115 protein-coding genes (2 of these 115 cut by a window edge) are annotated in these 115,343 nt (G+C 33.3%); 29 read left to right on the plus strand and 86 right to left on the minus strand.

Features of this window, described 5'->3' with window-relative positions:
* From LXH21_RS15670 to LXH21_RS15680, 3 genes are all read right to left on the minus strand, one after another.
* Window positions 1-509 carry the 5' portion of a class I SAM-dependent methyltransferase gene (locus LXH21_RS15670; protein WP_239868084.1) on the minus strand. 241 nt of this gene lie to the left of the window's left edge, so the window shows 509 of its 750 coding nt (coding positions 1-509); it begins with the start codon at window positions 507-509; the stop codon falls past the left edge of the window.
* 41 nt (window positions 510-550) lie between these two features.
* Window positions 551-1,807, minus strand: a complete 1,257-nt coding sequence (locus LXH21_RS15675; protein WP_239868087.1) for an ABC transporter ATP-binding protein — start codon at window positions 1,805-1,807, stop codon at window positions 551-553.
* 113 nt (window positions 1,808-1,920) lie between these two features.
* Window positions 1,921-2,790: an ABC transporter permease gene (locus tag LXH21_RS15680; RefSeq protein ID WP_239868090.1), complete on the minus strand. Its 870-nt coding sequence runs from the start codon at window positions 2,788-2,790 to the stop codon at window positions 1,921-1,923.
* Between the two features lie 150 nt (window positions 2,791-2,940).
* Between LXH21_RS15680 and LXH21_RS15685 the strand changes: the two genes are divergently transcribed.
* A complete protein-coding gene (locus LXH21_RS15685) occupies window positions 2,941-3,681 on the plus strand; it encodes a tyrosine-protein phosphatase (protein ID WP_239868093.1) in 741 nt (246 codons plus the stop codon).
* 268 nt (window positions 3,682-3,949) lie between these two features.
* On the opposite strand, the gene LXH21_RS15690 is transcribed toward LXH21_RS15685, so the two are convergent.
* From LXH21_RS15690 to rpsL, 68 genes are all read right to left on the minus strand, one after another.
* Window positions 3,950-5,902: a polysaccharide biosynthesis protein gene (locus LXH21_RS15690; RefSeq protein ID WP_394799583.1), complete on the minus strand. Its 1,953-nt coding sequence runs from the start codon at window positions 5,900-5,902 to the stop codon at window positions 3,950-3,952.
* A gap of 153 nt (window positions 5,903-6,055) precedes the next feature.
* Window positions 6,056-6,919, minus strand: coding sequence for a glucose-1-phosphate thymidylyltransferase RfbA (rfbA, locus tag LXH21_RS15695; RefSeq protein ID WP_239868096.1), 864 nt, complete (start codon window positions 6,917-6,919; stop codon window positions 6,056-6,058).
* 88 nt (window positions 6,920-7,007) lie between these two features.
* Window positions 7,008-7,865, minus strand: coding sequence for a dTDP-4-dehydrorhamnose reductase (rfbD, locus tag LXH21_RS15700; protein ID WP_239868099.1), 858 nt, complete (start codon window positions 7,863-7,865; stop codon window positions 7,008-7,010).
* Entirely contained in the window at window positions 7,865-8,413 is a 549-nt protein-coding gene (gene rfbC, locus LXH21_RS15705) for a dTDP-4-dehydrorhamnose 3,5-epimerase (protein ID WP_239868102.1), read from the minus strand. Before rfbC ends, rfbD begins: the two co-directional genes overlap by 1 nt.
* 28 nt (window positions 8,414-8,441) lie before the next feature.
* Window positions 8,442-9,584, minus strand: a complete 1,143-nt coding sequence (locus tag LXH21_RS15710) for a DegT/DnrJ/EryC1/StrS family aminotransferase (RefSeq protein ID WP_239868105.1) — start codon at window positions 9,582-9,584, stop codon at window positions 8,442-8,444.
* Window positions 9,577-10,002 carry a cupin domain-containing protein gene (locus LXH21_RS15715; protein WP_239868108.1) on the minus strand — a complete coding sequence of 142 codons (426 nt, stop codon included), beginning with the start codon at window positions 10,000-10,002 and terminating at the stop codon, window positions 9,577-9,579. Before LXH21_RS15715 ends, LXH21_RS15710 begins: the two co-directional genes overlap by 8 nt.
* Window positions 9,999-10,958: an MraY family glycosyltransferase gene (locus LXH21_RS15720; protein ID WP_239868111.1), complete on the minus strand. Its 960-nt coding sequence runs from the start codon at window positions 10,956-10,958 to the stop codon at window positions 9,999-10,001. Before LXH21_RS15720 ends, LXH21_RS15715 begins: the two co-directional genes overlap by 4 nt.
* Window positions 10,959-11,299: 341 nt before the next feature.
* A complete protein-coding gene (locus LXH21_RS15725) occupies window positions 11,300-12,361 on the minus strand; it encodes an EpsG family protein (RefSeq protein ID WP_239868113.1) in 1,062 nt (353 codons plus the stop codon).
* A 1,099-nt stretch (window positions 12,362-13,460) separates the two neighbouring features.
* Complete coding sequence (gene gmd / locus LXH21_RS15730) at window positions 13,461-14,579, minus strand: GDP-mannose 4,6-dehydratase (protein ID WP_239868115.1); 1,119 nt, start codon at window positions 14,577-14,579, stop codon at window positions 13,461-13,463.
* A gap of 35 nt (window positions 14,580-14,614) precedes the next feature.
* Window positions 14,615-15,514 carry an NAD-dependent epimerase/dehydratase family protein gene (locus LXH21_RS15735; RefSeq protein WP_239868117.1) on the minus strand — a complete coding sequence of 300 codons (900 nt, stop codon included), beginning with the start codon at window positions 15,512-15,514 and terminating at the stop codon, window positions 14,615-14,617.
* Window positions 15,515-16,303 (minus strand): glycosyltransferase, encoded by a 789-nt coding sequence (locus LXH21_RS15740; protein WP_239868120.1) that lies wholly within the window; start codon window positions 16,301-16,303, stop codon window positions 15,515-15,517.
* A 149-nt stretch (window positions 16,304-16,452) separates the two neighbouring features.
* Window positions 16,453-17,565, minus strand: a complete 1,113-nt coding sequence (locus tag LXH21_RS15745; protein WP_239868123.1) for a glycosyltransferase — start codon at window positions 17,563-17,565, stop codon at window positions 16,453-16,455.
* 6 nt (window positions 17,566-17,571) lie between these two features.
* Entirely contained in the window at window positions 17,572-18,600 is a 1,029-nt protein-coding gene (locus LXH21_RS15750; protein ID WP_239868126.1) for a glycosyltransferase, read from the minus strand.
* Between the two features lie 31 nt (window positions 18,601-18,631).
* Window positions 18,632-19,669 (minus strand): hypothetical protein, encoded by a 1,038-nt coding sequence (locus LXH21_RS15755; protein WP_239868129.1) that lies wholly within the window; start codon window positions 19,667-19,669, stop codon window positions 18,632-18,634.
* A gap of 147 nt (window positions 19,670-19,816) precedes the next feature.
* On the minus strand, window positions 19,817-20,617 hold the full coding sequence (locus LXH21_RS15760) for a glycosyltransferase family 2 protein (RefSeq protein WP_239868132.1): 801 nt from the start codon (window positions 20,615-20,617) through the stop codon (window positions 19,817-19,819).
* Between the two features lie 5 nt (window positions 20,618-20,622).
* Complete coding sequence (locus tag LXH21_RS15765) at window positions 20,623-21,609, minus strand: GDP-mannose 4,6-dehydratase (protein WP_239868136.1); 987 nt, start codon at window positions 21,607-21,609, stop codon at window positions 20,623-20,625.
* A gap of 35 nt (window positions 21,610-21,644) precedes the next feature.
* Window positions 21,645-22,754, minus strand: coding sequence for a glycosyltransferase family 4 protein (locus LXH21_RS15770; RefSeq protein WP_239868138.1), 1,110 nt, complete (start codon window positions 22,752-22,754; stop codon window positions 21,645-21,647).
* 17 nt (window positions 22,755-22,771) lie between these two features.
* Window positions 22,772-23,716 (minus strand): glycosyltransferase family protein, encoded by a 945-nt coding sequence (locus tag LXH21_RS15775; RefSeq protein WP_239868140.1) that lies wholly within the window; start codon window positions 23,714-23,716, stop codon window positions 22,772-22,774.
* A gap of 3 nt (window positions 23,717-23,719) precedes the next feature.
* Entirely contained in the window at window positions 23,720-25,000 is a 1,281-nt protein-coding gene (locus LXH21_RS15780; protein ID WP_239868142.1) for a flippase, read from the minus strand.
* A complete protein-coding gene (locus LXH21_RS15785; protein ID WP_239868144.1) occupies window positions 25,001-25,975 on the minus strand; it encodes a UDP-glucuronic acid decarboxylase family protein in 975 nt (324 codons plus the stop codon).
* 42 nt (window positions 25,976-26,017) lie between these two features.
* Window positions 26,018-27,082 carry a GumC domain-containing protein gene (locus LXH21_RS15790; RefSeq protein WP_239868146.1) on the minus strand — a complete coding sequence of 355 codons (1,065 nt, stop codon included), beginning with the start codon at window positions 27,080-27,082 and terminating at the stop codon, window positions 26,018-26,020.
* Window positions 27,083-27,086: 4 nt separating this feature from the next.
* On the minus strand, window positions 27,087-29,531 hold the full coding sequence (locus tag LXH21_RS15795) for an SLBB domain-containing protein (protein ID WP_239868148.1): 2,445 nt from the start codon (window positions 29,529-29,531) through the stop codon (window positions 27,087-27,089).
* Window positions 29,532-30,006: 475 nt separating this feature from the next.
* Window positions 30,007-31,014, minus strand: a complete 1,008-nt coding sequence (locus LXH21_RS15800; RefSeq protein WP_239868150.1) for a mannose-1-phosphate guanylyltransferase — start codon at window positions 31,012-31,014, stop codon at window positions 30,007-30,009.
* A 46-nt stretch (window positions 31,015-31,060) separates the two neighbouring features.
* Entirely contained in the window at window positions 31,061-32,365 is a 1,305-nt protein-coding gene (locus LXH21_RS15805; RefSeq protein WP_239868152.1) for a nucleotide sugar dehydrogenase, read from the minus strand.
* Window positions 32,366-32,397: 32 nt separating this feature from the next.
* Window positions 32,398-33,444 (minus strand): dTDP-glucose 4,6-dehydratase, encoded by a 1,047-nt coding sequence (rfbB, locus tag LXH21_RS15810; RefSeq protein ID WP_239868154.1) that lies wholly within the window; start codon window positions 33,442-33,444, stop codon window positions 32,398-32,400.
* 37 nt (window positions 33,445-33,481) lie between these two features.
* Window positions 33,482-33,961: a UpxY family transcription antiterminator gene (locus LXH21_RS15815; RefSeq protein ID WP_239868156.1), complete on the minus strand. Its 480-nt coding sequence runs from the start codon at window positions 33,959-33,961 to the stop codon at window positions 33,482-33,484.
* Window positions 33,962-34,100: 139 nt separating this feature from the next.
* Window positions 34,101-35,093 carry an SDR family oxidoreductase gene (locus LXH21_RS15820; RefSeq protein WP_239868159.1) on the minus strand — a complete coding sequence of 331 codons (993 nt, stop codon included), beginning with the start codon at window positions 35,091-35,093 and terminating at the stop codon, window positions 34,101-34,103.
* A gap of 7 nt (window positions 35,094-35,100) precedes the next feature.
* Window positions 35,101-37,560 (minus strand): polysaccharide biosynthesis tyrosine autokinase, encoded by a 2,460-nt coding sequence (locus LXH21_RS15825; protein WP_239868162.1) that lies wholly within the window; start codon window positions 37,558-37,560, stop codon window positions 35,101-35,103.
* 15 nt (window positions 37,561-37,575) lie between these two features.
* Window positions 37,576-38,361 carry a polysaccharide biosynthesis/export family protein gene (locus LXH21_RS15830; protein ID WP_239868165.1) on the minus strand — a complete coding sequence of 262 codons (786 nt, stop codon included), beginning with the start codon at window positions 38,359-38,361 and terminating at the stop codon, window positions 37,576-37,578.
* 70 nt (window positions 38,362-38,431) lie between these two features.
* The gene (gene recR / locus LXH21_RS15835) at window positions 38,432-39,052 is read right to left on the minus strand and encodes a recombination mediator RecR (protein ID WP_239868168.1); all 621 of its coding nucleotides are present in this window, start codon (window positions 39,050-39,052) and stop codon (window positions 38,432-38,434) included.
* Window positions 39,053-39,102: 50 nt separating this feature from the next.
* Complete coding sequence (locus LXH21_RS15840; RefSeq protein WP_239868170.1) at window positions 39,103-39,468, minus strand: CoA-binding protein; 366 nt, start codon at window positions 39,466-39,468, stop codon at window positions 39,103-39,105.
* 94 nt (window positions 39,469-39,562) lie between these two features.
* Window positions 39,563-40,498 carry a citrulline utilization hydrolase CtlX gene (gene ctlX / locus LXH21_RS15845; RefSeq protein ID WP_239868174.1) on the minus strand — a complete coding sequence of 312 codons (936 nt, stop codon included), beginning with the start codon at window positions 40,496-40,498 and terminating at the stop codon, window positions 39,563-39,565.
* Window positions 40,499-40,508: 10 nt separating this feature from the next.
* Entirely contained in the window at window positions 40,509-41,423 is a 915-nt protein-coding gene (locus LXH21_RS15850) for a dimethylarginine dimethylaminohydrolase family protein (RefSeq protein ID WP_239868177.1), read from the minus strand.
* 80 nt (window positions 41,424-41,503) lie between these two features.
* On the minus strand, window positions 41,504-42,772 hold the full coding sequence (locus tag LXH21_RS15855; protein ID WP_239868180.1) for a citrate synthase: 1,269 nt from the start codon (window positions 42,770-42,772) through the stop codon (window positions 41,504-41,506).
* Window positions 42,773-42,924: 152 nt separating this feature from the next.
* Entirely contained in the window at window positions 42,925-44,217 is a 1,293-nt protein-coding gene (eno, locus tag LXH21_RS15860) for a phosphopyruvate hydratase (RefSeq protein WP_239868183.1), read from the minus strand.
* Window positions 44,218-44,416: 199 nt separating this feature from the next.
* Window positions 44,417-45,517 carry a glutamine-hydrolyzing carbamoyl-phosphate synthase small subunit gene (gene carA, locus LXH21_RS15865; RefSeq protein ID WP_239868186.1) on the minus strand — a complete coding sequence of 367 codons (1,101 nt, stop codon included), beginning with the start codon at window positions 45,515-45,517 and terminating at the stop codon, window positions 44,417-44,419.
* 235 nt (window positions 45,518-45,752) lie between these two features.
* A complete protein-coding gene (rplQ, locus tag LXH21_RS15870; RefSeq protein WP_239868189.1) occupies window positions 45,753-46,247 on the minus strand; it encodes a 50S ribosomal protein L17 in 495 nt (164 codons plus the stop codon).
* 62 nt (window positions 46,248-46,309) lie between these two features.
* Entirely contained in the window at window positions 46,310-47,302 is a 993-nt protein-coding gene (locus LXH21_RS15875) for a DNA-directed RNA polymerase subunit alpha (RefSeq protein WP_035659211.1), read from the minus strand.
* A 21-nt stretch (window positions 47,303-47,323) separates the two neighbouring features.
* The gene (rpsD, locus tag LXH21_RS15880) at window positions 47,324-47,929 is read right to left on the minus strand and encodes a 30S ribosomal protein S4 (protein ID WP_239868193.1); all 606 of its coding nucleotides are present in this window, start codon (window positions 47,927-47,929) and stop codon (window positions 47,324-47,326) included.
* A 93-nt stretch (window positions 47,930-48,022) separates the two neighbouring features.
* Window positions 48,023-48,406: a 30S ribosomal protein S11 gene (gene rpsK, locus LXH21_RS15885; RefSeq protein WP_007803677.1), complete on the minus strand. Its 384-nt coding sequence runs from the start codon at window positions 48,404-48,406 to the stop codon at window positions 48,023-48,025.
* Between the two features lie 8 nt (window positions 48,407-48,414).
* Entirely contained in the window at window positions 48,415-48,789 is a 375-nt protein-coding gene (gene rpsM, locus LXH21_RS15890) for a 30S ribosomal protein S13 (RefSeq protein WP_239868196.1), read from the minus strand.
* A 2-nt stretch (window positions 48,790-48,791) separates the two neighbouring features.
* Window positions 48,792-48,908, minus strand: coding sequence for a type B 50S ribosomal protein L36 (ykgO, locus tag LXH21_RS15895; RefSeq protein WP_073370549.1), 117 nt, complete (start codon window positions 48,906-48,908; stop codon window positions 48,792-48,794).
* An 11-nt stretch (window positions 48,909-48,919) separates the two neighbouring features.
* Entirely contained in the window at window positions 48,920-49,135 is a 216-nt protein-coding gene (gene infA / locus LXH21_RS15900; protein WP_026714631.1) for a translation initiation factor IF-1, read from the minus strand.
* A gap of 4 nt (window positions 49,136-49,139) precedes the next feature.
* Complete coding sequence (gene secY, locus LXH21_RS15905; protein ID WP_239868199.1) at window positions 49,140-50,486, minus strand: preprotein translocase subunit SecY; 1,347 nt, start codon at window positions 50,484-50,486, stop codon at window positions 49,140-49,142.
* A gap of 14 nt (window positions 50,487-50,500) precedes the next feature.
* Window positions 50,501-50,953 (minus strand): 50S ribosomal protein L15, encoded by a 453-nt coding sequence (gene rplO, locus LXH21_RS15910; protein ID WP_239868202.1) that lies wholly within the window; start codon window positions 50,951-50,953, stop codon window positions 50,501-50,503.
* Window positions 50,954-50,964: 11 nt separating this feature from the next.
* Window positions 50,965-51,147, minus strand: a complete 183-nt coding sequence (gene rpmD, locus LXH21_RS15915) for a 50S ribosomal protein L30 (protein ID WP_007803665.1) — start codon at window positions 51,145-51,147, stop codon at window positions 50,965-50,967.
* Window positions 51,148-51,159: 12 nt separating this feature from the next.
* A complete protein-coding gene (rpsE, locus tag LXH21_RS15920; RefSeq protein ID WP_239868205.1) occupies window positions 51,160-51,684 on the minus strand; it encodes a 30S ribosomal protein S5 in 525 nt (174 codons plus the stop codon).
* 6 nt (window positions 51,685-51,690) lie between these two features.
* A complete protein-coding gene (gene rplR, locus LXH21_RS15925) occupies window positions 51,691-52,041 on the minus strand; it encodes a 50S ribosomal protein L18 (RefSeq protein ID WP_239868208.1) in 351 nt (116 codons plus the stop codon).
* A gap of 11 nt (window positions 52,042-52,052) precedes the next feature.
* The gene (gene rplF / locus LXH21_RS15930; RefSeq protein ID WP_239868210.1) at window positions 52,053-52,595 is read right to left on the minus strand and encodes a 50S ribosomal protein L6; all 543 of its coding nucleotides are present in this window, start codon (window positions 52,593-52,595) and stop codon (window positions 52,053-52,055) included.
* 18 nt (window positions 52,596-52,613) lie between these two features.
* Window positions 52,614-53,012 (minus strand): 30S ribosomal protein S8, encoded by a 399-nt coding sequence (gene rpsH / locus LXH21_RS15935; RefSeq protein WP_239868212.1) that lies wholly within the window; start codon window positions 53,010-53,012, stop codon window positions 52,614-52,616.
* A gap of 71 nt (window positions 53,013-53,083) precedes the next feature.
* The gene (gene rpsN, locus LXH21_RS15940) at window positions 53,084-53,353 is read right to left on the minus strand and encodes a 30S ribosomal protein S14 (protein WP_026707007.1); all 270 of its coding nucleotides are present in this window, start codon (window positions 53,351-53,353) and stop codon (window positions 53,084-53,086) included.
* A gap of 3 nt (window positions 53,354-53,356) precedes the next feature.
* Window positions 53,357-53,908, minus strand: a complete 552-nt coding sequence (gene rplE / locus LXH21_RS15945; protein ID WP_239868214.1) for a 50S ribosomal protein L5 — start codon at window positions 53,906-53,908, stop codon at window positions 53,357-53,359.
* A 2-nt stretch (window positions 53,909-53,910) separates the two neighbouring features.
* Window positions 53,911-54,225, minus strand: a complete 315-nt coding sequence (gene rplX, locus LXH21_RS15950; protein WP_239868217.1) for a 50S ribosomal protein L24 — start codon at window positions 54,223-54,225, stop codon at window positions 53,911-53,913.
* An 11-nt stretch (window positions 54,226-54,236) separates the two neighbouring features.
* On the minus strand, window positions 54,237-54,605 hold the full coding sequence (gene rplN / locus LXH21_RS15955; RefSeq protein WP_239868219.1) for a 50S ribosomal protein L14: 369 nt from the start codon (window positions 54,603-54,605) through the stop codon (window positions 54,237-54,239).
* Between the two features lie 2 nt (window positions 54,606-54,607).
* On the minus strand, window positions 54,608-54,868 hold the full coding sequence (rpsQ, locus tag LXH21_RS15960; RefSeq protein WP_239868221.1) for a 30S ribosomal protein S17: 261 nt from the start codon (window positions 54,866-54,868) through the stop codon (window positions 54,608-54,610).
* Between the two features lie 17 nt (window positions 54,869-54,885).
* Window positions 54,886-55,077 (minus strand): 50S ribosomal protein L29, encoded by a 192-nt coding sequence (gene rpmC, locus LXH21_RS15965; protein WP_108740332.1) that lies wholly within the window; start codon window positions 55,075-55,077, stop codon window positions 54,886-54,888.
* A 13-nt stretch (window positions 55,078-55,090) separates the two neighbouring features.
* Window positions 55,091-55,516 (minus strand): 50S ribosomal protein L16, encoded by a 426-nt coding sequence (rplP, locus tag LXH21_RS15970; RefSeq protein ID WP_016989325.1) that lies wholly within the window; start codon window positions 55,514-55,516, stop codon window positions 55,091-55,093.
* Window positions 55,517-55,534: 18 nt separating this feature from the next.
* Window positions 55,535-56,284 carry a 30S ribosomal protein S3 gene (gene rpsC / locus LXH21_RS15975; RefSeq protein ID WP_239868223.1) on the minus strand — a complete coding sequence of 250 codons (750 nt, stop codon included), beginning with the start codon at window positions 56,282-56,284 and terminating at the stop codon, window positions 55,535-55,537.
* A 5-nt stretch (window positions 56,285-56,289) separates the two neighbouring features.
* Window positions 56,290-56,700, minus strand: coding sequence for a 50S ribosomal protein L22 (gene rplV / locus LXH21_RS15980; RefSeq protein ID WP_108740330.1), 411 nt, complete (start codon window positions 56,698-56,700; stop codon window positions 56,290-56,292).
* A 6-nt stretch (window positions 56,701-56,706) separates the two neighbouring features.
* A complete protein-coding gene (gene rpsS, locus LXH21_RS15985) occupies window positions 56,707-56,985 on the minus strand; it encodes a 30S ribosomal protein S19 (RefSeq protein WP_007136562.1) in 279 nt (92 codons plus the stop codon).
* Between the two features lie 6 nt (window positions 56,986-56,991).
* Window positions 56,992-57,816: a 50S ribosomal protein L2 gene (rplB, locus tag LXH21_RS15990; protein ID WP_239868225.1), complete on the minus strand. Its 825-nt coding sequence runs from the start codon at window positions 57,814-57,816 to the stop codon at window positions 56,992-56,994.
* A gap of 9 nt (window positions 57,817-57,825) precedes the next feature.
* Window positions 57,826-58,116 carry a 50S ribosomal protein L23 gene (gene rplW, locus LXH21_RS15995; RefSeq protein WP_239868227.1) on the minus strand — a complete coding sequence of 97 codons (291 nt, stop codon included), beginning with the start codon at window positions 58,114-58,116 and terminating at the stop codon, window positions 57,826-57,828.
* Between the two features lie 6 nt (window positions 58,117-58,122).
* Window positions 58,123-58,752 (minus strand): 50S ribosomal protein L4, encoded by a 630-nt coding sequence (rplD, locus tag LXH21_RS16000; protein WP_239868229.1) that lies wholly within the window; start codon window positions 58,750-58,752, stop codon window positions 58,123-58,125.
* The gene (rplC, locus tag LXH21_RS16005) at window positions 58,752-59,369 is read right to left on the minus strand and encodes a 50S ribosomal protein L3 (protein ID WP_239868231.1); all 618 of its coding nucleotides are present in this window, start codon (window positions 59,367-59,369) and stop codon (window positions 58,752-58,754) included. Before rplC ends, rplD begins: the two co-directional genes overlap by 1 nt.
* Window positions 59,370-59,525: 156 nt before the next feature.
* Window positions 59,526-59,831 carry a 30S ribosomal protein S10 gene (rpsJ, locus tag LXH21_RS16010; protein WP_007803605.1) on the minus strand — a complete coding sequence of 102 codons (306 nt, stop codon included), beginning with the start codon at window positions 59,829-59,831 and terminating at the stop codon, window positions 59,526-59,528.
* Between the two features lie 10 nt (window positions 59,832-59,841).
* Complete coding sequence (fusA, locus tag LXH21_RS16015; protein WP_239868233.1) at window positions 59,842-61,998, minus strand: elongation factor G; 2,157 nt, start codon at window positions 61,996-61,998, stop codon at window positions 59,842-59,844.
* 10 nt (window positions 61,999-62,008) lie between these two features.
* Entirely contained in the window at window positions 62,009-62,485 is a 477-nt protein-coding gene (gene rpsG, locus LXH21_RS16020) for a 30S ribosomal protein S7 (RefSeq protein ID WP_239868235.1), read from the minus strand.
* A 73-nt stretch (window positions 62,486-62,558) separates the two neighbouring features.
* On the minus strand, window positions 62,559-62,942 hold the full coding sequence (gene rpsL, locus LXH21_RS16025; protein WP_007136570.1) for a 30S ribosomal protein S12: 384 nt from the start codon (window positions 62,940-62,942) through the stop codon (window positions 62,559-62,561).
* Window positions 62,943-63,122: 180 nt separating this feature from the next.
* Here rpsL and LXH21_RS16030 point away from each other — a divergent pair, with 180 nt between their 5' ends.
* The 6 genes from LXH21_RS16030 (at window position 63,123) to LXH21_RS16055 (ending at window position 75,772) form a co-directional block, all read left to right on the plus strand.
* On the plus strand, window positions 63,123-64,823 hold the full coding sequence (locus LXH21_RS16030) for a BamA/TamA family outer membrane protein (RefSeq protein WP_239868237.1): 1,701 nt from the start codon (window positions 63,123-63,125) through the stop codon (window positions 64,821-64,823).
* Between the two features lie 149 nt (window positions 64,824-64,972).
* Complete coding sequence (locus LXH21_RS16035) at window positions 64,973-68,038, plus strand: SusC/RagA family TonB-linked outer membrane protein (protein ID WP_239868239.1); 3,066 nt, start codon at window positions 64,973-64,975, stop codon at window positions 68,036-68,038.
* Window positions 68,039-68,054: 16 nt separating this feature from the next.
* Window positions 68,055-69,437, plus strand: coding sequence for a SusD/RagB family nutrient-binding outer membrane lipoprotein (locus tag LXH21_RS16040; RefSeq protein WP_239868241.1), 1,383 nt, complete (start codon window positions 68,055-68,057; stop codon window positions 69,435-69,437).
* Between the two features lie 73 nt (window positions 69,438-69,510).
* A complete protein-coding gene (gene rlmB, locus LXH21_RS16045) occupies window positions 69,511-70,245 on the plus strand; it encodes a 23S rRNA (guanosine(2251)-2'-O)-methyltransferase RlmB (RefSeq protein ID WP_239868243.1) in 735 nt (244 codons plus the stop codon).
* Window positions 70,246-71,107: 862 nt separating this feature from the next.
* Window positions 71,108-74,200, plus strand: a complete 3,093-nt coding sequence (locus tag LXH21_RS16050) for a SusC/RagA family TonB-linked outer membrane protein (protein ID WP_239868245.1) — start codon at window positions 71,108-71,110, stop codon at window positions 74,198-74,200.
* 12 nt (window positions 74,201-74,212) lie between these two features.
* The gene (locus tag LXH21_RS16055) at window positions 74,213-75,772 is read left to right on the plus strand and encodes a RagB/SusD family nutrient uptake outer membrane protein (RefSeq protein WP_239868247.1); all 1,560 of its coding nucleotides are present in this window, start codon (window positions 74,213-74,215) and stop codon (window positions 75,770-75,772) included.
* A gap of 50 nt (window positions 75,773-75,822) precedes the next feature.
* Here the strand turns inward: LXH21_RS16055 and LXH21_RS16060 are convergent, their stop codons facing one another.
* A complete protein-coding gene (locus tag LXH21_RS16060; protein ID WP_239868249.1) occupies window positions 75,823-76,596 on the minus strand; it encodes a rhomboid family intramembrane serine protease in 774 nt (257 codons plus the stop codon).
* Window positions 76,597-76,873: 277 nt separating this feature from the next.
* Between LXH21_RS16060 and LXH21_RS16065 the strand changes: the two genes are divergently transcribed.
* Entirely contained in the window at window positions 76,874-78,151 is a 1,278-nt protein-coding gene (locus tag LXH21_RS16065) for a replication-associated recombination protein A (RefSeq protein WP_239868251.1), read from the plus strand.
* Window positions 78,152-78,215: 64 nt separating this feature from the next.
* Here the strand turns inward: LXH21_RS16065 and LXH21_RS16070 are convergent, their stop codons facing one another.
* The 5 genes from LXH21_RS16070 to LXH21_RS16090 all read right to left on the minus strand — a co-directional run bounded on the left by LXH21_RS16070 (window position 78,216) and on the right by LXH21_RS16090 (window position 82,829).
* On the minus strand, window positions 78,216-78,956 hold the full coding sequence (locus tag LXH21_RS16070; protein ID WP_239868253.1) for a hypothetical protein: 741 nt from the start codon (window positions 78,954-78,956) through the stop codon (window positions 78,216-78,218).
* 36 nt (window positions 78,957-78,992) lie between these two features.
* Window positions 78,993-79,682, minus strand: coding sequence for a YjjG family noncanonical pyrimidine nucleotidase (locus LXH21_RS16075; RefSeq protein WP_239868255.1), 690 nt, complete (start codon window positions 79,680-79,682; stop codon window positions 78,993-78,995).
* Window positions 79,683-79,687: 5 nt separating this feature from the next.
* Window positions 79,688-80,380: a RadC family protein gene (radC, locus tag LXH21_RS16080; protein WP_239868257.1), complete on the minus strand. Its 693-nt coding sequence runs from the start codon at window positions 80,378-80,380 to the stop codon at window positions 79,688-79,690.
* Between the two features lie 355 nt (window positions 80,381-80,735).
* Entirely contained in the window at window positions 80,736-82,091 is a 1,356-nt protein-coding gene (locus LXH21_RS16085) for a UDP-N-acetylmuramate--L-alanine ligase (RefSeq protein WP_239868259.1), read from the minus strand.
* Between the two features lie 42 nt (window positions 82,092-82,133).
* Window positions 82,134-82,829 (minus strand): tetratricopeptide repeat protein, encoded by a 696-nt coding sequence (locus tag LXH21_RS16090; protein WP_239868262.1) that lies wholly within the window; start codon window positions 82,827-82,829, stop codon window positions 82,134-82,136.
* A gap of 202 nt (window positions 82,830-83,031) precedes the next feature.
* Between LXH21_RS16090 and LXH21_RS16095 the strand changes: the two genes are divergently transcribed.
* Entirely contained in the window at window positions 83,032-84,021 is a 990-nt protein-coding gene (locus LXH21_RS16095; protein WP_239868265.1) for a glycosyltransferase family protein, read from the plus strand.
* Between the two features lie 92 nt (window positions 84,022-84,113).
* On the opposite strand, the gene obgE is transcribed toward LXH21_RS16095, so the two are convergent.
* From obgE to hpt, 4 genes are all read right to left on the minus strand, one after another.
* Complete coding sequence (obgE, locus tag LXH21_RS16100; protein WP_239868268.1) at window positions 84,114-85,115, minus strand: GTPase ObgE; 1,002 nt, start codon at window positions 85,113-85,115, stop codon at window positions 84,114-84,116.
* A 72-nt stretch (window positions 85,116-85,187) separates the two neighbouring features.
* On the minus strand, window positions 85,188-86,411 hold the full coding sequence (locus tag LXH21_RS16105; RefSeq protein ID WP_239868271.1) for a hemolysin family protein: 1,224 nt from the start codon (window positions 86,409-86,411) through the stop codon (window positions 85,188-85,190).
* A 257-nt stretch (window positions 86,412-86,668) separates the two neighbouring features.
* A complete protein-coding gene (locus tag LXH21_RS16110; protein ID WP_239868273.1) occupies window positions 86,669-87,241 on the minus strand; it encodes an adenylate kinase in 573 nt (190 codons plus the stop codon).
* A 36-nt stretch (window positions 87,242-87,277) separates the two neighbouring features.
* Window positions 87,278-87,808 carry a hypoxanthine phosphoribosyltransferase gene (gene hpt, locus LXH21_RS16115; protein WP_239868277.1) on the minus strand — a complete coding sequence of 177 codons (531 nt, stop codon included), beginning with the start codon at window positions 87,806-87,808 and terminating at the stop codon, window positions 87,278-87,280.
* Window positions 87,809-87,981: 173 nt separating this feature from the next.
* On the opposite strand from hpt, the gene LXH21_RS16120 reads away from it, so the two are divergent.
* The 7 genes from LXH21_RS16120 (at window position 87,982) to LXH21_RS16150 (ending at window position 96,647) form a co-directional block, all read left to right on the plus strand.
* A complete protein-coding gene (locus tag LXH21_RS16120) occupies window positions 87,982-89,256 on the plus strand; it encodes a PQQ-dependent sugar dehydrogenase (protein ID WP_239868280.1) in 1,275 nt (424 codons plus the stop codon).
* Window positions 89,257-89,268: 12 nt separating this feature from the next.
* Window positions 89,269-91,365 carry a TonB-dependent receptor gene (locus LXH21_RS16125; protein ID WP_239868283.1) on the plus strand — a complete coding sequence of 699 codons (2,097 nt, stop codon included), beginning with the start codon at window positions 89,269-89,271 and terminating at the stop codon, window positions 91,363-91,365.
* A gap of 8 nt (window positions 91,366-91,373) precedes the next feature.
* Entirely contained in the window at window positions 91,374-91,925 is a 552-nt protein-coding gene (locus LXH21_RS16130; RefSeq protein ID WP_239868286.1) for a hypothetical protein, read from the plus strand.
* 108 nt (window positions 91,926-92,033) lie between these two features.
* Complete coding sequence (locus LXH21_RS16135) at window positions 92,034-93,185, plus strand: 5-(carboxyamino)imidazole ribonucleotide synthase (protein WP_239868287.1); 1,152 nt, start codon at window positions 92,034-92,036, stop codon at window positions 93,183-93,185.
* A gap of 57 nt (window positions 93,186-93,242) precedes the next feature.
* Complete coding sequence (purE, locus tag LXH21_RS16140; protein WP_239868291.1) at window positions 93,243-93,722, plus strand: 5-(carboxyamino)imidazole ribonucleotide mutase; 480 nt, start codon at window positions 93,243-93,245, stop codon at window positions 93,720-93,722.
* A gap of 87 nt (window positions 93,723-93,809) precedes the next feature.
* Window positions 93,810-94,562 (plus strand): hypothetical protein, encoded by a 753-nt coding sequence (locus LXH21_RS16145; RefSeq protein ID WP_239868294.1) that lies wholly within the window; start codon window positions 93,810-93,812, stop codon window positions 94,560-94,562.
* A gap of 57 nt (window positions 94,563-94,619) precedes the next feature.
* Entirely contained in the window at window positions 94,620-96,647 is a 2,028-nt protein-coding gene (locus tag LXH21_RS16150) for a M3 family metallopeptidase (protein WP_239868297.1), read from the plus strand.
* A gap of 51 nt (window positions 96,648-96,698) precedes the next feature.
* Here LXH21_RS16150 and LXH21_RS16155 read toward each other — a convergent pair whose 3' ends face one another.
* On the minus strand, window positions 96,699-97,817 hold the full coding sequence (locus LXH21_RS16155; RefSeq protein ID WP_239868300.1) for an ATP-binding protein: 1,119 nt from the start codon (window positions 97,815-97,817) through the stop codon (window positions 96,699-96,701).
* Window positions 97,818-98,066: 249 nt separating this feature from the next.
* Between LXH21_RS16155 and LXH21_RS16160 the strand changes: the two genes are divergently transcribed.
* From LXH21_RS16160 to LXH21_RS16185, 6 genes are all read left to right on the plus strand, one after another.
* Window positions 98,067-98,570: a GbsR/MarR family transcriptional regulator gene (locus tag LXH21_RS16160; RefSeq protein WP_239868303.1), complete on the plus strand. Its 504-nt coding sequence runs from the start codon at window positions 98,067-98,069 to the stop codon at window positions 98,568-98,570.
* A gap of 61 nt (window positions 98,571-98,631) precedes the next feature.
* Complete coding sequence (locus tag LXH21_RS16165) at window positions 98,632-99,702, plus strand: YqjF family protein (RefSeq protein WP_317208821.1); 1,071 nt, start codon at window positions 98,632-98,634, stop codon at window positions 99,700-99,702.
* Entirely contained in the window at window positions 99,699-100,520 is an 822-nt protein-coding gene (locus LXH21_RS16170; RefSeq protein WP_239868306.1) for a DUF393 domain-containing protein, read from the plus strand. The genes LXH21_RS16165 and LXH21_RS16170 overlap by 4 nt, the downstream gene beginning before the upstream one ends.
* A gap of 10 nt (window positions 100,521-100,530) precedes the next feature.
* Window positions 100,531-101,439 carry a TIGR01777 family oxidoreductase gene (locus LXH21_RS16175; protein ID WP_239868309.1) on the plus strand — a complete coding sequence of 303 codons (909 nt, stop codon included), beginning with the start codon at window positions 100,531-100,533 and terminating at the stop codon, window positions 101,437-101,439.
* Window positions 101,436-101,624 (plus strand): SRPBCC family protein, encoded by a 189-nt coding sequence (locus tag LXH21_RS16180; protein WP_239868312.1) that lies wholly within the window; start codon window positions 101,436-101,438, stop codon window positions 101,622-101,624. The genes LXH21_RS16175 and LXH21_RS16180 overlap by 4 nt, the downstream gene beginning before the upstream one ends.
* A gap of 27 nt (window positions 101,625-101,651) precedes the next feature.
* On the plus strand, window positions 101,652-101,894 hold the full coding sequence (locus LXH21_RS16185) for an SRPBCC family protein (RefSeq protein ID WP_239868315.1): 243 nt from the start codon (window positions 101,652-101,654) through the stop codon (window positions 101,892-101,894).
* A 163-nt stretch (window positions 101,895-102,057) separates the two neighbouring features.
* Here LXH21_RS16185 and LXH21_RS16190 read toward each other — a convergent pair whose 3' ends face one another.
* On the minus strand, window positions 102,058-102,687 hold the full coding sequence (locus LXH21_RS16190) for a class I SAM-dependent methyltransferase (RefSeq protein ID WP_239868318.1): 630 nt from the start codon (window positions 102,685-102,687) through the stop codon (window positions 102,058-102,060).
* Between the two features lie 126 nt (window positions 102,688-102,813).
* Window positions 102,814-103,734, minus strand: a complete 921-nt coding sequence (locus LXH21_RS16195) for a UbiA prenyltransferase family protein (RefSeq protein WP_239868321.1) — start codon at window positions 103,732-103,734, stop codon at window positions 102,814-102,816.
* A 1,260-nt stretch (window positions 103,735-104,994) separates the two neighbouring features.
* On the opposite strand from LXH21_RS16195, the gene LXH21_RS16200 reads away from it, so the two are divergent.
* The 7 genes from LXH21_RS16200 to LXH21_RS16230 all read left to right on the plus strand — a co-directional run bounded on the left by LXH21_RS16200 (window position 104,995) and on the right by LXH21_RS16230 (window position 113,335).
* Window positions 104,995-105,627 carry an ATP-binding cassette domain-containing protein gene (locus LXH21_RS16200; RefSeq protein ID WP_239868323.1) on the plus strand — a complete coding sequence of 211 codons (633 nt, stop codon included), beginning with the start codon at window positions 104,995-104,997 and terminating at the stop codon, window positions 105,625-105,627.
* Window positions 105,628-105,878: 251 nt separating this feature from the next.
* Window positions 105,879-108,728: an aminomethyl-transferring glycine dehydrogenase gene (gene gcvP / locus LXH21_RS16205; RefSeq protein ID WP_239868326.1), complete on the plus strand. Its 2,850-nt coding sequence runs from the start codon at window positions 105,879-105,881 to the stop codon at window positions 108,726-108,728.
* Window positions 108,729-108,974: 246 nt separating this feature from the next.
* The gene (locus LXH21_RS16210) at window positions 108,975-110,033 is read left to right on the plus strand and encodes a 3-oxoacyl-ACP synthase III family protein (RefSeq protein ID WP_239868329.1); all 1,059 of its coding nucleotides are present in this window, start codon (window positions 108,975-108,977) and stop codon (window positions 110,031-110,033) included.
* Between the two features lie 278 nt (window positions 110,034-110,311).
* Window positions 110,312-110,836 (plus strand): methyltransferase, encoded by a 525-nt coding sequence (locus LXH21_RS16215; RefSeq protein WP_239868332.1) that lies wholly within the window; start codon window positions 110,312-110,314, stop codon window positions 110,834-110,836.
* 64 nt (window positions 110,837-110,900) lie between these two features.
* Window positions 110,901-111,749, plus strand: coding sequence for a glycosyltransferase (locus tag LXH21_RS16220; protein WP_239868335.1), 849 nt, complete (start codon window positions 110,901-110,903; stop codon window positions 111,747-111,749).
* Window positions 111,750-111,827: 78 nt separating this feature from the next.
* Window positions 111,828-112,577: an MlaE family ABC transporter permease gene (locus LXH21_RS16225; RefSeq protein WP_239868338.1), complete on the plus strand. Its 750-nt coding sequence runs from the start codon at window positions 111,828-111,830 to the stop codon at window positions 112,575-112,577.
* Window positions 112,574-113,335 (plus strand): ABC transporter ATP-binding protein, encoded by a 762-nt coding sequence (locus LXH21_RS16230; protein ID WP_239868341.1) that lies wholly within the window; start codon window positions 112,574-112,576, stop codon window positions 113,333-113,335. The genes LXH21_RS16225 and LXH21_RS16230 overlap by 4 nt, the downstream gene beginning before the upstream one ends.
* A gap of 104 nt (window positions 113,336-113,439) precedes the next feature.
* On the opposite strand, the gene LXH21_RS16235 is transcribed toward LXH21_RS16230, so the two are convergent.
* The gene (locus LXH21_RS16235) at window positions 113,440-114,717 is read right to left on the minus strand and encodes a DUF445 domain-containing protein (RefSeq protein WP_239868344.1); all 1,278 of its coding nucleotides are present in this window, start codon (window positions 114,715-114,717) and stop codon (window positions 113,440-113,442) included.
* 75 nt (window positions 114,718-114,792) lie between these two features.
* Window positions 114,793-115,343, minus strand: partial view of a SprT-like domain-containing protein gene (locus LXH21_RS16240; RefSeq protein WP_239868346.1) — the 3' portion only. Its footprint extends 52 nt past the window's final position; 551 of the gene's 603 nt are visible here — the last part of the coding sequence; its start codon lies beyond the right edge, outside the window — the gene reads right to left on this strand; the stop codon is at window positions 114,793-114,795.

Below are 115,343 nucleotides of genomic sequence, written 5' to 3' on the forward strand. Positions count from 1 at the left end.
ATGGGTCTCACAACATCCAAGCAATTGTAATCATTTTTACTAAATTCAGTAATCCAGTATTTCAAAAATTGTTCATTAATATGTTGCGTACCTTCTTGTCCGGGAATTGCCGCGGAAAACAGGACAATATCAGACAAATTTGTCAGATCTTGAACAAATGAGGATGCTCTTTTTTCTTCCAGATGTTCCGCAACTTCCAAACAAATGGCTAAATCATATTTTTTATATGAAGGCAACTTTTTACTAAGATCTACTTCTTCAAATTCAGTATCTAGATCCAAAATGAGTAGTGATTTGTCAATAAAATCTGCATCAATACCAGTGACTTTTGTAACATTTACACATCGTTTCCAAACATCTAACCATGCTCCAACTCCACAACCTACATCAATTATACTTTTAGGACTGCACAATTTGTTAATTAAAGGCACGACAACTTCAGCTGAACTGACAGATTCTAAAAGTTGATTTTGATAGAATTGATTGGAATATGAATCTAAATCTTTCATTATATTTATATTTAATAAATCGTATTATAATTTAAACGTATTTAAATTTTCCAATTTCCTTTGTCAATGTACTGACAAACATTTTTTTGCCAGCCCCATTCCGGTTCTTTCTGACCAATCATCTCAACCTCAAACCAACAGCAGTCGAATTCCTGGAATTTAATTTTATTTTTAGTTTCAGCTAAATGTATTCGTAGACTATAATTACCGCGATAAAGCAACAAATTATCATACGTAAATGAAATCAAATTTTTACCTTTTGACCTACAAACCGGAGTTACATAGTCAAAAACATAATCATATAAAACTGGCACTTCTAAATGATTTAGAACTTGAAAAGATAAAGCCATATTTTGTGTATTACTATTTGGCATCATGACTTCAAATTGAATTGTAAAAGGGCCTTTGTTCCGCTGCACCGTACCTCCTTCTGAAGTAAAAATCTCTACATTTGTAACTGTAGGTTTATCAAAAACTGAATCTTGAGTAAACGACTTGTTTTTTGTCTGCATAGACGAATATAACGCTATGGCTTTATCAGTTTCATCAAAGGCAATTACCTCACCATTTGAGAGTACTAAAGTTCTCGATGTTAATGTACTGATCGCACTGAGATCATGGCTAACGAATAGAACTGTCCTACCACCATTTGTTGAGAGATCCTGTATCTTCCCAACTGCTTTCTTTTGGAACTCGGCATCTCCTACGGCTAGTACCTCATCTATAATTAAGATTTCGGGTTCTAAAAAAGCAGCTACAGCAAAAGCCAATCGTACATACATTCCGCTACTATATCTCTTTACAGGTGTATCTATGTAACGCTCGCAACCTGAAAATTCTATAATTTCATCGAGTTTCGATGCAATTTCTTTCTTAGTCATTCCTAAGATTGCTCCATTCAGGTAAATATTCTCTTTACCTGTCATTTCGCCATTAAAGCCTGTACCTACTTCTAATAAAGAAGCCACTCGTCCGCCAAACTTAATGCTTCCGGTGGTAGGTGCGGTAACGCGTGATAACAACTTTAACAAAGTAGATTTACCTGCTCCATTTTTACCAATAATACCCACAACTTCTCCTCGCTCTACTTCAAAATTGATATTCTTTAGCGCCCAAACATACTCACTCTCTCCTTTGGTCGATCTGTCGTTACTATCCCCAACCATCAAATAAGGATCTTCTTTTCTGAGCAGTTTGTGCCACCACCGATTGATATCGTGTTTTAAGGTACCGGTACCCACAAGCCCCAAACGATATTGCTTGGAAATATTTTCAACTTTTAATATTATGTCTTTCATTATAAGTTTTATTCTGCTCTTTTATAAGTAAGCTTACCTATTTTTATTTTAGGGATTAAATAAAATCCATTTTGGTTTATAATTGATTATCAACTACACTGAATAAGCGGCAACTAAATTGTGTCAATAAAACTTTTTTCAGTTCTATTAAACAGAAGCACTCCTATAATAAAGATAGTTATGGTCACAATAGTAGTGTATAGCATACCGTTGAGAGGAATTTCGCCAACGCTCATTAACATATAGCGCGAAGTTTCGATGATATAAGCAACAGGGTTGTATCGAATAATCCAAGCATACTCAGGTACCTTAGATTCTATTAGACTCATGGGATAGAAAACCCCCGAAACATACATTAACAGCTGAATACCAAAACCAATTAAATAATTTAAATCTCGATATTTGGTCACCATCGATGAGATGATCATTCCTAATCCTAACCCTAAAAACCCCATGATCACAATCACAAAAGGTAATAGTACTGTCCAACTATTGAATGCGACCTGAGCTCCATTGCTATAAAAATACGCAAAGAACCCAAAAAATATGAATAACTGAATTAAGAACCGTACTAAATTTGAAATTACCACTGTCAAAGGAGCTATGATCCTAGGGAAATACACCTTACCAAAAATACCAGCATTGTTGGCAAATGTATTGGAGGTACCCGTGAGACAAGATGAAAAATAATTCCAAATTGTAATACTAGCCAAGTTGAACAAAAAAGGAGGAACCTCACCTGTACTTATTCCAGCAAGATTATTAAAAACTATCGTAAAAGTGACCGAGGTGAACAAAGGCTGAATTAAGTACCAAAGTGGTCCTAGAATGGTTTGCTTGTATATCGTCACAATATCACGACGTACAAATAAATATAGTAAATCACGGTATTGCCACACCTCTTTGAGGTTTAATGTAAAAAAACTACTCTTAGGTTTGATTTCGAACAACCAAGTAGCGGAATTATTTTCTTTGGGACTCATTAACAAACTTAATTATTGGGTTTTCTAAAATATAGAAATATATTTTATGCTTAAGACAAATATACTTATTTAGTAGCCCGATTTACAACAGAATACTTTAAGTATTGCTCAAAATTAACGTACTTTGTATCATAATTAAAAAAATACCAAATGCTTTTCTTTTCGAAAAAAAAACCTACGTTAGCAGAATTAATTCCCGAAAATTTTACAGATATTCATTCCCATCTCTTACCAGGGATTGATGATGGATCTAAGACATTTGAGCAAACCTTGCTCATGATGATGTCTCTTAAATATATTGGCTTCTCAGCGTTTATCACAACTCCTCATATAATTCAGCATGTGTGGAATAATACCACTGAAATTATTAATAACACCCAAGATAGAACCCTACTAGATTTACGAAACAGTAAATTCACGTCACCTTTTAGAGCTGCTGCTGAATATTTTATGGATGATAATTTCAATAAACTTGTAGAAACACGTGACTTACTAACTATAAAAGATAATTATGTATTAGTAGAGATGTCATATATGAATGCTCCCATTCAGCTATACACTATTTTATTTGACTTACAAGTTGCTGGTTATATACCTGTTCTAGCGCACCCTGAGCGTTATCTATTTTATCATAACAACCTCAGCGAATATCATAAGCTGAAAAAAGCAGGTTGTAAATTTCAATTAAATCTCTTGGCTGTTACGGGTTACTATGGAAACCAGGTAGCATCAGTAGCGGAGAAATTATTGATGGGTGGTTTATACGATTTCGTTGGTTCTGATGTGCACCATGAAAAGCATATTGATTCGTTTAATGAGAAGGTCAAAATTAAAGATCTTACACCTCTAAAGGAAGTAATTAAAAACAACGAATTCTTTGCGTTTGAATAGCCAAATATTGCTTACTCTTATTACTGTTTTAAAAATTTACTACAAAAAAAATATGTCTGTAATGTAGATAAAATTACAGTCTACTATATTGGAAATCATTCTTTTTTCTAATATATAACCAGCTATTTTAGCACCACCTTCATATTATTCTAAATTCATAATTATCAAAATCTAATCCTAACTAAAAAAGTTTATTGAAACGTATTCCAATAAACTTTTTTAGTTAAAAATGTAAGTATGTCATTAAAGCATTTAATATTTTAATTTTCTAATTTTTGACATCTAATAACTCGAAATTAGAATTCATACTTTTGAATTCTGGTATTATCTGTTTCATCATACCGACAATTTCTTCCTTGCTTGATGTTTTCGAAATATCAATTAAGTAATTGATTGAAGCATGAAGCTTTTCGTATTCTTCCTGAATTTCTTCGGCAATCATTATTTTTTCATGATGCGTAGGTAGCGTTTTACTAGTGTCATTTAAAAGTTCTTCATAAAGCTTTTCTCCAGGTCTCAGTCCGATTTCTCGAACCTCAATATCTTTATCTGGAACAAATCCTGCTAACTTTATCATCTTGTATGCTAGGTCGATAATTTTAACTGGTTTCCCCATATCAAAAATATAGATTTCACCTCCCTTACCCATAGCGCCGGCTTCTAATACCAGCTGGCAAGCCTCGGGAATAGTCATAAAATAGCGAATAATGTCTCTATGTGTAATTGTAATTGGGCCACCTTCTGCAATTTGTTTAGTAAATAAAGGTACTACTGATCCATTCGAACCTAAGACATTACCAAACCTCGTAGTTATAAATTTAGTACCTAGAATTCCTGAATGTACATTTTTTAGATGTAGCGACTGCACATATTTTTCTGCAATTCTTTTACTAGCTCCCATTACATTGCTAGGATTAACTGCCTTATCTGTCGAAATCATCACAAATTTATCTACCGCAAATTGACATGATAAATCGGCAATGTTCTTGGTTCCTTCTACATTAGTCTGTATTGCTTGTGGTGGATTATTTTCCATCAAAGGCACGTGCTTGTAGGCCGCAGCGTGAAAAACAACATCTGGTCTGTATTTATCAAAGACAGTAGTCATAGTCTCCCTATTTCTGATGTCGGCAATAATTGTTTTAATTTTAGACTTAGACTTAATTGTTTCAAATTCTAAATGTAAATGATGTAAGGGTGTCTCCGCTTGATCTAGTATAATTAATCTTCTAGGCGAGAAACTTAGTGCTTGACGCGCAATCTCGCTACCAATGGAACCGGCTGCACCAGTAATCAGAACCGTCTTGTCTTTCAACTGACTACTAATCAGTTTATTATCCAACACTATCGGATTTCGATTTAGCAAATCTTCAATTTGAATTTTCTTAACTTTTCTCGAAATCTCCTTTTGGTTTTCCCAATCTGAAATTACAGGAACGGTAAAAACTTTTAGATTGTACTCTAAGCATTGATCTACAATAATCATCTGCTCTTGCTTGGACAAACTTTTATCTGCCATGATCAAGCCTTGTGCGCCCTGACTTCGCATTACTGCAGGTATCTTTTTTCTTTGAGCAAAAATTGGTAGGTCTAAAATTCTCTTAGTACCATTTTGCTTGTTCTTATCAATAAATCCAACGATTTTAAATCGCAATGGTGATTCTAATTTCAAGGCATTTGCAACTGAAATCGCATTTGCATCAGCTCCATAAATAATAGCTTTGGTTAAACCATCTTTACTTTGATGCGTAAAATACAATTCAAAGGTTTGCTTTACCACAACTCGGTATAAAAACAATCCGCAAAATGAAATTACAATATTGATAAAAAGCGCGGTATTTAAAAAGGCTTTATATCCATAAATAAATAGATGGGTGTAATTGAAAGCTATAAATACTATCAATAATGACGTCTGAGAGAATAATAGCTTTACAGCATCTATATAAGAAGAATGCCTAATAATACCCGAATAGGTTCGAAACAACCAGAAAAAGAATAGATTAAGTAATAAAAATGATCCAAAATATAAAAATATGGAATCCATTTTAACATAATTTAAACCAGTCCCTTTAAACAACAAAAAGGTCATAAAGAACGCTCCAATAAGTACCACAAAATCAATAATAACAATTATCCATCGAGGCAGATAACTCATATTATCAAAGTGCAATCTCTGACTAAGTTTAGTGAACTTTTTTTCTAAACTTGAATACTTTTTCATCAATCAATAATTTACTATTAGAACCACATCAAATTTAACTAAATACTTATCAAGTTAATTAATTCTGTTACATATGAGTTACAAATTCACCTTTACAAAAGAAATAACTTACAAGTGCATTTCTTTAAGCTGAATTTACATTTAGTTAATCTATTAGTGCTTTAATAAATTAATTAAATACTCTCCGTAACCTGATTTAACAAGAGGAGCTGCCATTTCGCGCAGTTGCTGGTCTGTAATAAAACCTTGACGCCAAGCAATCTCTTCAATACATCCAATTTTAAGTCCTTGTCTTTCTTCAATAACTTGAACAAACTGTCCCGCTTGCATAAGACTATTAAAGGTTCCCGTATCTAGCCAAGCAGTACCTCTACTTAAAATACCAACTTTTAATTTACCTTGTTCTAGATAAACTTTATTTACATCTGTTATTTCGTATTCCCCTCTTGCAGATGGCTTAATATTTTTTGCTATTTCGACCACTGAATTATCGTAGAAGTATAATCCCGGAACTGCATAATTTGATTTCGGCTCCAATGGTTTCTCTTCGATAGAAATGGCAGTAAAATCATCGTCGAATTCAACTACTCCATAGCGTTCTGGATCTGAAACGTGATACGCAAAAACAACACCTCCGTCAGGATTATTATTGGCTTGTAATAGTTCTTTCATATTTGAACCGAAGAAAATATTATCCCCAAGTACTAAGGCCACACTATCATTACCTATGAATTCTTCTCCAATAACAAATGCTTGCGCTAAACCATTAGGTAATGCTTGCTCTTCATAACTAAATTTACAACCTAATGAACTACCGTCTCCTAAAAGCTTTTTGAAATTAGGTAGATCATGTGGTGTTGAAATTATCAATATTTCGTTTATACCTGCCGACATTAAAGTTGAAAGCGGATAATAAATCATTGGTTTATCATATACGGGCATCATCTGCTTGCTCATGGCAAGCGTTAAGGGATGCAAACGAGTTCCTGACCCTCCTGCTAATATAATTCCTTTCATAATTTTGTTCTTTAAATGATGTATCTATTTTTGATAGTAGATAATCTTCTTATTACTATTATAACGAGAACTTACTAATTAAATTTTACTATTTAGCTAGCAGATCCATACATTTTATTAAACTTTGTTTGTAATCTGGCACTGCAACGCCGTACGTACTTTTTATCTTTGATTTGTCGAGTAAAGAATAATTTGGTCTTTTTGCAGGTGTAGGGTAGTTAGAAGAAGGAATACCTCCAACTTGGCAATCGAAACCTCCAATCTCTTGGATATCTAGGGCAAATTGAAACCAACTAATCTCACCTTCGTTCGAAAAATTAAAAATACCTGGCTCCCATTTACTTTCAGAAAGTATTGTCATAATTGCTAATGCAAGATCTGCTGCATAGGTTGGACTACCTATTTGATCATTTACGACATTTAATGTATCTCTTTCTTGCATCAAACGTGACATCGTCTTAACAAAATTAATACCAAAACTAGAATAGACCCACGATGTTCTAATAATTATAGCGTCAGGATTATTTGCCATACACGCTTTTTCTCCTGCTAATTTGGTAACGCCATATACATTTATGGGATTTGTTAATGCAGTTTCTGTTAGTGCCACTGAGGAATCACCATCAAACACATAATCTGTAGAAACATGAACTAACTTACAATTATTTTCGTGGCTCCACTTGGCCATAATAGCAACAGATTGATGATTTAATACATCTGATAATTCCACTTCAGACTCTGCTTTATCAACGGCTGTATGTGCAGCACAATTAATAATAATTTGAGGATTAATTTTTGAAATACTCGATTCAAGTGCCTCTAAATTACACAAGTCTAGTTCTTGCCAATCTGTAAAAACCCATTCATATTGAGAATACGTTTTCGACAAAATAGTAAGCTCTGACCCCAATTGTCCTTTTGCACCTGTTATTAAAATCTTTTTCATTAAAATTTGCTGTTACAGTTTTTAAAATCTGGTAATATTTGATCTTTATCAGACACAATAGCATCTTTTAAATCCATACCCCAGTCTATATTTAACTCTTGATCATCAAAACGAATTCCGCCTTCACTAGCTTTGTCATAAAACTGATCACATTTATACATCACTAAAGCAGTCTCACTTATTACTGAAAAACCATGAGCAAAACCTTGTGGCACTAATAATTGTTTTTTATTTTCAGACGTTAGCTTAACACTGAAAGACTGACCAAATGTAGGGGAATCTTTTCTTAAATCTACTGCAACATCGATTATTTCGCCTTCTAATACTCTAATTAATTTAGTTTGAGCAAATGGAGGATTCTGATAATGTAGTCCTCTTAGCGTTCCTCTTTTTGAAAAAGATTGATTGTCTTGCACGAAATCTATATCAACTCCTAAATCTTTTAATTTATTTTCGTTATAAGATTCCATAAAATAACCTCTTTCGTCTTCAAAAACTATCGGTGTAATAACAACTAAATCTTGAATTGGTGTAGTATCTACTTTCATTTATTCTGTAAATTAATTAATAACTTTATTATTTTAAACAAACTCGTCTAACGACAGCTGCTATTCTAATTTTATCTTGCTCAGTCAAATTGGAACTAGATGGTAAACACAATCCGTTTTTAAATAACGTTTCTGCTACATTACCGCCATAATATCCGCAATTCTCAAACAAAGGTTGCAAATGCATCGGTTTCCATAGCAGTCGAGATTCTATATTTTCTATTTCTAGTGCCACGCGTAAATCTTCATTCCTAACATTATGTTTATTATCAGGATCAACCAAAATCGTACTTAACCAGCAATTAGGAGAATAATCTTCATTGGGAACATTATGTACTGTTACAAATTCGAACTCAGAAAAAAGCTCTGTGTAAAAAACATGATTATCTCTTCGCAGCTTGATATGCTCGTCCAAAACTTCCATCTGACCTTGGCCTACTGCAGCACAGATATTTGGCATTCGATAATTGTAACCTATTACACTATGTTGGTAAAATAATGCCCTGTCCTTAGATTGTGTTGCATAGAAAATGGCTTTAGTTTTTACATCAGCTCTTTTTGTAATTAATGCCCCTCCTCCCGATGTGGTAATTATTTTATTACCATTAAACGATAAAACTCCAATCGTTCCAAAAGTACCACACGCTTGTCCTTTATAATAACTGCCAAAGGCTTCTGCACAATCTTCCAAAACCGGTATTTCATAATGATTAGCAATTTTATGAATTAAATCTATTTGATAGGGCCTACCGTAAAGATGTACTGCCACGATTGCTTTAGGTTTTTTCCCTTTAGCAATTCGATCAATAATTGCTGCTTGTAAAGCTATTGGACATAAATTCCAGGTTATGTCTTCGCTGTCTATAAAGATTGGAGTCGCTCCTAAATACAATATCGGATTAGCCGAAGCCGAAAAGGTCAAACTTTGACAAATAACTTCATCACCAAAGCCAACTCCTAGCAATTTGAGACCTAAATGTATGGCCGCTGTTCCAGAACTTAATGCTGCAATGTGAACATCTTCACCCAGGTAAGCTGCAACAGTATTTTCAAAATCATCTACATTTTTCCCACCCGTTGACAATGAGTTCGAAAGTAAAGCCTCTTGTATATATTTGCTCTCACTACCACCTTGATGTACTGTGGATAAATGAATTCTGTTTTTATTCATTTATAGCCCAAGTATTGCTGTCAAATCTAACATCGTCTTCCTTTACCCTATCCAAAGGCAAAGTCGAAAATGACATTAATTGTGAATTCTCCTCTAAAGAAACAATTGCGTTGGCGTAACCAGCAGGAATATGCAGAACTCGAGGTTCATCAGCCTTTACAACAACAGACTCAACAATAATATCTACAGATGGATTTTCCCAATTATCTATTTTAACAAAAGCAATTTTAAAAGAACCAGTAATACAAAAAAAATTCTTACTATCTAGTTTGTGTCCTTGCCACGCCCTGATTGGTTTTTCTATAGAATTTTTAATGATATAAAAACGTTCGATATCTGTAAATTTAAAGTCATTTACAAAAATCACTGAACCTCTGTCGTCACTATATTTAGCTCCTTCTATGATTTTAGTACTCATATTTGATTTTCTAATTTATCCAATAAATAAAATTTGATACTATATAGTAAAAACAAAGGAGTAAAAAGTATCAGTATAATCAACCAATCGGAAATTTTTTGATAACTCCATATCACAAGAATTGACACTATCGCTTGTAATAGCGCGTATCCCAAAGAAACAATTCGGTGATCAATCTTATACTCATTGCACAAAATCTGGTAAAAATGCCAACGGTGCGCTTCTGACAATTTTTCTTTTAAATAAATACGATGCAAAATTGTGAGCCCAGTCTCGGCACCATAGACAGCTAATAACATAATCCAGAGAATAGATTGGGATGCAATCATCAAATTTGAAATCAAAAATAAAATCCAAAATGCAACTGCAATACTACCAATATCACCTGCAAAACATTTTGCTTTTTTTCTAAAATTAAAAATCAAAAATACAACTGATGCAATTATTGGATAGAGGATAAATTCGTCGGCAGCATACGTGATAACATAATTATTAACAAACCATAACGCACTTAAAATTGATATAGATTGCAGTCCTGTAATTCCGTTGATGCCATCCATAAAATTATAGGCATTTATAGATCCCACAAAGAAAAAATATGCCAATAATATTCCGTATATAGGTACTATAGCATATAAATCTAAATTCCAAAACAAGAATGAAATAGCGACTAGGTGCGAAAAGAATCTGATTTTACTTGACAGACTTTGAATATCATCCCAAAAACTAATGACACTCACGATAGTAATCCCTATAAAAAAAAGATAATTGTCTTGTACATTTTGAACAAAATATAACAGCGCAGCAAACCAATAGATTATTCCTCCACCCCTTAAAGTAATTTCGGTGTGTGAACTTCTATGGTTTGGTTTGTCAATTATATTGTATTTATCTGCTATTTTAAAAAACACAAGCTCCATAATTAGTAAGAGCGCAAAAACTATTAAATAGATCATTTTTCTTATTACTAAAATTTGTTTCAAAACATATTACTATGATTGATATATATTAACTACTTGTCCTGAAGTCAAAATTAAATTTCGGCGGTTTTGTGCCAGTTTACAAGACTTAAAGATATTCATAATATTAACTTTTTATATAAATCTTTTAAGCTGAACTTGTAAAATTTTAGCTTAATAGACTATTTCGATTACAGCATAATGTAATATAATAATAATGTGAACCACATTCAGTTTAGCATCCCTACGTTAATCAATTTAACTAACAGCAATGATTTTAAATTTTATTACACATAGTACAATTAAAAAATTTTATTTCAGCTGCAGTCAAATTGTAATTATTCATTTTTGAGCAGTAGGTTTTTATAAGGTATAAATGTTGGAACTTTCCCATGATAACGATTAAAATCAGTATTTATACCATTTATGAATGCCCCAAAATAAAGTATATAAAACGTTGATAACAGTAGTAATCTTTTCAATTTAAATTCTAGAAAGATTACATCTGCAATTATGACAACTTCAAAAACCCTAAAATAAGTAGCCATTCTAGACATATCATAATTTTTAGAAAATAAGTTAATAAGCGCAATTGACAAACAATACAAAACTACGATATAATGATGCTGTAAATATTTACCTTTAAGTTTTTCGAAATAAAACAAAATTAAAATACACTCTAAATTCAGTAAAATAAGTTTATATGTATTTACCTCATTTAAATTATGTTTAAAATAGTAAGAATACCTAGAATTCTCAAATAACACAGAGAAAATATTGATCAGATTTAACTGGGCAATTGCAAAAGCACCAAAAAGAATGCAACAAATTACCTTAATATTAAAGTAATTGACATATTTATAAACCAATACAAACAATACTGAGGGAATCAATAATGACTTATGAAACCCTATACCTAAAAGCATCCACAAACAATATGCTAAATATCTCTTTTGCAATAAAAAATGAAAAGAGTAGAATCCTATAGCGACAGCTAAAGATTGCCTTACAAGTGTAAACGAGGTAAGGAACAAGCTCGGAATCAAGACAAAAAACAACAAGGCAATTGCTATATTTGTAGTAAACTTTTTAAAACCCAGATAAAATAACAGAATAGTGAAAAAAGAAAAAAAGAAAAAAAGAAATTCTGGCGTTAACTGCAACCGTCGAAATAATTTCATCACAGCCAAAAAACCAAACTCAAAATCGGAATCTCTTGCTTTCTGTAAGTACCAATAGACGTAACTGTTATAATCGGCACCAATTGTATCTCTAAAACCAGCAATGATAATAAGTATAATAACTATACTAATTTCGGCTATTTTTCGGCTATCGGAATAAAAATGAGCAATAGCTGCTAAAATTGAAATTAATAGCAGAAATAAAATATAAAAAATCATTGTCAATTTAAATTAGCAATTATAGTTAAATTTAAGCCATTATGATTGCGTGTATCAAAACATAAAATACTTTTTATTGTTCTGTTTATTTAGCTTATGATCACACCTTTATTCTTAATTCACACAGATTTATCAATTTACTAGCAATACTATTACCTCAGAAAAAATCAATAAAAACCTCACTGATACAATCTTCGGTTTGACTACATATCAAATGCAAAATCAATTATCGAAAAATAAGCATCGATTCCATTACTTGTTAGTCCCAGTAAATTGTTCAAGCCAACATCATTTTCAAATTATAAAATAAAAAACTCAAATTTTGAACATGAGACTTATTATAGATGCTGGTCTGCATAAATTTGACAGCTTGCTCACAATTTTTTACCTATAAAAACATAGTGTTTCATTGCATGCAGAGAAACAAACATTCTAAAGTTTAAATTGGATTTTTTACATTTTTAAAGTACTATTGATAACTAAAAAACAACTACAAATATTGTATTGCTCATAAAATGGACTATAATCTTCATTATCTACGAGATGGCAAAGACTATTTTTTTGATTATAAAAGATCAATTAAAAGACTATTACTTCTACCTAATAAAATATGCTAATGTAAATCAGGGAACAATTTAAAACAGAAACTTTTTTTAAACTGTACTTGATTAGTACCCATAAATTAAATTACTTCTAAATAAACAAGTTTTCAAAAATTAAATTAGACTTGCAGCTATGATTAGCAACAAGTCCAATTAATATTACAGCATCTAAAAATCAATGGAATTTGCTTTCTTACGTGAAAAATTAGCTATTAGTTACTCATTCATTACATTTAAGGTAGAAGATATAGGTATTAAAAAAAAATGTTTCAGAATTTGCAAAATAACAAAATCAGTATAGTATAGTTTTCAACTCATAAAGTTTCATCTTTTTAATAATGGTGTTTATTTAATTTACAAAATGATATAAGGCGATAAAAGTGACAGATAACTTATAATTTGCCTTTAGTAACCACAGAAAACATTATAAAAAATTGACTAGAATAAGCTATTGACTTGATTTTTTCTAAATTTAGACTTTCAATCCAGATAATAAATTACTTTTTAAAACTGGAACGAACCTCTTTTAACATTCTTTCTTTTTGAACATAAACCAGATCTGACTCTACCATTTCTTCCACCATTGTTTTTAAAGTATATTTAGGTACCCATCCCAATTTCGTTTTAGATTTAGTAGGATCGCCAATTAATAAATCTACTTCTGTTGGACGGAAATACTCTGGATCAATTGCAATTACTTGTTTACCAACTTCTAACTGAAATTCAGGATTGCTGCAAGAAGTAATAAAACCTTTCTCATCCACACCTTCACCTTTAAATTCAAGTGCTATACCTACTTCTGCAAACGCCATAGTAACAAAATCACGTACATAGGTCGTTTCTCCCATTGCAATGACATAATCTTCAGGCACATCTTGCTGTAGAATACGCCACATTGCCTCAACATAATCTTTAGCATGACCCCAATCACGTTGTGAATTTAAGTTACCTAAATACAAACAATCTTGTTCTCCCAATGCAATAGCTGCAGTAGCCATTGTAATTTTTCGCGTTACAAACGTTTCTCCACGACGAGGTGACTCATGATTAAATAATATCCCGTTACAAGCAAACATGTTATATGCTTCTCTGTAATTTTTTGTTATCCAAAAGCCATAAATCTTAGCGGCACCATAAGGTGAACGAGGGTAAAAAGGAGAATGCTCATCATACAACCCTTTTTCATTTTTATTTTCAGAAAGACCACCATACAACTCTGAAGTAGAAGCTTGGTATATTCGTGTTTTTTTCTCCATTCCTAATATACGAACGGCTTCTAAAATACGAAGTGTTCCTACACCATCAACATTTACAACATATTCAGGAGAATCAAATGACACTTTTACATGACTCATAGCTCCTAAATTATAAATTTCATCCGGTTGTACTTCTTGAATAATTCGAATAATATTAGTCGAATCTGTTAAATCACCATAATGCAACTTTAAATTTACATGATCTTCGTGGAGATCTTGATATATGTGATCTATACGTTGAGTATTAAAAGACGAAGCTCTCCTTTTAATACCATGAACCATATATCCTTTTTCTAATAATAATTCTGCTAAGTATGAACCGTCTTGGCCCGTTATCCCTGTAATAAGTGCTACCTTCATTTTCTTAAATATTTTATAATTTATTTAATTTTAACTTAAATCTTTTTATTTTTTACAAATGCTAAAATGGGTTGTGGGTCCCAACCAACTTCTTTTCTGGCTTTAGAATCATCAAATGTTAGATCTGATGTGATTTTACTAATTTTATCTGAATTCACGGGGAAACGGTCTCCTAAAATGTCACCCAATAGCCCCAAAACTTTTGCTATTGAGTAAGGCATATTAAAAGGCATCCGCTTATTATGATTGTTGGCTAGGGTATGACTAATCTCTTTAAAAGAAGGATGGTAACCATCTGTTAAATTAAAAATACCTCCCATTGATGCAGCAGTTTTAATAAATTTTGAAACATCGCTAATAAGTACCATACTTTTTTTTGCCTTACCACCAGCAATATCAAAATAATATCCTTTGTTTATTGCTCTAATCATTGCACCTAAATTTCCAGGAGGATTTTCACCTATTAACAACGGTAGCCTTAGTATTGTTCCTACTACATTATTTTTTTGACACCAATCTAACACAAGAACCTCTGCTTCAATCTTACTTAATCCATAGGCATCTTTTGCATTTAGCACCGTCTTTTCATCTATATTGACCCCCTTACTTTTACCATAAACTGCAACTGAGCTAATAAAAACAAACTCTTTAGGTAAACCCACTCTTTCAATACCCGTTAATAAATTTTGGGTTCCGGTTACGTTTATATCGTAAAATTCTTTTTTCTGACTCTCACTCTTAGGTACAGAGTGTGCTTTACCTGCAGCGTGAACAACCAAATCAAATTTATGATCAAAAACAGGTGTATCATTCTCTAAACATATTCTATAATCACCTGATGATCTTGCTAAAGTACATACAAAACTTTCACTGCTATATTCTTCAAAAATTGATTTTCCTAAAAATCCATTTGCACCTGTTACTAAAATATTCATCTAATATATACTTTTTAACCAGCCCCACTTATTAAAATAGATAAATGCACTTTGAACTGTAATCCACTTAAATTTAAAAGCTTTATGTGTCATCTTTGCAAAATGATGAAACACATGAGCATCAGGGTAATACGCTGTTTTTGAAACTTCAAGAAATCGTCTTGTCAAATCAGCATCTTCCAGATACATGAAAATCTTATCATCAAAAAAACCAACTTTCTTGAGCACTTCAGTTCTCAAAAACATGAAGCAACCTGACAAATAAGGTATGTCATACATTATTTTGTTGTAATCTTTATTTTTGTATTCATAAGAATCCATTCTTTTTTGAAACTTTTTCTTCAAAAAATCAGGTAAAAAGCCTCTAGCAAATAAATCAAAAAAATTAGGATTAGTTTTGCATAAATATTGAAATTCACCACTTGGATAGGTTACTTTTGGCATAACATGACCAATACTTTCATTCGCATCCATGAATTGACATAGCTTTTCTAAAGTTCCTTTTTCAAAATATATATCAGGATTTAAAACTAAATGATAGTCTGGATTAAGATCATAAATCTCTTTAATTGCAATATTATGTGACGCTCCAAATCCTGGATTACTCGGATTATGCACATACTTCACCCTAGCATCGCTCTCTAATATTCGTAATTCATCGGTAGGTGAATTATCAATCAAATATAACCTCACAAATAATTCCGTGTTTAAGAAGGAGTCAATCGCTTCTTGTAATACCTGTAAATCATTTTTATATAAAACAATACAAGATGTTATTTTTACCTTCATAAATATTAAGTTTAAATATATCGCAGGCTATCATTTGTATATAATATTTTGAACTTTATTCACTACTCATTTAACTTTATGAATATTAGCAAATAGTCAAATGTAAATGTTGCGATTTCGGAACCAAAAATATACTAATAAAGCCAATTTTAGTTCAATAGAAGTTGTAATAGTTCTTCCCAATTTTCAGCGTATGGCTTTGGATATACTATAGATTTTGTATTATCAAAAATAATTGAATTTTGAAAAATAATTTGTTTCATGTAATTTGATAACATTTCTGAATTTTCTACGTCAAAAAACTTTACCTTATTATAATTACCTACCGTTTCTCTCGCATATGGAAGGTCAGCTACTAGCATTGGCTTGTTAAATTGTTTGTATTCGCTAATAGGCAAGCCCCAAGTTTCTAGTTTAGAGGGGAAAATCAAACAATCTGACCTTTCATACCACTCAATAATTTTTTCTCTAGATTGCAATCCAATAAATCTCATAGAATAAATCCCTTCAAATTTATTACAAATTTGTTTCGAATATGAATTTTCAGATCCGTCTACAGTAACAATCACTGAAAAATTAGTAATTCCACTGTCGTTTAAAATTTTTGTCGCCTCTCCAATCACTTCAATATTTTTAAAAGTACGTGGAAAAGTAGGGAAAACAAAAACTTTTTCAACTGACGCAAGCTCTTTTATTACAAAATTATTTGCTAATTTAGGTTCTTGTGGTTTTGCAACTATAACTTTAGCAGACTCTAATCTAAACATCTTAATAAATGCCTCTTTAATCCACAATTGCTGTACAATTACATATTTATTTCTTTTGATGTTAATCCTATACAAATAAGAATAAAAAAGGGTAAAGAAAAAAACTGTTGGTTGCAATAATATTTTAAATGAAGCTATTTTATTAAATGGAGTTGGATTATGACAATATACTGCCTGTGGAATGGTACCAATATTAGGACTCATATCATGCATTGAAAGCCAGAAATCGATTTTATTCTTTTTTGCAAATTTTTTAAAATAAAAATATTCGTAATATAAACGAAAAACATAAGATTTTCTAGATTTTGGGAATTCCACAAATTTCACTCTAGTATATGAACAACCAGCAAATAATTTCTTATTGTGGACTAATGCTAAAAATTCATAGCCTTCAAACACACTACTATGGTCAACAGAAAGTAGACAATCTTTAAGAACAGAAAGAGTTCCCCCTTCAAAGAGATTTATTGCAGATATTACTACCCTTTTCTTCATGGTAAGTTAATTAATTAGTAGCTTGATATATAACTCTTTCATTTTTGAAACTATTATTTTATTTGAAAAAGTTTTATCGTAGTATTCTTTGTACCGCCCGTAAATAGCGTGGGTAGCAACATTTAACTTTGAGATAATACTTTTAGTATTATTTTCAAAAAGAAAATTCTGTGAGCAAATGACATCTGGAATAGCACACACTTTTGAAGCAATTACTACTTTATCAAATAAATATCCCTCAATAATGGGCAGACCAAAACCTTCACCATATGCAGCAGGAACAATCACTATATCACAGTGTTTATAATATTGTATGAGTTCGTCATCAGGTACATATCCTAAAAGATGTATGTTTGACAATTTTCTCTTTTCTATTTCATTTTTATAAAATTCTAATAATGGTCCCTTTCCTGCTATACAAAATTCAAATTTTGAATTTTTCAATATTTCAGCTACATCAATAATCAAATTAATTAATGCCCTCTCTTCCATACTACGTACAGCAAAAACTTTAACCACCTCTTCATTACTTTTTTTCGAATCTGAATCCTCAATAAATGGTTTGTTTTTAAATGATTCAAAATGTGACGTATTGGCTATAACTACAAAGTTTTCTTTGGTATAGAGACTCATTTTTTTTGAGTAGTCGGAAATAAAATGGAGATAATCACACCTTAAGTAAAGTATTTTCTCTACTAACCAAAATAATTTACTGAATTTTTGTTTTGTAGCAGATTTTAAATAATAAAGTCCATCATGAACTGTCAAAAGATTAGACCTATAAATACTCATTATAGCCATCAAACTATTGTGAGCGTGTATGAAAAGTTTGCCGTTGTTTTTATTAAGTCTGATCAAAATGAGATTTAAGGTTAAAAACCAAAACATATCTTTCTTAACCCCAATACAAATTAAATTTTCAAAACGCTTTACTTGAACTTTAGAGTCCCAATGCAAATAGTAGTTCACCCTAGATGGACTGGCAAGCGACTGAAAATGGATCACATTTTCTACTCCACGTTTGTGAGTAAACAAACTATTAAATCCAAAATAAACAATTGTGACCTTAGTTCTCATATCCAAATAGAAATATTTTTTTTACCAAGAAGTAAAAAATAAAAATAAAAAGTAAAATAATTAGTGAAAATAAATTAGAGAATGCAAATTGAACATCTACAAATAATGGTGTAATAAATAAATTCATTAATAGAAACGAAAATGGTGTCGCCATGCATTTTCTGAGAAATATGAAGATAAAACCAATTATAATGTAATAAAAAAAATAAAAATTTTTTGCCAAAACATCAGCCTCAACAAAAATCTGTGGATTAGGTCCAACCAAAGCATCTTCATAATTAAAATACAGCGAGTTGATCAATGGTCCTAAGGAACTAAAATGCAAATCTGAAAAAATCCTGAGACCAACAAAAAATTGATCAAACATATAAAGAATTGGGTAGTTGATGTATTGCGATAATTCACCATAATAATAATAAACGGGACCGTCACTAAAGGCTATTATTCGATAAGCGAAATCAGCTAAAAATGTATCACCAAAAATTAAAAAGAAAGCGAATAAGGAGCTAAAGAATAAAACAATCATTATAGGCATTAATTTTGCATAATTGATTGAAATCTTTTTAAAACGAGAATAAACCCCAAAAATAAATAACAATTCGATTAAAGCTGCTTTTGAACCCAAAGTCAATAACAAAAACATTGAAAACAATATATATAAAGTTGATTTTATTTTTTTGTTATCATACCAATAATAAAAAGACGATAAAGAAATAAGAGGTAACGCTACTTGATTTATTCTTTTAAATATACCCGCACCCTGATAAAAATCTTGCTTAGCAGCTCCTACATTGTCCTGAAAAAGCAGAAATCCTTTTGTTTTGATCAAATATACATTCATCAAAAAAACGATTACGAATAGAAAAAAGGTAAATTCTATCCACAATTTTTCATTAATAAAGACGTTAGAATACATTTTTAATTTTGTCCTATCAATATAAATCACAATTCCTATCAATGCCATGAAAGATAAAATGTGTCCAAAACTGATTAATCCCAAAGTAACCAACACACAAAATGTAAACATAATTTGAAAAAACATCATTATAGTGGGATCAAAATAATTTTGAAAAAAATTAATTTTTCTAAAAAACCAGAGAACAAACACGCTAAAAATAAATGCTAAAAAAATTACATTACCAGGAATAATTTCTGTTAATATTGGTACATTCATTTATCTTTTATAATTACGAATAGACATTTTTAAATAGAAAAGACACATATGCATCAAACGAACATAATATATAAACTGTGACGACTTATCACCGTGTTTTTTAAGAATCAGCTCTGATTCTACAAATAGTTTCATTGCATTTTTATAATCTGCAGAAACACCGTCCAAGTTGTATTTTGAAAAAATGATGTCAACTTTGTCAAGACCTCCTGAAGCTTCAATAATAGAAATAATTGTGTTAAAATCAGAAAAAACTTTGTAGTCTAAATCAAATCCACCAACAGCTCTATAACTTTCTGTTTTAACAAACAAAGCTTGATGACATAAATGAGCATTAAATAAATAACGTGGATTATAATTTACAATATCATCTTGAAATGATGGATAGTACCCGGAAGATGTTTGGTCATTATTAAAAACCTCTACCTTTCCGACGATAATGGGATATTTAGACTCTTTACACCTTGAAGCAAATTGAGTTAACAAATTTAAATCATAGAAATAATCACCCGCATTCATAAAATAACACCACTCTCCTTTTGCTATTTTTAACCCCTTATTCATTGCGTCATAAATACCTTTATCTCTTTCTGAGAGCCAAACAGTAATATTATCTTGGTACTTTTCAATTATATCAATAGTACCATCAGTGCTTCCTCCATCGACTACAATATACTCAAAACTCTTAAAATCTTGATCAATAACATTTAAAATGGTTTGTTCAATTATATTAACAGCATTGTAACATACCGTTATTATGGAAATGACGGGCTTCCTAATCACTTCTACTCTTTGGTTCATATACATTAAAAACTTTTAAGATCTAAGAATTGAATTTCTTCATTTATTAGAATTTCTAACACTTGATAAAAATCAAGATCGTAGTTCCAATTTAATTTTGTTTTTGCGGGTGTATTGTCACCATAAATATCTTCAATATCGGTAGGCCTCATGAAATCAGTATCGATAACTAGTTTATCTAAGGAAACATTTAGTTTTGCAAAAGTATATTCGATTATGGATCGTAGCGAAATACTCTTACCTGAACAAATGATAAAATCATCTGGAACATCCGACTGCAACATTAACCACATAGCCTCAACATAATTTGGTGAATATCCAAAATCTCTTTTAATATCAATATTACCTACTTTTAGAACCCATTCAGGATTTTTATGATTTTTTACAGTCTCATGAATCACTTTTTTTACAAAAAAATCATTACCCCTTAAAACAGATTCGTGATTAAAGAGCACACCGTTACAAGCATGTAGCCCGTAGGACTCTCTATAGTTAACTACAATCCAATGTGCAGAAGCCTTTGATATAGCATAAGGACTTAAAGGATGCATGGGAGTATTTATTGTTACGGGAAGGTTAGTAACTTTACCATACATCTCACTACTAGAAGCTTGATAAAAACGAATTGTAGGTTTGATAATTCGAATAGCCTCTAATAAATTTAAAACGGAAATAATATTAAAACTAATAGTCCCAATAGGTTGCTTAAATGACACTCCCACAGAACTTTGTGCCGCTAAATTATAAATTTCGTCTGGTTTGTATTTATCAATTAATTTAATAATACTAGATAAATCAATCAAATCACACTCTTCAATTATAACATTACTTGCTATATTAAGTTGTTTTAATTTCAGTAAACTATCCTTGTTATGACTCCGAGTTACACCTATAATAGAATATCCTTTATCAAAAAGTAATTTGGTGAGATAAGCCCCATCTTGACCAGTAATACCAGTAATTATTGCTGTTCTTTGTTTCTCTAAACTCATAATTATGTGTGTTTTTTTTGAAAAATAATATCATTTTAGAAAACTTTTTTATAAACATCTAGATGTTCGGCAAAAGATTTGTCCCATGAAAAAGATTTTAATCTATTATATCCTTTATTTTTTAAAACATTTCTCAAATTTTCATCCACTATCAAATTCTGAGCCAATTTAAATAAAGATTCTTGGTTTGTAGGATTAAAATAAATTGCAGCATCACCACCTACCTCTGGCAATGACCCTCCACTACTTAATAAAGCTGGACATCCACAAGCAAAACTTTCTAATACAGGAATACCAAATCCCTCGTATAAGCTAGGAAAACAAAAAAATATCGCATGAGAATAATAATTACTTAATACTTCATCGCTAAAAATAGGTTTAAAAACTACATAATTCTCTAGTCTTAACTCTTTAAAAAGTAAGAGTTCTTCAATAGTAAAGGATCCTCCACCTGCACAAATTACTTTTAAATTATTATCTATTAATAATGGAGCTATTGATTTAATAAAAAAATTAAAATTTTTATAAATACCTCTGTTACCTACAAACAATATATAATCTTCATCAACCAACCTAGAAGAACCTGAAGCAGAAGAAATGTTTTCTAGGGAATTCCCCAAATAAACAATATCTATTTTATTACTGTCAACATCAAATAAATCAATTAAATCATTTTTAGTTGTTTCTGAAATTGCAATTACTCTACTTGCATTATCTAAAAGACGTCTTTTATTATCAAACATCTTCGTATCTAATCTTAATTCTTCAAACTGATTCGCGAATTTCTCATGAATCATATCATAAAAAGTAATTACAAAAGGTTTGTTTTTTACCTCATTTAAAAAATAAGTATCATAATATGTAGGATGAAGTACATCAAAATTACCAGCTTTAACTGAGCTCTTACTTACTTTTTGATTAATTGTTTTAATTATGCGATCTTTACCTTTAAAATGGTTCTTAGGAAAAAACGATTTTAACTTTGGGTTAGTCCCTTGATTGTAATATGCATTGTTTGATAATAATGTAGCAACATTACAGCTGTCCTCTATTTTATCATATCTTTTAATCAATTCATAAAAATATCTAGATATACCTCCATATTGTTGCTGCGTAAATATTTGATGATCGTATAATATTTTCATTATCCTATTTATATAAATTATTTTCTAGGTGTGTATAGTTTCAAACCAATTAAAATTGTTCTAAGACCTTGACGAAGGCTGCCCTTATAAAACTCAAAAGAGCTAGGTGTTTCTTTAGTAAGCGTATATTCATCAGCAATTCGATCCTGAGAAATAAATGATGGACTAACAATTAATTCTGGCATTTCTTTAAAACTGACATTGGCCATAGGGCTATTTGCATTAAATGTATGCGTACCATCAGCATTAAAACCGATATTGCTAATCATATTGAAGTTAGGAATTACAGATAAGCGTGCATTAACTTGATTTAAAAAAAAATATTGATAATCCCAAGTATCAATTTCTCCAGCCTTTGTCCTCCTAAACGCATTATAGATCATCTTTTTGCTTAATTTACTATTTGTAAGACCTGCCAAAACATCAGTAGCAATAACTTCTTCAAGACCATTCATCTTAAAATCATAACCGCTCCAAACTCTTCTCCAACTAGCCCATCCCCATACATGTGTTAATTTTGAATAGTAGTAATCCGCATTTGATCTTTTTATACCGTCTTGAAAATTACAACCACAAATATGACCTATACGATCATCTACCCTATATTTAATTAACATTGCGTCGACAAATCTAAAAAAATCGTCACTAGGCAAACAGTCATCTTCTAAGATTATTCCTTCTTCCTCATTTTCAAAAAACCATGTTATAGCCCCACTTACCGCCTTACCACACCCTAAATTTTGTTCTCTAAACAAAGTTATAACTTCGCAGTCCCAATCGACTTGATTGATAATTGCTCTGGTTTCTTTACACGAAGCATCATCTTTACCATTATTTCTAGGACCATCCGCAGCAACATATAATTTTTTTGGTTTAACAGCTTTAATGGCATTAAACAACACAGTCGTTTCTTTTGGTCTATTGAATATTAAAAATAAAATAGGTGATGTGACTTGATACATAATTTAATAAAATAAAATTGATTTGGTTTGCAACATAAATATATGTCTAGTACTCTTAAAGAAGAAATAATAAATATAAGAAGCATAAAATTGTGAAATTAAAGTTGCAATTGCCGCACCATTAATTCCATATTTTGGTATTAAAATATAATTCAAAGTTATATTAATCAATAAGCCTTGAATAGATTTTATTAAATTATGCTTGTTTAAGTTTTCTATCACCAGCATGTTACCAGCGGCAACTCCCCAAAACACAAAAACACCTGTCCAAATACTTATTTGTAATGCGAAAACAGAAGTTATATAAGCAAAGCCATATAAAAAATTGATGATTAGGTTGGAAAAAAACGCAAAAAATATAGCAATTGCAAAACTAATCAAAAACAGCAGTTTAAGTAATTTAAGGCAAACTTCAAAATATGATTTTTTATTTGTATTATATTTTTCTACTAATTTTGGAAAAAACGAAGTAGCAAAAATACTTGGAATAAAATACCATAATTCAGTAAAGCGTGTCGATACAGAATATAATCCAACAGCTTTTTCTCCCAAGAATTCACCTATCATAATTTGATCAATTCGCATATACATCATAATGATAATACCAGACAATATGAGTGGCCAAGCTTGAAAAAGCAGTGTTTTACAATATGAATAATTAAAATTCCATTTAATAAAATTACTAAGACCATAATACAAAACCATACCTACTGCACCAAATATAAATTCTATTAAACCAATAACTACAAATGATAACAAAGGAAATTTAAGGTAAACAAAAAATAATTTGATAATAGAAACAATTACAAAAACTGTGTTTTTTACGATTACGGTTTTTCTAGAATGTAAAACAGACTGATTTTTTAAATCAATTACATCAAAGGATTGAAAAAATAAACTTCCAACAGTCAAAAGCGCAATTGTAAAAAGAGTTGCATCATTTTTATAAAAATAAAAGTAAGAACAGACAATTATTGTACTTAGGGCAGAACCAAACACCCTAAGATAAAAAGCTGTACCTAGAACTTCTTCTTCCTTTCTATTTTCTAGCAGATGTTTAACAACTATTTGATCTAGTCCCAAAGTTGCTAGAGCACTAATTAAACTAACAAAAGCAATTGCATAATTCCACTTTCCAAATTGTCCTGGACCTAAATATCGAGCTACAAGTACGCCAACAATTAATCCAAAACCCAATCTAATAATTTTATCTAGGAAAAGCCAAATAGCATTTTTAGAAGAATCTTGACTTAAAAGATTTTTAATTTTATTTACCAGCAACACTTAAAATTCTTTATTAAGTTTCGTTTCTTCTAATTGTTTCGCCGTAAATTTCTTAAAATATTCGTACGTAATTTTTAATCCCTCTTTACGAGATATTCTTGGTTCCCAATTTAATAATTGTCTCGCCTTGGAAATATCCGGCTGTCTTTGCTTAGGGTCATCTTGAGGTAATGGGTGATAAATCACTTTCTGACTACTACCCGTTAATTTAACAATTTCGTCCGCAAAATCACTTATGGTAATTTCGTCGGGATTACCAATATTCACAGGTTCTACATAATCAGACAATAGCAGTCTATAAATACCCTCTACTAAATCAGAAACATAACAAAATGACCTTGTTTGCGAACCATCGCCAAAAATGGTTAAGTCATCACCTCGTAAGGCTTGGCCAATAAAAGCAGGTAATACTCTACCATCATTAAGACGCATTCTTGGTCCATATGTATTAAAAATTCTAACAATACGAGTTTCTAATCCATGAAAAGTATGATAAGCCATCGTAATTGCTTCTTGAAAACGCTTTGCTTCATCGTAAACACTTCTTGGTCCTACTGGATTAACATTACCCCAATAATCTTCAGTTTGAGGATGAACTGTGGGATCTCCATAAACTTCAGAAGTTGAAGCTATTAAAAATCTTGCTTTTTTTTCTTTAGCTAGACCTAATAAATTATGTGTTCCAAGTGAACCTACTTTAAGTGTTTGTATAGGTATTTTTAAATAATCAATAGGACTTGCTGGCGAAGCAAAATGCAAAATATAATCCAAACTACCTGCTACATGCACATAATTAGAAACATCATGATTATAAAATTCAAAGTTTTCTAAAGGAAATAAATGTTCTAAATTTTTCAAATCACCAGTTATGAGATTATCCATACCCACCACTCTGTAGCCTTTTGCAATAAAATAGTCACACAAATGTGAACCCAAAAATCCTGCCGCTCCTGTTATTAAAACTCTTTTGGTCATTAAATAATTTTATTTAAAGAATAATAAAGTAATATGGTGATTTTATTGTAAAATCGATTTTAAGATTCTCTGTCCAACTAAATAACAAATACATAAAAAACCAGATAAAAAACTAAACAACACAATCCCTTTTAACTTACCAAAACCCTTCTTTTCTAAAGGCAATATCGGTTTATCAATTACTTGAATCAATGGTGTTGCTTTTCTAAAAGTTACTTTAGCTAACTCTAATTGCTTTACAATTTCAGTTAGAATCGCAGTATTAGCTTGTACGTCGACCTGTCTACGAGCAGAAGGCGTACGGCGCACGTTTAATGCAGGGTTTAAATTAAAGGTATTGTCATTAGCTACCGCTACACCTGTGATAGCACTATTAAGAGCTGCACGGACAGAATCAGTTTGATGTTGTAAAATTCCTAGATTCTCACGAGCTTTTTTATTTTTTGTTTGAACATAAAATTCCGAAACTTCACGAGCTAACGCTTCACAGAAATATTTAGAAAACAATTCGTTTTTACTACTTACGTCAATAGATATTATATCAATTTTCTTATCTTTTTGACCCACAATTAGATTGCCAGTGGCAATGTTTCCGTAAATTTTTCCCAAAATACTATCCTGAACTCTAGAAAAATGTTTCCTATCGATTTCTGGAGAAAAATTAATATTTTTTAATTTGGGAACTTCACTCCAGTCTTCATTAATTTCATTAACCTCAAGATACATATCGGCTAACGACATTTGCTTATTTTTATATTCTATAGGGGAAAGCAAAGTTGTTTCAATCATTTTTCTAGAACGAAATAATTCAATCAAATTCGATCCGCTAAACGCACCACCTCCACTAGTACCAAGATCGAAACCAAATTGGCTTGCTAAACTTAAAACACCACCACCACCACCACCACCATCTTCTTCTAAAGCAAAAGATAATGAAGCAATATAATTAGGCTTTTGCATAAAAGCATAGCCCAGACCTACTGTACCACCTATAAGACTGACCAAAATAACAACTTTCCATTTTGAAATTAAAAAATCATACCAATCTTTTCCTTGTAGCAGTAAATCTTTCAAAGATATCTCATCACTATTAACTTGATCTTCCATTTCTCTAATTATTTAATAATAAAAACGTTGTAATAATCCCTGCGATACTTACAAAAACAGATCCTATACTTACAATTTCAGCTGTTGTCATTTTTTTTCCTACTGCCTTCTCTGGCACTACAATCTGAGAACCAGGTGCTACTTTTGGGTAACTATTAAAAAATAAAAAATGGGATGCTACATCCGCACGACCATTAGGATAAATTATATAAGCTTTTCTCTTCCATCCTTTGGCATCTATTCCCCCAGCAGAATTTAAATAATATTTTAAACTTTTCCCCTGTACATACGGTATTTCAGAATTTAACAGCACATTTCCTGAGACTTTTACACCTTCGGAAAATTTTTCAATAAAAATTTCATCTCCCGCGTCTAATGTTACATTCGCCAAACCATCTTGTTTTTTCAAAATGCTTTTCCAATCTATAGGAATGGTCAGAAACTTTACATCATTTACTAATTTGTCTACAACTTTTGAATTTATGGTATCATTATCTCTGTTGGTAATATTAAAATTAACAGCCTTTAAATCATCAACTTGAGCTTGCTTTACAGGCCTTTTAATTTTTACACCATCAATGTTTGCTAAAGAAGTCAGTCCACCTGCTCTCATGATCACGTCATAAATTTTCTCTTTTTTTGTAGCCAAAACATATTTCCCAGGGTAGCTAACAGCACCCCCTATCGTAACAGATTCTGGTCTTTCATAAACCCCCATTTTACGGATGCTAATTACATCATAAGGAGCTAGAACGAAATTTTTTAATTGCTCATTATTTTCAGGCGAAATTACTAAAGAAAATAATTCGGCTTTGTTTGGATTGGTATCATCTATTTCTTCCGCCTTTATCATTCTTGCAACTTCTACTCTTTTTGATGCAGAACCTGTCAAACCACCTGCTTGTAATAAGACATCATTAAGACTTAGATTTTCAAAGTAATCATATTCCCCTGGGTTTTTTACTTCACCATCAATTGTAACTTTAAATTCTTCGACAAAATCTAAAATAGAATATACCGTTATAATATCCTCCTTTTGTAATAATACATCTTCTGTATCATTACCATCTAATGCTTGAGCTAAATTTACTTGAACAATTTCAGTCGTTAAATCAGATTTCAACCTTATAATTCTAGCTCTTTTTGCGTAAGCATCTTCTTTTAAGCCATCCGCTTTTGCAATTAAATTAGAAATACGCATTCCCTCGTAGAACGAGTAGACATTTGGCCTAAAAACTGCACCTTTAATCTCAATACGATTTTCAAAACGATTAAGTATCTTTGATACTCTGTAAACGTCTCCAGATAAAGGCTTATTGGTATTGAACTCAGTTGACTTTATATCTTTTACTTTAAATTCTGTTCCTGTCTTTTGAGTAACATTTACAGAACCCGTATAGGCTACATCATTAAATCCTGAGGCAAACGTCAGTAAATCTTTAAATGTTTCCCCTGCTTTAATTTCGAAAATCCCTGGCCTTTTTACTTCGCCTTCAAGTGTAACTCTGTTGGTATACGATGGAATTCTAATTACATCATTATCTTTGAGACCAATATTATCCGATTGGTCTCCATTAACTAAAAATTTATAAATATCAATTATTCTTACGGTTTTATTACTACGAATTAATTCAATGTTTCTATAAGATCCATTTACATTTGGCCCACCAGCTAAATGTAATGCATTATACACAGAAGCTAAGGAAGATATTGAATAATTACCTGGCTGCTTACCGCCAATAATGGTAACTCGTATCGTTCTAATTTTACCCAAACTGACACTCACTTGAGATTGTCCCGAAGCTACAGTGCTATAAACATTAGCAATAGCATTTTTTATTTTTTGAGTAGCAGCCTCAATTGTCATTCCTGAAACGTACAATTGACCAACAGCATCAATTGAGATTTTACCTTCAGTATTTACACTTATTGTTGCATTATATAACTGAACGCCGTAAACGCTTATTTGCAATTCATCTCCTGGTCCTAAAACATAATTCATAGGAGTCGCAAGCTGCAAATCAGGACTGAAATCTAATGTTGGATTATCAAAAAGTTCCGATCCAAATACTAGTGCATTTAAAGAATCTTTAACCTTAACATTTACAAATGCTGTTTGCTTTCTTGCTGCGCTGTTTGTACTAGAATTTAACTTTTGTAATGTTGGTAAATTATTTGAGGTATTAAAATTTGACGAACCATTCAAACGGCTTTTTAATTTACTATATTCTGATGAAGACATACCTTTTGCCAACACAATCTGTTCCACCTGATCGATCGTAGTATTATTACTCTTCAGCTGTCCCTGTAACTTGGTGATTTCAGCATCAGTGAGATTATCGACCTTTACGCTACTTAAATCATTTCCTTTTAGTAAATCTTGTGCAACAATTGTTAATGGTTGGAAAAAGGCAAAAGTCAACAATATAACTGTTATTAATTTTTTCATAGTAGATATTAGAATTATCATTACAAAGCCATTTATTCATTAAACATCATGGCTTCGCCTAACCCAATCCCAAGTCAGCAGGAAAGTAGGTCTTAATATTTGTGCAAACTTAATCAAAAAAAGGAATATAGCCTTACTAAAAGTTTCAAAATAAAATTTAACAAAACACTATACACAATCCTATGTTTTACTTCTCAAGAGAAATAAATAAAGAAAAATATTATATATAAAACTTTATCTAATTTTCTCAGCACTAATGCAGAAAGCGATATTATTGTAATACAAATACTAAACTTATAATAACAAGCATAATTCTCTATTGGAGTAATTATTAACTATGATCGAAATATCCAGAATCAAAACTCAACCTGTTTTCAACCAATTGGAATAATCGTTAATAAAAAAAGTTTATTGAAATTATTCAATAAACTTTATATACCTAATCAAAATGTCGATCATCAAAGTAACTCCTTATTTAATTTAACAAATCAGAATCTTCTTTTTCCAATTTATTATAAATCTTCTTAACATCCTGCGAAGCTTTCTTTTTCAAAATTAAATTAGCATTGTCTGTATAAACAAATATTGTATCTCTTACCCCAACAAAGGCAGTATAATTTGATGTCCCTATAGACATATTTCCGTTTTCATCAATAGGATGTCCTTTAGAAACTAAATAATCATACACTGATTCAAAAGAACCTAAATCTGACCACACAAAATCAGAGGAAACAACCTTTATCTTTTTGCTACGCTCCATCACTGCATAATCAACACTGATTGATGGAATATCCATGGATAATTCTAAGTCTAATTCTCCATTTACATTGTTATCCCACGCAAGTTTAGATTTCTCATAAACATCTGGTTGAAATGCCTTCAATTCTTCTAAGAATACACTCGCTTTGAAACAAAACATACCGCTATTCCACAAAAAATTACCTTTGGCAATAAAATTCATAGCAGTTATCTCGTTTGGTTTTTCTCTAAAAGAAATTACATTATCACCTTTTCTTTCTATGTATCCATAACCTGTTTCAGGTTTTGTTGGCTGAATACCAAAGGTAACAATAAACCCATTGGTAGCCTTATCAACGGCCTCATCCATAGCGGACTTGTAAGCATCCATTGAATCAATAATATGATCTGATGGAGTTATGATTAAAATATCTTCTGGCTCAGATGCAAAGGCAGCGAATGCTATTGCTGCAGCTGTATTTCTAGGAGTTGACTCAACAATATTAACGTAAGGAAGATTAGACTTCTCCATTACCTTTTTACTCAAGTGACAATTATCGATATTCCCAACTACCATAATTTTGTCAGCAATCGAACGGTTTCGTTCAACAGTTAACTCAAATAATGATCTACCTTCAAATAAAGATAAATATTGCTTTGGCATGCTCTTACGAGACAATGGCCACAATCTACTTCCTATACCTCCTGTCAAAACAACATGAGTAACTGTCTTTTTATTTTCCATATTAATTATATTTAGAATGTTTTTAATCTAAAAGAATTATTTGTTTTTATAATCTACCATCAACGCCGCTTGTCAATACACCTTTAACATCGTAGATGATACTTTTTGCATTTTGAAAATTCGCTATATTCATACTTAAGAATTCCTCATGAGCAACACCTAAAACTACTGCGTCAAATTTAGTTTTGGGAGCTTCATTTATAGTTTCTAGCAGATATTCTTTCATCACAGCATCTGGTTTTGCTAATGGATCAAATATTGATACAGTAATACCATATTCCTTTAAAGAGTTTACAACATCCACGATTTTAGTATTTCGTACATCTGGGCAATTTTCTTTAAAAGTAATTCCTAGCATTAATAAAGTTGCGCCATTAACAGTTATACCCCTCTTAATCATTAACTTAACAATCTGTGAAGCAACATATTCCCCCATACTGTCATTTAAACGTCTTCCTCCCAAAATAATTTCAGGATGATAACCTATCTCCTGCGCTTTTTGAGCCAAATAATAAGGATCGACTCCAATACAATGTCCTCCTACCAATCCTGGCTTGAATGGTAAGAAATTCCATTTAGTACCGGCTGCCGCTAAAACTTCATGCGTATCTATATCCATTAAATTGAAAATCTTCGCTAGTTCATTAACGAAGGCAATATTAATATCTCTTTGTGAATTTTCTATAACCTTTGCAGCTTCTGCTACTTTTATAGAGGGTGCCAAATAAGTGCCCGCAGTAATTACAGATAAATACAATTCGTTGACTTTCTGACCAACCTCGACGGTTGATCCCGATGTAACTTTTAAGATTTTATCTACAGTATGCTCTTTATCTCCCGGATTAATGCGTTCTGGAGAATAACCAGCATAAAAATCAACATTAAATTTTAACCCTGAAATTTCTTCTAGTACGGGAACGCATTCTTCCTCTGTAACTCCTGGGTATACCGTTGATTCATAAATTACAATATCACCCTTCTTCAATACTTTTCCAACAGTTTCTGATGATTTGTATAAAGGCGTCAAATCTGGTCTATTATTTTTATCAACTGGTGTAGGAACAGTTACAATGTAATAATTACAATCAACAATTTGATCCCTATCACTAGTACAATACAACCCTTTAATGGCATCGGTATTATTTAAGCACGGATTTTCATCTAATAGCACCGCTTGCAATTCCGTTGCTTCGATTTCGAGTGTACTGTCTTGTCCTAAATTTAATTCATCGATTCGATTTTGATTAATATCAAATCCTACAACCGCATGTTTTGTAGCAAATAGACGTGCCAAAGGCAAGCCTACATATCCTAGTCCTATAACTGCAATTTTTATATCCGGATTATTCATATACTATTGACTCGAAAATTTATTTTTAAAATCTATTGGTACTGCTTTTCATAATAAGAAGCATAGGCACCAGAGGTAACACTTGCTAACCACTCTGAATTGTTCAAGTACCAATTTACAGTTTGCTCTAAACCTTGCTCAAAAGTCACTGATGGCGACCATCCCAATTCACTATTAATTTTATTTGCATCAATAGCATATCTTAAATCATGTCCTGGTCTATCTTTTACGTAGGTGATCAACTCAGCAGATTCACCTTCTTCACGACCTAATTTATCATCCATGATCCCACACAGTAAACGAACTAAATCAATATTTTTCCATTCATTAAATCCGCCAATATTATATGTTCCGTGATTTGTTCCTTCATGAAATACCAAATCAATTGCACGTGCATGATCAACTACAAATAACCAATCACGTGTATAGTTTCCATCTCCATAAACAGGAAGTGGCTTTTTTTGAATAATATTATTAATGAATAATGGAATCAACTTCTCCGGAAAATGATTAGGACCGTAATTATTTGAACAATTTGTTAATACATATGGCAAACCATATGTTTCTCCATAAGCACGTACAAAATGATCTGAACTTGCTTTAGATGCTGAATAAGGAGAGTTAGGATCGTATGCGGTTGTTTCTGTGAATAGCCCTTCTGCCCCAAGTGAACCATATACTTCATCTGTACTTATGTGATAGAATCTTTTATTTTCAAAATTACCTTTCCACAATTCACGAGCTGCATTTAGTAGATTAACGGTTCCAATAACATTGGTTCTCACAAAAGCCATAGGATCTTCAATAGAACGATCTACATGAGATTCTGCTGCCAAATGCAATACCCCATCAAATTGATGCTCTTGAAATAAATCTTTGATAAACTTTTCGTCAGCAATATCCCCTTTAACAAAAGTATAATTTGGAGATTTTTCAATATCAATAATATTTTCTAAATTTCCCGCATATGTTAGTGCATCTAAATTAAAAATTTGATAATCACTATATTTTGTTACAAACAAACGTACTACATGGGAACCAATAAAACCAGCACCTCCTGTAATTAATATTTTTTTCATTTACTTAAATTTTTTAATTTGAGTATTTATAAATTAGCTATATATCCATTCTCAGTACACACCCCAATGATTCAAGTACTAAAACAAAGTGATTCTTATTTACTTCTTTGATAACAGCATCTTGATTTAAAAAAGGTCCAGATTCTACTTTAATTTTATCGCCTACATTATAATTGGAAATTACAATATCACTAGAACTCGGCTTATCTAACCATTGCTTGATAGTATTTATCTCATTATCGCGAACAATCGCTGGCTTTCCAAGCCAAAATAAATACCGAACTACCCCTGGTGACTGAAAAACTAAATTACGGCTCGCTTCAGTCAATTGCACAAAAACATACGAATTAAATAAGGGCACTTCTACTTTTTTCTTTCTATCAGACCACTGTTTTTCTTTAATGATGAGTGGACAATAACATTCAACTCCTATTTTTTCTAATTGCTCTGCAACTTTTTTTTCCCATTTTGGTTTGGTATATACTACGAACCAATTTAATTCTTGTTTTGTTATCAAAACTATTTTCGTTTTATTATAATTTAAAAATATTAAACAATGCTTTATTGAAAGTTACAGTTTTAACTACCATTAAGTAATACTGGATTTACTACTGTATGCTCCACTACTTTTCATTATTTTCAATATTCAAATATACTTATTTCTTCTCTTTTAGATTATTCCAATACCAGTCAACGGCTTCTTTCAATCCTTCCTCTAACGAAAATTTAGGATCATACCCTAAGAGAGTCTTAGCTTTATCAATACTAGCCAATGAATGGGGAATATCTCCTTTCCTGTTTACACCATACAAAATTTCGACATCATTAATCTTAGAATCATACTTAGACAAATAAGCTTTTAAATACTGCATTAATTCATTTAACGTATTTCTGTCGCCACAAGCTGTATTATACACTGTATTTACTGCCGATGCATTTACAGTAGAAATGGCCAGCTCATTCATTTGAATCACATTATCAATGTATGTAAAATCTCTTGAATAGGTGCCATCCCCATTTATCAATGGACTTTCCAACCTCATTAATTGTTGCACAAATTTAGGTATAACAGCAGCATATGCACTATTAGTATCTTGTTTTCTACCAAATACATTGAAATATCTTAATCCTATTGTTTCCAAGCCATACGTTTTTGAAAAAATTTCTGCGTACAGTTCATTAACATACTTTGTTATTGCATAAGGTGACAATGGTTTACCTATAACATCTTCCACTTTCGGCAATCCTTCTGAATCGCCATAGGTAGATGAACTTGCCGCATAGACAAATCGTTTTACTTTTTCATCTCGGGCAGCTGTCAGCATATTTAAAAAACCACTTACATTAACATCGTTGGTAGTGATAGGATCTTCCAGCGATCGAGGTACAGAACCTAAGGCTGCTTGATGCAGCACATAATTAACGCCTCGTACCGCTTTAACACAATCATCAAAGTTTCTTATATCACCTTCAATTAATTTGAAATTTTCATTATGCAAACATTTATCAAGATTATGCATATGTCCAGTAGCAAAATTATCCAAGCAAACAACATCATATCCTTTCGATAAAAAATGTTCGCACAAATTAGACCCAATAAATCCAGCTCCACCTGTAATCAATAAAGTTTGCTTAACTATCGTTTCCATGTCCATATTAATTTTTCTTTTTTAAAACTCGAAATTTGCTTGCTGCCCTCTGAAGTATATTTTTTTGTTCTTGATCTTCATGATAACCATTTGAATATGCACCATATCCGTACCCGTAACCGTATGCATTACCATATTTTGCTTTGTTTTCATAACCATTAAAAACAATGCTTACATTACTTAGTTCTTTTCTATTTAATCTGTTATTGAGCAAGGTAATCATTTCTTTTTTTGAGAAATTCTGCCTTACAATATACAAAGTTACATCTACATATTGAGTTAATTCTAGAGCATCAGAAACTAGGCCAACAGGTGGTGTATCAAGAATAATATAATCATACTGTTGCTTTAACTCGTCAATTAATTCATTCATTTTTTCAGATAAAATTAATTCTGAAGGATTGGGGGGTATCGGTCCAGATAAGATAACATCCAAATATGGAATATGGGTCTTATTGATAATATCTTCTACTTTTTTCTGATTAATTAAATAATTGACAACTCCTACGTCATTTGAAAGTCCAAATTCGTTTGACAACTTAGGCTTTCGTAAATCAAGCCCAACGATTACTGTCTTTTTTTCACTTAAAGCAAAAACCGTAGCTATATTAAGCGAGCAAAAAGTTTTACCTTCACCACTTACAGATGATGTAACCATTACTGTCTTTGCACCATTTACATTTTGTTGCTTGTATAAAAATTGTAAAGAAGAGCGAATTGCCCTGAAAGATTCAGACAAAGCTGACTTGGGTCTATCAAACACTGCTAGTTCTGTACTATCTGTATTTAAACCTACAACTCCAATCAATGGAATTTTTGTTCTACTGGTAATATCCTCTGTATTTTGAATAGAATTATTAATAAAGAAGATAATAAAAACTACAACCAACGGAATTAAAAAACCTAGAAATAGTGCTAAAACATAATTTACAGATGTCTTAGGTCCAATTAAACCACCACCTATATCTTTTGCAGGATCAATAAAGTGAATATCTGATAAATTTGCTGCCTTAACAATATCAGCTTCGCTTCTTTTTTGCAAAAAAGTGCTGTATATATTATCACTTAAATCATATTTTCTTTTAATCTTAATCAATTCTTGTTCGTCATCTGGCAACGATTTTATGGTACTTTCAGTTTGACCAATTTTATTACTTATAGCTATTAAATCATATTCCAAAGCAGCTTTGGCCGTACTAATATTTACAAATAATACATTCTTGATAGCTTCCATCTGATTGTCAAAATCTTGGAATATTTTTTCGCTTTTTACAGCATAAGCCATAGCAGAGCGCTGGGTCGAAAGAGATATTAATTTAGAGATATTCGCAACAATATTTGGGTCTTCTATTCCCGCTACAGACGGAGCCGGAAGTTTCGAATAATCAACGCTATTTTTTAAATAATTCCGTAATGAATTGTAATAGGCTACTTTTCGAACAATTACATCTTTTTCGATGTCGTATTCTAACATTTTTTCAGAGAATTTGCCACCACCTTCTTCGATATCATAAATATTTTTATTTTTTCGAAAAGACTTTAGTTCATTCCCAGTCTCTTTTAACTGCGATTCCATAGCAACAAGGGTGCTATCAATAAAGCTTATTGTATTTGTTGCAAACCTATTTTTTTCATCTAATTGCCTTGAGATAAGCATTTTTACAGTTGAATTTAGATATTCAACCATTCTTGCCTTATTTGTACCTTGCATACTTAGCGTTATGATCGAACCACCTTTATCTGCAGAATTTACGCCTACACCCTTATAACGGGAAACAGTGCCATCAAAATCATTGAATTTTACAAAGTACTCATTCCCTTTATAAAAACCTGGATTATCATTTATTTGTAATTTCCAGTTTAAGAACGGTAGAGATACCAAAGAACCTACTTTATAGCGCTTTACAAAATCACCAACTACAACTGCTGTATTGCTGTATGCAAAATTTGAATAGGTAATCATACTCACACTAGGAGCATTCATAGGAATACGAATCTCATATTCGCTATCGCTAATAAACTTAATACCAATTAACGTATTTGCAATTTGACCTTTAGTCTTGTCGATATCTACATAAAACGGAACTGCCCCGTAAGCATCTTCAAAATTATATTTTCCTTGAATCAAATAATCTATATAAAACTGAAGTTTATCTACAACTAATTCATTATGTGATCTTGATTGAAAAATGGTAGAGATCGTATTTACTTGGTCAGAGATTCCTCCCCAATTGAAAACTAGACTGGTTGTCGAAGTAAAGAGAGGATTACTCTCCTCTTTAATGGAAATGAGAGTTTCCATTCCGTAAATTTTCTGTTTACGAATATTCACCTGATAAGCTATAGTAAATGCAATGATCAAACTAATCAAAAACCACTTCCAATAGCTCGCTATTTTTATTAAAAAGCCTTTAAAGTCAAAACTTACTTGGTTTTCAAAAATTGAAAAATCTTTTATATCTAGCATTTATCGATCAGAATTTTAATTAGTTAAAAGTAAAAACATCGTACTAGCCAAAGACAATAAAGATACAAAGGTAGTTATAGATTCTAAACCTGTTTTACCTGTACCCCAAGTTTTTTGTTTCAACGGTTTCACAAAAATAAAATCGTTTGGTTGCAAATAATAATAGGGAGATTTCATTACATTAATATCTGTTAAATCTAAGTCATGCATTTCCACCCCTGTTGGAGATTGTCTCATGATTGTAACTGCTTTTCTATTACCAGTTATAGTGATATCTCCAGAATTGGCAACAGCTTCCATAATAGTCAATCGATCTTGAAAAACCGTCTTAGTACCCGTGCTACCGATTTCTCCTGTAATAGTATATTTAAACCCAGCAAGCTTAACCGTTACAAACAGATTGGCTTCCTTATTAAAATATTCAGATAATAATTGTTTTTCGATACGCAATCGTATTTCTTCAGTAGTGTATCCAATAACATTCATTTCTCCTAAAACTGGAATTCGAATATTACCATGATCATCAACAGTAAATCCATCAAAATATAGAGCAGATGGTGACTTCCCAACCTCTCCTTCAACGGTACTAAAAATAGAAACTAATTTTGGGTCAATGGCTTTTATACTCAAACTTAAAACATCTGCGATCTGAACTCTGTAAGGTTTTGAAGCAACCAATGAAATAGCAGATTCTGAACTTGTACCTTTTTTGTATTGCAAATAGTTCAAATCTCGTGTTGAAATACATGAACCAAAAAAGAGTACTACAGTAATTAATAAAAAGAAAACAGACTTATTCATTTCTTTATTTTTGAGAACAAATATAGCTTTTCATTTACTATATTAAAAGTTTGACAGTTTTTTAAGCCCTTTAATTATTTTTCAAAGATTTTTCGAATGGAATTCTATGTAAAATACTTCTTCCAAGCGTTACTTCATCAGCATATTCTAGTTCATCACCTACTGCAATTCCTCTCGCAATAGTAGACATAACAATAGGGGTATCTGCAATTTGTTTGTAAATATAAAAATTGGTAGTATCACCCTCCATTGTAGAGCTTAGCGCAAAAATAATTTCTAGAACTTTACCTGACCTTACTTTATCTACCAAAGAACCAATTTTTAATTGACTGGGACCAACACCTTCTATTGGAGAAATTTTACCTCCCAAAACATGATATATTCCTTTAAATTGTCCTGTCCCCTCAATAGCCATAACATCACGAATATCTTCAACAATACAAATAAGTTGATGATTTCTTTTTAGGTTGGAGCAAATTTCGCAAATTTCACTGTCAGATATATTATGACAATTGTTACAGTATTTAATATCAGCTCTCATATTCAGTAACGCCTGCGACAAAAACTCCGTTTGCTCTTTGGGTTGTTTTAACAAGTGTAACACCAAACGCAGTGCAGAACGCTTACCTATACCTGGTAATTGCGAGATTTCATTAACTGCTTTTTCTATTAACTTAGAAGAAAATTCCATAAAAAAAAGATGCTTTTAAACTCTAAGAATTTTTAAACTGAAAATAGTTTTTAATATTGGTTGGTAGCCAATAGTACTAATGTGCAAGCTACTTCAGACTTAATATTATTTAATTCCAATAATTGATATAATTCAGGGTTCTCTGTACCTGGATTAAAAATAACTCGCTTTGGGCTTGCTTCAACTATATAATTATAATAATCACGTTGGCGGGCTGGATTTAAATACAAGCTTATAGTATCAATGTTTTTCAGCGGAATAGCCTTTGTATAAATTTTTATTCCCGACACTTCCCCTCCATTTTGTCCTATTGCAAGCACAGAATGACCTTTACTTACCAAATTGGTTATCGCTTTATTCGAGGCTCTATCTAATTTTGTAGATGCACCTAGAATTAATGTTTTTTTATTTCTCATTATTTTATAATACAAAAATTGTTTTGGTGCAAAAGTAACACTTTTTAACACCGTTAAATTCAAATTGTCAATCTTTCAATAATACTCTCACAAATTATTTCTTTTCCAAAAAAACTTCAGCCATCATGCAACGTGCACTGCCTCCGCCGTGCGTTTCAATTGTAGTTAAATCAGCATGTATAATTGATGTATGTTTTTCTAATTTTTCTAGTTGCTGCACAGTTAGAGATTCATAGGCACTAGTACTCATCACCAAATAACTGGAATCGTTATCCCCCGATACTTGCAACATATTACCCGCGAAACTATTTAATTGTTTTTCACTAATTAAAATAATTTCTTTATTATCCTTTTTAAGGTTTTCAAGAACCATCTTCCGTTCTTGTTTATCATCAATTGCATCTGCACAAATTACTGCAAAAGTGTCTCCAATACACATCATTACATTTGTATGGTAAATCAGTTTTCTATCACCATCGACAGTTTGATAAGCTTCAAAAATAACTGGTGCATAGTCAAAGTCTTCACAGAACTCGATAAACAATTCTTCATCAGCTCTTGGTGACAAGGCACAATATGCTTTCTCATTTACCCTATCGAGCACAATACTTCCTGTCCCCTCCAAATAAAATCCATCTTCTTCTGCCGAAGAATAATCAATGATATTGTCAATTTGGAATCCTTTATCTTCTAGCAAGTCTAGAATATCTTCACGTCGCTCTAAACGTCGATTCTCAGCAAACATAGGATAGAAACCTACATCACCATTATCATGGAAAGAAACCCAATTATTTGGAAAAATACTATCCGGTGTATTTGGAGTAACACTATCCTCTACTACGATGACATTAACACCCAAGTCAGTAAGCTTATTAACAAAAAGGTCAAATTCTTGCTGCGCTTTTGCATTTACAGTACTTGGCAGCAAATTTGCATCTCCAGTTTGGTAGAAATTATTAACCATCGTTTGTTCATTCATTCTGAATGAAACTGGACGAATCATCAATATATTATTTGTAATTTGTTTCATTTTTTTACTTTTATTCTCTGATTAATGGTAATGTAGAACAACGTAATAGGCCTTCTTGCTTAGCAATCTCAGCATATGGAATTTCCTCGACAATAAATCCTTTACTTCGCAACCAATTATTCAGCCTAGTGAATTTTTGTTCAGAGACTACAACGTTTGTATCTATTGAAAAAACATTAGAGTTCATATTGTACATTTCGTTTCGCTTTACATGGAATAAGTTATCTTTTCCAAAAAGATCAACTAAATATAAATAATCGGCCTCTTCACGAAAGCCCCTTTTATAAATAATACCTTTATCCTTCCCTACGGGTTGAAAGCAACAATCTAAATGCAATGCATTATCTCGTGCCTCTAATTTTGATTTAATTAAATCAAACTCTTTAACTATTTTATCAGGAAACATAGCCTTTATATACGCTACGCCTTCCTTATTTGTACGTGCCGTGATATAGTCTTTATAATCACTTCCCTTGTATGTTCCAACAAAAACGTGATTACCCCATAACATAACGTCTCCTCCTTCAATATGCACCTCCAACGGTGGCTTAACAACCTTTGAAGGATTTATTGAGTCTATTATAAATTGAATCGCATCCAACTCTTGTTCTCTCTCTGGTAAAATATTAGATTTTACAAAAACATCACCTATCACAAAACCTATATCTCGAGTAAAGATCTGATTATAATTTTGAATAAGCTTAGGGCGGTAAACTGTCACATCATACTTCAAAAGAACTGTTTCGAAACAAGTCATTTCATTAACCATGTCCTCCTCTAATGGATATGTTCCAGCCAGAATATGTTCCATAGATTTTGGATCATATGTTTCTTCTACTTTTGGCACAGGACCATTACTATTTGCTAAACCCAAAACTACGGCCTTTAACTTATCAGTTTCGTTATTAATATTTAATTCTATCATTTATTACAGCTACTTTAAAACAAAGGTAAAAAAAAAGCCTCACCTATCAGTGAAGCTTTTATAATTTAAGCAAATGCTTATTATTCGAATTCTCTATGAGTAGAACCTGTATATATTTGTCTAGGTCGTCCTATTGGTTCTTTATTTTCACGCATTTCTTTCCATTGAGCAATCCAACCTGGTAATCTACCAATAGCGAACATAACTGTGAACATATCTGTAGGTATACCTAAAGCTCTGTAGATGATTCCAGAATAGAAATCTACATTAGGATATAAATTTCTAGATTTGAAGTATTCATCTTCAAGGGCAGCAGCTTCTAATTTTCTAGCAATATCTAAAATCGGATCTTCCACTCCTAAAGTTTCTAAAACTTCATTCGCAGCTTTTTTGATGATTTTAGCACGTGGATCAAAGTTTTTATAAACTCTGTGCCCAAAGCCCATTAATCTAAATGGATCTTCTTTATCTTTTGCTTTCGCTAAATATTTCTCAGTATCTCCTCCGTTGTTATGAATCTCTTCTAGCATTTCTAACACAGCTTGATTTGCTCCACCATGTAATGGTCCCCAAAGCGCAGAAACACCCGCAGAAATAGATGCAAATAAGCCTGCATGCGATGAACCAACCATTCTTACTGTAGAAGTAGAACAGTTTTGTTCGTGATCAGCGTGAAGTATAAATAATTTGTCTAATGCATCAATTACTGTTTGACTCACTTTATATGGTTCAGTAGGTATTTCAAACATCAATCTCATGAAGTTTTCTACGTAACCCTTTGTATTATCATAGTAGTTCATTGGGTAACCCATACTTTTTCTAAAAGTCCAAGTAGCGATTACTAAAAATTTACCCATTGTTTTACAAACTGCACAGTACATATCATTTTCATTCTCTACATCTACTGATTTAGGATTGAAAGAGGTTAATGCGCTAGTCATGGCAGCCAAAATACCCATCGGGTGAGCAGTTTTTGGAAAACCATCCAAAATACTTTTCATCTCCTCATTCACCAAAGTATATTTGCGAATATCATTTTCAAATTTCGCTAATACTTCAGCATTTGGTTTTTCGCCAAAAATTAAAAGATAAGAAACCTCTAGAAAATTAGCTTTTTCTGCTAATTCTTCGATTGCATACCCTCTGTAACGTAAAATACCCAGTTCCCCATCCAAGAACGTAATTTTACTTGTACAAGAACCTGAATTTTTATACCCTGGATCAAGAGTAACCAAACCCGTTAAATCTCGTAATTTCTTAATATCAATAGCTTCTTCGTTTTCGCTTCCCATTATGATAGGAAACTCATACTTTTTACCATCGATTTCTAATATAGCTGTTTTTGACATAATACTTTGGAAATAAATCTTATATTTAATAATGCTCAAAGCTAATGAATTTCAAATTAATTAAAAAATGAATAATACAATGAAATTGTTAAAACTCATAAAAAAAGCCATTTACTAAAAGTAAATGGCTTTAAATTTATTTTGAAACAAAATTATTTTTGTTTGAAGGCTTTCAATCCAGGAAAGTAGGCTACATCACCTAACTCTTCCTCAATTCTAAGCAATTGATTATATTTAGCCATACGATCTGAACGTGAAGCAGATCCTGTTTTAATTTGACCACAGTTTAATGCTACTGCCAAATCAGCAATAGTATTGTCTTCTGTCTCACCAGAACGATGCGACATTACCGAAGTATACCCAGCATTTTTAGCCATATTTACAGCTGCAATAGTCTCTGTCAAAGTTCCGATTTGGTTTACCTTAACTAAAATAGAGTTTGCAATTCCTTTTTCAATTCCAGTAGACAAACGTTCAACATTAGTAACAAATAAATCATCACCTACTAGTTGTACTTTATCTCCAATCTTGTCAGTAAGCAATTTCCAACCATCCCAGTCATTTTCATCCATACCATCTTCAATTGAGATAATAGGGTATTTGGCAACCAATTCAGCTAAATAATCTACTTGTTCAGCAGAAGATCTAACCTTACCAGTTTCACCTTCAAATTTAGAGTAGTCATATTTACCATTCACATAAAACTCTGCCGCAGCACAGTCTAATGCAATCATAATTTCGTCTCCAAATGTATATCCAGCATTCTCTACAGCTAATTTAATTGTATCTAAAGCATCTTCAGTACCACCAGCTAAAGTAGGCGCAAAACCACCTTCATCACCAACTGCAGTACTTAATCCTCTATCGTGTAAAACTTTTTTCAAACTATGAAAGATCTCTGTTCCCATTTGCATAGCATGAGAAAAAGAAGTCGCCTTTACAGGGAAAATCATAAATTCTTGAAAAGCGATTGGTGCATCAGAGTGAGAACCTCCATTTATAATGTTCATCATAGGTACTGGCAAAGTATTCGCCGATACTCCTCCAACATATCTATATAATGGCATTCCTAGTTCATTAGCTGCAGCTTTTGCCACTGCTAGAGAAACTCCTAGGATTGCATTCGCACCTAATTTTGATTTATTTGGAGTACCATCTAAATCAATCATCATTTGATCAATTACATTTTGTTCAAATACAGAGGTACCAACTAGTTCTTCAGCAATAAGTGTATTAACATTTTTCACTGCATTTAAAACTCCTTTTCCTAAATAAGATTTTCCACCATCACGTAACTCAACAGCTTCGTGCTCTCCAGTTGAAGCACCAGATGGAACTGCAGCTCTACCTAGAACACCACTATCAGTGATAACATCAACTTCAATAGTTGGATTTCCTCGAGAATCGAAAATTTGTCTTGCGTGAATTTTAATAATAATGCTCATACTTCTTTAATTTTTAATTTTTATATACAAATATATTCTATATATGATAATGATAATGCAAAAAACCTCTAATGTTATTAACGAAAACGATATATCCTACTTTTTAAACAAAACAACCTTAGTTATTTATAAAAATAAGATGATTCCGCTACGTACTTTCTAATTAATACTAGAACTAGATACATACGCAAATTACTCGTTATACAGTTAAACTTTCAACAAACTGATCAAACAAGTAAGAAGAATCGTGAGGACCAGGACTTGCTTCTGGATGATACTGTACTGAAAAACAGTTTTTATTCTTTACACGCATACCAGCAACCGTACCGTCATTCAAATGGAGATGTGTAATTTCCAGATCATTATTAGCTTCTAGCTCTTCCTTATTAACGGCAAAACCATGATTCTGAGATGTAATTTCGCCCTTCCCAGTAACAATGTTTTTTACAGGATGATTAATACCTCTATGACCATTAAACATTTTATAGGTAGAAATGCCATTTGCTAAACCAATAATTTGATGCCCCAAACAGATTCCAAATAAAGGTTTGTTATTCTTTAAAATTTCCTGTGCTACTTCAATCGCATCTGATAATGGTTCAGGATCTCCAGGTCCATTAGATAAAAAATAGCCATTTGGATTGAAAGAAGATAAATCATCATAAGTAGCGTTGTAAGGAAACACCTTTATGTAACAATCTCTTTTAGCAAGATTTCGCAGAATATTTGTTTTTATACCTAAGTCCAAAGCAGAAACTTTATATGTAGCATTCTCATCTCCATAGAAATAAGGTTCTTTAGTAGAAACTTTGGATGCTAACTCTAAGCCTTTCATATCAGGAACATTAGCCAAAGAAACTTTCAAATCCTCTACCGAAGTACCATCTGTACATATCACAGCATTCATGGCTCCATTTTCTCTTATGTAACTAACCAAAGCTCTAGTATCTACATCCGAAATACAAATTAAATTTTGTTTAACGAAATAATCTTCTAGACTACCAGCCGCGTCTTCACGAGAATAGTTGAAACTAAAGTTTTTACAAACTAATCCAGCAATTTTGATATCACTTGATTCCACTTCTCTATCATTCACACCATAATTCCCCATATGCGGGTTTGTAGTCACCATTATCTGACCAAAATAAGAAGGATCAGTAAAGATTTCTTGATAACCAGTCATACCAGTATTAAAACAAACTTCTCCAAAAGTAGTTCCGCTAATACCAATAGATTTTCCGTGAAAAATTGTACCATCACTTAGTAAAAGTATGGCGCTCTGTCTTGTTGTATATTTCATTCTTAGATTTATAATTTAATGAGCTAGTATAACTACTAAATCACTATTATTTGTAGATAAATATTATGCAAATTTAATCGATAAATATAATGGAAGCAAATTTTTAAATACTATTGTAAAAAAAACTAATTTTTACACAATAGAAATTAGTTTACGACCAGCACCATCAAGCAAAAAAAAAGGATAAACTATAAATAGTTTATCCTTAATTTTTATTGAATGATTATATTCATAATTATTCAGTAGCTTCTGTAGTAGTTTCAGAATCACCTTCAGCTGCTGGAGCTTCAGTAGCCTCATCAGCTTTTTTAGCTTTTCCACCACGACGGCTTTTTGCTTTTTTAACTTCTTTTTTACCACCGTTGTAAATTTCATTGAAATCTACTAATTCGATCATTGCCATATCAGCGTTATCTCCTAAACGATTTCCAACTTTAATGATACGAGTGTATCCACCTGGACGGTCACCAACTTTTGCAGCTACATCTCTGAACAAATCAGTTACAGCATATTTACTACGTAAGTAAGCAAAAACAATACGACGGTTGTGCGTAGTATCATCTTTAGATTTTGTTATTAAAGGCTCAACAAATTGTTTAAGCGCTTTTGCTTTAGCTACAGTAGTGTTAATACGTTTGTGCTCAATAAGAGAACAAGCCATATTAGCCAACATAGATTTTCTATGTGCAGTCTGTCTGCTTAAGTGATTGAATTTTTTTCCGTGTCTCATGACGTCTTTTTTAAAACCCTCATCTTGCTTCTATCCTCTATGGAGAGCAAAATATGAGTAATTTATTCTTTATCTAGTTTGTATTTCGCTAAATCCATTCCGAAAGTTAAATTTTTAACTGCTACAAGTTCATCTAGCTCTGTTAAAGATTTTTTACCAAAATTACGGAATTTCATTAGGTCATTTTTATTGAACGATACTAAATCACCAAGTGTATCAACTTCGGCCGCTTTCAAACAATTTAATGCTCTAACAGATAAGTCCATATCAACAAGCTTAGTCTTAAGCAATTGTCTCATATGTAATGACTCTTCATCATAAGATTCTGTTTGTGCGATTTCATCAGCCTCGAGTGTAATTCTTTCGTCAGAGAATAACATGAAATGGTGAATTAAAACTTTTGCAGCTTCAGTTAAAGCATCCTTAGGATTAATAGATCCATCAGTTTTAATTTCAAAAACTAATTTTTCATAATCTGTTTTTTGCTCAACACGGAAGTTTTCAATTGCATATTTTACATTCTTTACCGGAGTAAAAATTGAATCTGTAAAAATGGTACCAATTGCAGCATTTTGTTTTTTGTTCTCCTCAGCAGGAACATATCCTCTACCTTTTTCGATTGTTAAATCTAGGTTCAGTTTGATTTTACTATCTAAATTACAGATTACTAGTTCTGGATTCAAAACTTGGAAACCTGATATAAATTTTTGAAAATCACCAGCTGTTAATTGATCTTTACCAGTAACAGAAATACTAACTGATTCATTATCTATATCCTCAATTTGACGTTTAAAACGTACTTGCTTAAGGTTAAGTATGATTTCGGTAACATCTTCAACAACACCTGAGATAGTAGAAAACTCATGATCTACACCCTCTATGCGAACAGATGTAATTGCATAACCTTCTAATGCTGAAAGCAAAACTCTTCTAAGTGCATTACCAACAGTCAATCCGTAACCAGGTTCTAAAGGTCTAAATTCAAATTTACCTTCAAAATCGGTTGAATCGATCATGATAACTTTATCGGGCTTCTGAAAATTAAATATTGCCATAAATTTCGACTAAGTCAATTATTATTTGTTGTACAACTCTACGATTAATTGTTCTTTAATGTTTTCTGGAATTTGAAGTCTAGCTGGTACAGAAACAAAAGTACCCTCTTTAACATCATTATTCCATGTAATCCATTCATAAACATGACTTGAATTAGACAAAGAACGTTCGATAGCCTCTATAGATTTAGATTTTTCACGAACAGCAACCTTATCACCAGGTTTTAAGTGGTATGAAGGAATATTTACAACCTCACCGTTAACAGTGATGTGTCTGTGAGAAACCAATTGTCTAGCACCTCTTCTAGAAGGAGCAACGCCCATTCTAAAAACTACGTTATCCAATCTTGCCTCACATAATTGTAAAAGAACTTCACCTGTAACACCCTTAGTAGCAGATGCTTTTTTAAATAAACCTCTGAATTGTTTTTCTAAAATTCCGTAAGAATATTTAGCTTTTTGCTTTTCCATTAACTGGACAGCATATTCAGATTTTTTACCTCTTTTTTTAGCCATCCCGTGTTGCCCAGGAGGGTAATTTCTTTTTTCGAAAGCTTTATCATCTCCGAAAATTGCCTCGCCAAATTTACGAGCAATTCTAGTTTTTGGACCAGTATATCTTGCCATTTCTGTGAATTAATTAAGGTAGAGATTATGAATTCAGGTCATATCCTTCGATAATCGTTATTTCTACCTAGTTATACTTAAATTATTTTATTTTTAAACTCTACGTCTTTTTGGAGGACGACATCCATTGTGAGGCATTGGAGTAACATCAATGATTTCAGTTACTTCGATTCCACCGTTATGAATAGAACGGATAGCAGACTCACGTCCGTTACCTGGTCCTTTTACATAAACTTTCACTTTTTTAAGTCCAGCCTCAAGAGCTACTTTACTACAATCTTCTGCTGCCATTTGAGCTGCATATGGAGTGTTCTTTTTAGAACCTCTAAAACCCATTTTACCAGCTGAAGACCAAGAAATAACTTCACCTTTTTTATTAGTCAAAGAAATGATGATGTTATTGAAGGTAGCAGAAATATGAGCTTCACCCGTTGATTCAACGATAACTTTACGTTTTTTTGCTGTTGCTTTAGCCATATTACTTATTATTTAGTTGCTTTCTTCTTGTTAGCAACAGTTTTTCTTTTACCTTTTCTAGTTCTAGAGTTATTCTTAGTTCTTTGTCCTCTTAAAGGAAGACCTGATCTATGACGAATACCTCTGTAACATCCAATGTCCATTAAACGTTTGATGTTCAATGAAACTTCAGAACGTAACTCTCCTTCAATCTTGAAAGATCCAACTACTTCACGAATTGCTCCGATTTCGTCATCATTCCAGTCTTGAACTTTTTTATCTTGGCTTACTTGAGCTTTTTCTAAAATCTCAATAGCTCTACTTTTTCCTAATCCGAAGATGTAGGTAAGTGCTATAACACCTCTCTTGTTTTTTGGGATATCTACCCCTGCTATTCTTGCCATAACTATCCTTGTCTTTGTTTAAATCTAGGATTCTTTTTGTTGATTACGTATAACCTGCCTTTTCTTCGTACAATCTTGCACTCGGCACTTCTTTTTTTAACTGATGCTCTTACTTTCATTGTGAATATCTTTAATATCTATAAGTAATTCTTGCTTTAGACAAATCATAAGGGCTCATTTCTAGTTTCACTTTATCACCAGGTAATAATTTGATATAATGCATACGCATCTTTCCAGAAATATGAGCAATTACAACATGTCCATTCTCTAACTCTACACGGAACATTGCATTTGATAATGCTTCAATGATTGATCCGTCTTGTTCTATTGCTGATTGTTTTGCCATATAATTAAGCTACTGCTTTTCTATTTTTACCAGTCTTCATTAATCCATCATAATGTTTGTTTAATAAATAAGAATTGATTTGCTGAATTGTATCAATTGCAACACCAACCATAATTATTAATGAGGTACCCCCAAAAAACATTGCCCAAGATTGCTGAACATCCATAACACTTACAACAATGGCTGGAAATACAGCTATTAATGCAAGGAATAAAGATCCTGGAAAAGTAATTAAAGACATTATTTTATCTAAAAAATCTGAAGTTTCAGCCCCGGGTCTAACACCAGGAATAAAACCGCCACTTCTCTTTAAATCGTCAGACATTTTGTTAGTAGGTACCGTAATGGCAGTGTAAAAGAATGTAAATACAACAATTAATGTTGCAAAAACAAAATTATACCAAAAACCAAACATATTACTAAATGCACCAACGATAGACTGGGAAGTATCAGATTTAGACAAACCAGCAACAGCTGCAGGAACAAACATGATTGCTTGAGCAAAGATAATTGGCATAACACCAGAAGCATTAAGCTTCAATGGTATCCATTGTCTATTACCACCCAACATATCTTGTTCAAAATCTCCTGAAGCAGTACGACGAGCATACTGAACTGGTATTTTTCGTATTGCCATAGTCAATAAAACACAAGCAATAATTACCAACAACCAAATGATTATTTCGATAACCAATAACATTGGTCCACCGTTGTTATTAGTAACTCTCGTTGTAAATTCTTGAATAAATGCCTGAGGAAACCTTGCTAGAATACCTACCATTATTAAAAGAGATATACCATTTCCAATTCCTTTATCAGTTATTTTTTCTCCTAACCACATGGCAAAAATAGTACCAGTAACTAAAATAACAACTGAAGAAAATAAGAATTCAAAAGAATCAAACCCTAATAAAAATGCACTACTTGGTAAAGTTCTGTAAAGATTGTAAATATACGTTGGACCTTGTACTAACGTAATTACGATAGTTAACCAACGTGTTATTTGATTAATCTTTTTTCTACCACTTTCACCATCACTTTGTAATTTTTGCAAATAAGGAATAGCTATTCCCATAAGCTGAACAACAATAGACGCTGAAATGTAAGGCATAATTCCTAAAGCAAAAACTGATGCTTGTGAAAATGCACCTCCAGTAAACATGTCAAGAATTGAACCAATCCCTTCTTTAGTTTGACCCGCTAAATTAGCTAATTGAGTCGCATCGATTCCAGGAAGTGTTACTTGAGCTCCAAAACGATAAACTAAAAGCAGACCTAATGTTATTAAGATCCTATTTTTCAGTTCTTCGATTTTCCAAACATTACTAATTGATTCAATAAATTTCTTCATACTTAATTGAAAAATTATATTGTTACAGCTTCTCCACCAGCAGCTTCAATAGCAGCTTTTGCAGTAGCAGTAAATTTGTGAGCAGTTACTTTTAATTTTGCTTTTAATTCTCCTCTTCCTAAAATCTTAACGATTTCATTCTTAGTTGCTAAACGGTTAGCTACATACGTTGTCATATCGACAGCATCTGTAATTACTCCATTATCAACTAATAATTGAAGAGTATCCAAATTGACACCCTCGTAATCTTTACGATTGATGTTTGTGAAACCAAACTTAGGCACACGTCTTTGAAGTGGCATTTGCCCACCTTCAAAACCAATCTTTTTAGAATAACCAGAACGAGATTTTGCTCCCTTGTGACCTCTTGCAGAAGTACCACCCTTACCAGAACCTTCTCCTCTACCTAATCTTTTATTTTGATTGTGCGTTGACCCTTCAGCTGGTTGTAAGTTACTTAAATTCATAACAGTATTTGTTATTTAGTTTCTTCAACAGAAACTAAGTGTTTAACTTTGTTTATCATCCCAAGGATTGCAGGGTTTGAATCATGTTCTACAACCTGACCCATTTTACGTAGACCTAAAGCTTCTAATCCTCTTTTTTGAGAAAGTGGACAGTTGATTTTACTTCTAACTTGTTTTACTAATAATTTAGCCATAATTTCCTTGAATTAACCTTTAAAAACTTTTTCTAAAGAAATACCTCTTTGTTTTGCAACAGAGTATGCACTTCTCATTTGTAATAAAGCATCAAAAGTTGCTTTAACTACGTTATGAGGATTTGATGATCCTTGAGATTTAGATAATACATCATGAATCCCTACTGACTCAAGAACTGAACGAACAGCTCCACCAGCAATAACTCCTGTACCATGAGAGGCAGGAATTAAGAATACACGTGCACCACCAAATTTACCTTTTTGTTCGTGAGGTACTGATTTACCATTTAAAGGAATTTTTACTAAATTTTTCTTAGCATCTTCTACCGCTTTCGCGATTGCTTCAGAAACATCTTTAGACTTTCCTAATCCATGTCCAACAACACCATTTTCATCACCTACGACTACAATTGCAGAAAAACCAAATGCTCTACCACCTTTTGTAACTTTAGTAACACGATTTACACTTACCAAACGATCTTTTAATTCAAGACCACCTGGTTTTACTAATTCTATACTTTTGTACTTACTAGACATACTTTATTAGAATTTAAGCCCAGCCGCTCTCGCGCCTTCTGCTAATGATTTAATACGACCGTGATACAAATAACCTCCTCTATCGAACGTTACAACTTCTATCCCAGCTTTTAACGCTTTCTCCGCTACTAGTTTTCCAACTGCAGTAGCAACATCTACGTTCGTACCTTTTTCTATTTCTTTTTCTCTTGATGAAGCAGCTAATAAAGTAACTCCATTTACGTCATCAATAAGTTGCGCGTAAATTTCTTTATTACTTCTAAAAACAGATAGTCTTGGATTTGTAGCAGTACCACTAATCGTCTTTCTAATTCTGAATCTAATTCTCTGTCTTCTTTCAGGTTTTGTTAATGACATAATCTTATTTTTTAAGCTGATTTACCTGCTTTTCTTCTTAATACTTCACCTACAAATTTAACACCTTTTCCTTTGTACGGCTCAGGCTTACGGAAAGCTCTAATTTTTGCCGCTACTTGACCTAAAAGTTGTTTATCAAATGATGTTAACTTCACAATTGGGTTTTTACCTTTTTCAGAGATAGTTTCTAAAGATACTTCAGAAGCTATTTCTAAAACTATATTGTGAGAAAATCCTAGAGCTAAATCTAGTCTTTGTCCTTGATTCGAAGCTCTGTAACCAACTCCTACTAATTCTAAAGATTTTGTAAAACCATCAGTTACACCTATAATCATGTTATTGATTAAAGATCTGTATAAACCGTGTTTTGCTCTTTGGTCTTTATGATCAGACGATCTTTCAACTTGAACTTGATCGCCTTCAACTTTTACAGTCACGTCCGAAAACTCCTGTGTTAGTTGACCGTTTTTTCCTTTAACTGTAATAATACCGTCTTTAACTTCAACAGTTACTCCGGCAGGGATTGCAATTGGACTTTTACCTATTCTTGACATCTTCTTATCGTCTTTTAATTAGTATACGTAACAAATTACTTCTCCACCAACGTTAAGTTGTTTTGCTTTCTTTCCTGTCATCAAACCTTTCGATGTAGAAACAATAGCAATTCCTAATCCGTTAAGGATTCTTGGAATAGATGCTGAACTTGAATATTTACGTAAACCTGGTTTACTAATTCTTTGGATATCTTTGATTACAGGCTCTTTAGTATCTTTATCGTACTTCAAAGCAATTTTGATTGAACCCTGTACAGAGTTGTCTTCAAATTTGTAACTTAAGATATAACCTTGATCAAATAAGATCTTAGTAATCTCTTTTTTTAGATTAGATGCAGGGATCTCAACAACTTTGTGCTTAGCAGCAACAGCGTTTCTAACCCTTGTTAAATAATCTGCAATAGGATCTGTATACATATGTATAAATTTGCGGTCACGGTTTTCTTCAGACTATCTGTCGAACCTTTAACCAATTAAAATTCAATTTTTTACCAGCTAGCTTTTTTAACACCTGGTATCAATCCATTATTAGCCATTTCACGAAATGTAACACGTGAAATACCGAATTGACGCATATACCCTCTTGGTCTACCCGTTAATTTACATCTATTATGCAAACGAACTGGTGAAGCATTTTTCGGTAACTTTTGCAAACCTACGAAATCTCCAGCTTCTAACAAAGCTTTTCTTTTCTCAGCATACTTTGCTACCGTTTTTTCTCTCTTAACCTCGCGGGCTTTCATTGATTCTTTAGCCATATCTTAATTCTTTTTAAAAGGTAAACCTAATTCAGTCAATAATGACTTTGCTTCCTTATCAGTTTTAGCAGTTGTAACAAATGTAATATCCATACCAGATATTTTGTTTACTTTATCAATATCAATTTCTGGGAAAATGATTTGCTCTAAAACTCCAAGGTTGTAATTTCCTCTTCCGTCGAAACCAGTAGCTTTGATACCACTGAAATCTCTAACACGTGGTAAAGATGAAGTAATAAGTCTATCTAAAAACTCATACATTCTTTCTCCACGTAAAGTAACTTTTGCTCCAATTGGCATTCCTTTTCTTAATTTAAAAGATGCAACATCTTTCTTAGAAATAGTAGAAATAGCTTTTTGTCCAGTTATCTTTGTCAACTCATCAACTGCATAGTCGATTAGTTTTTTGTCAGAAACTGCTGCTCCAACACCACGGCTTAAAACGATTTTGTCCAATTTAGGAACCTGCATTACGTTTACATATCCGTACTCTTCTGTAAGAGCAGAGATAACTCTACTCTTATATTCTTCTTTTAGTCTAGGTATATATGCCATTACTATAGTACTTGATTAGATTTTTTTGAAAATCTTACTTTCTTATCTCCTTCAACTCTAACTCCTGTTCTAGTTGCTTCCTTTGTTTTAGGATCAATTAGAGAGATATTAGATATTTGAATAGAAGCTTCTTTTTTTACAATTCCACCTTGAGGGTTTTTAGCACTTGGTTTAGTATGTTTACTAACCATGTTTACACCTTCTACAATAGCTTTGTTTTTCTCACGGTCGACACGTAATACTTTACCTTCTTCACCTTTATGGTCACCAGCAATTACTCTTACGATGTCACCTGTTTTTATTTTTAGCTTTATCATCTTAAAACGAATTAAAGCACTTCTGGTGCTAATGATACAATTTTCATGAATTGTTTTTCACGAAGTTCTCTTGCTACCGGTCCAAAAACACGAGTTCCTCTCATTTCCCCTGCAGCGTTCAAAAGAACACATGCATTATCATCGAAACGGATATAAGAACCATCGGCTCTTCTCACTTCTTTTCTGGTACGTACTACAACTGCAGTTGAAACAGCTCCTTTTTTAACGTTCCCGTTTGGAGTTGCATCTTTTATAGAAACTACAATCTTATCACCAACAGAAGCATACCTTCTTTTGGTACCTCCTAAAACACGGATAGTTAAAACTTCTTTAGCTCCTGTGTTATCTGCTACTTTTAGTCTTGATTCTTGTTGTACCATAATTATTTAGCTCTTTCTAGGATTTCAACTAATCTCCAACATTTAGTTTTACTTAAAGGACGCGTTTCGCTAATTCTTACAGTATCTCCAATGTTACAGTTGTTCGTTTCGTCGTGTGCATGATACTTTTTAGTTTTCAATACAAACTTACCGTATAACGGGTGTTTTACTTTAGTAACTTGTGCAACAACAATAGATTTATCCATTTTGTTAGACGTTACAACACCTATTCTTTCTTTTCTTAAATTTCTTTTTTCTTCCATCTTTCAGCAGATTACAATTATTGCAATTCTCTTTTAGTTAACTCAGTGGCTAATCTTGCAACTGTTCTTCTTAAACTTCTAATTTGAAGCGGATTCTCAATTGGAGAGATAGCATGAGCCATTTTTAGGTCAGCATATGTTTTCTTAGCCTGGCTAAGGTTTTCTTGCAACTGTGCTGCAGAAAGATCTTTTATTTCTGATTGTTTCATAATATAATATAGATTATGCTTCGAAATCTCTAGCAACAACGAATTTAGTTTTTACTGGAAGCTTTTGAGCTGCAAGACGTAACGCCTCTTTAGCAACTGACAAAGGAACTCCTCCAACTTCAAACATAATTCTTCCGGGTTTAACAACGGCAGCCCAATACTCAACTGCACCTTTACCTTTACCCATACGTACCTCAAGAGGCTTCTTAGTAATTGGTTTGTCTGGAAATATTTTGATCCATAATTGCCCCTCTCTTTTCATGAAACGAGTTGCAGCGATACGTGCAGCTTCAATTTGACGAGAAGTTAGGAACATACCATCTTCATGTACAGATTTAATACCAAACATTCCATTAGAAAGTTCATGCCCTCTTCCAGAGTTCCCTTTCATTTTACCTTTTTGTACCTTACGGTATTTTGTTCTTTTAGGCTGTAACATTTTTCTTTAATTTAAAAATTACTTTCTTTTACGAGCGTCTGGTTTTCCACCTTTATTAAAGTTAGATTTTCCACGAGGAGAATCTCCACCTTTTCCGCCAGCTTGTTTTTTGTCCATTCCAGCAAGTGGAGAAAGATCTCTCTTTCCGTAAACTTCACCTTTCATGATCCACACTTTGATACCCATTCTACCATAAGTAGTATGCGCTTCAGCTAATGCATAATCAATATCGGCTCTGAAAGTTGATAAAGGAACTCTTCCTTCTTTGAAACCTTCTGAACGAGCCATCTCAGCACCATTCAAACGACCAGAAATCAAAACTTTGATACCTTCTGCGTTCATACGCATAGAAGCAGCAATAGCCATTTTGATTGCACGTCTGTAAGAGATACGGCTTTCGATTTGACGACAGATGCTTGTAGCAACTAGATACGCGTCAAGCTCAGGTCTTTTGATTTCAAAGATGTTGATTTGAACCTCTTTGTCAGTAATTTTCTTAAGTTCTTCTTTTAACTTGTCTACCTCTTGCCCACCTTTACCAATAATGATACCAGGTCTTGCAGTTGTGATAGTAACGGTTACAAGTTTTAAAGTTCTCTCGATGATTACTTTTGATACACTAGCTTTTGATAAACGAGCATGGATATACTTTCTGATTTTGTGATCCTCAGCGATTTTATCACCGTAATCATTTCCACCATACCAGTTAGAGTCCCATCCTCTGATGATACCAAGTCTATTTCCAATTGGATTTGTCTTTTGTCCCATCTTTATTAAATTGCTTGTGTGTTATTAATAGATCCTAACACGATTGTTACGTGGTTTGAACGTTTTCTAATTCTGTGTGCGCGACCTTGTGGAGCTGGACGAAGTCTTTTCAACATCATACCACCATCTACTCTAATCTCCTTAACAAATAAACCAGCTTCTTCAATACTAGCATCAGCATTTTTTTGCTCCCAATTGTTGATTGCAGATAAAACTAACTTTTCTAATTTTCTTGAAGCTTCTTTAGAACTAAATCTTAAGATGTTAAGTGCTCTTTCTACCTTCTGACCTCTTACCAAGTCCGCTACTAAGCGCATTTTTCTAGGTGAAGTAGGGCAGTTATTCAATTTTGCGAAAGCAATAGACTTATTAGCCTCTTTTCTCGCATCTGCTGTTTCTCTTTTACGAACTCCCATTGCTTCTTATTTTTTACCTTTATTTTTTGCTCCAGCATGACCTCTAAAAGATCTAGTTGGTGAAAATTCTCCTAATTTGTGACCTACCATGTTTTCAGTTACGTAAACTGGTACAAATTGACGACCGTTATGAACTGCGATAGTTTGTCCAACGAAGTCAGGAGTAATCATAGAAGCTCTAGACCAAGTCTTTACTACTCCTTTATTTCCACCTGCGATGTTTTCTTGAACTTTCTTGTCTAACTTATAATGAACGAAAGGTCCTTTTTTTAATGAACGTGCCATATCTTATTATTTCTTTCTACGTTCTACGATATACTTGTTACTCGGGTTTTTCTTAGAACGTGTTCTATAACCTTTTGCTGGTATTCCATTTCTTGAACGTGGATGTCCACCAGAAGAACGTCCTTCTCCACCACCCATTGGGTGATCAACCGGGTTCATTGCAACAGGTCTTGTTCTAGGTCTTCTACCTAACCATCTTGATCTACCTGCTTTTCCAGATACAACTAATTGGTGGTCAGAATTAGATACTGCTCCAATTGTAGCTGCACAAGTTAACAAGATCAATCTCGTTTCACCTGACGGCATTTTAATTGTTGCAAATTTCCCATCTCTTGCCATTAATTGAGCAAATGTTCCAGCTGAACGAGCAATAACTGCTCCTTGACCTGGTCTCAACTCGATACAAGAGATCACAGTTCCCAAAGGGATTCTGCTTAAAGGTAATGTATTACCAATTTCTGGTTGAGAATCTGGACCAGAAACTAATTTCTGACCAACTTTCAATCCATTCTGAGCAATAACATAAGTTTTCTCACCATCAGCATAAGCTAATAAAGCGATAAACGCAGTACGATTTGGATCGTATTCAATAGACTTCACTGTAGCTGGAATTCCTTCTTTTGTACGTTTGAAATCAATAATACGATATCTCTGCTTGTGACCACCACCCGTATAACGCATGGTCATCTTTCCTTGACTATTTCTACCTCCAGAGTTTTTTATCGGCGCTATCAAAGAGCGTTCCGGCTTATCAGTTGTAATAGCGTCATAACCATTCACAACTCTAAATCGCTGACCTGGGGTAATAGGTTTTAATTTTCTTACTGACATTTTTCTATCTTAGATATTGTTGTAAAAATCAATTGTTTCTCCTTTTTGTACTTGTACAATTGCTTTTTTGATTGCATTTGTCTTTCCACTTATCAAACCACTTTTAGTGTACTTAGTAGTTCTATCTGGTCTTACATTCATTGTATTAACACTCAAAATAGTTACACCATAAGCAGCTTCAATAGCTTTCTTAATCTCAACTTTATTTGCTTTTTTGTTAACAACGAATCCAAAACGGTTTAAAACTTCACTTTCTTTGGTTACTTTTTCCGTTACGATAGGTTTAATTATGATACTCATATCCTATTATTTACTTAAATTTTCTTCAATTACTTCCAAAGAACTCTCCAAAAGCACTAAATTATTAGCATTCAAAATAGCATAAGTACTTAATTCTAAGCTACTTACTACACTTGAACCCTTCAAATTGCGTGAGGACAAATATACATTTTTATTCGTCTCACCCAACACAAATAGTGATTTTTTATTATCTAACTCTAAAGCTTTCAAAACGTTAATGAAATTTTTAGTGCTTGGTGCTTCAAATTTAAAGTCCTCAAGAACGATAATATTTGACTCTTTTGCTTTGATTGAGAAAGCAGATTTTCTAGCCAAACGTTTCAAGTTTTTATTCAATTTGAATGAATAACTTCTTGGTCTTGGTCCAAAAACTCTACCACCACCTTTAAACAATGGATTCTTAATACTTCCCGCACGAGCAGTACCTGTTCCTTTTTGTTTTTTAATCTTACGTGTACTTCCAGTTACTTCAGCTCTTTCTTTAGCCTTATGAGTTCCTTGTCTTTGATTAGCAAGATATTGCTTAACATCAAGATACACTGCATGATTGTTTGGTTCAATTGCGAATACTGAATCAGAAAGTTGTACTTTTCTTCCAGTATCTTTTCCGTTGAAATCTAATACTTTTACTTCCATTACTTCTCGATGATTACATAAGAGTTATTATGTCCAGGAACACATCCTTTAATAACAAGTAGGTTCTTTTCAGCAACTACTTTTAAAACTCTAAGGTTTTGAACTTTTACATTATCGCTTCCCATTCTTCCAGCCATACGCATTCCTTTGAATACTCTAGATGGATAAGAAGACGCTCCTACAGAACCAGGCGCTCTTAAACGGTTGTGTTGACCGTGAGTTGCTTGACCAACACCACCAAAACCGTGACGTTTTACAACCCCTTGAAAACCTTTACCTTTAGACACACCTTGTACATCTACAAATTCTCCTTCAACAAATATAGAAACATCAATAAGATCTCCTAATTTTTGTTCTGTTGCGAAATCCTTGAATTCAACGACTTTTTTCTTAGCTACAGTTCCCGCTTTTTTAAAGTGACCCAAAGCCGCTTTTGTGGAATGTTTCTCGTTTTTGTCATCGAAACCAAGTTGCAACGCTTCATACCCGTCAACACCTTTGGTTCTGACTTGGGTAACAACGCACGGTCCAGCCTCAATTACAGTACAAGGAATATTTTTCCCGTTCTCATCAAAAAGACTAGTCATGCCGATTTTTCTACCAATTAACCCAGACATAATTATTAATTATTAATTATTAAATATAAAAATAGAACACATCATTTAAGTGAACCCTTATTTTTAAAGTGGTGCAAAAGTATAACTTATTTACACACAATCCAAAAAAAGTTTTCACTTAAACAAAGTGCCCTTAAATTCCTTTAGTTTTAAAACCTAAACTTTGATTTCTACTTCTACTCCACTTGGCAATTCTAATTTCATCAAAGCATCAATTGTTTTAGATGAAGAAGAATAAATATCAATCAATCTCTTGTATGACATTACCTCGAATTGCTCTCTTGCTTTTTTATTAACGTGTGGAGAACGTAGTACAGTGAAAAGTTTTTTGTGAGTTGGTAACGGAATTGGACCTGTAACAACTGCTCCTGTAGTTTTAACTGTTTTTACAATCTTTTCAGCAGACTTGTCTACCAACATGTGATCGTAAGATTTTAGTTTTATTCTGATTTTTTGACTCATTTTCTTAAAATTAAGCGTTTCCTTTTGCTTTTTTGATTACTGCTTCTGAAATATTAGAAGGAGTTTCCGCGTAATGTGAAAATTCCATTGTAGATGTTGCTCTACCAGATGATAATGTTCTTAATGTTGTAACATATCCAAACATTTCTGACAATGGCACATCTGCCTTAATAGTTTTAGCACCATTTCTATCACCCATATCATTAACCTGACCTCTACGACGGTTGATATCACCTACGATATCTCCCATGTTTTCTTCTGGTGTAATAACTTCCATTTTCATGATTGGCTCAAGAATTACAGCTCCAGCAGCCTTAGCTACTTCTTTATAACCCATTCTAGCAGCTAACTCAAAAGATAGCGCATCTGAATCGACTGGGTGGAAAGATCCATCAGTCAAAGTTACTTTTAAACTATCCACTTGATATCCAGCCAAAGGACCAGACTTCATAGCTTCACGGAAACCTTTTTCAACAGATGGGATATATTCTTTAGGAACGTTACCACCTTTTACGGCATTCACAAATTGTAATCCAACAGGTGCTTTACCATCAACTTCATCAGCTGGCTCTAGTTTAAATACGATATCACCGAATTTACCACGACCTCCTGATTGTTTTTTGTAAGTTTCTCTGTGTACTGCAGATTTTGTAAAAGCTTCTTTGTATTCAACTTGAGGCTCACCTTGGTTTACTTCAACTTTAAATTCACGTTTCATTCTATCAACCAAGATATCCAAGTGAAGCTCACCCATACCAGAGATAATAGTTTGACCTGAAGCCTCATCTGTTCTAACAGTAAACGTTGGATCTTCTTCAGCTAATTTAGCCAAAGCCATACCCATTTTATCTACGTCAGCCTTAGTTTTAGGCTCAATAGCGATACCAATTACTGGCGCTGGAAATTTCATAGACTCAAGAATGATTGGGTGTTTTTCATCACACAATGTATCTCCAGTTTTAATATCTTTAAATCCAACAGCCGCTCCAATATCACCAGCTTCGATATAATCGATTGGGTTTTGCTTGTTAGCATGCATTTGGTAGATACGAGAAATTCTTTCTTTATTTCCTGAACGCGTGTTCAAAACATAAGAACCTGCATCTAAACGTCCTGAATAAGCACGGAAGAAAGCCAAACGACCTACGAATGGGTCAGTAGCAATTTTAAATGCTAAAGCAGCGAATGGCTCTTTAACATCTGGCTTACGCAAGATTTTAGTTTGATCTTCTTCTAAAAGCTCAGCATCATCAGGATGAATCCCTTCGATACCTTCTTTATCCATTGGAGATGGCAAATATTTACATACTGCATCTAACATGAACTGAACTCCTTTATTTTTGAATGATGAACCAGCAATCATAGGAATGATAGCCATATCCATTACAGCTGCTCTTAATGCAATGTTGATTTCTTCCTCTGTGATAGAGTTTTCATCTTCCATGAATTTTTCAAGCAAATTCTCATCATAATCAGCTACTGCTTCAATAAGAATCGATCTGTATTCTTTTACTTCGTCAACCATATCAGCAGGAATATCTACAACTTCATAAGTCGCTCCCATTCCAGCATCATCCCAAACAATAGCTTGGTTTCTTACCAAATCTACAACACCTCTGAAATCATTTTCTTCACCAATTGGCAAAGTGATCGCAACTGCATTAGATTTTAGCATATCTCTAACTTGTTGACATACCATCAAAAAGTTAGAACCTTGTCTGTCCATTTTATTAACAAAACCAATACGTGGAACTCTGTATTGATCAGCAAGTCTCCAGTTAGTTTCAGATTGAGGCTCAACACCATCAACAGCACTAAATAAGAAAACTAAACCATCAAGTACACGCAAAGAACGGTTTACTTCAACTGTAAAGTCAACGTGTCCTGGAGTATCAATAATATTAAAATGATAAGGTAATGTCTCAGGTAAAATTTTACCTTGAGTAGTTGGAAAATTCCATTCACAAGTTGTAGCTGCAGACGTAATTGTAATACCTCTTTCTTGCTCTTGTGCCATCCAGTCCATTGTTGCAGCACCATCATGTACTTCACCAATTTTGTGTGATTTTCCTGTATAGAATAAAATACGCTCTGTTGTTGTTGTTTTACCAGCATCAATGTGAGCAGCAATTCCTATGTTTCTTGTATATTTAAGTTCTCTAGCCATTTCTTAAGAATTAAAATCTAAAGTGAGAGAAAGCTTTATTAGCTTCTGCCATTTTGTGAGTATCCATTCTTTTCTTAACAGCAGCTCCTTCTTCTTTAGCCGCAGCTAAACATTCATTCGCTAACCTTTGAGCCATTGACTTTTCGTTTCTTCTTCTTGAATAAAGAATCAACCATTTCATCGCCATAGAAATTTTTCTATCTGGACGAATTTGCATTGGAATTTGGAATGTAGCTCCACCAACTCTACGACTACGTACTTCTACGTGAGGCATAACATTAGTTAAAGCATCTTTCCATATTTCTAATGATGGTTTTTCTGCATCCTGCTTTTTAGCTTCAATGATGTCAATTGCATCATAAAAAACTTTAAAAGCTGTTGATTTCTTACCATCCCACATTAGGTTGTTCACAAAACGTGTTACCAATTGATCACTAAACCTTGGATCTGGTAAAAGTGGTCTCTTCTTTGCCGCTCTTTTTCTCATGTCTTTTTTTTAATAAAATTTCACAATCATACAGTCGCGATGAATCGCGTCTCTACAAGAATTTCCTTTTAAATTACTTTTTTGCTTCTTTTGGGCGTTTAGCACCGTACTTAGATCTTCTTTGCGTTCTTCCTGCTACTCCTGACGTATCAAGGGCACCACGAACGATGTGATATCTAACACCTGGTAAATCTTTTACCCTTCCACCTCTAACTAATACTATCGAGTGCTCTTGTAGATTGTGTCCTTCTCCAGGGATGTAGGCATTCACTTCATTACCATTTGTCAAACGTACACGCGCTACTTTACGCATTGCAGAGTTTGGTTTTTTTGGTGTAGTAGTGTAAACACGCGTACAAACCCCTCTTCTTTGAGGACAAGAATCTAAAGCAACCGATTTACTCTTCTTAGTTATCTGAGTTCTTCCTGTTCTTACTAATTGTTGAATTGTTGGCATAATTAATACTAAAATTTTATTATGTAATTTTAATTCCCGCTTTTTACGGGGTTGCAAATGTATGAAATAATTTTTACTCCACAAACGTTAATTCATTAATTTTCAATAAGATTATTGACGCATTTGTTTTTATTATCATCAACACCATTTTTTGCACTACTTTTATAAAAAAAATTATTTTTGAAACTATTCATATATTTATACCTGCTAATTATACCATTATTGAGCTTAAATGCTCAAAACTTTTATTTACAACTAACAGGAAGTAATGCAAAAGAAAATATAGTCATAGACTCCTTAGACTACATCAGCATTCACAAGAACATTAAATCCATCACCGACGAAATAGAAAAGACTAATACTAAGTTAAACTCAATAGGCTATATCGAAAGTGTTAAATCAAGTATTAGAATAGTAAATGATTCCACTTACAGTTGTCGATTCGCATTAGGCAAACAAATTAAATATATACATATATATATAGGTACACTTTTGAATTTTGACACCTCTATAATTAAATCTCAAAAAGACAGCATCACCATACCCTATACACATTTAAATGATTTTTTAAATACCATTTTACAAAAGACCGAACAGAAGGGATATGCATTGGCGAAATTTAATTTAATTGACATTCAAAAAAAGAAAGACTATTTAGCAGCTAAACTAAATTTTGACATTGGGGGATCAAGGAAAGTTAATGAAATAACAGCAAAATTTATTGACGATAGAAAAAACAAAATTCTACCAACTGGTCATCTCAAACAATTAAACTCCAAATACAAAAATCAGACATTCAATAAAAATACAATTGATCAAATTTACGTAGATGTACAAAAATACAGATTCGTCAATCAAATTAAATATCCTGAAATTTTATTTCTTCAAGACACAACTAAAATATACATCTATTTAGAAAAAAGAAAATCGAATAATTTTGATGGGTATATTGGATTCAACACAGATAACAACAGTAAACTAATATTTAACGGCTATTTAGACTTAACACTAGAAAATACAATAAAAGCTGGTGAGCAATTTTCACTATTTTGGAAAAGTAATGGAAACGACCAAAAAATATTTACCACCAATCTGGAAATCCCCTATATTTTTAATTCAAATATTGGTCTTAAAGGTGAGATCAACATTCTCAAACAAGACAGCACCTTTCAAAACACAAAGACAGCAATTTCGCTCGGATACCTTATTAATTACAACAGTCGTATACATACAGGTTTACAATTCACTGAATCTAGCGATATTCAAAATAGTAACTCCGCAACAATTCAGGATTATAAAAACTCCTATTTCACTTTCAGCTACGATTATATTAATAACGACTACGAGCGCAAATTATTTCCTACCAAAAGTTCACTCCTATTTCAAACAGGATTTGGAAAGCGAAAAAATCTTGATTTAAATAATGAAATACAATCCAATGACCAATTATATGCCGAAGTCAAGGCAAGCTATACTTTCGAATTAAATAAAAAAAATTACTTGTACTTCAATAGCCAAACTTATTTTTTAAAAAGCACTACTTATTTAACGAATGAATTACATCGCTTTGGAGGAACAGCAACTATAAGAGGATTTGCAGAAAATAGTTTTCAAGCAAAATTTGCAAGCACATTATTAACGGAATATCGTTATGTACTTTCATCTGATCTTTATTTACATTCTATAATTGACTATGCATTATTTGAAGATCCATCACAAATAGAATCAGAACTAGAATATTTAACTGGAATAGGATTCGGATTTGGATTAGTTACTAAAACCGGCTTACTACACTTAACATTTGCAAATGGAATACAAAAAAATCAGAAAACAGACCTATCTAATTCTGTAATTAGCCTGAATTATAATATTAACTTTTAATTGCCTAAAAAAAACATTATTTGCAACAATAAGCTAAATTGTTGTTAAAACCGTAAAATTGATATGCACGCATAATAATTTGGCTTTTTATACTTGGAAAGTTAACATATTATTAAGATGTTTGTGAAACTAATTCAAAATATATTAAAATGAAACTAAAATTCAGTAGAATCTTAGTACTTATCTTAGTACTAACAACGCAATTTATTATTGCGCAAGAAAGAGTTGTTTCAGGAACTGTCTCTGATGATGCAGGAATGCCCCTACCTGGTGTAAGCATTCTCATCAAAGGAACACAGACTGGTGCACAAACAAATTTTGATGGAAAATATTCCATTAAAGCAACACCACAACAAGTTTTAGTTTTCAGTTTTATCGGAATGAAAAAACAAGAAAAAACTGCAACAAGCAACACTGTTAATGTAAAGTTAATGAGCGACGCAATGGAACTTGATAATATTGTAATTACTGCACTTGGTATCAAGAGAGACCAAAAAACATTGGGATATGCAGTTTCAAAAGTTACTAGTGAAGAAATTACTAGATCTGGAGAATCAAATGTTATCCAAGCATTAGCAGGAAAAGCTGCTGGTGTTCAGGTAATTGGTTCTGGTGGAACTCCTGGATCTTCTAGTAAAATTATTATTAGAGGTGTTAATACAATCACAAGATCGTCAGATCCTTTAATTGTAATCGATGGTGTGCCAATTGACAATTCAACAACTCAAACTACCGCAGGAGATAATCCATACAATGCAAACTTATCTGGTATTGGAAACTCAAACAGAGCATTAGACATCAATCCTGATGATATCGAAAGTGTTTCGATATTAAAAGGACCTGCAGCTGCAGCATTGTACGGAGAAAGAGCTGGAAATGGTGTAATTCTTTACACAACTAAAAGAGGTACAAACAATAAAGGTCTAGGGATTGACATTTCAACATCTCTTCAGCTAGACAATGTAAGTCAATTGCCAGCAACACAAAACCTATATGTACAAGGAAATGATCCTACAGCGACAGCAATTAACTCAGGTGCTCCTCAAAGTTGGGGTCCATTGGCATCATCAATAAATGCTCCAATGTACGACAACATTGATAACTTTTTCCAAACTGGAGTTACCTACACTAACAACTTATCTGTTTACGGTGGTGACAAAAAAGCAAGCTTTAGAGCTTCATTTGGAAATGTTACTCAAGAGGGAATGATTCCTGAAACAGAATTAAAAAGAAATACACTTCGATTGGTTGGAGATTTAAATCTAAGTGACAAATGGAAAACTGGAGGAAGTATACAATATACCCGTACTACTAGTGTGTTAGCTCAAAATGGAAGTAATGTTTCTGGAGTAATGCTAAGTTTAATGAGAGCACCAGGTAGTTATGACTTACGTAATTATAAAGATGCTGAGGGAAATAATGCTAATTATTATGCATTTTATGACAATCCTTATTTCACCGTAAATGAAAATCCGGCAACAAGTGATGTAAATCGCGTATTAGGTAATATGTTCTTGACATATACACCTGCAAGTTGGTTATCATTAACAACTAAAGCAGGTTTTGACTCTTACTCTGATTACAGAAAACAAATATTTGCTATCTCTTCAAGAGGAGATGATTTAGGTGGAATTGGTGAAGTTGCATTTAACACTATCAATAATAAAGAATTTTATGCTGACTTTATTGCAGCTGGAGAGTTGCCTTTGAAATCAGAATGGTTGAAAGTAAACTATACAGCAGGACTTAACTTACGTTCAAAACATAATGAAGATGTTTACTCAAGAGGTAAAGACTTGTCTGTGAGATACGTATACAACTTATCTAATGCTACTGAACTTTATGCTTCAAATTATGAAGAAAACATCATGTCTAGAGCCCTTTTTGGCCAATTAGAATTTGATATTGATAATCAATTATTCCTTACAGGATCTGTAAGAAAAGAATGGTCATCTACTTATGGTACACTTACAAATAACGCAATTTTCCCTGCAGTTTCTGCATCATGGGTATTCTCAAATGCATTTGAATTACCAAGCTGGACAAATTTTGCTAAATTAACATATGCTTATGGAGAAGTAGGTATTGCACCATCTACATATGCAACGATTAGTACTTATACACAACCATTTATTACTGATGGTTACACAGCTGGTCTTAGTTTTCCTTACGATGGGGTAAACGGTATGACAGTTTCAGGTTTATTAGGTAATCAAGAATTAAAGCCAGAGAGAGTACTAGGACACGAAGTAGGATTAAGTGCAAAAATGCTGGACAATAGACTTTCTTTTGATTTGAATTTATACTCTAAAACGACTAAAGATCTTTTAATTACGTTACCATTACCAACTTCATCTGGATATAGTTCAATTTACAAGAATGCAGCTGAGCTAACAAATAAAGGTATAGAGTTAGAATTAGGTTATGACATCTTTAAAAGAAGCAATCCATTTCAATGGAACATTAATGCTAACTGGACAAAGAATGTTAATGAAGTTACTAGCATTGCAGGAGGATTATCAGAAATATCTATAGAATCTGCTTTTGGATCAATCGGTTATTACGCAGTAGTAGGCCAACCATTAGGAAGTTTCTACGGAACACAATGGGAACGTGACGCAAATGGAAATAAAATTATCGGTGACAATGGACTAGCAATAGTTGCAGACGAGACTGGTAACTTAGGTAACTCAGCTCCGAAATGGGTTGGAGGATTAAGAAATACTTTCTCTTATAAAAAATTCACATTATCAGCGTTACTAGATGTAAGACATGGTGGAGAGGTTTACAATGGTACAGTTGCTAGATTAAATAACTTTGGTATATCTGCAGCTTCAGCTGATAGAGAACGCACTTACGTAATTGAAGGTGTGAAAGCAGATGGAACACCTAATACAACTCCAATTAGCGCTCAAAATTACTTCTCTAAATATTTAGGAGATGGTGGTGGAGCTGCTGAACAATTTGTAACAAGTGTAGAATGGGTTAGATTGCGTGATGCAAGTTTAAGCTACGATTTTAACGTATCAAAATTGAAATCAATCAATTCAGCACAATTAACTGTCACTGGTAGGAATTTATGGTTGAATACAAATTATGAAGGAGTTGACCCTGAAACTAGTTTAACAGGAGCAGGATCAAGAATTAATGGTCTTGATTACTTTAACAACCCAGGAAGTAAATCATTCATAATGACTATCAAAATTGGATTTTAATTTAAAAGAGACAAAAATGAAAAAATATATAAATAAAATAATTCTATCAGCCTTAAGTATTGCTACTTTCAGCAGCTGTCAGAACGAATTGGACACCTTTAACGATAATCCTAATGATCCAATTATCACCACTCCTTCCTTGTTATTAGCATCTATGGAAGTAACAACATTTGGTACGCATACAAGTGGTGTAGTTAGACTAGGAAACATATTTGACCAACATTTAACAGGTACAGATATAGGCCAATTAGGACCATACACTAGATATGTTGTAACAGAAGGCGACATTCTTAATGAATGGAATACTATATACGGAACTACATTAATAAGTGGTCACATTCTTAATCGCGATTTTGCAGATGACTATCCATATTACAATGGAATTGGACAAGTTTTATCAGCCATCAGTTTAGGATATGCAACTGATATGTGGGGAGATGTACCTTATGATGAAGCTTTCTTAGGTGATCAAGGAAATATTACTCCAAAATATAATACGCAACAAGAAATCTATGCAAGATTGCAAACGATTTTGGATGCTGCAATTGTAAACCTGAAAAAACCAGAATCAAGCAATGTAGCTGTACCAGAAATAGATGATTTCATTTTCAATGGTGATACAGAGAAATGGATTAAAATTGCTTACGTTTTAAAAGCAAGATACGCATTGCGCTTAACAGAAAGAGATACCAATGCTGCACAAAATGCATTGGACTATATCACTCTATCTGGTATGACGTCTAACGATGATGATGCTAATACTTATTTCCCTGGTACTGCTAACGGATTGAATCAATGGTATGCATTTGAAGTTTCTCGTACTAATTACTTAAAAATGGGTGCTCTTTATGTTGATAACTTAGCAACTGCTAATGATCCAAGACTACCATTTGTTGCTGCTAAAAATAAAGCTGGTGGATATAGCGGAAATGCTACTACTGACTTAACTACTACCACCTCTTCTTATATTGGATCAGCTTACGCATCTGCTACATCAGCAGTTGGAATCGTTACTTATGCTGAAGCTAAATTTATAGAAGCTGAAGCTCAATTTAGATTAGCAAACACTACTGCAGCAAAAACTGCTTTAGAAAATGGTGTTAAAGCTTCTGTTCTTAAAATTACTGGAACAGATGCTACAGCAGCTTTCGTTGCAGCATCGACTGCGACAGTTAATCTATCAAATATCATTCAACAGAAATACAATGCGTTATTCTTAACATTGGAACCTTATAATGATTATAGAAGAACTGGATTCCCTGCATTAGTAGCAAATCCTAACGGAAATATCACTACGATTCCTGTAAGAGTACCAACACCTTCTGATGAAAGAAACTACAATCCAAACGCGACAGTAGTTACTAATTTGACAACTAAGGTTTGGTGGGATAATAATTAATATCCTATCGTAAATTATAACATAATTTTAAAACCATCAGCTTTCGCTGATGGTTTTTTTATATCTTTGCCTCATGGAAAAAGAACATCAAATATTTGGGATTAGAGCGATCATTGAAGCCATTCAGGCTGGTGCAACTGTTGATAAAGTATATATTCAAAAAGAAGCTTCAGGCGAACTGATGAAGGATTTAATGAAAGTAATGAAACGAGGAAACATTAACTTTTCTTATGTTCCCGTCGAAAAGCTAAACAGACTTACTCCCAATAATCATCAAGGTGCTGTCGCTAGTATCTCTCCTATTTCCTTTTTTGATTTGGAAACTCTGATTGAAACTGTTGTGGAAAACGGAAAAGCACCATTGTTTTTAATTTTGGACCAGATATCAGATGCCCGTAACTTTGGCGCTATTATCCGTACTGCGGAGTGCACAGGAGTGAATGGAATCATCGTTCAAAAATCGGGTTCAGCTCCCGTAAATGGAGATACTGTAAAAACATCTGCAGGTGCCGTATTTAACATTCCAATATGTAAAGTAGAACACATTAAAGATGCAATTTTCTTATTACAAGCAAGCGGTATTAAAACAGTAGCAGCAACAGAGAAAACAGATAAGAATATATATGATATTTCGCTTAAAGAAGGTGTTGCAATTATAATGGGATCTGAAGACCGTGGAGTTAACCCTTCAGTACTTAAAATTGTAGACGAAAAAGCCAAACTTCCCATGTTTGGTACTATAGGCTCATTAAATGTATCGGTGGCGTGTGGAGCATTTTTATACGAAGCTGTGAGACAAAGAAATTAATTAAAAGTATATTAAATACGATTATTTTATTTTGGTATTTTTAGAACCGAATTGAAGCAAATGCTTTGATTCGGTTTTTTTATTTACAACAGTGAGCTATTAATACTCATTGATATTAACAATTCAGCTCTAGCACATATTCACTTCGAACTATGTAACAAACCATTCAACATCTACCAACCTAAACAGTAGTGAATTTCAAAAATTTTATTAAGCGGTGAAAATATTTTTACTAGAAAAAGATGGAATTTTACTGTTTACTTAATTTAGTAAAAGCTTCTCACCTATCCTTTTGTAAATATTAATTACCATCAATCTCCCAAAGTTCAAACTTGCCACAGAACAAACTTTTTTACTTAATAAAATGGTAAAATTGAGAGTCTAATTTAATGATTAAGACTCAATCATTCGAAAACATTCAACATTTATCTACTTCGCCTTAAATCGAAACAAATAAATCGTTAGAGAATGCTAAATTGTATTAATTACTCTTCCTAATAACTATGATCATAAGTAAGCTATTTGCTTATTTATGTGTTAATTATGTTAAGTTATTAAACATTTCTGACGTTTTATTTAAATTATAAATTTTTTCTTCATCTGTTTATTACTCCAATTCTTACTTAATTAAATTTATTTATCATTTAAAAATAAATTTCACTTTCTAACTTTTACTAATTTCATAAATAAAATCACGTTTAATAATTAAAAAGATAAAATTAAACCGCGATTAATATATTAACATCAAGTTAACAAACAAACTGAAAAAAATACGCACTAAAGCTCAAAATATTAGGTAAAATTCAATTCCATTAACATTTTATTAATATTTTTGAAACACTAACATAAAGCAAAATTTAAAATGAAGCTAAAATTACATGGACTCTTAGTACTAGCAGTAGTACTTATGACGCAAATCACATTTGCTCAAGAAAGAATTGTTTCAGGTGTTGTTTCAGACAACACAGGCTTACCCTTCCCTGGGGTAAGTATTCTCGTGAAAGGGACAAAGTCGGGTACTCAATCTGACATGGAAGGAAAGTATGCAATTATAGCATCTGCCAACCAAACATTAATTTTTAGCTACATTGGCACAAAAACCCAAGAGGTGACTGCTGGATCAACTAAGATGAACATCAAAATGGAAAATTCAGCTGAAGAGCTAGAAGAAGTTGTTTTGATAGGTTACGCAGTTCAAAAGAAAAAAGAGGTAACAGGATCAATTTCCTCTATTAAAGGAAAGGATTTAAATAATCTCGTTACTCCAAGTCTTGAATCTCAATTAGCAGGTAGAGCTGCAGGAGTACAAGTTATTGCTAATTCTGGAATACTAGGTGCTGCACCAATATTTAGAATTAGAGGTATTGCCTCAATAACTGGAGGGACTTATCCTTTAGTAATTGTAGACGGTATGCCAATTCTTACTGGTGATACCGGTGGTGTTGCACAAACAAATGGACTAGGTGACATCAATCCTAACGACATCGAGTCTTATGAAATTTTGAAAGATGGTGCTGCTACTGCTATCTACGGTTCTAGAGCTGCCAATGGTGTTATTTTAATCACCACTAAAAGTGGTAAAAAAGGCACTATTAAAACTAGTTTCAGTAATTCATTTGGTTTCTCTAATGCCGTAAAAACATACGATTTATTACAAACACCCGATTTTTTGACAATATCAAAAGAAAAATCAGGTGCAACAACTTGGGCAGTTGGAGATACATTTAATACAGACTGGCAAAAAGCAACCTTAAAAAAGAATGCATCTCAAGTAAACAATAATTTATCTGTAAGTGGTGGTACTGATAAGGGAAAATTTTACTTTTCATTAGGAAGCACTGATCTAGAAGGACTAGCTAAAGCAAACGATATGACACGTTACACATTACGCGTAAATATTGATGCTAACGTGACAAAGTGGTTAACTATCGGTACTAACATCGGATTAACAAAAACGGAATACGATGGATTGAATACTGGAGGAACAAATGGTAACGCTCTATCGGGAAGCATATATGCAGCTACTAAAATGTTGCCTAACATCCCAATCTATAATGCCGCGAATTCTACAGGATATAACATAGATTTAGTTAATAACAGAGTGGGACAATGGGACAATTTAACTGGGATTGCAAACAGTTTACCAAATATTGTTTACATCATGGATAAAAACAAGTATTCTTCAAAAATTACAAGAATATTAGCAAGTACATTTGCGTCTGCCAAAATTACGACTGATTTAAACTTTAAAATCCAAGGAAGTGTTGACAGCTCTACCAATAAAGGTTTTCAATACCTTAACCCTTTAAATGGAGATGGTTTTGCACAAAAAGGTACTTTGTACAATGATAGTAGTGAATATTTCCGCTACAACTGGCAAAATATTTTAAATTATAACAAAACGCTTGCAGAAAAACACAGCATTGGAATAACAGCTGTCTCTGAATATCAAAAACAGAAATATGAAAACTTTTGGGGACAAGGAACCACAATTCTTTCTGATTTTTATAACCAAGGTTTAGTTACCAACTCATATACTACAAAAGATTCAGGAGGTAATATGAACGAAGAGGGCATTATGTCATATGTAGGACGTGCTAGTTATAACTATGATAGCAGATACTTTATTCAGGCATCTCTTCGTAGAGACGGAATCTCAAAATTAGGTGAAGAAACAAGATGGAATAACTTTCTAGGATATTCAGCAGGATGGACAATCTCCAATGAAAAATTTATGGAGCCTTTACGTTCTGTAATATCTGATTTAAAAGTTAGAGCTTCATACTCAGAGGTTGGTAATACTGAAACTACCAGCAAATATCCGTATTTAGGTTTAACTACTAGTTCACCTTATGGCTCCTTAAATGGTATTGGATATTCTCAGTTTCAAAATAACCAATTGCAATGGGAAAGAAGTAAGAAAACAGATTACGGTGTTGAATTAGGATTATTTAACGACAAAGTAAAATTTACTTTTGATTACTTTTTAAACGATGTAGACCAGTTAATTCTTGAAACTCCACAAGCTCCTTCACTTGGTATACCAGGAAATACCATTTATAAAAATATAGGTTCTCTATATAATAAAGGTCTCGAATTTACTGCAAGTTACAAATACACAAAAGAGAATTTCACTTGGGATGTATCAGCAAACCTTACACTAATAAAAAATAAAGTTACAGGTCTGTTTGATGGTCAAGACATTACGTACGATTATAATATTATTCGAGAAGGAGAGCCTTTGAGAGCACTTTATGGTTACAGATATTACGGCGTGAATGCAATGACCGGAAACCCTATTTACTATAAAGCTGATAACAGTTTAGTAGAAGGAAATGCTAACACAGGTAAATATTATGTTTATGACCCTTCAAACCCAGCCGTAACAGGTACAGAGAGTTCGTTAAGCTCCACCACAGATAGATCTGTAGTCGGAAATCCTTTACCAACATTCTATGGCGGATTTAACAATACTTTTACTTACAAAGGAGTTGATTTAGGTTTCTTGATAAGATTTAGTGGTGGGAACAAGATTTTTAATGCTACTCGTAGAGATTTATTAACACAAGACTTCTCAAATAATGGTACAGAGATTTTAGGAAGATGGCAGAGTGTTGATAATCCTGGTGACGGGTGGACACCGCGTATTGTTGGAAATACTAGCGCCTTCACAAATTTATCAAGTAGTTTAAATACTCGATTTTTAGAAGATGGGGATTTTATCACTTTGGATAATATAACACTAGGTTACACAATACCTAGAAAGTTTACATCAAAAATTAAAATTGATACTTTCCGTATTTATGCATTGGCTCAAGGTTTGGTTATGATCACAAACTATTCTGGAATCAACCCAGAAATGCAAAATACTCAAGTTGCTAATTACTCAGGTGTAGATTACATAGGGACACCACGTACCAAAACCATTTCCTTTGGTATTAACGTTAACTTTTAATAAAATTTAAAGATGAAAAATATATTTAAAACTATACTTCTTTCTGTAGTCGTTTTAGGAATGCATTCCTGCTCAGAAGAAACCTTACTGGATTTAAGTCCGATAATTAATATCGCAGAGGAAGACGCCTTTACTACTGCTGATTATGTCCTTGCCTCAATGAATGGAGTTTATAATGCTGCCGCGATAGGTAGATATAATAGCACGGATAATAATGGAGGAAGGGGTTATATATGGGGAGCCGCATTTGTCGAGCAAGGAGACTGTAGAGGAGAAGACGTAGTTACTACTGCTACTTTTTATGGAATAACTTATGCAGCAACTTATGACGTTGGGTCGGCAAATAATGTGTACTATTGGATTGACGGTTATCGACTAATAAACAGATGTAATTTGATGATAGAGGGAGTGAATACGGCAGTAGCTAATGGAGTTATTACTAGTGCAGTTGGTAATGACTATATTGGTCAAGCCAAATTCCTGAGAGCAATTACACATTTTGAACTACTTAATTATTTTGCTAGATGTTATAATTATACACCTACAGCATCTCACCTTGGAATACCTTATCGAGAGGTTGGAATAAATACACAAGTAGAAATTGATTCAGAAATACTAAAACCAAGAAATACGGTAGCAGAATGCTACACTAAAATTCTGAGCGATTTAAATGATGCCGAAAGCCTTATTACAAATACTAGCGTTACAAAAGCAAGTAAAAATGCTGCTATTGCATTTAAGACAAGAGTTTATTTACAAAAGAGAGACTGGGCAAATGTAATTACAGAGGGCAACAAATTAACTACATACTCTTTACCAGCAAGTCCTGGAACTCCATTTATATTAGCTTCAAATTTTACCAACACTGAATCCATTTTCTCTCTATCACATTCAAGCACTGCTAATCCTGGAACAAACGGAGCCTTAGGAGCGATGTACGGTGGAAGAAGACTAGTAGCCATAAGCCCTATTATCTGGAGAAATACAAAATGGCTAACTGATGACAAAAGAAGAGATGCAACTCCATTAACAGGTATGGTTCAAAATATCTCAGGACGTATATACACGAACAAATATAAGGATGTCACTAATTTTACAGACGGCTCACCAATCATAAGATATGCAGAAGTATTATTAAACATGGCAGAAGCAAATGCACGTTTGACTACTCCTAATTTAACATCTGCATTAACGATGTTAAATACCGTAAGAAATAGATCACTTGCAACGCCTGCAACACAAGCGTACACTGCTACTAATTTGAATACGCCTACGCTAATTGTAAATGCAATTCTTACTGAAAGAAGAATAGAGTTTTTAATGGAAGGAAGAAGATGGTCTGATATTCAAAGACTTGAAAAGGATGATATTGCTCCCTCTGCTGGAATCCCTGCAAAACTTAAAAATGCAGAACCGCCTTTAGCCGCTGAATACACACTTGGAACAGAATATACTGGTCCTCGTCTCCAACTCGCAATACCTGCAGACGACTTTAGATTCTTATGGCCTATCCCTATAAATGAATTAAATACCAATCCAACACTGGCAGCACAACAAAACCCAGGTTGGTAATCAAATTAAAAAATAGCTAGTAGGTTTACCTATTTAGTATTAAAGACGAATTAGAGCTCAGGCTCTGATTCGTCTTTTTTGTTTGCGGTAATCTCGTAATTTATATTCCAATCAGAATAAAAATAAGGTTCGGGTTCAGGCTCGGGTTCCGGGAGGTTAACAAAATTACCATTTTCGTCGAAGCGTTGCATAAATTTATCTTCAGCGGCATTATAATCTGGAAGTTCCCACTCGTATTTTTTGGGTTTCTGATATTCTGGTGTTTTCTTGTAAAAGGCCAATAATAATCCTGTTGCTAATCCTGCAAGATGACCTTCCCAAGAAATCACCTCATCTCCCGACGGTTCGGGATTTGGAAAAATGTACCAGACCATCCCACCGTAAACTAAAATAACTGTAAGTGATAACGCTACTAATCTATAATGCTTGCTCATAATTCCTTTAAAAAATATATAGCTGAAGAGTACATATATTAATCCACTTGCACCAATATGGTAATTGGACCGTCCAATTAGCCACGTACCTAATCCTGACAGTACGATTCCTAATACTATTACTAAAGTCGCCTCCTTTGAATAGAAAAATTGCAACGCTGCCAACAGCACTATTAAAGGGAGGGAATTATTATACAAGTGACTTAAATCTGCATGTACAAAGGGACTAAATAAAATTCCTTGTAAACCTGAAAAAGTACGGGGAAGTATTCCGTTCTCTATAAAATCGTAATCAAATCGTATTTGAAGCCAATAAATTACCCAAAGTGATAACACAAAGAAAAGTGGAGAACTCCAAACTCGATTAGAAAATTTAAAATCGTCTTCCATAAATTTAACTTTAGAAAATTAAAAGCAAGAATGTATCCAAAGAAGGATATTGTGCAATTATGTCAGCTACAAAATACCTTGAGTTAAATTAAAGGTTGATAAAGTCCAAACTAATTTTTAGCCGCGATCGTAACGGTATCCTTTTATGTTCTCGTTTTTTAAAGAGATCATAAAAGATACAGTGGAGAGCGGGAATAGCTCCTGATTAAAAATAGAATCCTTAATTTTGTAAAATCTTACTTTTATACAGCTAACAATTTTATTTAAGAGCAAACAAATGGAAGCACCATTAGCAGAACGCATACGTCCCCAGTCATTGGATCACTATATTAGTCAAGCACATCTCGTAGGGCCAAATGGCTCGCTCACGCAGCAAATAGCTAGAGGAATTATTCCTTCACTCCTACTATGGGGCCCTCCTGGAACTGGAAAGACAACATTGGCACAGATTATAGCGCAAGAATCTAAGCGCCCATTTTATGTTTTAAGTGCGATCAATTCTGGTGTTAAAGATATTAGAGAAGTAATTGACAAAGCAAAGCAAAGCGGCGGATTATTTACTACCAAAAATCCAATACTATTTATTGATGAGATTCATCGATTTAGCAAGTCACAGCAAGATTCATTATTGGCAGCAGTAGAGAAAGGTTGGATAACATTGATTGGCGCGACTACTGAAAATCCGAGTTTTGAAGTGATCCCAGCACTGTTATCGCGTTGTCAGGTTTACATATTAAACCCCTTTACTAAGGATGATTTACTTGCATTATTGCAAAGAGCGTTGAAAACCGACCCTTACTTACAAACAAAAAGTATAACTCTAACTGAAACAGAAGCTTTAATGCGACTTTCGGGCGGTGATGGTCGTAAGCTATTAAATATTTTTGAACTGGTCATAAATGCCTCCAGTGGAGACGAAATTGAAATTACAAACGAGCGTGTTTTACAATTAGTGCAACAAAACACCGTAATGTATGACAAAAGCGGTGAACAACATTATGACATTGTCTCGGCTTTTATAAAGTCAATACGCGGAAGCGACCCTAATGGAGCCGTATATTGGCTTGCTAGAATGATTGAAGGAGGTGAAGATGTTAAATTTATTGCTAGACGAATGCTTATTTCCGCCAGTGAAGATATTGGTAATGCCAATCCTACAGCTTTGATAATGGCAAACAATACTTTTCAAGCAGTGACCACGATTGGATATCCTGAGAGTAGAATAATTTTGAGCCAATGTGCAGTATATTTAGCTACATCTCCAAAGAGTAATTCAAGTTATATGGCAATAAATCAAGCGCAGCAATTGGTAAAGCAAACAGGCGATTTGTCTGTGCCCATCCATCTGCGGAACGCACCGACCAAATTAATGAAAGAGTTGGGGTATGGTGATGATTACAAATATTCACATGATTATGCTAACAATTTTGAAGCGCAAGAATATTTACCAAACGAATTATCCAAAACTGTTTTATACAATCCTGGTCAAAATTCTAGAGAAAATACGACTAGAGAATTTTTAAAAAACAGGTGGAAAGATAAATACAATTATTAAAAATAAAAAATGCCTTTTGAAGTTTAACTACATCAAAAGGCATTTTTATATTATTGAATTATATTTAAAATTTTACTAATATTAGTTCTGAGATTAAGACTCCATCTTTATAAGAGTCAAAGAACCATTTATTGTCTTTTAGCGACAAAATTCCTTGAATATCCCCTTTGATAGCAATAAATGAATTTGGATTTCCTGTTTTCATCAATTTCATAACTACTTTTGGAGATTGATCAATTAATTGATAACCTGTCTCATTAGGCTGTGCATAAAGAACATCTTTATTACTTACTGCTACAGAAGAAACCGGATTGATTGCTACAGTTGCACTGGTATTTTGTGATGGTACTACACTCTCTTTAACTCTCGTAGCGCTCGCTTTGCTGTTGTACTTATAACCTAAATTGATGACTGAGGTAAAAGCATCATTTAATGCTTCTCTGTAGGCTTCACCGTAATCTTTCTCTTTACTTCTACCTGTTTCTGATGTAAATATTACATTACCATAACAGTCCTTAAATTCTATGGTTAATTTGGTGACCAAAAACCCCGAAGATTTTACTACATCTGCAGTAAGAAGGCTGCATCTATCTGGATAATCATTTGTATAATTAACATTTGAATATACGCCAACAATACCTGCTTTTTCCAAATTAAATTTTGTTAGAGTCGAAAGTCTAAATTGATTTTCCTCACTTTGAAAACTATATTTAACGGGAACTATGACAGCTGCATAGTCATTTATTGATTGTGCAAATATTGAATTGCTAATAAGTGCTAGTAGTAATAATACTTTTGTTTTCATGTTTATGGTATTTATTTAAAATTGTTGTTGCTTGTTTTACAGATATTTTTTAATTTCTAATAAATGATTCACTTGCTTAATAGTTGAAGAAACAGCTGCATTACTTTCGCCAAAAAATATAGCATCTAAACCAAAATCAAGAGCTCCTTGCACATCAGCGTCCAGTGAATCGCCAATCATCACACTATTTTCCTTCTTGGCATTCGCTAAATTTAGTGCATATTCAAAAATTATAGGATTTGGTTTTTTAACTCCTGCAATTTCTGAATTCGTAATGGTGGCAAAAAATGGTGCTAAGAGCGCATTATTGATCTTTCTACTCTGAACCTCAGCAAAACCATTTGTTATGATATGTAAGGTATACTTTGATTGTAGGTACTCTAAAATTTCAAAAGTTCCATCAAAGAGGTGATTGTGGTCTGGCAATATCTCAATATATTTTTCAGAAATGTATTCAATTTCATCATCTGTTATTGAATAACTCAAGGCATCAAATGAGAACTTTAAACGGTTATAACGCAATTCTTCTTGTGTTATTTTATTGTATTGAAACAATTTCCAACAAGATTGATTAATCGGAATGTACTCTTTAATAAAAGATGCTATTTCAATAGTAGGATGACTTATACTGAATATTTTTTCGAATGCCAAAGATGAGTTTTTATCGAAATCCCATAGGGTGTGGTCTAAATCAAAAAAAACGTGGTTTATAGGGTGTGTTCTCATTGTGCTTAAAAAATTCCTTCATCTACAAAGCTAAAATAATTATTCTCGGTTACAATCAAATGATCCAAAACTTTAACTTCTAGACTCTCACCAGCTATCTTCAATTTTTTTGTAATATTCTTGTCTGCTTCACTTGGCACCAACGTACCCGATGGATGATTGTGACATAAAATAAGAGAAACAGCTCCTAGTTCTAAAGCATTCTTGAATACTAAACGTACATCTACTAACGTTCCAGTAATCCCTCCAATGCTTAATTGTCGTTTTGAAATAATTTTATTCGAATTATTAAGATATAATATCCAAAATTCTTCATGAGGCAATTCACCAATGATAGGTTGCATAATTTCAAAAACTAATTTGCTTGACGTGACTTTGGTCAATTCTACTGCATCTTCTGCCCTACGCCTACGTCCTAATTCTGAAGCTGCCATAATCGATATAGCTTTGGCTTCACCGATTCCTTTAAATTCGACTAATTGTGCTAATGACAATTTACCCAGAGCATTTAAATTACCACCGACGGAGTTTAAAATTCTTTTACTTAATTCTACTGCCGACTCATTGCGACTACCAGAGCCAATTAAGATAGCTACTAGCTCAGCATCACTTAGCGCATTTTTGCCCTTGAGCATTAATTTTTCGCGAGGTTTATCGTCCTCAGACCAATGAGTTATTGGGAAATGATTGTTTTCCATACAGAATATCTTGACGTAATTGATAATGCACCGATAACGCTAAGCTACATAAAAAAAAGATATACCCTCACAATTTCGTTGTGACTCGTAACTATTTTTTACATGGTTCAAAAGTGAGTATCACAACACTTTAATTTGCATAAAACAACGATGTTTTAACTATTTGTCATACAACTTTATACCTTATAAGAATATTTATAGCATTACTATTTTACAGTTATGAGAAAACACAAACTCATCTTCATTCAAAGAAATAGCGTTCTCTTTACATCCTTATTGAAATAGAAAAAGACTTTTGATTTAAAATTTTCATCATCTTAAATCAAAAGTCTTTTGTAAAAAATATATTAAAAACTTATTGCATCAATGCTTTTACCTCATCAAAGTTAAGTCCTCCGTAATTTCCTGAGCTCATTAACAATAATGCCGAGTTATTAAAGTCTAATCCAAACAAGTATTCCTTGAAAGCTATGGGATTTGTATAAATAATTAAATCTTTACGGTTAAAAGCTGTGGCTATTTGATCGTAAGTTACTTCTTGAAGTTGTTTTATCTTTACCGCGTCTGGAGAATAAAAAACTACAGCAATATCTGCATGTTCTAGTGCTCCTTCATATTCTTTCAAAAATGCGGCATTCAAACTACTATAAGTATGTAACTCCAGGCAAGCGATGAGTTTACGATCAGGGTATTGTTCCTTTACAGCCTTCGTCGTTGCCGCCACCTTACTGGGTGAATGTGCAAAGTCTTTGTAAGCAACTTTCCCTCTACTCTCTCCTATTTTTTCTAAGCGTTTTGACGCTCCCTTGAAGCTAGCGATAGCTTCATAAAACTCAGCCTCATCTACGCCCATATTTTGACATATCCATTTGGCTCCAGCTAAATTATTCAAATTATGCGCTCCAAAAACTTCAATTGGCATATCACCCTCTGGAGTTTCTAGCAAAGTAGTTCCGTTTTCAACTTTATAATTTGGAGTGGTATAAGGTAATTTTCGAATAGGACAATTTGCAGCTTCAGCTACACGCTTCACCTCTGCATCCTCCTCATTGTAAACCAAAATACCTCCGTTTGTAATTTTATCGATAAAAATCTCAAATTGCTCCACGTAATTATCATAGGTCGGAAACACATTAATATGATCCCAAGCAATTCCTGAAATCAAAGCAATGTTGGGTTGGTATAAATGAAATTTTGGCCTTCTATCAATTGGCGAAGACAAGTATTCATCACCTTCTAACACCATGAAATCATTTGTCTCGGTAAGATGTACCATTGTATCAAAGCCTTCTAACTGTGCACCTACCATATAATCAACTTCGATATTGTGATAATGCATTACATGTAAAATCATCGAAGTAATCGTTGTTTTGCCATGTGATCCTCCAATAACTACACGTGTTTTATTTTTGGACTGTTCGTATAAAAATTCAGGATATGAATAAATTTTCAATCCTAATTCTTGTGCTTTTAATAATTCTGGGTTATCTGCTTTGGCATGCATCCCCAGAATAATAGCTTCTATATCCTGCGTGATTTTCTCTGGAAACCATCCCAATTCAGCTGGAAGGATGCCTTTTTTATCTAAACGTGATTTAGATGGTTCGAAAATAGCATCATCGCTCCCTGTAACTTGATATCCCTTGTTATGAAGTGCCAAGGCTAAATTGTGCATCGCACTTCCTCCTATAGCTATAAAATGTGTTTTCATTTATTTTTACTCTTTATCTATGGTAACTGCAACTAATTTAAGTTACTTGGTTGCGTTTTTCTGTTTGTATTCTTCTAATATGGATTTTGATTTTTCTGGCGCACTCATCTTATTTTTGTAAAGATTAGCCAAAGTTTGGTATGCATTTTTCGACCCTCCTACTACAATAGCCTTTTTATAAAACACCTCTGCCGATTTGTAACGCTCATAATATTCCTCGATATGACCTCTAGACAAATAGCCATCTACAGGCGACAAAGATAATAGTTGATTAGAATAAGTAGTAGCTTTGGATTCACTCCCGCCAATAAGCCCCGGTAATTTGAGATACAATTCTATCAAGGCCCAGCGTGCTTCAATATGTTTGGGCTCTAGCTGAATGGCTTTTTCGAAAGAGCCTTTGATATCGCTAATCATACCAAGTGCTTTAAATTTATTTACTTCAAGAGCCTTCATTCCTAGTGCTCCTCCATATTTATAATGATAATCAGCGCCTGTCGGTTTTAATACCTTGAGCTTACCATAATATTGTAGTGCTTGATCCCAATACTTATTAAAACCTGCGATATCGCCTAAGCCTTCTAAAGCATTTAGGTTATTAGGATCACTTTTTAAAGTTAATTCAAATTGTTTCTTAGAGCGCTCGCTTTTATCCATATCAAAACTTTCTTTGGCTTTCTCGTAACTGGTTTGAGAAAACAATAGTATCGGGAAAAGTAATAGTAATACATATTTCATTCTTCAAAAATAAAGAAAAAAATATAGGAATTCTCTATTTTTTGAAGAACCTCAGTAATAAAAGAAACTAATAAAATCATAACGGTAATAAAAACTTTAAAATATGTTGACCTAACAATTAGCTTCTACATTAGTCATGTACAATTGGAGCTAAAATCTTTTGTTTCTAAATCATTTTATCAAGCTCTATTATCAAAACCAAATGAAAATATTTTATGCTATTCAAGCCACAGGCAACGGACACATTAGTCGGGCAACGCAACTATATCCTTATCTACAAAAATTTGGAGAAGTTGACTTTTTTCTCAGCGGAAATAATGCAAGCTTGGATTTTAATTTACCTATCAAATTTAAGAGCAAAGGTTGTAGTCTGTATTACAGCAAATGTGGTGGTTTACATTATCCTAACATTATAAAAAATATTCGACCGCGTCAAATCTATAAAGATGCTGATAATCTACCATTAAAAAACTATGATGTAATAATCAACGATTTTGATTCGGTTACCGCATTGGCCTGTAAAATGCAGAAAGTACACTCAGTACAATTTGGTCATCAGGCAAGTTTTATATCGAGTAATACTCCTAGACCACAAAACAGAAGCGTGATGGGTGAACTCATATTTAAACACTATGCACCAGCACCGCAAAATATAGGATTGCATTTTGCAAAATATGATTCTTTTATTCGTCCCCCTATTATCAAGGACGAAATAATTAATGCAGATCCTAACAACTTAGGACACATTACTGTCTATCTTCCTTCCTTCGATAAAGACTGTTTGGAGAAAGCATTCTCCTCTTTATCGACTACACATTTTCACTGGTTTTTGGATACTGTAGAGAAGCAACACACAATTAATAACATTACATACTTCCCAGTTAACCAGAAGAAATTCAATAAAAGTTTAATAAGTTGTGATGGAATAATTACTGGAGGCGGCTTTGAGACTCCATCTGAAGCGCTATACCTCGAAAAGAAAATTTTATCTATCCCTATAAAAAATCATTATGAGCAAGAATGTAACGCAGAAGCCTTAAGAAAACTAGGGGTTCCTGTAGTATATGATGCAGGAGATGATTTTGCAATGGTCATTGAGAATTGGTTGGATAAAAAGATAATTTATCCAAAAATCGAAGCCAACAATATTAATGAAACACTCGAATATTTATTTGATAATTATAATAAGTAATGTTTAGTTTATCTATTATAATTATTCCTTACCATTATAAAAAAAGTGAGCCCGATAAAATATCGGGCTCACTTTTATAAAACTTAAAATTGTTATTCATTCAACATTTTCCAAAGTTTATCTTTCAACTCTGTCAAACCTTGTTGGGCTACAGATGAAATAAACATATAAGGAATATTTTGAAAAGCTTCGTCTAATTCTACTTTTAATTCACTTTGCAAATCTTCGTCTAGCATATCACATTTTGAGATGACTAATAAACGTTCTTTGTCGAGCATTTCTGGATTGTATTTCGTCAACTCATTGACTAAAATATCATATTCTCCTTTTATGTCTGGAGTATCTACAGGCACTAGGAATAATAATGTTGAATTACGCTCAATGTGGCGTAAAAAATAGTGTCCTAATCCTTTACCTTCAGCAGCACCTTCAATAATTCCTGGGATATCTGCGATTACAAATGATTGAAAATCTCTGTAAGCCACAATTCCTAAGTTTGGTTTTAAAGTAGTAAACGGGTAATCGGCTATTTTTGGTTTTGCAGATGTCAATACAGACAATAAAGTTGATTTTCCTGCATTTGGAAAACCTACCAATCCTACATCGGCCAAAACTTTTAGCTCAAGAATAACATCCATCTCTACACCTGGTAAACCTGGTTGTGAATAACGAGGTGTTTGATTTGTTGAACTTCTAAAATGCCAGTTCCCTAAACCACCTTTACCACCGCGAGATAAAATTTGCTTCTCTCCATCGTCAGTGATTTCAAAAAGTATTTCACCTGTTTCTTTATCTTTTACTACCGTTCCCAATGGAACTTCGATGTACTTATCATCTCCATCGGCACCAGTACTACGAGCACCACCACCATCACCACCATGTCCACCTTTTACGTGACGTGCAAATTTAAGGTGAAATAAAGTCCATAAGCTTTTGTTACCTACCAAGATCACATGACCTCCACGACCTCCATCACCACCATCTGGTCCACCTTTTTCAATAAATTTCTCTCTATGTAAGTGTGTAGATCCTTTTCCACCTTTACCAGATGAAACAAATATTTTTACATAATCTACAAAATTTCCTTCTGTCATAATTCCTAAAGTATTTAGTCGCATTCCTTATCTTCAGTAGCAACTACAACTGAAAACTAGGCGCAAACCATATTATTTTTGTAATGTCTTTACCATTACTTTATCAATCTTAGCGCCATCCATATCGACGACGGTCAATTCCATTTTTTTCCAAATTAAGATCTCGCCTTCTTTTGGTATATGTGTTAATTCGGTCATGATTAATCCGCTAACAGTAGTTACCTCATAATCATTTATTAAATCGTCTAATTCAAAATACGTTAAAAAATCGTGTAAAGAATAATGTCCGTCTACGAGCCAGCTTCCGTCTTTGTTTTCTAGGAGTTGAAATTCCTCTTTATGAAAATCTGATGCATCTCCTACTAATGCTTCTAATATATCATTTAAAGTAATCATACCTTGAAAAACACCGTACTCGTCTGAAACTAATGCATAACGAACACTTGATTTTTTAAATTCTTCTAATGCTTTATAAGCAGAAGTATATTCCATCATGTAACGTGCTTCGCTCATGCTCTTTTGCAAACTAAAATCGTCATTCTCGATGTCTGCAAAAATATTTTTTAATTCGACAACACCAACTATATCATCGTAATTCTCTCCATAAACTGGGTAAATAGAATGAATTTCTTCTAAAATAAATTTACGTACTTCCTCCTTGTTTGCATTTAAGGGTAGTAACACTACTGCTTTTCTATGTGTCATTAACGAATTAATTCGTCTATCCCCTATATGAAAAACGCGTTCTACAATATCTTGCTCAATTTCCTGTATTTCCCCACCTTCAGTACCTTCTTTTATAATGGCTTTAATTTCTTCTTCAGTTACTCGCCCGTCTGCCGTAGGTTTAATTTGCAAAACCTTCAATAAAAATTCTGTTGAGTTTGTAAGTAACCATATAAATGGAGCTGTAACAACAGATACAACTCTCATTGGCATCGCTACAAACTTGGCAATGCGTTCTGGATGATTTAACCCAATACGTTTGGGAAGCAACTCCCCAAGAACCAAAGAGAAAAAAGTTAAAATAACGACTACAATACCAACTGCAATTGTGGACGCATAAGGTCTTAATACCTCAATTGTATTCACAAAATCCTGCACATCGGTGGTGATTTTGTCACCACTATAAATACCCGTTAAGATTCCGATTAAAGTAATACCTATCTGTACCGTTGATAAAAATTTATTTGGAGAATTAGCCAATTCTAGAGCAATTCTAGCATTTTTATTTCCTTTTTTTGCAGCAGATTCTAAACGGTTTTTTCTTGCTGAAATCAATGCGATTTCAGACATGGAGAAAAGTCCGTTAAGGAGTATCAGAAAAAAAATTATAACTATTTCCACTTTTTATAAATTATGAGGTGAAAGATAAATGTTGTTTTGTTTGTAGCTGCTGCCTCTTGAACTCTATTAGCCCAGATGGCAGTGGAAAGCCCGGAGGTCAAAAAACTAATTTTTCTTGGCTTACAAGAGCGACTGAAAGAAGCTTCTTTTAAGGCATTAGAAAAATAGTTTTTTGAACGAGGACTTGCAACGTACAGCTGGAATTGCTACAAATTATCTATAACTTGTGTCAATCTTTGTGTAATCTCTTCTATTGTTCCGATACCGTCTACTGCACGAAATTTGTTTTGTTCTTGATAGTACCCAATAAGCGGTGCTGTCTTCTCATTATATTCTTGGTAACGGTTGCGAATTTTTTCTTCGTCTTGATCGTCTGCTCTACCAGAAGTTTTACCTCTCTCTAGCAAGCGCGCTACAAGAATATTATCATCTGCTTCTAATGCTATAGTTGCCGTAATTTCCCAACTTTTACTTTTTAAAAATGCATCTAAAGCGTCTGCTTGTGCAATTGTTCTCGGGAATCCGTCGAATAAAAATCCTGCTGAATCTGCGTTTTTATTCACTTCTTCTTCAAGCATCTTGATTGTCACTTCGTCTGGTACTAAGTCTCCTAATTCTATATATGATTTTGCCAATTTCCCCAATTCGGTATCATTTTTCATATTGAAACGAAAAATATCTCCCGTAGAAAGATGTGTCAAATTATACTTTTCTTTTAAGAATTCAGCTTGAGTTCCTTTTCCTGCTCCTGGTTTCCCAAATAAAACAATGTTAATCATGATAGTTATGTGTAGTTATTTTCTTTTTTAAAATTTTTATTCGTTTAACTGATATACCTCTGGCAAATTGCGTCCCAATTCATCATAATCCAGACCGTATCCTACAATAAACTTGTTTGGAATACTTATACCGATATAATCGATTTTAATATCTTTTTTATACGCTTCTGGTTTGAAAAAAAGAGTGGCAATTTTAAGTTCCTTAATATTTTGAGCTTTGAATAATTCTTTGAGCTCTACTAAGGTATTTCCTGTATCGACGATATCTTCAATTATTACAACTGAACGTCCCGACAAATCTTGATTGATACCTATAAGTTGCTTTACAACATCTGTGGAAGTGGTACCTTGATAAGATGCCATTTTGATAAAGCTAAGCTCACATGGTTTTTGATAATGCTTCATAAAATCTGAAACAACCATAAATGACCCATTAAGAACACCAATAAACACTGGGATTTCTTGTCCAAATTCGGCTTCTACTTGTTGTGCTAAACTTTGAATTGCACTGTCTATTTCTTGAGCAGAAATAAAAGGTACAAATGTCTTGTCATGTAGTTGAATCACTTTTTGGAATTTAAAATAAAGGGCAAAGATACAATATTAGAACTAAAACTAAGTATCAAAATAAACTCAGCTATATTTTACTAAAAATGTTAAAAATCACTTAATATTTATACACAATTTTCTCACATATTTTAAATTTAGTAAATTGTCTCAAAAATCTAATTTACAATATAATGAGAAAAGCAATACATATATTATCAACAGCATCGTTACTATTCTTGGCATCCTGCAACGGTCAGGTAAAAAAAGAAACGAAAGAAAAATTGGCAAAACAGCCCTCAATTGTAGTCAAAACCGCGGTGGGTGACTTGACACTTCCACCACCATACGCGACTGAATCTGTAACCAAAAAAAGTAGTATGGTGGAATGGCCAGAAGGGAAAACGCCTACAGCACCCGAAGGTTTTACTGTTACAAAATTTGCAGATAAGCTAGAAAATCCGCGTTGGACTTATATCGCTCCCAATAATGACATTTTTGTGGTTGAAAGCGGTACCAGATCCAGTAAAAATCAAATTACCGTTTTTCGTGATACTAACAAGGACGGAAAATTTGAGACTAGAAATGTTTTTATTTCTGATCTTAATAAGCCTTTTGGGATGCTTGTTTTAAATGACTTTTTCTATATCGCTAATACAGACGGACTGTATCGTTATCCTTATCAAAACAATCCACTAAAATTAGAAACCAAAGGAGAGAAAATCCTTGAACTTCCTGCTGGTGGTTATAACAATCACTGGACACGAAATTTACTAGCAAATGCTGATGGTACAAAAATATATGTTTCGGTTGGTTCTGGAAGCAATGTTGGTGAGAATGGCATGGACGAGGAAGTCCGCCGTGCTAACATATTAGAAATAAATCCTGATGGTAGCGGTGAAATAATTTATGCATATGGTCTTAGAAATCCTGTGGGAATGGACTGGAATCCTGCAAACAATGAACTGTGGACCGCCGTTAATGAACGTGACGAAATTGGAGATGATTTAGTCCCGGATTACATTACAAGTGTTAAGAAAAACGGTTTTTATGGCTGGCCGTATTCTTATTACGGAAATAATTTGGACCCAAGACTGAAAGGAGCACACAAGGATCTGGCTGCAAAAGCAATTGTCCCTGATGTTTCTGTTGGTCCTCATACTGCCTCTTTAGGATTTGCTTTTTATGATAAAGATGGGTTTCCTGCAAAATATAAAAATGGTGCTTTTGTGGGGCAACATGGTTCTTGGAACAGAGCAAAAATTAGTGGTTATAAAGTGGTTTTTGTTCCTTTTAAAAATGGAAAACCTGCTGGTCAACCCGAAGATTTCTTAACTGGGTTTATTGCCGATGCGGATAAAGCAGAAGTTTATGGCCGACCAGTTGCTGTTACGGTTATGAATGATGGATCTCTTCTCGTAAATGATGACAGTGGAAACACAGTCTGGAAAGTAACAGCTAATAAATAAAGAAATCTTTTTATGTTCTTAAAAAAATATTACCTTCTTGTTATTGCAATTTCTGTATTTCAAAATAGTGTTGCTCAAAAACAAGAAGGTCTTAATAATGACAATGTCAAAACAGAAAAACTCAAGCAAGTTATAATAAGCTCTGTACATATTAATGATAGTCTGCAGAATGCTCCAGCGTCGATCGGGATCTTATCCAAAAAAGACCTGACGCAAAATAGTGCGACGGATATTACAACTGTTATAAATACTGTTCCTGGAGTTTTTATGCAATCATCCAATTTTACAACTACCCGAATTTCGATTCGGGGTATTGGCGCACGAACCCCTTATGGTACCAATAAAATTAGAGCTTTCTATGGCAGTATTCCGCTCACGTCAGGAAATAGCGAAACAGTTATTGATGACATTAACCTCGAAGGTTTAAATCAAATTGAGATTATTAAAGGTCCACTTTCGAGTAATTATGGTGCTGGATTGGGAGGTGCTATTTTAATTACGCCACAATTAGCAGCAACAGATGGAGAAAATGCATCGATAAGCTCCGTATTTGGTTCTTATGGTTTGCTAAAAAATAATCTAAATTTTAGTACTAATCAAAAAAACTCTAGCTTAACTGTAAATTATCATACTTTAAAAATGGACGGCTGGCGAGAGAACAGTGCGTACAAGCGGGAGGGAATTACTATTTCGGGTGAATTATTCAGAAAACAAAACCGCAAGCTGACTTATTTCTCTAACTATACTTATTTAAAAGGCTTTATCCCGAGTTCCATTGATAAAGAGGATTACGATAATAGTCCACAGTCGGGTGCATTTACTTGGGTAGCTTCAAAAGGTTACAAAGAATACAAATCTACTTTAGCTGGTCTAGCTTATGATTTTCATATTACAAATAACTGGAAAAATGCAACTTCGATATTTGTAAATTATAAAGACAGTAATGAACCGCGACCATTTGATGTTTTGAAGCAATATACCTTTGCAACAGGAGCAAGAACTCAATTTACAGGAAATTTCAAAATAGGTAGAATAAAAAATAATTTGATTGCCGGTGCTGAATATTTTTTAGATAATTACAATGGTACTACTTTTGAAAATTTGTACCAACAAAATAACGGACAAGGCAGTTTACAAGGAGATCAAGTGACACAGACCGATCAAATAAGACGCTTTATTAATGTTTTCTCGCAATTAAGATCGCTGCTTTCTGAGAAATTAGAAATTCAGTTGGGTTTAAATTATAACAAAACAAACTTTGAATTAACAAATTATTTATCTCAGCAAGCATCAACTGAAAACTATTCTTATGATGGCATTTTTTCGCCTCAATTTTCTTTGTTGTTTAAACCAAGCCAACAACAAACAATCTATTTTTCGGCAAGTCGTGGATTTTCACTACCTGCAACTGAAGAAACCCTAACAAGTACTGGTTCAATTAATTCAGACATTAAGCCTGAAAACGGTTATAATTTTGAATTGGGTGGAAAATTTTATTTATTCAACAAAAATCTTTACACAGAAATTGCTCTTTATCGAATGGAAATTAAAGATTTATTGGTTGCCAAAAGAATTGGCGATGACCAATATGAAGGAGTTAATGCTGGAAAAACACTGCATGAAGGAATTGAGATTACATTGAAACACAACTGGCAAATCAATAAGTATTTTAATCTGAACTCTTATATTGGATCTTCTATCGGTAATTATAAATTTAAAGAATTTATAGACAACGGAAACGATTATTCCGGAAATAAACTTACCGGTGTCCCTGCTAATAAAATCAATGCAGGAATAATTTTCGATACCAAATTAGGAATTTACTTAAATGCCGATTATCAGTACACTGATGATATTCCAATGAACGATGCTAATTCTGCTTACTCCGATTCGTATTCTGTACTGAATTTAAAAACAGGCTATCGATTTAAAATTCTACCTGACTTAACTTCTCAATTGGCTTTTGGAGTTAATAACGTAATGAATGAGAAATATGCTTCGATGATTCTGCCAAATGCAGTTGGTTTCGGGACCGCGCAGCCAAGATATTATTATCCAGGACTTCCTATAAATTATTATGGAACGGTTTCATTAAATTATTTATTTTAAATAAAAACATGAGAACCAAATTGCAGTTAAAACTTGACCACGTTAGTGCTTACAGAGAAAATCGACTTGCAATGGCTCAATTTGTTTTGGAAAATAAAAATCATTTTGAGGAATTACTTTCAATTTGCTTTTCTCCATCAAATAAAAATAACCATAAAGCATGTTGGATTTTAGAATTTGTAGCTTACGAAAAGTTGGAATGGCTTGTGGATTACTTAGATTTCTTTTGTCGTAACTTAAAGAATATTTCGAACGAAAGTGCCATCAGACCTTTGGCAAAAATTAATCAATTGCTATTACAAGCGCATTATTCCCAGTCACAAACGAATATTTTACTAGCCGAAAATCAATTACAAGACTGTGTTGAAGTTAATTTTGACTGGTTAATTTCGGACTCCAAAGTCGCCACAAAAGCTTACGCCATGCGCAACTTATACATCTTAGGAAGACAGTATGACTGGATTCATATTGAATTAAAAACTATAATCGAAAAAGATTATGCTACTCATTCGGCAGCATACAAAGCAGTGGCTCGCGAAATTCTGAAGAAAATAAAATAGCATTTTACAATTTGACCTATATAAAGTATCTTTGCCACAACGAACAATAGTACAATGACAGGAGTATAGCAACTGCATTTGACCGTTGATAAACAATAACTAAAACAAATGAATTATTTTTCTTCTGATTTTAAATTAGGTATTCTAGGTGGTGGACAACTTGGGAAAATGTTATTATTTGACACTCGTAAATTTGACATTCAAACTTACGTTCTAGATCCGAGCGCTGATGCTCCTAGTAAAGTAGCATGCAATGAATTCTTTCAGGGAGATTTAATGGATTTTGATACTGTCTATAATTTTGGAAAAAAAGTAGATGTTTTGACTTTTGAAATTGAGCTGGTAAATCTTGAAGCTCTTGAAAAATTGGAAGCAGAAGGACTGCCTGTCTATCCTTCGCCAAAAACCCTACGTCTTATTCAAAACAAAGGGATTCAGAAAGATTTTTATTTACAAAAAAATATACCATCTGCTCCCTACACTCGTTTTGCAGACTTAAAAGCACTGCAACATGCTGTAGAAATGGAAGAAGTATTAATTCCGTTTGTGTGGAAATGCACCGAGTTTGGTTATGACGGAAATGGTGTAAAAGTAATTCGTGCTACCACTGACTTTGAAGGAATGCCGAATGTTGAGTGCATCGCTGAAGAAATGATTCCGTTTAAAAATGAACTGGCCGTTATTGTCTGCCGCAACCCATCTGGAGAAATTAAAACCTACCCTGTGGTCGAAATGGAATTTCATCCTGAAGCCAATCAAGTAGAATATGTAATTTGTCCTGCCCGTATTGATGCTGCCGTTGCCGAAAAAGCACGAGCAATTGCTTTGAATGTTTCTGAGCAGTTTAATCATGTTGGTTTACTTGCCGTAGAAATGTTCCAAACAGAGGACGACGAAATCCTTATCAACGAAGTAGCTCCTCGCCCACACAACTCTGGACATTACTCGATTGAAGCGAGTTACACCTCACAATTTGAAAATCATTTGCGTGCAGTACTCGATTTACCTCTTGGAAATACCGAAAGCAAAGTAGCTGGCATAATGGTGAACTTAGTCGGTGAAGAAGGATTTGAAGGAGATGTAGTCTATGAAAATATTGAAACGATTCTAGGTTGGAATGGTGTTACGCCACATATTTATGGTAAAAAACAAACCCGACCTTTTAGAAAAATGGGGCACGTGACCATTGTAAATTCGGACATTAGAGAAGCGAGACGAATTGCTGAGGATGTGAAGAATACGCTAAGAGTTATTAGTTAATACTGCTCAATCTCATCATCTTCCTTAAAAATAATTATAAAATAACAACACAAAAATATGAAAGTAGCCGTAATCATGGGAAGTATCTCAGATATGCCCGTAATGCAAGATGCCATCGATATATTAAAGTCATTTAACCTAGAAGTAGAAGTTGATATTGTTTCTGCCCACAGAACCCCTGAAAAGTTGTTTGATTTCAGTCAAAATGCTCACAAACGCGGGATAGCTGTAATTGTAGCAGGTGCAGGCGGTGCAGCACACTTACCAGGAATGGTGGCATCAATGTCTCCGCTTCCCGTAATTGGAGTTCCTGTAAAATCAAGCAATTCTATAGACGGTTGGGATTCTGTATTATCTATTTTACAAATGCCAGGCGGTGTTCCTGTTGCTACTGTTGCTTTAAACGGAGCTAAAAATGCTGGAATACTAGCCGCTCAAATTATCGGAAGCAGCAACAAAGAGGTCCTAGACCGCGTAATTGCATATAAATTGGAACTAAAAGAAGCAGTGATTAAGGCTTCGGCTAGTTTAAAGTAAAACACAACTAATCTTTAGGTTTTTATTACCTTTTTTTTTAATCTAAATAAGGCTCTTTTTTGTAATTTCAGCTGAAATTAAAATAGCATGAAAAAAACCATTTTAGTATTACTTTTGATTGTCAGCCAGAGTTTCTTTGGTCAAGAATTAAAACAAGAATACCAACAAAAAATAGCCTTCTTTATTGACTGCGTAAAAAATAATAAGAAGAGCGAAATTGCAACCATGATTTCCTATCCATTTGATAGAGAATATCCTTTACCTAAAATTAAATCTAAAAAAGAATTTGTAGACCGCTACGATGAAATTTTTGATGCAACATTTAAGAAACTAATTGTCCAATCTAATCCTAAAACAGATTGGTCAGAAGTGGGATGGCGAGGCATTATGCTCAACCGCGGTGATATGTGGATTGATACAGATGGTAGAATAATCACAATCAATTACCAATCAAAAATTGAGGCTGAAAAGATTGCTGATATCATCAAGTTGAGTAAAAAAGAGGTACATCGGTCACTATCAAATTTTGTAAAACCTATTTGTATAATAGAAACATCTAGATTTAGAATTCGCATCGATGAATTAGACAATTACCAATACCGTTACTCCTCGTGGTCAATTAATCAACCCATGACCGCTACGCCAGATTTAGTATTAAATAATGGCGAATTTATTCGAGAAGGGACAGGCGGCAATCACCGTTACAGCTTTAAAAGAGGAAATTACATCTATGACTGCTATATTTCTGTTCTCGGTACAAAGAACAGCGCACCAGCAACCTTAACAGTTTACAAGAACGAAAAAGAGATCTTGAGACAAGACGCAAAATTACTCAACTAATTTTAATAATCGTTAGCGATAGTTATTATCTAGCGCTTACATGAAAACATATAAAAAATGAACATTTTAACAAAACAGTTCGATACCAAACACAATACAGCTCCATTTTCGAAAATAAAAAATGAAGACTACTTACCCGCTATACTTGAAGGAATCAAATTAGCGAAAGCTGAAATTGATGCCATTGTCAGCAATCCGGAAGCAGCAACATTTGAAAATACAATTGTAGCTATGGACTATACTGGTGATATTCTAGACAGAACTACAAGTGTCTTTTTTAATTTAAATTCGGCTGAAACTAATGACGAGATGCAAAAGATAGCTCAAGAAGTTTCTCCGCTGTTATCTGAATTTAGTAATGACATTACCTTAAACCCTGAACTATTTGCTCGCGTAAAAGCAGTTTATGACGCAAAAGAATCTCTGCAGTTAACGATAGAACAAACTACTCTACTTGACAAAAAGTATAAAGGTTTTTCTCGAAATGGAGCCAATCTACCCGAAGATAAAAAAGAAAAACTACGTGCGATTGATAAGGAATTATCGAAATTAAGCTTGCAATTTGGCGAAAATATATTAGCCGAGACGAATGCTTTTGAAATGCATTTGACAGATGAAAAAGATCTTGCTGGTTTACCTGAAGGAACTATTGAAGCCGCACGTTCTTTGGCCAAAGCCCAAGAAAAAGAAGGTTGGATTTTTACTCTAGACCACCCTAGCTACGTGCCATTTATGACGTATGCTGACAACCGCGAATTGCGTAAGAAACTAGCAATTGCTTTTGGATCAAGAGGGTTTCAAAACAATGAATTTGACAATCAAGAAATTGTTTTAAAAATTGCCAAATTACGTTTTAACCGTGCACAACTTTTAGGATATGCAACTCATGCTCATTTTGTCTTAGAAGAAAGAATGGCCAAAAATCCCGAAAAAGTAATTTCTTTCTCGAATGATATGTTGGCAAAAGCAAAACCTGCTGCATTAAAAGAATTTGAAGAACTGACCGCTTTCGCTAAAAAACTAGACGGAATCGAACAACTCGAAAAATGGGATGGCGGTTATTATTCTGAAAAATTAAAGCAGCAATTATTTAATTTGGATGATGAAAAACTAAAGCCTTATTTTCAGTTGGAAAAAGTGCTGAAAGGTGCTTTTACAATTGCAGATAAATTATATGGTCTTACTTTTACCGAAGTATTTGATATCGACAAATACCATCCCGAAGTTATCACTTATGAAGTGACCGACGAGAAAAAGGATTTGGTTGCCATTTTCTATGCTGATTTTTTTCCTCGAAAAGGAAAACGTAACGGCGCTTGGATGACTTCATTCAAAGCACAATATGTGAAAGATGGCGTTAATGAAAGACCACATGTGTCAAACGTTTGCAATTTCACTAAACCTACTGAAACCAAACCATCACTTTTGACATTTAATGAAGTAACAACGTTGTTCCATGAATTCGGACATGGTTTGCACGGTATGTTGGCAGATACAATTTACCCGAGCTTATCTGGTACTTCGGTATTTTGGGATTTTGTAGAATTACCAAGTCAAGTGATGGAAAATTGGTGTTACGAGCCAGAAGCCTTGGCTTTGTTCGCAACGCATTACCAAACGGGTGAAGTGATTCCGCAAGAATATGTAAATAAAATTAAAGAGAGCGCCAGTTTTCAAGAAGGTTTAGCAACAATGCGTCAATTGAGTTTTGGATTACTAGACATGGGATGGCACGGTCAAGACCCTACCGCAATTACAGATGTTAAAACTTTTGAAACCGAACAATTTGCAGCTACAAAATTATATCCAGAAGTAGCCGAAAACGCTATGAGTACGGCTTTCTCTCATATTTTTCAAGGTGGTTATTCATCAGGATATTATAGCTATAAATGGGCAGAAGTATTAGATGCAGATGCTTTTGAATTTTTTCAAGAAAAAGGAATTTTCAATAAAGAAGTGGCCACACGATTTAAAGAAAACGTACTTTCAAAAGGAGGTACAGAGCCACCAATGGAATTGTACAAACGCTTTAGAGGTCAAGAACCTAAACCAGATGCTTTATTGAGAAGAGCGGGGCTGTTATAAATAATAGAATCCAGATTCAAACCGAAGTAGTGATGCTTCGGTTTTTTTTATTTAAATTTTCAAAAACTCCCTGAAATTATTCTTATTTAGGACCAAAAAGGAAGGGTCGTAAGCGTCGATAAACGACTTAGGTAATTTACTTTTTTTGGTTGGTGACCATTTAAATTCAAAGGCACTTACGGCATCAGCATTGGTTTCAATATAATCAATTTCTTGTTGTGAAGTGGTTCGCCAAAAATACGGTTTTGCCAAACTACTAGTGTAAGACAGCAACTTAACTCTTTCTGAAACCAAGAAATTTTCCCAAAGTGCACCTTTGTCTTGCCTAAATTCGAGCGTATTGAAATTCCCGATTAACATATTCCGTACGCCATTATCGTAAAAATATATCTTACGATTGGCTTTAATTTCGTTTCGAAGGTTTTTACTATAACTATTCAATCTAAAAATCACAAATGCTTTTTCGAGCAAATCGATATAGGTATTCACCGTGTTTTTATCCACACCTACCAATTGTGCAATTTCATTATAGCTTACTTCGCTACCGACCTGAAAGGCAAGCGCTTGCAAAATTTTCTCTAAAACATCTGATTTTCGAATGCCGGCAAAACTCAAAACATCTTTGTACAAATAACTCGAAACCAAATTTTTCAAAACCTCATACTCATTACCAAAATTATTAATTACATCTGGATACATTCCGTATAGCAATCGCAATTCCAATTGTTGTTGGGCTTTGATATAGCCAACATTTTTTTCGAATTCATTCCAAGAAATAGGATACAAGTGATATTCAAATTTACGTCCCGTTAGCGGCTCTTGCGTAACATGATTGATATCAAAAGCTGAAGATCCGCTCACGATCACCTGAACATCTTTAATTTGATCTATAATAATTTTTAATTTCAAACCAATATTCGGAATACGTTGCACCTCATCAATAAACACATATTTATAGTCGCCAATGATACTTTTGAGGGTTTCGGTATTGGCATTCGCCAAAGTTTCGGCCACGACCGAATCATCACCATCCAAAAATAAAAATGGAATATCCTTCAATAAAGCATGAACTAAGGTTGTTTTACCTACTTGGCGAGGCCCAATGAGGATAATCGCCTTGCCTTTATTGAGTTTTTGCTGTAAATTAGCTTTTAAGTCCCTAACAATCATAACTATAAATTTAAAACAAAGGTACAAATCCTTATTCCATTCACCAAATTAATACTAATATTGGTGAATACGTTCACCAAATTTACACTAATATTGGTGAATATGTTCACCAATAATGCCATATAAAAAAGTCAGAAAATAAACTTTCATTTATTTTTGAAAGTTTAAAAACTTTGCATACATTTGTACTATCATAATGAGTATTTATGCAATTGGCATTTTACCATTAAAAAGCAATAAAAGCGACAAATGAAATTCAAAGAAGCAAAAAATAAGTTTGTACAGACCTGGGGAGCACTAGGATCGCAATGGGGAATTAATAAAACCATGGCACAAATTCACGCGCTTTTGATGGTTTCAGCAGAACCGGTTTCGATGGAAGATGTGATGGAAGAATTGCAAATTTCACGCGGGAATGCTAGTATGAATTTACGCGCTTTGATGGATTGGGGAATTGTTTACAAAGAATACAAAACTGGAGAACGTAGAGAGTTTTTCACCGCTGAAAAAGACTTAGACGAATTAGCTGTAAAAATTGCTAGAGAACGCAGTAAAAGAGAAATCAAACCTGCTTTGAAAGTTTTAAAAGAAGTGTCGTCTATCACTGCCAACCAGACAGAAGAAGAAAAACACTTTGTAGATCAAACAACCAAATTATACGATTTTGTTTTAAAAGCCGATAATGTATTAGACAAAATCACGGAATACAAAGACAACTGGTTGACTAAGCTCGTTGTGAAATTCATGAAGTAACAATAAAAAAATTTAATTTAAACTTTCATTTTTTTCTGAAAGTTTAAAAAGAAAAGGAATTATGAAAATACTAAATTTTTTAAACTTAAGCCTCATTGTTGGTATTTTAGCTAATCTCCTACTAGGGCTGCTTGACGATTCTTATTTTCCTAATGCGCTAATGCTAACTCTTTTTATTATGCCTCTTTTTCAATTATTTGTAGGCTTGGTGTGGCTAATTGGGTATAAGGAAAACAAAAGAATACAATTCTATTTTTATGCAGTGATTACTTATTTCTTTGTCTCGTATAGTTCTGTACTTTGGTGGGATGCTGCTGAAAAAACTAATTTTTTGAAAATTATACTGGGCTTTTTATTTTTTGCAACCCCACTTTCTTTATCAATTTATTTCACAGTCATTCTGCATTTATTTTCTAAAGAATTTAGTTTTATGAAAGCGGAATGGAAAAATTTAATCCTTATTAATTATGAAATAGATCAGGAATTGTTAAAGAATTATCTACCAAAAGGAACTGAAATAGAACTATATAATGGGAAATGCTATGTGAGTCTCGTAGGGTTTATGTTTAATAATGTAAAAATATTAGGGGTTAAAATTCCGTTTCATGTCAATTTTGAAGAAGTGAATTTACGTTTCTATGTAAAAAGATTTGAAGATGGAAAATGGAAACGTGGAGTAGTTTTTATAAAAGAGATTGTCCCGAAACCTGCTTTAACTTTTGTTGCAAACACAGTTTACAAAGAACATTACCAAACGTTACCTATGATTCATTCTGTTACTCAAAACGATCAATCAATTAACTATGCCTATGAATGGAAAACCAATGGAAAATGGAATTCTATTCTAATCGAAGCAGAGAAAACAGCAGTGGATATTGCAATTGATTCCGAAGCGGAATTTATCACAGAACATTACTATGGATACACCAAAATAACCGAAACTAAAACTTTTGAGTACGAAGTAAAACACCCTAGATGGCAACAACAAAAAGTCATAAATCATAAAATTGATGTTGATTTTAAGACTACCTACGGAAGTGAATTTGATTTTTTAAAAAATAGTAGCCCAACATCAATCATTTTCGCAATAGGTTCTGATATTAGTGTTGAAAATAAAAGAGAAATAATATGAAAACTTTAGACAACCATACCCTACTTTACGACGAAGATTGCCCAATGTGTAATCTCTACACTGCAGGTTTTATCAAAGCAAACATGCTTGATAGTCAAGGTAGAAAACCATTTGTAAATATTACAACCGAAGAAGAATATTATATTGACTTAGAAAGAGCCAAAAACGAAATTGCTTTGGTCGATAAAGTAAACCAACAAGTGTATTACGGAATTGAAAGTCTTCTCAAAGTCATTGGCAATTCTTTTCCTTGGATGGAGAAAGTAGGTAATTGCAAACCCATTAATTACTTTTTGAAAAAGTTGTACAAATTCATTTCTTACAATCGAAAAGTAATAGTACCTAGCAAAACGAAAGTTGGTGACCAAATCAATTGCATTCCAGATTTTAATACAAAGTACCGATTGTTTTATATTGCATTTGCAACTTTATTTACGGCATTAGTTTTATTTCAATACGCAGAATTGATTGTGTTTTTACCAAGAGCTACTTTCGTCAGAGAACTACTTTTAGCAGTGGGGCAAATTGGTTTTCAAACGCTCTTTATTCGAAAATTTGACAAACAAAAACAATTGAATTACATTGGAAATTTAGTGACTATTTCCGTAATAGGAAGTTTACTTTTGTTACTAGTACTACTCCTAAACCGCTATTTTGAGATAAATGATTATTTAATTTTTGGTTGGTTTGGATTGACCGTAAACTTTATGATCTTTGAACACTATAGGAGAATCAGCTTACTCGAATTACCTAAATATTTAACCCTAACATGGATTTTGTATCGAATACTCGCTTTGGTAATCATCTTAAACTTTTAATTTCAACAACATGAAAAAATTAATCATAGCAGCAGGAACAGGATTTTTAGGTCAAGTTCTAGTGAATCATTTCGAAAATAAATTTGACAAAATTATCATTTTAACACGCGGACAAAGCAGCGTGAGAGGAAAAATTAAATTGGTCAATTGGGATGCCAAAACATTGACAGGATGGGAAACGGAATTAGAAAATGCAACATTGTTAATTAATCTAGCAGGAAAATCGGTGGATTGTCGCTATACCGAAAAGAACAAAAAAGAGATATTACTTTCTCGCATACAAAGCACCAAAGTCCTTAACCAAGCCGTACTTGCTTGTAGAAATCCGCCAAAACATTGGTTGAACTCATCAACCTCAACCATCTATCGTTTTTCATTAGACAAACAAATGAGTGAGGAAAATGGAGAAATTGGCAATGACTTTTCGATGAATGTAGCGCAATCTTGGGAGAAATCATTTTTTAAAACTGTAACGCCAAATACCTTAAAAACTGCTTTGCGCACCTCTATCGTTTTGGGTAAAAATGGTGGTGCTTTTATTCCTTTAAAACGATTAACACGATTAGGACTGGGAGGTAAACAGGGAAAAGGAAACCAATTCATTAGTTGGATTCATGCCGAAGATTTTGCTAGAGCCATTGATTTTATTATCGAAACACAAATGACAGGCGTTATCAATATCGTTTCACCTCAACCTATTTCTAATACAGATTTCATGGAGAAATTACGAAAACAATTGAACGTTTTCATCGGAATACCAACACCTGAGTTCCTCTTAAAAATTGGAGCAAAAATCATTGGAACAGAAACTGAATTGGTTTTAAAAAGCAGAAATGTGATTCCGACCCGACTATTAGAAAACGGATTCGAATTCGAATATAAAACATTAGAAACTGCCTTAAGAAATCTAACAAAATGACAACGATACAACTGTCAACCGTAATTAAGGCACCGATTCAAATCGTTTTTGATTATGCTCTTAATATTGATACACACCAACAATCTGCAAGTAAAACTAGTGAGGTTGCCATAGCAGGAACACCACACGGATTGATCAATAAAGGAGAAACCGTAACTTGGAGAGGTAAGCATTTTGGACTTTAACTAGAACATCAAAGTATTATTTCTCAAATGGAACTATACTTCTATTTTGTAGACCAACAATTAAAGGGTCACTTCAAATCCTTCAAACACCAACATTTCTTTGAAGAAATTGACGGGCAAACTATTATGGAAGATGTGATGCAATACGAAACTCCGTTTGGAATTTTCGGTAGATTGTTTGACAAAATAGTATTGAAAGATCATCTAGCGCAATTTTTACGGAGAAGAAATGATTATCTAAAGTTCGCCTCTGAGAATGAAAGTTCATAATTGCTACCAATATTATTTATACATTGGAAGAACTTCTAGCGGTCAACAATGAACTAAAACTCTTTTGCTCCACAAATAAGCACAATAGATAATATTTATTCTGAACTAAAATCAGTTAAAATACCATACTCTAAAGTTAAAAACTAACTGACGACATTGTGTTTTACATTCCTTTTTGAAAGACAAACGCGTCGATAAAATTACCATAATATTGCTTTCTTTGCACGACTGTATAGTTGTTTTTTAAAAAATAAGGGTACATGGCAACTAATTGCTTCGCTTCAACATTTGCCACTTTTTCGAAAAAAAAATACATTGTTTTTAGCAAATAATATTGCCAACGGCTCGTTGTATGGTTATTACTAAAATCGGTAAACAGCCAAAGTCCGTCTTCTTCTACTATTTTATGTAGCTGCTCAAATACGATTTCAGCTCGATTTCTTGCAAAGTTATCAAAAAGAAAAGCAGTAATTATTACATCGTAAGATTGCTGATCGGTAAATTTTTCTATCGGAAGATGGACAAAAGAAATCCTATTGTTTCTAATTTTTTTTTGTTTGGCTAGCTGGATCATATTAGCCGAAATCTCTACAAAAGTAATTTGTAGATTATCATGACTTTTAGCAATTTCTTCCAAAATCCAACCGGTTCCACCCCCGACAATCAATATTTTTTGATCGCTTTTAATAAAAGACAACTGCTCTTTTTGTGCATTGACCTGAGACTTTAAAAATACAATTCTACTTAAACAATCATACCATGAAGCGATAAAATCATAATTATTAGTTTTCATAGGTACTATATTAACTTTTGAATGGATACGAAATCACTTGACCTCTTACTGAAAGCTCGCTTTGCAGATTTTTATTGCTGTTTATGATATGTTTTTTTTTATTTGCCACTTCGTAAGAACCAAATCTCACCAGTGGTTTTTTATAATTAGCTCTGCTAGAATGCCGCAAATGGCTTTCACTAGAATTAATCCATCAATAATAATTAAATAAAAGAGAATGTTTTTCTTGGTGTACATTAGGAAAGCAACTATAATTGTGAGTAAGAAAGGAATTAAATTAATTCCGATTTTTATAAAACTAAGCTCCTGAATATACCCAAAAACAAGAAAAGAAATCATTCCGATAATTAACAGCGGCAGTAAAATAAAACCAATTGTTTTTTGAATTCCGATTCGAACCACAAAGGTCTTTAGCTCTCTATTTACATCAATTTCATAATCCTTAATATCAAACATTATTGCGTTTACAGTACAAAACATCCAGTTTTGAATAAACAACCAAATCCATAAAAAAGTATTTTCTTCTATAAAATTTGATTCAATGCTTAGCATTATGATTGGTAGAATATTGGCCGTACTTGCCCAAAGAAATCCAATGATAAAAGGCTTTAGCCAACCCGTATTACGCAGATTGAGATTGAAATACGTAGTAGGCAACAAACCATAATACAAAGCAGCAAGACCAAGCATCAAAAACACAATTAGCCAGTAATAGAGTGGCAAATTGACAATGTTCCAAAAATTAACCACAATCTGATAAAATACTATCACAGCACTTATAAGAGCTAGTATAAATTGATTTGTTTTAAGAAATTTGGCATTACTAATGAACCATCTTGATCTTGGGTTGGTAGCGCTTCCAAATTTGATAGCTCCCATATAAGCGTAGTTGTAATAAACTATTGGCGCACAAAAAACTAAAATATAGTATCCTAATGAATTATAAGGAATTCCTAATCTCAAAGTCGCTTCAAGGTTCAGAGCTATGGCTAATAGGCCGATAAAGTAATTTCCGAAAAAGATGAACTTTATTAATTTCAAACTCATGGTAACTACTTTTTTTTTCTGCATTAGCATTAATCCTAATATATGTGATACCAAATAAATTCAATATTTTGAATTTATTTATGCTCAGATGCAATTGAATTTATTTATCAAACTGCACAAAATTGAAAATTAGTTTAATACAATTATAATTTATTCGGGTCGCTCTAATTTCAAATAAAACTAATTTGATATAAAATCATGTACGGCTTAAAATCGATAGATCCCACAAAAATAAGGATTTGCTCAGAATATCAATCACCATACATTAATTTCTACGGAGTTGAACTATTAAATATTATTGTGCTTCATTAATAACCCCTATTTTTAGATCATTTTAAAAAAAAATTATCTAAATAGTGATGTTACAGATTAACATAAAACTAATCGAAATTCGTTTCAGGAAATTTTTACCTCCAAAAGATAAGGCTGCCATAGTTCTATTTTTATGCTTTTATGTTTTCTTAACTTTTATACTGAATTCTTATTATGAGCTAGTTCGCAATTTCATATTCCTATTTTCTATTGAAATTTTAAGTTACCATATTAACCGGAAGGATCTTGAATTTTTAAAATTATATCAAAATTACAAAGTACTACTCTTTACAGAATATTTAATCTACAGCCTTGCTGTATTAGTAGTGATAGCAATTCATCTCGATATTTTACAACTATTTTTATATCTAAGCTTAATTATAGTGTATTTAAACTTGTCTAGAATTTCGTCTAAAAAATTTAATTACCCGTTCCTCTTATTCGATCCCTTCTGGCATATCAGTTTCAGGAAAAATAAATTATGGTTGGTAATTCCTATTCCGCTATTATTTATTTATCTGGGGGTAACACATCAAAATGATAATTTGATAATTGCATCCTTCTTTATAAACGGCATAATTACTAGCAGTGTGTTCTTCAATAGAGATTGGCCCTCATATTTAAAGTCTACCGTGCTCACACCTAAACTTTTCATAGTTAAATCAGTAAAAACTACAGTATTAAATACCTTGATGATTGTTGCCCCAAGTATTATATCATTATTACTATTAAACAAGATAGAGTTACTACTTTTTATTCCATTGTTATTTATTTTCCCGCTGCTTAATATGCTTTTAAAGTATGCTTACTTCACTAATTTATTTTTACAACAAATTTATTTTGTTCTCGCTATCGGCAGTGTTATTCAAATTTATTTAGTCCCCATCGTACTAATTCTACTCCCCTGTTTATACAACAAAGCTTTAATAAATATTCACAACATAAAATATGCTCACAATTGATATAGTCGAAAAAAGATTTAAAGCTAAAACGATACTTAAAGAAGCTGAAATAAAAATTACCAAAAACGGCATTTATGGTATTGTGGGTAAAAATGGACAAGGAAAAACAACCTTATTCAAATGTATTTTGGGATTCGAAAAATACTTGGGAACTTGTACAATTGATGACGAAAAAATCATACTTCAAGATGTCGCATGGTGTCCAGCAGAAGTACCAATTTATGATGAATTAAGTGCTGCAGAATTTAGTCAATTTTACTGTAATTTACTAGATATTAAAAATAGTGCAGCTGCCAATGTTTTTGATGTACCCCAAGATCAATTGATAAAAGAGTTTTCTACGGGAATGAAGAAAAAAGCATATCTCAATGCCGTATTTCAAAAAAAATATAGGTTTTATATTCTTGATGAACCATTTAATGGTTTGGATATCGAAGCCAATTATGCACTCATGAACTATTTGAATAAAGTAGCAGAAACAAGTATTGTCCTGATCTCTTCACATATTCTGGATATTTTATTTAATAATTGCGAACAAATTTTTATTCTAAAAAACACAGCGATTACCATTTTCGAAAAAGATAATTTTAGTAAAATTCCGCAAAAGCTATTTGAATAATAAATTTCTAAGAATAATCATCTTATCTAAACTGTTAAAGCACAAAAATGAATGCTAAAAAACAGTACTTTAAAAGTTATTATGTTTATTTTTGCACAACGAAAAAAAACAAACTTTTTTAGATTTATAAAACAAGCTTGATCTACTTTTAGACAAGTTTGTAAGTGCAAAAGAATTTTAAAAAATTCATTTTGTAATGATTGTAAAAAAAGTTTGTTCTACTTACAGATAAAAACAAATACTATCTACAAATGAAAACAGATGCTTTTGCTTTAAGACACATAGGTCCTGAGGAATCCGACCTAAATCAAATGTTAAATACAATCGGAGTTGACTCTATAGAACAACTTATCTATGAGACACTTCCAAATGATATTCGACTAAAAGCACCTCTGAATCTAGATCCTGCAATGACTGAATATGAATATGCAAAACATATTACGTTATTGGGGAATAAAAATAAGATGTTTAAAACCTACATTGGTTTGGGATACAATCAAGCAATTGTTCCTGCTGTTATTCAAAGAAATGTATTTGAAAATCCAGGATGGTACACAGCTTACACGCCTTACCAAGCTGAAATTGCTCAAGGTCGTCTAGAGGCAATTTTAAATTTCCAAACTACTGTTATCGAACTATCAGGAATGGAGATTGCTAATGCTTCATTACTTGACGAGGCTACAGCGGCGGCAGAAGCTATGGCTTTGTTATATGATGTTAGATCAAGAGAACAAAAGAAAGCTAATGTTTGTAAATTCTTTGTTTCTGAAGAAATTTTACCTCAAACATTATCAGTATTACAAACGCGTTCTACTCCAATCGGTGTCGAGTTGGTTATAGGTAATCATGAAGATTTTGATTTTTCTTCTGAATTTTTTGGAGCTGTACTCCAATATCCTGGAAAATACGGACAAGTAAATGATTATACTGCTTTTATAGCATCGGCTGCTGCAAACGAAATTAAAGTAGCTGTTGCTGCGGATATTTTGAGTTTGGCAAAACTTACTCCTCCGGGAGAAATGGGTGCTGCTGTAGTTTTTGGAACAACGCAACGTTTTGGAATTCCGCTAGGTTATGGTGGACCTCATGCTGCTTATTTTGCAACAAAAGACGAATACAAACGTTCCATGCCAGGTAGAATTATTGGTGTAACAGTAGATGCAGATGGAAATCGCGCATTGCGTATGGCCTTACAAACTCGTGAACAACATATCAAGCGTGATAAAGCGACTTCTAATATTTGTACAGCACAGGTTTTATTATCTGTAATGGCAAGTATGTATGCTGTTTTTCATGGTCCGAGAGGATTAAAATACATTGCAAATAAAGTTCACGCTTCGGCTGTAACTTTGGCAAATACGCTCGAAAAATTAGGTTTTGAGCAAACCAACACCGCTTTCTTTGATACAATTGTATTAAAAGCAGATGCTAAAAAAATCAAGCAAATTGCAGAAGCAAACGAAGTAAATTTCTTTTACCCTGATGATAACACTGTTTCAATTTCACTAAACGAAACTATCGGTTTTGCAGATTTAAATAAAGTTGTTTCCATTTTTGCTGTTGCAAAAGACATAAAGACGATCAGCATAGAAGAACTATCTTCAACAAATCATTTTCCAGAAAATTTAGTTAGAACATCATCATTTTTACAGCATGAAGTGTTTAACAAATACCATTCTGAAACTGCTTTAATGCGCTACATCAAAATGTTAGAGCGCAAAGATTTATCGCTAAATCACTCGATGATTGCCTTAGGTTCTTGTACTATGAAGTTGAATGCTGCTGCAGAAATGTTACCATTAAGTGCTCCTAGCTGGAACAGTATCCATCCTTTTGCCCCTCTAGACCAAGCACAAGGATACCAAGAGATGTTGAAGAAATTAGAAGAGCAACTAAACGAAATTACTGGTTTTGCTGCTACTACTTTACAGCCTAACTCTGGCGCACAAGGTGAATACGCAGGTTTAATGGTGATACGTGCCTATCATGAATCGAGAGGTGATCACCACAGAAAAATCGCTTTAATCCCTTCTTCTGCTCATGGAACCAACCCAGCATCAGCTGCAATGGCAGGAATGAAAGTTGTTGTTACAAAAACTTTAGAAAACGGAAACATTGATGTCGAAGATCTACGAGAAAAAGCAATTCTACACAAAGACAATCTTTCTTGTTTGATGGTTACTTATCCATCAACTCACGGTGTTTATGAAAGTGCCATTAGAGAAATCACTCAAATTATACACGATAACGGTGGACAAGTTTATATGGATGGTGCTAATATGAATGCTCAAGTTGGATTAACAAATCCTGCTACTATTGGAGCCGATGTATGTCACCTAAACTTACACAAAACGTTTGCTATCCCACACGGTGGAGGTGGACCTGGAGTTGGCCCTATTTGCGTAGCGTCACAATTAGCTCCATTCTTACCAACGAACCCAATCATTCCAACTGGTGGCGATAGTGCAATCACAGGTATTTCTGCAGCACCATGGGGTTCTGCATTGGTTTGTTTAATATCCTATGGTTACATAAAAATGCTAGGTGCCGATGGCGTAAAATCAGCAACTGAATATGCTATTTTAAATGCAAATTACATCAAAGAAAAATTAAGTGGTCATTATGAGACCTTGTACTCTGGAGAAATGGGTCGTGCAGCGCACGAAATGATATTAGAATGTCGTCCATTCAAAGAAAAAGGAATAGAGGTTACAGATATCGCCAAACGTTTGATGGACTACGGTTTCCACGCTCCTACAGTATCCTTCCCAGTAGCTGGAACTTTAATGATCGAGCCTACAGAGAGTGAAAACTTAGAAGAGCTAGACCGTTTTTGTGATGCAATGATTTCAATTCGACAAGAAATCGAAGCGGCCACTATTGATGACAAAAATAATGTATTGAAAAATGCACCACACACGTTAGCAATGTTGACAGCTGAGAATTGGAACCTACCTTACAGTAGAGAAAAAGCTGCTTTTCCTCTTGACTATATTTCAGACAATAAATTTTGGCCAAGCGTGCGTAGAGCCGATGACGCCTACGGTGATAGAAATTTAATTTGTAGCTGTGCTCCTATCGAAGCCTATATGGAGAGTTAATAAAAAGACACTAGTGTAAATACGTCCCGAAATTTCGGGACGTTTTGCATTTATTTATTTTTTTAGAATTCACTTTTATACGAAACACTTTTTCTATTTTATCACTAAAATTATAAAAACACAAACAATTGCTCAAAAAAACAATGTTTAAAAGCGCTATCTATTTCAAATTAACAATTATGCATGCATAGTATTTTTTTTCTATTTTTTAGCCTTACATTGCCGTAATTATTTCACAATAAGCTCATGACTATAAAGATAACAGGTTCAGGAAGTTATATTCCTGACAATACAATAAATAATGCCGATTTCTCTGATCACCACTTCTTAAATGAGGATGGTAGCACTTTTAAGTACCCAAACGATGTGATTATTCAAAAATTCAAAGGGATTACTGGAATAGAGAAAAGACGGTATGCAGAAGATGAATTAAACTCTTCTGACTTAGCTTACTTTGCTGCTCAAAAAGCAATCGAAAATGCTAATATTGATCCAGAAACAATAGATTACATCATTTTTGCTCACAATTTTGGTGATGTAAAAAAAGGTGCATTACAATCAGATATGCTACCAAGTTTGGCTACGCGTGTAAAAAATAAACTTAGGATTAAGAATCCAAAATGCGTCGCTTACGATTTGCTTTTTGGTTGTCCAGGTTGGATCGAAGGAGTATTGCAAGCCAATGCTTTTATCAAATCAGGTATGGCAAAAAGATGTTTGGTAATAGGATCAGAAACGTTGTCACGTGTGGTAGATGACCACGATCGTGATTCTATGATTTATTCTGATGGTGCTGGAGCAACAATCATTGAGGCTTCTGATGATGAAACTGGATTACTTGCTTACGAGAGCGCTACATACGCCTACGACGAAGCAGGTTATTTATTCTTCGGAAAATCATACAACCAAGAGCTAGATCCAGACATTCGTTATATAAAAATGCATGGTCGCAAAATTTACGAATTTGCACTTAGTAATGTTCCTGCTGCAATGAAGAGTTGTCTGGATAAAAGCGGACTTGCGATCACCGACGTTAAAAAAATATTGATTCACCAAGCAAATGAAAAAATGGACGAGGCTATAGTAGACCGTTTCTTCAAGCTGTACGATCAACCTACACCAGAGAACATTATGCCTATGTGCATACATGAGCTAGGAAATAGTAGTGTTGCTACAGTGCCTACTTTGTTTGATTTATTGGTAAATGGAAAAATCGAAAACCACGAAATTAATAAAGGTGATGTAGTCATTTTTGCTTCGGTTGGAGCTGGAATGAATATCAACGCCTTCGTTTACAGATACTAGTTTGCATTTTCTTATTAGCTAATCCAGCTATTTACTACAAGTCCAGCCTTAAAAAAGTGTTTTTCTACAACTCACAAAGAGCTTCCTATGGTCGCTTTTATGAGTCAAGAAAAACTACTTTTTTAAGCCTCGGGCTTTTCGTTTCTATCTGGGCTAAAAAACCTCCAGAAAAGACATTTATCACTATATTTGCACAACGAATTTCAATTCACAATTGAAAAATCGGGCATATAACTACTAATCTATGTACGACAAAATCGTCGGTATTCGCAATAACTATGTACGAAAAAACATTCCCTAATAAGCGATTTAAACACACCTTAGAATTTTTACAAAAGCACATCTCTACTTCTGAAACTATTTTCGATTTAGGAGTACCCAATCCATTTTCCAAAATTATGGTTGAGAATGGCTACAACGTAAAAAACACAACGGGCGAAGATATTGACAAAGATCAAAATGCTTTACAAACAGAAGCTTATTCTGTCTTTACCGCCTTTGAGATTTTTGAGCATTTACTTAACCCATATACAGTCTTGCAAAATGTGAAATGTGATAAACTGCTAATTTCAATTCCGTTACGACTTTGGTTTTCACCTGCGTACAGAAGCAAAACAGACATGTGGGACAGACATTACCATGAGTTTGAGGATTGGCAATTAGACTGGTTATTAGAGAAAACAGGATGGAAAATTACAGCAAGAGAAAAATTTACCCATCCCGTTAAAAAAATTGGTTTCAGACCGTTATTGCGCTATTTCACCCCTAGATATTACATTGTTTATGCAGAAAGGGTACGATAAATTTTCAATTCCTACCACTGCATGTTTATAAACCGATGTTAGATTTTCGACAAAAAAAAATAAAATGAACTACTATTTAGTAATTCCTACACATAACGAAGAGGCTTTTATTTCTTTGACATTAAATTCTTTGGTTGCACAAACTTTACCTCCAACAAAAGTCATCGTTGTTAACGACAACTCTACAGACCGCACTGCAGAAATAGTAACCTCATACGCTGCAAAATATCCATATATTACACTAGTAAATAAAAAGTCATCGGCAGTACACATGCCAGGTAGCAAAGTAATACAAGCTTTTCATGAAGGTGAAAAACATATCGATGATAATTATGATATCTTAGTAAAAATAGATGCTGATTTGATTTTTCCGCTTAACTATTTCGAAACAATAATCAATCACTTTAAGTCTGACGACCGCATAGGTATGGCTGGTGGATTTTGCTATATCGATAAGAATGGAGAATTTGTATTAGAAAATCTTACAGACAAAGATCATATTCGCGGAGCTCTTAAGGCCTATCGAAAAGAAACGTACAAACAAATCGGCGGACTTAAACCAGCGATGGGTTGGGACACGGTTGACGAATTACTTTGTAAATTTTACGATTGGAAAGTTGTTACAGATGCTTCTCTAAAAGTAAAACATTTAAAACCTACTGGTGCAAAATACAACAAAACAGCACGTTACAAGCAAGGAGAAGCATTTTACACGCTAGGTTATGGTTTCTTTATAACTGCCATTGCATCTGCAAAATTGGCGATGATGAAAAGAAAACCTCAACTTTTTATAGATTACATTACCGGATTTATAAAAGCCAAAGCTGACAAAGTACCTTTGCTCGTTACGCCAGATCAAGCCAAGTTTATTCGTAATTATCGCTTAAAGAAAATGAAGGAGAAGCTTTTTTAAGCTAAAAATCATTTTTACTAAGCACAAATCTTTAATTACTTTAGACTAATTTTGTAATTTAGCCCATATTCAAAAATTATGATGCTCATTCGATATATATCACAGATAGGGAAATATTTCCTTATGCTTAAGGAAATCTTCAACAAGCAAACCAAATGGTCGGTGATGCGAAACCTTATTTTCAAAGAAATTGACGATTTAATTATTGACTCTCTTGGAATTGTAGCTTTCATCTCTTTCTTTATTGGTGGAGTTGTCGCAATTCAAACTGCATTAAACTTGACTAATCCTTTAATTCCACAATACTTAATTGGATTTGCTACAAGACAATCTGTTATCCTAGAATTTGCACCTACTTTTATCTCGGTTATTATGGCGGGAAAAATGGGTTCTTATATTACATCTAGTATTGGAACTATGAGAGTAACAGAGCAGATCGATGCCTTAGAAGTAATGGGTGTGAATTCAGTTAACTATTTAGTATTCCCAAAAATTATTGCACTTCTATTGTATCCATTTGTAATTGGGATAAGTATGTTCCTTGGTATATTTGGTGGATGGATGGCAAGTGCATATGGCGGATTCACTACAAGTGAAGCTTTTATAGAAGGCGCTCAAATGGATTTTATTCCTTTCCATATTGCTTACGCTTTTATTAAAACGATAATATTTGCAATGTTATTGGCAACTATACCATCATTTCACGGTTACTATATGAAAGGTGGAGCGCTAGAAGTAGGAAAAGCAAGTACGGTAGCCTTTGTATGGACTTCGGTTTGTATCATACTATTTAACTACATATTAACCCAAATGCTATTAGGATCATGATAGAAGTAAAAAACATAGAGAAGTCATTTGGAGAGAATAAAATTTTAAAAGGTATCTCAACGATATTCGAAACCGGAAAAACAAATCTTATTATAGGGCAAAGTGGTTCTGGAAAAACAGTATTATTGAAAAGTCTTTTGGGTATTCATACACCTGAGGCTGGTCAAATATGTTTTGACGGTCGAGTATATTCTGACTTAGAAGATGATGAGAAGCGCGAATTACGTACCGAAATCGGGATGGTATTTCAAGGTAGTGCCTTATTTGACTCTATGACTGTTGCTGAAAATGTTGGTTTTCCCTTAAAAATGTTCACCAAAGACGATAAAGCAAAAATAGCAGAGAGAGTAGAATTTGTATTGAAAAGAGTAAACTTAATTGATGCGCATAAAAAACTCCCTTCTGAAATTTCTGGAGGAATGCAAAAGCGTGTAGCTATAGCCCGAGCCATTGTTAACCGTCCAAAATACTTATTTTGTGATGAGCCTAATTCTGGACTTGATCCAAATACATCTATTCTTATTGACAACCTCATCAAGGAAATTACTGAGGAATACGAAATTACTACAGTTATAAACACACACGATATGAACTCGGTTATGGAAATTGGTGATAATATCTTATTCCTAAAAGACGGACTAAAAGAGTGGCAAGGTAATAAAGAAGAAATATTCTACACCGATAATGAAGCTGTTACAGCATTCGTATATTCCTCAAATTTATTCAAAAAGGTTAGAGAAGCACATCTAAAAGGATAATTTAGAATACAATTTGACAAAAAATAGTAAGAAGTACAGTACGCATTTGCAACTGTACTTTTTTTTTGTCTTTTTTTTTCGAATGTTTATAAACGCTCAAATACTTATTCGAATAATAATTTAATCGATGCGATTACCACTCCAACTAGTCCCCCTACGACTGCACCGTTGAGTCGAATATATTGTAAATCATTACCAACTTTATCTTCGATTTGCGCAACTAGCTCTTTGTTGTCAAGCTTAGCAAGACTGTTTCGTACCATACTCCCTATTTCGCCATGATATTCCGTCATTAAATGCGAAACCGTACCCTTTATCCAATTGTCTATTTTTTGTTGCGTCTCAGGAGAGTTTTCTAAGTCCAGCAGGATAGCATTCAATTTATTGATAACATATTGCATTAATGGTGTATCATCATTTTCCAATTGGTTTGCAAGCGTATTTTTAAAACGCACAAGAAGATTCTGAATTACATCGTCGGTCTCCGCATTCTGAGTAAAGCCATTTATGAAATTATCAATCATTTTACTGCTGGATTCATCTCCAGAAGTCAACTTACTTGCAAAACCTAGAATCCACTGATCGAATTCTGCACGTATTGGATGTTCAGGATTTGATTGGGCTTCGACAATAAATTCATTTGCTTTCTGCAAAAGATCATCTGCAATTAGCTCCAAATCAATTCCGCCTGTAGTTTCTGCCAAATAAATAGTGAATTTCTTCAACATACTCTTTTTACTATATTCCGCAGTTGCAAATTGCAGTTTGTCTAGTAATAAGTTTCTAGTCTCGGGATTTTCAATCGCTTTTGAACTAGCTTGAATCATAAGATCCCATATTTGGTTATGGTCTCCATTTTTAATTGATTTTGCTAGCCATTCTCCTAATACACTTGCCAAGTTCAGTTCTTTCACCTGATTTAAAAACATCTTCTTTAAGCTCGAACCCAAGTTAGGATTGTCTAATTCGTTGGCGAGTTTTAAAACTATTTTTTTTATAACTTCTAAAATTCTTTTTTGATTGTCCTCTTTCTTTAGAAACAGAATGACTTTTTCGGATAGATTAATCTCACTCAGTTTCTCAGAAATAACTTCTGAAGAAAGCCATTTATTGGTTACCAGATCTACAATGCCCTCTGTAAGTTTGTCTCTGTTTTTAGCAATAATGTTGGTATGTTTTTTCACAAAAGGAATCGGAATTTCACGAAATAAGGCACTCACTGCAAACCAATCAGCAAATCCACCAATCGTTGCCGCTTCAAAACCAGCGATCACAATTTTCCAACCTGGATTTGAAAGGACTTGAAGACGCGTCAATAACTCAAACAAGACTAAACCTGAGAAAGCAATTATTAATGATAGGGTTCCTAAATTATTTTTCATTTTTAAAAGATCTACTTTTTTTTATTATAAAGCAGGAATTATTTAATTATTAGACACAATTTACATCTGAAGAAATTAAGCTTGAATAATTTCAACTTCGGCATTTGGGTTGAAAAGATATGTTTTGCCAGAACTTATTTCGATACATTCAAAACGCTTGGTCCGAACGGCAATCTTCTTGAAGACCTTACCATTTTTAATTCGGAACACCGTACCATAGGGTATTTCGAAAACATAATTTACATTGTCTTTTTGTTTATCGAACTGCTTTAAAGCCAAAGATAAAGTTGTATCAGTATCACTACTCGCAGATGGGTTTCGAAAATGTCTCGCAAGTAACGGTAATAATTGTTTAGGAAAAATCTCTGGTCGAATGTAGGGTACCATCAACTGTTGAAAAGTATGTTTCCACTCATTACCATGCGGCTTAATATTTCGACCAAATTTTTCGAATGCAACCAAGTGAGCGATTTCGTGAATGAGGGTGATCAAAAAACGAAAGGGATTTAAACTTCCATTTACGGTGATCTCGTGTTTTCCACTTAATGCCTTCCGGTAATCACCGTGTCGCGTAGCGCGCTCGTTTACAATTTTTAAATGGACACCATGTGTCACAATCAACTCAA

The sequence above is a fragment of the Flavobacterium algicola genome, assembly GCF_022399565.1.
Lineage (GTDB): Bacteria > Bacteroidota > Bacteroidia > Flavobacteriales > Flavobacteriaceae > Flavobacterium > Flavobacterium algicola.

Excerpts from the sequence above, each read along its gene's own strand:
- LXH21_RS15675 (WP_239868087.1), bottom strand. The coding sequence starts at position 1,807 with ATGAAAGACATAATATTAAAAGTTGAAAATATTTCCAAGCAATATCGT.
- LXH21_RS15680 (WP_239868090.1), bottom strand. The coding sequence starts at position 2,790 with ATGAGTCCCAAAGAAAATAATTCCGCTACTTGGTTGTTCGAAATCAAA.
- LXH21_RS15685 (WP_239868093.1), top strand. The coding sequence starts at position 2,941 with ATGCTTTTCTTTTCGAAAAAAAAACCTACGTTAGCAGAATTAATTCCC.
- LXH21_RS15690 (WP_394799583.1), bottom strand. The coding sequence starts at position 5,902 with ATGAAAAAGTATTCAAGTTTAGAAAAAAAGTTCACTAAACTTAGTCAG.
- rfbA (WP_239868096.1), bottom strand. The coding sequence starts at position 6,919 with ATGAAAGGAATTATATTAGCAGGAGGGTCAGGAACTCGTTTGCATCCC.
- rfbD (WP_239868099.1), bottom strand. The coding sequence starts at position 7,865 with ATGAAAAAGATTTTAATAACAGGTGCAAAAGGACAATTGGGGTCAGAG.
- rfbC (WP_239868102.1), bottom strand. The coding sequence starts at position 8,413 with ATGAAAGTAGATACTACACCAATTCAAGATTTAGTTGTTATTACACCG.
- LXH21_RS15710 (WP_239868105.1), bottom strand. The coding sequence starts at position 9,584 with ATGAATAAAAACAGAATTCATTTATCCACAGTACATCAAGGTGGTAGT.
- LXH21_RS15715 (WP_239868108.1), bottom strand. The coding sequence starts at position 10,002 with ATGAGTACTAAAATCATAGAAGGAGCTAAATATAGTGACGACAGAGGT.
- LXH21_RS15720 (WP_239868111.1), bottom strand. The coding sequence starts at position 10,958 with ATGATCTATTTAATAGTTTTTGCGCTCTTACTAATTATGGAGCTTGTG.
- LXH21_RS15725 (WP_239868113.1), bottom strand. The coding sequence starts at position 12,361 with ATGATTTTTTATATTTTATTTCTGCTATTAATTTCAATTTTAGCAGCT.
- gmd (WP_239868115.1), bottom strand. The coding sequence starts at position 14,579 with ATGAAGGTAGCACTTATTACAGGGATAACGGGCCAAGACGGTTCATAC.
- LXH21_RS15735 (WP_239868117.1), bottom strand. The coding sequence starts at position 15,514 with ATGAATATTTTAGTAACAGGTGCAAATGGATTTTTAGGAAAATCAATT.
- LXH21_RS15740 (WP_239868120.1), bottom strand. The coding sequence starts at position 16,303 with ATGAAGGTAAAAATAACATCTTGTATTGTTTTATATAAAAATGATTTA.
- LXH21_RS15745 (WP_239868123.1), bottom strand. The coding sequence starts at position 17,565 with ATGAAGAAAAGGGTAGTAATATCTGCAATAAATCTCTTTGAAGGGGGA.
- LXH21_RS15755 (WP_239868129.1), bottom strand. The coding sequence starts at position 19,669 with ATGTTTACATTTTGTGTGTTGGTTACTTTGGGATTAATCAGTTTTGGA.
- LXH21_RS15760 (WP_239868132.1), bottom strand. The coding sequence starts at position 20,617 with ATGAACCAAAGAGTAGAAGTGATTAGGAAGCCCGTCATTTCCATAATA.
- LXH21_RS15765 (WP_239868136.1), bottom strand. The coding sequence starts at position 21,609 with ATGAGTTTAGAGAAACAAAGAACAGCAATAATTACTGGTATTACTGGT.
- LXH21_RS15770 (WP_239868138.1), bottom strand. The coding sequence starts at position 22,754 with ATGAAAATATTATACGATCATCAAATATTTACGCAGCAACAATATGGA.
- LXH21_RS15775 (WP_239868140.1), bottom strand. The coding sequence starts at position 23,716 with ATGTATCAAGTCACATCACCTATTTTATTTTTAATATTCAATAGACCA.
- LXH21_RS15785 (WP_239868144.1), bottom strand. The coding sequence starts at position 25,975 with ATGACCAAAAGAGTTTTAATAACAGGAGCGGCAGGATTTTTGGGTTCA.
- LXH21_RS15790 (WP_239868146.1), bottom strand. The coding sequence starts at position 27,082 with ATGGAAGATCAAGTTAATAGTGATGAGATATCTTTGAAAGATTTACTG.
- LXH21_RS15795 (WP_239868148.1), bottom strand. The coding sequence starts at position 29,531 with ATGAAAAAATTAATAACAGTTATATTGTTGACTTTTGCCTTTTTCCAA.
- LXH21_RS15800 (WP_239868150.1), bottom strand. The coding sequence starts at position 31,014 with ATGGAAAATAAAAAGACAGTTACTCATGTTGTTTTGACAGGAGGTATA.
- LXH21_RS15805 (WP_239868152.1), bottom strand. The coding sequence starts at position 32,365 with ATGAATAATCCGGATATAAAAATTGCAGTTATAGGACTAGGATATGTA.
- rfbB (WP_239868154.1), bottom strand. The coding sequence starts at position 33,444 with ATGAAAAAAATATTAATTACAGGAGGTGCTGGTTTTATTGGTTCCCAT.
- LXH21_RS15820 (WP_239868159.1), bottom strand. The coding sequence starts at position 35,093 with ATGGAAACGATAGTTAAGCAAACTTTATTGATTACAGGTGGAGCTGGA.
- LXH21_RS15825 (WP_239868162.1), bottom strand. The coding sequence starts at position 37,560 with ATGCTAGATATAAAAGATTTTTCAATTTTTGAAAACCAAGTAAGTTTT.
- LXH21_RS15830 (WP_239868165.1), bottom strand. The coding sequence starts at position 38,361 with ATGAATAAGTCTGTTTTCTTTTTATTAATTACTGTAGTACTCTTTTTT.
- recR (WP_239868168.1), bottom strand. The coding sequence starts at position 39,052 with ATGGAATTTTCTTCTAAGTTAATAGAAAAAGCAGTTAATGAAATCTCG.
- LXH21_RS15840 (WP_239868170.1), bottom strand. The coding sequence starts at position 39,468 with ATGAGAAATAAAAAAACATTAATTCTAGGTGCATCTACAAAATTAGAT.
- ctlX (WP_239868174.1), bottom strand. The coding sequence starts at position 40,498 with ATGAAACAAATTACAAATAATATATTGATGATTCGTCCAGTTTCATTC.
- LXH21_RS15850 (WP_239868177.1), bottom strand. The coding sequence starts at position 41,423 with ATGATAGAATTAAATATTAATAACGAAACTGATAAGTTAAAGGCCGTA.
- LXH21_RS15855 (WP_239868180.1), bottom strand. The coding sequence starts at position 42,772 with ATGTCAAAAACAGCTATATTAGAAATCGATGGTAAAAAGTATGAGTTT.
- eno (WP_239868183.1), bottom strand. The coding sequence starts at position 44,217 with ATGAGCATTATTATTAAAATTCACGCAAGACAAATTTTCGATTCTCGA.
- carA (WP_239868186.1), bottom strand. The coding sequence starts at position 45,517 with ATGAAATATACAACAAGACAGAGCGCCATACTTTTACTAAGTGATGGT.
- rplQ (WP_239868189.1), bottom strand. The coding sequence starts at position 46,247 with ATGAGACACGGAAAAAAATTCAATCACTTAAGCAGACAGACTGCACAT.
- LXH21_RS15875 (WP_035659211.1), bottom strand. The coding sequence starts at position 47,302 with ATGGCAATATTTAATTTTCAGAAGCCCGATAAAGTTATCATGATCGAT.
- rpsD (WP_239868193.1), bottom strand. The coding sequence starts at position 47,929 with ATGGCAAGATATACTGGTCCAAAAACTAGAATTGCTCGTAAATTTGGC.
- rpsK (WP_007803677.1), bottom strand. The coding sequence starts at position 48,406 with ATGGCTAAAGCAACAGCAAAAAAACGTAAAGTTATCGTTGAATCAACG.
- rpsM (WP_239868196.1), bottom strand. The coding sequence starts at position 48,789 with ATGGCAAGAATAGCAGGGGTAGATATCCCAAAAAACAAGAGAGGTGTT.
- ykgO (WP_073370549.1), bottom strand. The coding sequence starts at position 48,908 with ATGAAAGTAAGAGCATCAGTTAAAAAAAGAAGTGCCGAGTGCAAGATT.
- infA (WP_026714631.1), bottom strand. The coding sequence starts at position 49,135 with ATGGCAAAACAATCAGCAATAGAACAAGACGGATCAATCATTGAAGCA.
- secY (WP_239868199.1), bottom strand. The coding sequence starts at position 50,486 with ATGAAGAAATTTATTGAATCAATTAGTAATGTTTGGAAAATCGAAGAA.
- rplO (WP_239868202.1), bottom strand. The coding sequence starts at position 50,953 with ATGAATTTAAGTAACTTACAACCAGCTGAAGGGTCAACGCACAATCAA.
- rpmD (WP_007803665.1), bottom strand. The coding sequence starts at position 51,147 with ATGGCTAAATTATTAGTAAAACAAGTTAGAAGTAAAATCAACTGTCCA.
- rpsE (WP_239868205.1), bottom strand. The coding sequence starts at position 51,684 with ATGTCTAGTAAGTACAAAAGTATAGAATTAGTAAAACCAGGTGGTCTT.
- rplR (WP_239868208.1), bottom strand. The coding sequence starts at position 52,041 with ATGTCATTAACAAAACCTGAAAGAAGACAGAGAATTAGATTCAGAATT.
- rplF (WP_239868210.1), bottom strand. The coding sequence starts at position 52,595 with ATGTCAAGAATAGGTAAAAGTCCAATTGCAATCCCTGCCGGAGTAACT.
- rpsH (WP_239868212.1), bottom strand. The coding sequence starts at position 53,012 with ATGTATACAGATCCTATTGCAGATTATTTAACAAGGGTTAGAAACGCT.
- rpsN (WP_026707007.1), bottom strand. The coding sequence starts at position 53,353 with ATGGCTAAAGAATCAATGAAAGCCCGCGAGGTTAAGAGAGAAAAAACG.
- rplE (WP_239868214.1), bottom strand. The coding sequence starts at position 53,908 with ATGGCATATATACCTAGACTAAAAGAAGAATATAAGAGTAGAGTTATC.
- rplX (WP_239868217.1), bottom strand. The coding sequence starts at position 54,225 with ATGATAAAGCTAAAAATAAAAACAGGTGACATCGTAAGAGTAATTGCT.
- rplN (WP_239868219.1), bottom strand. The coding sequence starts at position 54,605 with ATGGTACAACAAGAATCAAGACTAAAAGTAGCAGATAACACAGGAGCT.
- rpsQ (WP_239868221.1), bottom strand. The coding sequence starts at position 54,868 with ATGGAAGAAAAAAGAAATTTAAGAAAAGAAAGAATAGGTGTTGTAACG.
- rpmC (WP_108740332.1), bottom strand. The coding sequence starts at position 55,077 with ATGAAACAATCAGAAATAAAAGATCTTTCTGCAGCACAGTTGCAAGAA.
- rplP (WP_016989325.1), bottom strand. The coding sequence starts at position 55,516 with ATGTTACAGCCTAAAAGAACAAAATACCGTAAGGTACAAAAAGGTAAA.
- rpsC (WP_239868223.1), bottom strand. The coding sequence starts at position 56,284 with ATGGGACAAAAGACAAATCCAATTGGAAATAGACTTGGTATCATCAGA.
- rplV (WP_108740330.1), bottom strand. The coding sequence starts at position 56,700 with ATGGGAGTTCGTAAAAGAGAAACAGCAGATGCGAGAAAAGAGGCTAAT.
- rpsS (WP_007136562.1), bottom strand. The coding sequence starts at position 56,985 with ATGGCACGTTCATTAAAAAAAGGACCTTTCGTTCATTATAAGTTAGAC.
- rplB (WP_239868225.1), bottom strand. The coding sequence starts at position 57,816 with ATGTCAGTAAGAAAATTAAAACCTATTACCCCAGGTCAGCGATTTAGA.
- rplW (WP_239868227.1), bottom strand. The coding sequence starts at position 58,116 with ATGAGTATCATAATTAAACCTATCGTAACGGAAAAAGTAACCAAAGAA.
- rplD (WP_239868229.1), bottom strand. The coding sequence starts at position 58,752 with ATGGAAGTAAAAGTATTAGATTTCAACGGAAAAGATACTGGAAGAAAA.
- rplC (WP_239868231.1), bottom strand. The coding sequence starts at position 59,369 with ATGTCTGGGTTAATTGGTAGAAAAATCGGCATGACTAGTCTTTTTGAT.
- rpsJ (WP_007803605.1), bottom strand. The coding sequence starts at position 59,831 with ATGAGTCAAAAAATCAGAATAAAACTAAAATCTTACGATCACATGTTG.
- fusA (WP_239868233.1), bottom strand. The coding sequence starts at position 61,998 with ATGGCTAGAGAACTTAAATATACAAGAAACATAGGAATTGCTGCTCAC.
- rpsG (WP_239868235.1), bottom strand. The coding sequence starts at position 62,485 with ATGAGAAAAAGAGCGGCAAAGAAGAGACCACTTTTACCAGATCCAAGG.
- rpsL (WP_007136570.1), bottom strand. The coding sequence starts at position 62,942 with ATGCCAACAATTCAACAATTAGTAAGAACAGGAAGAACTCAGATAACT.
- LXH21_RS16035 (WP_239868239.1), top strand. The coding sequence starts at position 64,973 with ATGAAACTAAAATTCAGTAGAATCTTAGTACTTATCTTAGTACTAACA.
- LXH21_RS16040 (WP_239868241.1), top strand. The coding sequence starts at position 68,055 with ATGAAAAAATATATAAATAAAATAATTCTATCAGCCTTAAGTATTGCT.
- rlmB (WP_239868243.1), top strand. The coding sequence starts at position 69,511 with ATGGAAAAAGAACATCAAATATTTGGGATTAGAGCGATCATTGAAGCC.
- LXH21_RS16050 (WP_239868245.1), top strand. The coding sequence starts at position 71,108 with ATGAAGCTAAAATTACATGGACTCTTAGTACTAGCAGTAGTACTTATG.
- LXH21_RS16055 (WP_239868247.1), top strand. The coding sequence starts at position 74,213 with ATGAAAAATATATTTAAAACTATACTTCTTTCTGTAGTCGTTTTAGGA.
- LXH21_RS16060 (WP_239868249.1), bottom strand. The coding sequence starts at position 76,596 with ATGGAAGACGATTTTAAATTTTCTAATCGAGTTTGGAGTTCTCCACTT.
- LXH21_RS16065 (WP_239868251.1), top strand. The coding sequence starts at position 76,874 with ATGGAAGCACCATTAGCAGAACGCATACGTCCCCAGTCATTGGATCAC.
- LXH21_RS16070 (WP_239868253.1), bottom strand. The coding sequence starts at position 78,956 with ATGAAAACAAAAGTATTATTACTACTAGCACTTATTAGCAATTCAATA.
- LXH21_RS16075 (WP_239868255.1), bottom strand. The coding sequence starts at position 79,682 with ATGAGAACACACCCTATAAACCACGTTTTTTTTGATTTAGACCACACC.
- radC (WP_239868257.1), bottom strand. The coding sequence starts at position 80,380 with ATGGAAAACAATCATTTCCCAATAACTCATTGGTCTGAGGACGATAAA.
- LXH21_RS16085 (WP_239868259.1), bottom strand. The coding sequence starts at position 82,091 with ATGAAAACACATTTTATAGCTATAGGAGGAAGTGCGATGCACAATTTA.
- LXH21_RS16090 (WP_239868262.1), bottom strand. The coding sequence starts at position 82,829 with ATGAAATATGTATTACTATTACTTTTCCCGATACTATTGTTTTCTCAA.
- LXH21_RS16095 (WP_239868265.1), top strand. The coding sequence starts at position 83,032 with ATGAAAATATTTTATGCTATTCAAGCCACAGGCAACGGACACATTAGT.
- obgE (WP_239868268.1), bottom strand. The coding sequence starts at position 85,115 with ATGACAGAAGGAAATTTTGTAGATTATGTAAAAATATTTGTTTCATCT.
- LXH21_RS16105 (WP_239868271.1), bottom strand. The coding sequence starts at position 86,411 with ATGTCTGAAATCGCATTGATTTCAGCAAGAAAAAACCGTTTAGAATCT.
- LXH21_RS16110 (WP_239868273.1), bottom strand. The coding sequence starts at position 87,241 with ATGATTAACATTGTTTTATTTGGGAAACCAGGAGCAGGAAAAGGAACT.
- LXH21_RS16120 (WP_239868280.1), top strand. The coding sequence starts at position 87,982 with ATGAGAAAAGCAATACATATATTATCAACAGCATCGTTACTATTCTTG.
- LXH21_RS16125 (WP_239868283.1), top strand. The coding sequence starts at position 89,269 with ATGTTCTTAAAAAAATATTACCTTCTTGTTATTGCAATTTCTGTATTT.
- LXH21_RS16130 (WP_239868286.1), top strand. The coding sequence starts at position 91,374 with ATGAGAACCAAATTGCAGTTAAAACTTGACCACGTTAGTGCTTACAGA.
- LXH21_RS16135 (WP_239868287.1), top strand. The coding sequence starts at position 92,034 with ATGAATTATTTTTCTTCTGATTTTAAATTAGGTATTCTAGGTGGTGGA.
- purE (WP_239868291.1), top strand. The coding sequence starts at position 93,243 with ATGAAAGTAGCCGTAATCATGGGAAGTATCTCAGATATGCCCGTAATG.
- LXH21_RS16145 (WP_239868294.1), top strand. The coding sequence starts at position 93,810 with ATGAAAAAAACCATTTTAGTATTACTTTTGATTGTCAGCCAGAGTTTC.
- LXH21_RS16150 (WP_239868297.1), top strand. The coding sequence starts at position 94,620 with ATGAACATTTTAACAAAACAGTTCGATACCAAACACAATACAGCTCCA.
- LXH21_RS16155 (WP_239868300.1), bottom strand. The coding sequence starts at position 97,817 with ATGATTGTTAGGGACTTAAAAGCTAATTTACAGCAAAAACTCAATAAA.
- LXH21_RS16160 (WP_239868303.1), top strand. The coding sequence starts at position 98,067 with ATGAAATTCAAAGAAGCAAAAAATAAGTTTGTACAGACCTGGGGAGCA.
- LXH21_RS16165 (WP_317208821.1), top strand. The coding sequence starts at position 98,632 with ATGAAAATACTAAATTTTTTAAACTTAAGCCTCATTGTTGGTATTTTA.
- LXH21_RS16170 (WP_239868306.1), top strand. The coding sequence starts at position 99,699 with ATGAAAACTTTAGACAACCATACCCTACTTTACGACGAAGATTGCCCA.
- LXH21_RS16175 (WP_239868309.1), top strand. The coding sequence starts at position 100,531 with ATGAAAAAATTAATCATAGCAGCAGGAACAGGATTTTTAGGTCAAGTT.
- LXH21_RS16180 (WP_239868312.1), top strand. The coding sequence starts at position 101,436 with ATGACAACGATACAACTGTCAACCGTAATTAAGGCACCGATTCAAATC.
- LXH21_RS16185 (WP_239868315.1), top strand. The coding sequence starts at position 101,652 with ATGGAACTATACTTCTATTTTGTAGACCAACAATTAAAGGGTCACTTC.
- LXH21_RS16190 (WP_239868318.1), bottom strand. The coding sequence starts at position 102,687 with ATGAAAACTAATAATTATGATTTTATCGCTTCATGGTATGATTGTTTA.
- LXH21_RS16195 (WP_239868321.1), bottom strand. The coding sequence starts at position 103,734 with ATGAGTTTGAAATTAATAAAGTTCATCTTTTTCGGAAATTACTTTATC.
- LXH21_RS16200 (WP_239868323.1), top strand. The coding sequence starts at position 104,995 with ATGCTCACAATTGATATAGTCGAAAAAAGATTTAAAGCTAAAACGATA.
- gcvP (WP_239868326.1), top strand. The coding sequence starts at position 105,879 with ATGAAAACAGATGCTTTTGCTTTAAGACACATAGGTCCTGAGGAATCC.
- LXH21_RS16210 (WP_239868329.1), top strand. The coding sequence starts at position 108,975 with ATGACTATAAAGATAACAGGTTCAGGAAGTTATATTCCTGACAATACA.
- LXH21_RS16215 (WP_239868332.1), top strand. The coding sequence starts at position 110,312 with ATGTACGAAAAAACATTCCCTAATAAGCGATTTAAACACACCTTAGAA.
- LXH21_RS16220 (WP_239868335.1), top strand. The coding sequence starts at position 110,901 with ATGAACTACTATTTAGTAATTCCTACACATAACGAAGAGGCTTTTATT.
- LXH21_RS16225 (WP_239868338.1), top strand. The coding sequence starts at position 111,828 with ATGATGCTCATTCGATATATATCACAGATAGGGAAATATTTCCTTATG.
- LXH21_RS16230 (WP_239868341.1), top strand. The coding sequence starts at position 112,574 with ATGATAGAAGTAAAAAACATAGAGAAGTCATTTGGAGAGAATAAAATT.
- LXH21_RS16235 (WP_239868344.1), bottom strand. The coding sequence starts at position 114,717 with ATGAAAAATAATTTAGGAACCCTATCATTAATAATTGCTTTCTCAGGT.